Source organism: Myxococcales bacterium (genome assembly GCA_022184915.1).
Classification (GTDB): Bacteria; Myxococcota_A; Polyangia; order Fen-1088; family Fen-1088; genus JAGTJU01.
The window spans coordinates 230,687-346,029 of sequence record JAGTJU010000005.1; the positions used below are offsets into that span (position 1 = coordinate 230,687).

The following is a 115,343-nucleotide window of genomic DNA, read 5'->3' on the forward strand; positions in this document are numbered from 1 at the left end:
GGGGCGGCAAAAGCCGCGGAATCGCGCACGAAGTGCAGACCTGCAAGGGTCAGAACCACGGCGAAGGCACCAAGAGACGTGTGTCGATTCGGCGTCATTTTCCCCCGGAAGCATACACGTCTGCGTTCACGGGCACGAAATCGGCAGCATGTAGGTGGGCGAATTTTCGAGCCTTTTTAGGCACTTGGCCCAGCGCTCGCACCTAGTTACTCAGTTTTGCACGAGGAGAAACGTGTCGGAAACGCAAGCCAGGTACCTTGAGTCCCAGGTTTGAACACAAAGCCACCAAAGACTTTCTGACCGATGACAAGGAGAAATCACATGCGACGGTTTTTACTACCTGCTGCGCTGCTCGCCGTCATGGTGGGCACGGCCCGCGCAGACGAAGCAGCGCCCGCCTCTGCGGCACTCGATGACGTGAACACCCTGTGGACCTGTTTGGCCGCGTTCCTGGTGTTCTTCATGCAAGCGGGCTTCGCCCTCGTGGAAACCGGCATGACCCGCGCGAAAAACGCGGTGAACATCATCATGAAGAACCTGATGGACTTCTCCATCGGATCGATCGTCTTCTGGGTCGTGGGCTTCGGGCTCATGTTCGGGCTGACGAACGGCTTCTTCGGCACGAACGGCTTCTTCTTCGACCCCACGAACGTGGGCGCGGACGGGAAGACGCTGGCAGAAGCCAAGGGCATCACCGAGTCGTTCGGCTGGGCCTTTTTCATTTTCCAGACGGTGTTTGCGGCCACGGCGGCCACCATCGTGTCGGGCGCGATGGCCGAGCGCACGAAGTTCAAGTCTTACCTTGCGTACACGGTCGCCATCACCGCTATCGTGTATCCCGTCTTCGGCAGCTGGACGTGGGGCGGGCTGTTCTTGGGTAAGGGCTGGCTGGAGAAGCCAGACGGTGGGCTGTTGAGCAGCCTGGGTCTGCCTGCGTTCATCGACTTCGCCGGTTCTACGGTTGTCCACTCCATCGGTGGCTGGGCGGCTTTGGCGGGCGCGATTGTGCTCGGCCCGCGCATCGGGAAGTTCAAGGACGGCAAGTCGATGCCCATGCCCGGACACAACTTGCCCCTCACGGCCTTGGGCGTTTTCATCTTGTGGCTCGGTTGGTTCGGGTTCAACCCCGGTAGCACGACAGCAGTGGGAGGCGGGTCGTTCGCGGTGATCGCGATGACCACCAACATCGCCGCAGCCGGCGGCTCCATCACCGCGATGGTGACAGCTTGGCTCCTCTTCAAGAAGCCGGACGCGTCCTTCACGCTCAACGGCGCACTGGCTGGCCTCGTGGCCATCACGGCTGGTTGCGCAAACCTGTCCGTACCCTACGCTCTGCTCACCGGCCTCATTGCTGGTGTCCTGGTCGTCTTCGCAGCTCTCTTCTTCGAGAAGCTCAAGGTTGACGACCCCGTCGGTGCGGTCTCCGTTCACGGTGTCAACGGCGCTTGGGGCACGCTCGCTACCGGCCTGTTCGCGAAGGAAGGCGGCTTGTTCACGGGCGGCGGCTTCGCTCAGACCTCCACCCAGCTCATCGGCATGCTGGCGGCCTTCGTGTGGTCGTTCGGCGCAAGCTTCCTGCTCTTCAAGGCGGTCAAGGCTGTCATGGGTCTGCGGGTCAGCCCTGAGGAGGAGATCGAGGGTCTCGACGTCACCGAGCACGGCATGGAAGCCTACCCCGAGTTCCCCAGCGCGTCGGGCCACGCCACGATGGTCGTGACCGACGCGAGGGAGGCCTCCGTGGGCTCCTTGGCAAGCAAGCCCGCGCTGGCCGAGTAACGCAGGCAGCGTAGAAACAAGGCGGGGGATCGCTTCGGCGGTCCCCCGTTTTGCGTTTGGGGGGCGTCACAAAACGTGAAACGGGCCCGGTCCTTTCGCATCCAATGCTCCGCCATGACCATGAAACTCTTCTTCGCCCCGGGAGCCTGCTCCCTGTCCCCCCACATCGTGGCCCGCGAGGCCGGCCTGGCTTTCGAGCCGGTCAAGGTAGACCTTCGCAAGAAGGAGACCGCCGACGGACGCGACTTCCGCACGATCAACCCCAAGGGGTACGTGCCCGCCCTGGAGCTGGCCCCCGGCCAGGTGCTGACGGAGGGGCCTGCCATCGTGCAGTACCTGGCCGACCAGGCCCCCGAGGCGGGTTTGGCGCCCGCGGCCGGCAGCTTCGCACGCTACCAACTGATGTCCATGCTGACCTTCGTGGGCACCGAGATCCACAAGCAATTCTCCCCGCTCTTCAACCCTGCGACGCCGGAAGCCACCCGAACCATGGCGCTCGAGCGTTTGTCGGGACGCTACGCGCTCGTGAACCAGGAGCTCGAAGCGGGGCCCTACCTGACGGGGCAAACCTTTAGCGTGGCCGACGCTTATCTCTTTGCGGTGAGCCGCTGGATGCCCATGTTCAAGCTGGACCGAAGCCAATGGCCGGCGCTTGCCGCCTGGTTCGACCGCGTGGCCAGCCGTCCCGCCGTGAAGCAAGCGCTCGAGACCGAGGGGATCACGGCCTGAACCAAACCGCCTGGCACACGACCTAGGGCCCGCGGCGCACAAGCCGAATCACGTGGCGCCCGGGCACGTTCCGTATTATGCCGGTCGGGCGTATGACCACCTCGATGGCTTCCACGTCGCGGGCTCCGACCGGCGCTCCCGCCGCTGCCAAACCGCAGCGGAATCTCTGGGTGCTGGCCCTGTTCATTCTGGGCCCCTTGCTCTTCGGGGCGGTGCTCGTGGGGTTGCGGACCCGCTCGGGCGACATGGCGCTGCGCATTCGCATTACCCGGGCCCTCAACGAGGGGGGCGGCGCACCTGTGGATATGAGCCATCTGCCCGCGTTCACGTGGACGTCGATGCAGGTGTTGCCCCCCCGCGCCCCGGCCGCTGCGCAGCGTTTGGCAGGCCTGCCGTTTTATGCGCGCTGGGTGGTAGGGCTCGAGCGACGGGACGACGTCAGCGTATTGGCGTTCAAGCTCGGCGATGACTTCCGTGCCCACGTGGTGGTGCCGCGCGACAAAGGTGACTTCGTGCCGGCCGCCCGGGCGCAACCCTACACGCACGATGACGCCTTCTTCGAGGTGAAGCGGACGGCCGAGGGCTTTGCGCTTTCGCCTGCGCCCCGCCCCGCCTTGCAAGCCGCCCCGGTGCCCACGCCGTGACCGGGCCGCGCCAGGGGGCCCGGGCGCTCGCCGAGTGGCTGGTCCTGGGCGCGCTCGTGGGGGGCCTCTGTGGGGCAGCTTCGGCCCTCTTTCTATTTCTGCTCGACGAGGCCACGGCGTTGCGCGAGGCCCACCCGGCGATCGTGTACACGCTGCCCGTGGCGGGGCTGGCCATCGGGTGGCTCTACGCGCGCTACGGCAAGTCGATCAGAGCTGGCAACAACCTGGTGATCGACACGATCCACGACGAAGGCCCGCGGCTTCCCGTCCGGATGGCGCCCATGGTGTTGGTGGGTACGGTGCTGACGCATCTATTCGGCGGCAGCGCGGGACGTGAAGGCACGGCCGTGCAAATGGGAGCCAGCCTGGCCGATACCCTTGCGCACAAGCTCTCGCTGCGGCCCAACCTGCGGCGCCATGTGCTGGCGGCCGGCGTGGCCGGCGGCTTCGGCTCGGTGTTCGGCACGCCAATCGCGGGGGTGGTGTTCGGGCTCGAGGTCGTGGTTCTGGGTCAGCTTGCCTACGGAGCCCTTCTGCCGGCGCTCGTGGCGTCGGTCGTGGGGGACATGACCACGCGCGCCCTGGGGATCGTGCACACGCCCTACCCCCTCTTGTCCTACGTGCCGCTGTCGCCGCTGCTGCTCGCAAAATGGGCGGTGTTCGCGGCCGCCGTGGCGCTCACCACGCTGACCTTCATCGAGCTCACGCAGGCGCTCAAGCGCTGGACGGAGCGCCAGTGCCCCTCTTTGCCTGTGCGCATGGCCCTGGGCGGTCTGGCGCTGGTGCTTCTGTGGCAGCTCGTGGGTACGAACGACTATCTGGGGCTCGGCATACCGATGATCGTGAAGGCCTTCAGCGAAACGGGCGTGCCCGACATGGCCTTCTTCTTGAAGCTGATATTCACGGCCCTCACGCTCAGTGTGGGTTTTTTGGGGGGCGAGGTGACGCCGCTTTTCTTCGTGGGCGCTTGTTTGGGCAGCACCTTGGCAGAGCCTTTGGGGTTGCCCCGGCCCCTGGCAGCAGGCGTGGGCCTGGCGGCGGTGTTCGCCGCGGCCTCGAACACCCCCTTGGCGCTGGCGGTGATGGCGGTCGAACTGATGGGCGGCGCAGCCTTTCCCCACGTGGCGATCGTCTGCGTGATGGCCTACCTGCTGACGGGGCACCGCTCGATTTACCCTTCGCAAAGGCTCGTTCATGCGAAGTGGGGCGCACGCCTGCCCACCGTGCGCCGCCTGCGCGACGTGGCGGCAGAGACGAACCCGACCAAGAGCGCGCACGAGGACGTAGAGCCCTCCTGAACTTCAGGAGCCCTGGCACACCGCCTCAGGGTGCGGGAAGGGACGCCTCGGCCGTGGGGGCGCCTTTTCCGGGGCTCTGAATGCGATCGTTGCGCCAGACGTGCAGCTTGGCGTAGCCGTCCCACGCGATGCTGACGAGGTCGAGATCGCCGTCGCCATCCAGATCCACCGCGCGTGCGCCCAGGTGACTCTCTTTGCCCTCGTCCACCACGTGCGGAGCGAACCCGCGCGCGCGCCCGAGGTTGCGCCACACGGTCACACGCTGGGCGCCGCGGTGTTCACCGGTGATCACGTCGAGGTGGCCGTCGGCGTCCATGTCCGCCACGTCGAGCGCGTTGGTGCTGCCCTGAAGCGCGATCGGGGTGCGCGTCCAGGGCCCTTTCGCGGGCTCTTTCGGGTTTCTGAACCAGGATGTGGAGGCCCCCTGCGCCGCGCCGTTTTCCACGGAGACCACCAGATCCGGGCGCGCATCACCGTCGAGATCCGCCAGCACCAAGCGATCGGCCCAACCTTCGACCTCGCCCAGCGGCGCTTTTTGCCAGGGCCCCGCCGTGACCTTGCCCGGGCCCGGGTTGCGCCACCACGCAAGCTCGTTGCCCTTCGGCCCACCGGCCGCCGCCACATCCACCCAACCGTCACCATCGACATCGGCCGCGGCGATCCCGTCTTCGGTGGTTTCATCGCCGGTGATGCGAAACGAGGGCCAGGGCTCCGCGAGGGAGGCGGGCACCTGCAGGGCGAACACCCCTTTGCCGGTGGTGAACACGAGCTCGGGGGAAGGGCCGCGCAAAAGAGGTGCGCGCAGGTAGCCCTGGCTGTTCGTGTGTTCGGTGGGCGTAAAGCCCGCAGCGGCCACGTGCTTGCCGAAACCGCCGGCCTTGGGTTCGAGCCAGTACACCTTGCCCAGCGCCTCACCCACGAGCGGCGGCAACGCCCCGGGGGGCTGGGCGCGTTCGTCCAGGCTCCACATCACGTCGAGCGGCCGCGGCAGCACGGTGCGCTTCCAGGGGCCCCCGAGGTCACCGCCGGGATTTTCGTAGTGCACGCTGCCCGCCACGATGTCGTGCCCCTGGGCGCGCCGCGGGAACGTCAAGCCGAACGCCCGCTCGTCGCGGCTGCCATCGATCTCGAGGTACTGCCACGCGCCGAGGCCATCAGGTCCCTCGTTCATCCACGCCTCCACGGGAGGCCCTTGCCAGTTCGCCCCGGCCACGTCCGGGCGGCCGTTGCCGTCGAAGTCGGCCACACGCACGTTGTGGGATCCGCGCGTGGACAGAACCTGCAGATCGAAGGCTTGTCCGTTTTTGCGGCTGTAGAGGATGCCCACACGCTTCTTCGGCGCCTGCGCCATCTCGGCGAAGACCACGTCGAGGGCGCCATCATCGTTCATGTCCTCGAGCTTGAACGTGTGCACGAAGGCCACGTCCTTGGCGATGACGTGTTCGGTCCACGCCGCATCCCGTGACTTCGGAAACGTGTATGAGGCTTCGTACCAGGCCAAACGCCCTTGGACCTCGGCAGGCGAAAGCAACACATCGAGCCGACCGTCTCGGTTGACGTCGCCCACGGTGACGCCCACGTCCTCCGGCCATCCCGGCGCGATCTCGTGGCGCGCCCAGACCTTGGCGCGCGCGCCCGGGTTGCGCAACCAATAGCCGTTTTGCACGAGGTCGGGACGGCCGTCGCCATCAAGGTCGGCAATCGCCGTGCCGCCGCGGCCCTTCGTCTCGATGGAAAGCTTCTGCCAGCTGTCCGGCTGGTCCTGGAAAAAGATCGTGGTGCGGCCCTGGCGAACGACCACGTCCAGCTTGCCGTCGCCATCCAGATCCGCCACCTCGAGGTCGTGTGCCCAGTCGCCGTTGGCCCCGATCTCGTGACGAAGCCACGTGCCCTTGCCGCCCGGCTTCGTCTCTTTCTGGGGGTTCTCGAACCACAGCACGTTGTTGCCTTTGTCACCGTCTGGCACGAGCACGTCGAGATCGCCATCGCGGTCCACATCGCCAAGCTGCATGTCGGTGGTGAACTCGATCGTGGCCTTCGCGATCTCGTGGCGCACCCAGCGTCCCTTGGCCGCGTCACGCGGGGCCGTGAAAAAGGCCAGGCCGCCCTTGCCGCCCACGACGAGATCCGGGCGACCGTCCCCATCGAGATCACCCACCGCCTTGCAGTCGCCATGAAACTTCGCATCCACCACCACAGAGCGAAAGCGCAGGGGCCCCGCGGGCGGTGGCAAGGGCGTTGCGGCCGCGGCCCCGGCCGTACGGGCCCCTCGCGAGATCACGTCGGCCAGCCGCGTACGGGCCCCGAAGGGGTTGCGCCACAGCACGACCGCGACCACCAACACCACCAAGGTTCCCCCCCCATACAACCTGCGACGCTTCATGAGGGGCGAGGTTAGCAGCCCAGGCCGCAACGGCTGCGTCTGCCATGGGCCGCCTTTATGCGTTAGGTCCCTGGAGACGATGACAACGGCGCGATTCCGGCACGACGCACGCCGATCCCCTATACTCGGGCACCTTTGTGCGCATGAAGCCTCCCCCTGATCAGACGCCCTCGTCCCCAGAGCCCGAAGCACGCCCCCGCGCCCTCTTGGCGGCCGTGCAGTTGACCTCCGTGGAGGACGCCGACTTCCTCGATGGCCTGGCAGAGCTCGGCCGCCTGGCCACGACGCTTGGCTTCGAGGTGGTGGGCGAGGTCACCCAAAAGCGCGACGCCTTGCACGCCGGGACCTATTTCGGATCGGGCAAGTTGGCCGAGATCGCTGCCCTCGTCGAGGCCAAGCAGGCCACGTTCGTATTGACTGATCACGAGCTGTCGCCCTCACAGGCCCGCAACCTGGAAAACGCGGTGGACGTGGACGTGATGGATCGCACGGCGGTGATCCTCGAGATCTTCCACCGCCACGCCCACTCGCGGGCCGCCCGCGCGCAGGTGGAGATCGTGCGCCTGCAGTACCTGGCGCCGCGGCTGCGCGAGCAGGGCAAGGGGCGCGACCGGCAACGGGGAGGCATCGGCGGCAAAGGCGCGGGCGAATCCAGTCTGGAGCTGGATAGACGCAAGATTCGGGATCGCATCGCCGAGCTGACGGCCGAGCTCGAGAGCCTCGAAACGGAGCAACAAACGCGGCGCGCGCGGCGGCGGGAACAAAACCGGGTCGCGCTCGTGGGCTACACGAACGCGGGGAAATCCACGCTGATGCGCGCGCTCACCGGCAGCGCCGTCTACGTGGCCGACAAGCTCTTTGCCACGCTGGACACCACCGTGCGCACGCTGCACCCGGAGACGCGCCCGCGGGTTTTGCTCTCCGACACCGTGGGCTTCATCGACAACCTGCCGCACGGGCTCGTGTCGAGCTTCAAAACCACGCTCGACGAAGCGCTCGAGGCCTCCTTGCTGCTGCACGTGATCGACGCGTCGGACCGGGGGTGGCGACGCCAGATGGACGTGACGGATCGCGTGTTGGCCGAGATTGGCGCCGACGACCTGCCACGTCTGCGGGTGTTCAACAAAATTGATCGCTTCGCCTCGGCCGAAGAGCAGGTGCAGGCCACCCAGCAGTTTGCTTCGCGGTTCCCGGACGCGGTGATCATGTCCGCGTACGATCCCGAGGACGTGCGGCACTTGCACGAAGCCATCGCCGGTCACTTCCAGCGTTTTTTGGTCGAAGACGAGCTGCGCGTGCCTTATGCCGCCCAGCACCTGCGGGGGCCGATCTACGAGGCCTGCGAGGTGCTCTCCGAGACCTACGAAGCCGACGCGGTGGTGTTTCGCTTGCGGGGGCCGGCGCAGACGATCTCGTCGCTACAAGCCGCCGCAAAGGCCCCGCCCCGCGATGCGGCCTAGCGCTGGCGCACGCCCTTAGACCCCCTTAGACCGAGGCCCACAAGCTGCGTGCAATCACCTGGCGCGCAGCCTGGGCGAGAGCGTGGGCGCTGCCGAAGGCGGCGGGCGGCAACAGCGGCCCGAGCCGCACCGTCACGGACGTTTTGCGGGTGGCCCCCACGGTGGTGAGGTAGTGGCGCAGAAACGAGGCTTCACCCACCCAGGCGATGCGGGGATCCGCATATTCGATGGAAACGGGCAATACGGGCACGTTCATCAGGCGTGCGAGCCCGAACACGCCCCGGTGAAACGGCAATAAGCGGTCGCCCGCCGTGGTCGTACCCTCGGGGTACGCGATGACCGTCACGCCCGCCTGCAGGGCACGCCGGGCGCGGCGCAACACGAGCGCACCGCTGTGGGCATCGCCCCGGTTCACGAACAAGATGCCGAGGCGCTCGGCCACGTGACCCACTCCCGGCCACGCGGCCACCTCGCGTTTGGCGATGCAGGTGCTGGGCGTGAGCGAGGGCAGCACCAGCGTGTCGACGTAGCTGACGTGGTTGGCCACCATGATGACGGGCCCCTCGGGCATCGCCCCGCCTCGTGTGACCTCGAGGCCGTGCGCGGTGCACAAGCCACGCGCGGTGTGCTGGACCTGCGCCGCCACCGCCCGCAAAGCGGCGGCGCTTTGGGGAGGGCCTTCGGCACGCGCGCGGCGCAGCGTCCAGCACTGGGCCGCGAGGCCACCAAGCCTCCAGGGCAAACGCCACGCTGCTGCCAGATTCAGCTCGGGGACTTTGCTCATCTGCCCGAGGTTCCCCCCGCCGTGTGGCCTGCGTGTGGCGCACAACCCACAATTCGGCCACGAGCTTGGCCTCTGCGTGAAACACCCGTGTGGCAGCGGCGTGCATTGCGGGCGCTCCTGGCATAGCCTGGGCACGCCCGTGATTCACCCCGCCCCTTCGCGCAGCCCTGATCCCTCCCGACCGCCGTGGCGGCGGCGGCTTGCGGCCAGTTTCGCCCAGACGGGCCCCACGCTGACCCTGGTCTGGGACTCGGCACGGGCCGGGACCGTCATGCTCGCGGCGCTCACGGTGCTCGCGTCGGCGCTGCCTCCGGCCATGGCCTACGTGGCCAAGCTCATTATCGACGCCGTATTGGCCGCCCGCGACGCAGGCCCCACGGTGGCCGGGGTCACGGACAGGGTGGTCGACCTCGTGCTCCTCGAAGTGGGCCTTGCGGTGCTGGTCACCGTGGTCGAGCGGGCTTTGGCGCTGGTACGGCAGCTCGTGGGGGCACGCATCGGGGTCGACATCAACCTGAGGATCTTGCGCAAGGCCCTGGCGCTCGAGCTGCCCCAATTCGAAAACCCCGAGTTTTACGACAAGCTCACGCGGGCGCGCCGCGAAGCCTCGTCCCGCCCACTGGCGTTGGTGGCGGAAAACTTCCAGATCATCCGCCAGGTGCTGACCCTCACGGGGTACGCCAGCTTGCTCCTGTCGTTTGCGCCCTGGATGTTCGCGGTGGTGCTCCTGGCCGCGGTGCCCGCCTTCGTCTCCGAAACGAAGTTTTCGGCCATGGCGTTCCGCCTGCGCAATTGGCGTTCGCCCGATGCACGGCGCCTCAACTATCTCGAGTATGTGCTGGCCAACGACGAACACGCCAAGGAGGTCAAGCTCTTCGGCATCGGTCCCGCGCTGCTCGCACGCTACGAAACGCTCGCCGAACGCTTTTACCAGGAAGACAGGGCCCTGGCCGTGCGGCGAACCGGATGGGCGTACGTGCTTTCACTGCTCAGCACGGGGGCGTTTTACGCTTGCTACGCGGTGGTGGTGTTGGCCACGGTGGCCCACCAGCTGACCCTCGGCGACATGACGCTTTACCTGATGGCGTTTCGGCAGGGGCAGCAATCTTTCCAGGGGATCTTGAGCTCGCTCAACGGGCTTTACGAGCACAACCTCTACATGCAGAACTTGTTCGAGTACCTGGCCATCCCCACGGCCCTCCCGCACGAAGAGGCGCCACCGCCCGGCGTGAGCGAAGAGGGCATCAGGTTCGAGGACGTGGGCTTTCGTTATCCGGATGGGCGCACCTGGGCGCTGCGGCACGTGAGCGTCTTCATCCCCAAGGGGCAGAGCCTGGCGCTGGTGGGAGAAAACGGCGCAGGGAAAACCACGTTCATCAAGCTCTTGACCGGCCTTTATCGCCCCACCGAAGGGCACGTGTTCCTCGATGGCCGCGACGTACGGCAGTGGGATCCCGTTGCGTTGAGGCAGCGCGTGGGGGTGATCTTCCAGGACTTCAACCAGTACCAATTCCTCCTGCGGGAGAACGTGGGCCTGGGCAGCATCGCCCACCTCGAAGACGCGCCTCGCATCGGCAGAGCCATCGATCGCGGCGGCGCCCGCGACTTCGTGGAAGGCCTGGCCCAGGGGCTCGATACGCAGCTTGGCCGCTGGTTCAAAGACGGTGCGGAGCTATCGGGGGGTCAATGGCAAAAGGTGGCGCTGGCCCGCGCGTTCATGCGCGAAGAGGCCGACATCCTGATCTTGGATGAACCCACGGCAGCGCTCGACGCCGAGGCGGAGCACGCCGTGTTTCAGCGCTTCCGCGAGCTGGCGCACGGGCGCACCACCATCGTCATCTCCCACCGCTTTCCCACGGTGCGCATGGCCGATCACATCGTGGTTCTGGCGGGGGGCACCGTGGCTGAAGAAGGCACCCACGAGGCCCTGTTGGCGCGCAACGGTCGTTACGCGCACCTCTTCAGTTTGCAAGCTGCGGGGTACCAGTAGCCGCCCCTGTTGGGGAAGCTTGCGCTTAGGAACCCAACTGAGGGACAGCCAGGGTCGCCGAGGATCGCAGGTGTTCTTCGACGAGTACGCGTAGCGCCGGCGCGCGAATGGTCCAAAGCGTCCCGCTCCCGGCTTGGCTAGCCACAAAGACGTCGCCTCCCCGCGGCCTCACGAGATCCCGAATGGCCGACATGCCTACCCCACGGCCTGAGGTCTCAGTCACGGTGTCTCTCGTCGAGAAGGAGGGGCTGAGAAGTGCCTCGATGAGGTCCTTTTGGCTCTCACTGGCCATGCCGCGGCTTTTGGCACGCGTTCTGACGGCTTCCCAGTCGATACCGCGTCCGTTGTCGCGGCACGTGATGATGAGATCTCCCTGGTCCAACTTGGACTCGAACCAGATGGTGGGCGGATCCGTCTTGCCCACGGCTTCGCGCTCGGCGACAGACTCGAGCCCGTGGTCCACGGCATTCCGCACCACGTGCACGAACTCGCTCCACAGGGGGCCCCATTCGTCGGCGTCGGCTCTGACCCCGTGGTCCTCGATCCTCACGTCGAGCTCTCCCTTGCCAAGCTTCTCTGCGAGTTTTTGCGCCTGCACCGAGAAGCGGGCAAACACCTTGCGCAGGGGCTCGCAACTCCACGAAGCCACCATCGACCTTACGTCCGAGTTCACAGGGGCGTGCTCCAGCGTATCTTGAAGGGCACGGTACTCCCCCGTCGGGACCTCCACGATCTCGCCCCGCTTGACGGTGAGTCCGCTCATCTTGTCTTCAAGGTGCTCCCAGCGGTCCGCGATCACGTTGATCCGTTCGGGCGGAGGCAGCGCGCGCTCGGCTTCGATCTCGTCTTCGAGGGCGTGGCAAAGCTTCGCAACCACCTCGAACCCGAGGATCCCCGAATTCCCTTTCAAGGTGTGAAGTGCCGCCTTGACTTGCGACAAGGGAATGTCTTCCGCTCGTCTCAAGGCTTCCACAAGACGTGAGGCTTCGGCAAAGGCGTTGAGGAACCCCTCGCGGTCAGCCGTGACACCTTCGAAGAGTCGCATGATCTCACGCTGCTCGGCTTCTTTGCGCGCGCTTGCCTCGCTGGCGGTGATGTCATCGATGACGACCAAGAGGCCCGCACGGCGCCCGTCGTCTTCCATGATGAGAGAGTACGCAAACTTGTAGATGCGACCCCAGGATGTCAGCCGTCGCGGCATCTGATCGACGATCAGGTCGGCGGGCATGATGTCTTCCAAGAGGTCGTCGTGGGACAACTTGAACCACCCTGCGAAGTCCTGGCTCGCCGCGCCTATGTACTCCCAGAACGTTTGGCCTTCCGCGGGCTTTCCGAACCAGGACTCTAGAACCGCTGAACGCTCGGATGAGACGATGCCGTCTTTTGACAGGGTCACAAGGCCCTGGGTGACGTTGTCGAGAACGAGGCGCATATCTCGATTACGCGTCGATAGCTCTGCCGTCCTGGCCTCGACTTTTTGCTCGAGAGTGTGGTTGAGCTCTGCGAGATGCCGGTGGGATTCGGAAAGATCACTCACCATGCCGTTGAAGGCCTCGCCGAGAACCTCGATCTCGTCCCGGCTCTTCACCTCGCAGCGCACGCTGTAGTCGCCGGAAGCGATCTTCTTGGACGCTTCGGTCAGAATGCCAAGCGGCTTGGTAATCTTGACGGCTGTGCGACGAATGAACAGAGTGCCCGCGAGCAAGCTAACGATCGCCAGTCCCGCCAAAACGGCCAGAGTTGACACCAGCTCGCGCCGGGCCTCCACCCGCGCGCGCTCAGTCGCGAGGTCGAGCTTGCGCGTACTGATGCCATATACGATGAATCCCAGAGTCTCGCCGTCGTCCACGACGCGGGCGGAGTATTCTTGCACTCGCTGTCCAAACAGGTCCTTGGCCGCCTCCTTGACGGACTGGTCAGCGGCATCTTCTGCATCGCCGGTGGCAAAGCCCAGGGCCTTCCAGGTGTCGCCAATCTCCTCGCCCTCCTTGACATTGGGAGCCACATAAGCCCAAGGGCGACCGTCCTTGTCGACGTACATGCCGTAGACAACGTCGTCGTCCTCCGCAACGGCGCGATTCACCATGGCCGTCACGTCAGAAAAAGCGTTGTCGCTCGCGAGATTGCGCAAGGCCAAGGCGTGGTTGCCAGCCAGGCCACGTCCCTTGACCTGGATGCTGTACTGGAGCAGCCGCTTCGTCTCTTCCAGGTTGCGCCGGGAAGCCTCGAAGTTCATCCAGCCCACCACCACCATCGTGCTGGTCGCTACGGCGGCGAAGATCACGAAGACCGTGCTGACCAGCTTTGCTCGAAGACTCGTAATACGCTCTCGTCGCATCGTCATGTGGTTCTGGGCGAGTCAAACGGCAGTTGTGGGGCTCACCTTGAGCTGGAGGCTGCTCGCTCCCGCCGAATGAAGGGCCCCGAACATTCGTCCTAAAGTCTCGGTGGCTCGGCTCCGATATGACCCGGCGCAGGGTCAGATGTCGAAACAGTTGCAACAACCGCCATGCGGGCTCGCGTTTCTGACGAGACGGCACATCGTGCTCGGCTCGTTGGCAGCTCTTGGGTCCCAGCTTCACGCACGGACGGCGCGAGCCCAGGCTGGCGCCGTGTACGTGTATTTACACTCCACGCTGAAGGCGAAGTCACTCGAGGAGCTGGTCTCTCAGGCCCTGCCGGGGTCCGAGATCACAGTATTCTCGCGGGTGAAGGACCTGGAAGACGCCATGCAGGCCAAGCCGCCCGGTGCGCTTCTGTCCTACCCCCCGGTGCACGCCAAGTTCCAGCTGACACCGGCCCTCAGAGGGCTCGCCAAACAAAAGGACTGGGAGCCCTACGTCAGCATGAGCGTGGGCAAGGCGCTTTCAAAAGCGGAGCTGGCTGGAAAAACGATCGGGGTGTTGGACACCCTCGGTCGTAAAGAGACCACCGACCACGTGACGGCCATTCTGGGCGGGATTTCGGACTTCAAACTCAAGCGTGTCATCAAGCTGGAAGACATGCTGCCCCTTCTGCAGTTCGGTGCGGCGGAGGCCCTCATCCTCCCCGCGTCGGCGGCCGCGGAGATCAAAAGCCGCAGCCAACAGGAACTCGTGGTTTCAGAAATCGAAGGCGCACGCGCTGAGCTCCCGGCTGTCGGCGGAAGCCTGGCTTCGGCACTCAAGGATCGCTTCATCGGCATGGACAGCAAGGTCAAAGCCGCGCTGGGGGTAGAATCATGGCGCTAGTCAAAAGTTGGGTCTCACGTTGCTTCGTGACCCTGGCAATCGCGTTTTCCGTTGCATGCGCAACCCCGGCAGGGACCAAGCCCTCCGTCCAGATCCAGGACGCGCCGCGGCGTCCCGGGCTTCCGGTCGTGCTGGTGGCGATGCCCTCGTCGGCCGTGATGCTCGAGGTGCGCAAGGGTCTGCTCTCCGAGCTGGAAGACGAATTCGACCTCGTCTCCTTACCTGTGGGCGACGACACCAGCCCCGAGACGCTCGCCGCGGGGCTTGACCGCACCACACCCAAGTGCGTCGTATTGATGAACAACAAGACCCTCGATCTCTATAAGAAGCTGCAGGCCAGCCAGCCAGGTCGCACCTACCCGCCGGCCGTGGTGGTCATGTCCTCTTTCCTCGAGGAAGAGATCAAGGGCCTCAAAAACGCCGTGGGCATCTCTTACGAGGTCCCTGGGGTGTCCGCCTTCGTGCGGCTGCGCTCGGTCTTGTCGCGGCAGGTGAGGAAGGTCGGTGTCTTGCACCGGGCGCGCTTTGCCAGCTTCGTGGGCAAACAATCGAAGCTTGCCGCCCTCGAAAAGTTCGAGCTCGTGCCTCAAGAGATGCCGGCAAGCCCTTCAGCCTCCGACATACGAGATGGGCTCGAAGCTCTCAGCAAGCGTGGTGTCGACGCTGTATGGGTGCTCAACGACAACGCCCTACTTGGTAATCAGACCCTGCTCGCAACGGGCTGGATGCCAGGGATTCAGGCAGGCACGGTACCGGTCATCGTCAACGTCGAAGCGCTCGTGGATCCCAAGATCCGCTTCGGCTCCTTCGCCGTTCTTCCCGATCACGAGGCCCTGGGGGTGCAAACCGCCAACAAGGTCTTCGAGCTGATGGAAGCGGACTGGGAACTGGACGAAGGCAGTGTGGATCTTCCCCTGTCGGTGAAGACCATTTTGAAGGTGGAAGAGGCGCGCTCGATGTTCGGCATCAACGAAGGCCGGCTTGGCGAAGTCAATCGCCTGGTTCAGTAGAGCTTCGTCGCACACGACCACCGCGTCTGTATGTGAGTCATCGGGGAAGGCGCACCCGAGGTGGGTGAGCTGCGTCCAACCGAAGACGAAAGCCGCAGGCAACGATTGCGGTATGGAAAGGGAAGTCAGAGTCATGAAATACCTGTCGAGAACAACTGAATCGAGAAGAGGATGGGCGCAGCACCCGCCCACGGGCCCCTGGCGGGCCAAGCTGTCCCGGCTCTGCGTGGCGAGCTTGACGGTTGCGCTGTCTTCCGCCGTGGTCACGAAGCCGGCCCCCGCGCAAGCCCAAGAGAGCGACGCCTCGCTTTCGCTCGTCGACCTCTTGGAGATGCGCCTCGTCGAGTCCTCGACCCTCAAGGCGCAGGCGGCCGAGGATGCCCCTTCGTCCGTGGCCGTCATCACCCACCGGGAGATCATGGAGCGGGGCTACCGCACCATCAAAGACGTGCTCGTGGACGTCGCCGGCGTCATCGACGTCTCTGACGTCAACGAAGAGGTCGTCAGCATTCGCGGCACGTTCGCCACCACCTCGAACAAGACGCTGACGCTGGTCAACGGTCACCGCATGAATGACATGGAGCTGGCCCGCTACAACATGGACCAGTTCATCGGCCTCGATGTGGTCGAGCGCATCGAAGTCATTCGTGGCCCTGGATCGGCGATTCACGGCACGGGCGCCATGAACGGCGTCATCAACATCGTGACCCGCAAGGGCGCCGACATCGGCGGAAGGACCGCGAAGCTCAGGCTCGGGCCAAACTCGCGCGAGTACGTGTTTACGATCGGAGAGAAGCTCGGCAACGCCGACATGCTCTTCAACTTCACCATGTACGACGCCAGCGGCCAGAGCATCGACTTCCCGGCCAACTACGACAGGGCCCCCAACCCCATGGAGTTTCCGCGGGCAAACCCCGCCGCCGTGCCGACGCCTGGCTCTGTCTTTCTGCGTCGCCATCCCCACAACTGGGCCGGCCTCTTCGTGCTCCGTACCGACAACGAGGTGCTCACGATGCGGGGCTCTCACTTCGTGCGGGCCACACCGCGGGGCCGCGACGGCTTCTACAATCCCGAGACCGAGCCCTTTCCGCCCCGGTACACGATGGACGACTTCTTCGTGGACTACGCGCGCACCTTCAACATCTCTCCGGCGCAGCGCTTGGTGGTCCAGCCGATGGTGCACTACTACCGCTACCAGGAGATGTCGTTTCTCCGGTTCGGAGCTGAAGACATTCCCCCACTCGGAGACCGCTCCGGCGTTCTCGACGAGCACACGGTGGGTGGCATTCGCGCCTATCACACCTGGGACATCCTCCCCAACTTGAACCTCACGTCCGGCATGGACGGCCGCGTGGCCCGCTGGCTGCGCCAGGACGGCATCGCCATCGACCAGGCAAGCCAGACGTACACGCTCAGGCGTTTCGGCGCCCACGCTCGCGACCTGACCTACACTTACGGCTTCTTTACCCAGGGCATCTATTCGTTACTTGGTGACAAACTGGTGTTTACGGGTGGCCTTCGTTTCGATCTGTTCGAGCAAGGGCTCTGGGCGATCGATGGGGAACCCCCTGCACCCAAGCTCACGCCTCGGTTGGGCGTGGTGTACAAACCCATCGAAGGCCTATCCTTCAAGGCACTCTACGCACAGTCCTACCTCGCCCCGAACGTGTTCCATCTGAGCTCGGCCGATCCGAACTTCGTGGGCAACCCCGATCTTCACTCGGAGAAGATGGACGCCTTCGAGCTCATTGGCGCCTATCGCAGAGGCAAGTACACCGTGAGCGCTGATCTTTACTACAACAAGGCCAGTGACTTCATTAACCAGGTCAACGGCGTTTATCAGAACACCGGTCAGGCCGACTACTACGGTGGTGATCTTGCGACCGAGGCACGCATCAACCGCTTCGCGACGTTGCGCGCGAGCTACAGCCAGATCCGCTCGACCGACAGCACCAGTGAGGGGAATCTCATCATGGGAAACAACGGTCGCATCCGATCCATCCCCCGGCATAACTTCCGCTTCGGCGCCAGCTCGTCACCCATCGAAGGGCTGACCCTGACGCTGTTCGGACGCGGTGCGGGCACGACGTACATCAACCAATCGATCGATGGGGCCACCGAGCTCGATCCGTACGTCACCTTCGACGCCACGATTCGCTACCTGTGGCGGAGCTTCACGTTCCAGCTTTACGGCACGAACATCTTTGGAAGCAAGTACCGCGTGGCCGATGCCGGCCCCGGGCAGCCGCTGCCCCGGCTTCAGCAGTACTTCGAGGCGTCTGTCGCCTACAACTTCTAGAGCGCCGCACGTTTGCGCCCAAGGAGGCGGCCCCCGCTGGGGCCGCCTTTTCCTTTTGAGGCCTGAGCGTCGGCCGCAAGGGCCTGGACACGGCCGTGTGCAGGAGTCAGCCTCGTCTCGAGAAGGCCAATTCATGAACCGGATATCGAAAACGAGCGTGCTGTTTTGGGCAGTGGTTGCACTCGGGTGCAGGCGAATTTCTGCCCCGGACGCCCCCTCTCCCTCCTCGACGACAGGCGCGGCGGCCGCGAACGTCAGTCTGCACGGCGCGTCCCTCACTGGAGCACCGGCCGTATCGCTTGCAGCCTTGCTGGCGGATCCGCTGCCCCACGCAGGAAAGACGGTTGGTCTCGAGGGAGCTGTGCGGCAGGCCTGTACGAACAAGGGCTGTTGGATGGAGCTTGCCGCCGCGCCGAAGGGGCCGGGCGTGCGGGTGCGCTTCAAGGATTACGGCTTCTTCGTGCCCACCAATTCCGCCGGGGCGATGGCAAAGGTGGAAGGTGAGGTGAAAGTGGCGGAGCTCAGCGAAGGGGAGGCGGCACACTGGGCGTCTGAGGGCGCACAGATTCCCCGCGGGCCGGATGGCAAGGCGCGCGAAGTCCAGCTCATCGCCACGGGGGTCGAACTGCGGCGGCCGTGAGGGGCCCGCTTACCCCCAGCGCACGCGGGTACTGAGGCGACGAAGCGGCCCCAAGGGGTCGCTGCGGCTCAAAGCACTGTAAGGGCGCAGCCGAACAGAGTGGTCAACTCTGCATCTTTGTCCTCCCGCAAAACGCGGCATGCCTGAGGACACAGCGTGAGTTGGCCGGCCTCGAGGAAAAAGCTCTTGTCGTCGCAGGCGTCGGGGCTCATGGTCCGACGGATCTTGCCCTTCTGTGTCCCCGCAGATGAGTAGGTCATTTCGATTGTCGTGGTGTCGAGCTCTTTTCCTGCCGGAGGCGTGGGCAGCGTGAACGTACAGGGCAGCTCGGCGCCATCCACAGCGCTTTGGGCGATGCGCTCGAAGATGGTCTTGAAGTCGGTGCTGCAGACAGGGTATCGCAACCCGCCGGTTATGAGGCTCAAGGCCTGATGGGCCAACCCCGAAGAAGGGGTCGTCAGCACCTGGCCCTGGGGCGAAGTGTATGAACAGCTCCCCTCGACGAGAGGGGCTTGCGTTTCGTCCGGCGGGTAAGGCAAACCACCCGGGGCGCTGCTCGAGGCCATCCACGGCGGAACGCCCACCATGCTCCAGTACGAGTAGTTGCGGAACCCATTCGAGAGCTTGAAGTACTCCGGAGCCAGCACGCGCAGCGCCTCGTCGAAGACTTCGGCGTAGCGTTTTGCGTCCGTTGCGCTCGTTCGCTGTGGCAAATCTTCGACATTTTCTCTTTTCGTGAAAACGTAGTTGGCAATGCGACAGTCCAACTGTTGGTCACCGAAGTAGATGATGAGCTTGAACGAATCTTTCTGTAGGCTGTCGGTCAGTTTCTGGGGCGGCTCGAACAGCTGAAAGGTACCCGAACCGTCTCCGTACAGCGCGCCCCACGGCTGCTGGAGTGAGGGGTCGAGGTACTTGATGAGGTGGCACCACGATTCTTGGTCGTAGGGAGGATGTTCGATTTGCAAAAAGCGCTCTGCGAGCCGCGGTGTTTCGGGGCGGTCGAAGTCGCAGAGTCCGTCACCATCGGCGTCCTGTGCCGTACCAAGGGGTTGCGCAACACAGATGCCTGATGTGTCGCCGTGCAGGGGTTTGTGGTACCGGGAGAGCACGGTGAGGCGATAGTCGATTTTCGCAGCCTCCACGATCGGGTACAAGTCACGGTTGATGCTGCGGGCGATTCCCAGGTTGTTGAAGGCCAGATTCGTATCGGGCAACACCAGTACGATGTCCACGGGTCGCTTGACCGCGGTGGCCTTGGCGGTGCTCTGAACGCAGGCGGTCTGGTTCGTGAGCTCCGGCGCCGCCCCCAGGTCGTCGGGAAGCACCACCGGGGGGGGAGGCTGTGCGTCGGGTCTCTCCGCCCCCAGACCCCCGCCGACCGGCCCGCAGCCCGCTCCAAGAATCAAGGCCCCAAGCGACGAGGCGGCAGACATGTACCTGATTCCGACGAGGAGGGTCCGCTTCATGAAGGGGGAGACGCGCCAGCGCCCCCTACGGCTCGAGAATTTTGTGTCAGGGTCGACATTCTGCGGCGCGCCGTACGCGCACGAGCCGTTCCCGCAGGCCCGCCGGGCGCCCCTGGCCGTAGGTCGATTCATGTGGCCGAGGGCTACCCAAGTTCGGCAAACTGTTTGTTTCTGATGGTTATCGCTTCCTATCTGCCCCGGCTCCGCTCCCGTGCGAGGGCTTGCCCGGCCGCAGCATCCCTCGGAGGGTGGCTCGTGCTGGCGCTGGCGCCTTCGTTCGCTTGTACGCGGTACGTGGACGCCGTCACACCCGCGGTGGACGCTTCGCCCTCCGATGATGAGGAGGTTCTCGAAAAGCCTGACGCCACCTCTGCGCCTGCAGATGCCCCCCCCGCCGATGGCCCGGAGGTCAATGAGCCCCGTTTACCCCGCCTCGTGACCTCCTTCGGCAAGGGCGGAATGTACGAAACGCCTGCTGCCCGGGACAAGCAGACCTTCGTGGACTTCATCTCACTTCCCGACGGGGGCAGCGCGCTGATGCTCGAAAGCGCCTGCGCCGTTTGGATCACCAACGCCCAAGGAGCCCAGGAGGGACGATATCGAGAGCCCACCTGCAGGGGGCGGGCCTTGCTTTGGCATCCCGCACGCAGAATTCTTGTATCGGCGGGCCTCACGGAGCGCATGGGCCTCGTGCGCGCGCTGGATCGCACGGGCGCCACCACAACTTTGATCGCTGATTCGCCCTTTTTCGAGATTCCGCTCGACGACATCACTGCGATGGGCCTGAGCAATGCCGGCCCCGTGGTAGCGGGGTACAAGGGATCAACCAAAAACCCTGGCAACCTGGACGCCACGCTGTTCGTCTTGCAAGAGGCCCGTGGCGACACGGCGGGGGCAACGACGGATCTCACTCTTTCAGACTACGTCCTGTGGATCGACCAGCCGGGGACGGGAGACATCGAGGCCATCGGGGTTGGATTGGGCGAGAGCTCCGTTGTTCCGCCCTTGTTTTTCACCCTGGCGATGTCGAATGACGGAAAGATCGCCACCGTCGACCAAAGGGAGGGCAGCGAGCTCCTGGGGAGCCTGCCGGTGCGCCTGAAAGTAGCTCCCGATCGCACCCGTTACGCTTTGGCCTCGGTCCCCCCCACGACCAAGACCGCCTCGCCGTCCTGGGCCATTTTTGCCTTCTTCGAACGCGGAAAGATCAATTCAACCTTTGGTAACGGCGGGCTTGCCCCTTTGCCCCATGCGGACGTGCGCTGGACCGACTTCATCGTTCGTGACAGGGACATCGTGCTCGTGGGGACCAACGATGCATCGCCCGTGACGACCTGGATGACGGCGTTGGACCTCGCCACGGGGCTGCCCGTGGGTCCTTTCGAGACGGAGGGCGCATTGCCCGTGCAAGAAGGCGTGGCCGCGCTGCGCATTGCGCCTGCGGGCGACGGCGCCGTCCTCATTGCGGGTCTCACAGGGGTCGCCGCCAACGCCGCTTTCGTCGCCAAGGTGCAGCTCGACGAGCCGAAGCCCTGAAAGCGCGGCCGTCATCGCGCCGCCCCTTCACGGGTTGCAAAGCTCGCAGTGGGCGGGGTCGGCGAAGGAGATCTTCGTATCGCGAAGCTCGTCCATGAACCCGCATCGGTCACAACGCCACAGGGCCCCCTGCGTCTCCCACGTGGGTGTGCCGCAGGCGGCGCAGGGGCGACCCGTGATCGTCTCGACTTCACCGAATCCGGGTTCGTGACACCCAGGGCACAAGGTGGCGAGGCGCAACGCCAGGTCCTCGGCCGCGCGCGCGATGGCGCGCATGCGCGTGGGGTTGACGTGCGCACGCATGTCCGTTTCCAACTGTATGGAGGGCCCCCGCGCCAAGGCCTGCGTCACGAGCGCGGCCAGGTGCTCATCGTCGACGATTCCCTTGTGGAGAACAGGTCCGTGAACCACGAGCGCGTGCGAGGGAAACCCCACCTCGGCAGCGAAGTCCCGGGCCTCGGACACAGACGCCACCCATCGCGTGCCGTAATTCGTGTCGAGTGACACGTCTTTGCCCAGCACCTTCCAGCGCTCCCGCCGGCTGTGCAGGCCCACCCACTCGAGCCCCACGGCACAGAGCCCAAGCTGGGGGTGGGGTCCAAAGCTGCCCTCGCTGGCCACGACCAGATCGGCTTCAAGGCCGGCAGCCTCCCATTTGCGCGCGAGGGCGGACAGGGCGTCGCCCTCCCGCTTGACCTCGCGAGTGAAGGTCCCGAAGCGGTCCGTGTCGATGCCAGCGGCCCCGACCACGTCGATCCCCACACGCGCGAGAGCGGGACGGATCGCCGCCGCTTTGCCGTGCATGCTGACGAGGGTGGCGGTGCGCCCCGCCAAAGGTTTCCTGACGACGGTGTCCACGCAAAACGCCTCAACTGTTTCTATGGCCGTGCGTGCGCTTCCGATCAAATCGAGAATGGCAATGCCGGGCATCGCCTTTTCCTGGGCCGGCCGCCACCGCTTCCGTGATGGACATTCGGGACGCTGGCGGGATAATCGCCTCACCCATGCCCCAAAAACTCAACAAGTGGTCGCGACACCTCACGGAAACCCAGTCTCTTCCCGCGGCGAAGGCGCAGCTCTACGCGGCGGGCTTGAAGCCGGAAGACATGGGCAAGGCCCAGGTGGGCATTGCCAGCACGGGCTTCGAATCGAACCCCTGCAACATGCACCTCAACGCCTTGGCAGCCGACGTAAAAAAGGGCGTGGAGGCGGCCGGCCTCGTGGGGTGGGCGTTCAACACCATCGGCATCAGCGATGGCATCACGAACGGCACTTCCGGTATGCGGCACTCCCTGCCCTCGCGCGAGATCATCGCCGACTCGATCGAAGCCATGTGCGCCGGACACTTTTACGACGCCAACATCTCGGTGGTGGGCTGCGACAAGAACATGCCGGGGGCGCTCATCGCGATGGCCCGCTTGGATCGGCCGAGCATCATGGTCTACGGGGGCACGATACAGGCGGGGCTTTTGCGTGGGCGCAAGCTCGACATCATCTCGGCGTTCGAGGCGTACGGGCAGTATCTGGCCAAGCAGATCGACGAGACGGAGATGGACGAGGTGATTCGACATGCCTGCCCCGGTCCGGGGGCGTGCGGCGGCATGTACACGGCGAACACGATGGCTTCAGCCATCGAAACGATGGGCATGACCCTGCCCTTCAGCTCGTCCTTGCCGGCCGTGAGCCCCGAAAAGCGCCAGGAGTGCCTCCGCGTGGGCGCAGCCCTGAGGACGTGCCTGGAGCAAGACCTGACCCCACGCTCCCTCATGACCCCGCTGGCCTTCGAGAACGCGATCACGATGGTGATCGTGCTCGGGGGCTCGACCAACGCCGTGATTCACCTCATCGCCATGGCGCGTGCGGCCGGCGTGAAGCTGACGCTCGACGACTTCAAGCGCCTGAACGACAAGATCCCGGTGCTCGCTGACCTGCGCCCTTCGGGCAAACACTCCATGGAAGATCTTTGCCAGGTAGGGGGCGTGCCGGGCGTGCAGAAGTTGCTGCTGCGCGAGGGCTTGCTCGATGGCCGCGGCATGACGGTCACGGGAAAAACTTTGGCCGAGAACCTCGAAGGCGTGCCCGAGCTCAGCGAAGGGCAAAAAATCATTTTCCCCCTCTCGAGCCCCGTGAAAGCCGACGGCCACATCCGCATCCTGCGCGGCAATCTGGCGCCCGACGGGGCCGTGGCCAAAATTACCGGCAAGGAAGGGCTGCACTTTCGAGGGCCCGCCCGTGTGTTCAACTCCGAGGACGAAACCCTCGCCGGGGTGGCCGGAGGTGCCGTGAAACCCGGAGACGTCATCGTGATCCGTTACGAAGGCCCCAAAGGGGGCCCGGGCATGCCCGAGATGTTGCGCATCACCAGCGCCGTCATGGGCGCAGGCCTTGGCAAAAGCTGCGCCATGATCACCGACGGCCGCTTCAGCGGCGGTTCACATGGCTTCGTCATCGGTCACATCACCCCGGAGGCCCAGGAGGGGGGCCCGCTCGCGTTCCTTGCGGACGGCGATCCCATCGCCATCGACGCCGTGGCGAACACGATTGACGTCGAGGTGTCCCCCGAAGAGTGGGCCCGACGCCAGCAGGGGTGGACGGCGCCCCCTCTGCGTGTTTCGCGAGGGGCCCTGCTCAAGTACGTCAAGCTCGTGAAGAGCGCCTCCGAAGGCTGCGTCACCGACGAATAGCGCGCTTCACGCCTGGTCCCTGGCCGGGCCCTGCTGCTCGAGCCAGGCGAGCCAGGGCACGATGCCTTCCGCGTGGCGGCTCGACGTCTCGATGATCGCAGCCCGATCGTTGACCGCGCGCACGTTGGCGAGGGCCTTGTCTTTGTCGAACCCCACGGCGGAGGCAAGGTCCATCTTCGTCAGAACCACGAGATCGGCTGCCCGAAACATGTGAGGGTACTTGAGGGGCTTGTCCTCTCCCTCCGTGACGGAGAAGAGCACCACGCGCCCCGTCTCCCCGAGATCGAAAAGCGCCGGGCACACGAGATTGCCCACGTTCTCGATGAACACGACGCTGCCCGGTTCCGGATCCAGCTGACGCAAGCCCTCGAAGACCATGTCGGCCTCGAGGTGGCAGCCCGTACCCGTGTTGATTTGCACCGCCGGTGTGCCTGTCGCGCGGATCCGCTCGGCGTCGAGGGGCGTCTCCTGATCCCCCTCGAGCACCACCACGGGCCGCTTCATCGCCCGCAGCGTCTGCTCGAGCAGGCTCGTTTTGCCAGCACCAGGTGCGCTCATCAGATTGAAGGCCACCGCCCGCCGCCCCTCGAGCCAAGCGCGGTTCCTCTCCGCGAGGCGATCGTTCTTTGCGAAGATCTGCGCAGCGAGCATCTCCACGTTGCTGCCAGGCTTGTGTACAGCCGGTGGGGGGGCGTCGTGGTGAGGGGGGGCGTGATCGTGGCTGTGCTCATGCGCGTGGCTGTGCTCATGCGCGTGGCTGTGCTCATGCGCGTGGCTGTGCTCATGCGCGTGGCTGTGCTCATGCGCGTGGCTGTGCTCATGCGCGTGCGCGTGGCTGTGACTTGCGCCCAATGGGTGGGCGTCGTGGCGATGGCGCACCGTCGTGCCATCGGGCAAGACGTGGGTGTGTTCCCCGTCCGCCGCACCAATGGTGGTCTCGTTGCCTTCAGAGCAGCCGCAGTGTCCGCACATGCCAAATCCTCCTCATTCGAGCTCCATCTCCGTGACGACGAGCTCGTCGCCACCGACCACCGTCACACGTCCGGCCCGCGGACAATCACAGCGGGCACGCAGCGCCGACAAGGACACGGTCTGCCCGCATTCGCAGGTCCCGCGTGCCGGCAGCGTACGAATCTCCAACCGTGACCCCTCGAGCACCGTACCTTGTGCGCATAGTTCGTAGCAAAAGACGATCGCGCGGGGGTCAACGCCTGTCAAGGCACCAAACGCCACTTGCACCCGACAGACCCGCCGCGTGCCCGCCCGTTCGGCCACGAGCTCGACGAGGCTGCGGGTGATCGACAGTTCGTGCATGGTCAGAGCACCGTGAAGGCGGCCCCGCTCAGCAGATGCGCGGCAGCGGCTCGCCCACCAACATGTCCAGGACCCGGTCGGTCCCAAACCCCGTCTGAATGGTGACGACACCGGGATGGGCCGACGTGACCTCACCCACGACGGCGGCGTTTTCGCCCAGGGGGTGTCGTCTCATTGCGTGCAAGGCCGCCTGAGCGTGCGCCTTGGGCACCGCGGCCAGGAGCTTACCTTCGTTTGCGAGGTGCAGCGGATCGAGCCCCAGGAGTTCACAAACGCCCTGCACTTCGCTGCGGACCGGCACGCTCGGCTCGTCGATGCACAGCCCCAGGTTGGCGCTGTGGGCCCATTCGTTCACCGTGGCCGCCAGGCCCCCGCGCGTGAGATCGCGCATGGCCCGCACGGGAACGGCTTGCACGAGCGCCTGCACGAGCTCATGCAAAGGAGCCGAATCGCTCATCACCGGCGAGGCGAGCTCGAGCTCCCCCCGCGCGATCAGGATGGCGGCCCCATGGTCGCCCAGGGTTCCGTTCGTGAGGAGCACGTCGCCCGGTTCCAGGCTCCGGGCGCTCATGTGGAGCCCCGTGGGGATGACGCCGACCCCGGCCGTATTGATGAAGAGTTTGTCCGCTTTGCCCCGCGCCACCACCTTGGTGTCACCGGTCACGATGCGCACGCCGGCCTCTCGGGCGGCGCGGCCCATGCTCGTCAGGATGGTGCGAAGCAGGTCGATGGGCAGCCCCTCCTCCAGGATGAGGCCACACGAAAGATAAAGCGGCTTGGCGCCCCCCACGGCCAGATCGTTGATCGTTCCGTGAACGGCCATCGAGCCGATGTCGCCGCCGGGAAAGGTCAACGGCGTCACCACGTACGTGTCGGTGGTGAACGCCAGTTGTCCTCCCAAGGCCGCCATGTCGGACAGCGCAAAGCGCGCTTGATCGTCTTCGGCCACGGCATGATCGAAAGCCGGCAGGATGAGATCCTCGATGAGGTCTCGCATGGCCCTGCCCCCGCCGCCGTGCGCCGCCTGGACCACGTCATCCTGCACCCTGCGCTTTTTGTGGCGCTTGGCCTCGATGCGCGCCAGCGCCACCTGGGCCGCGTTGTGCTCGGCCAGCACGGGCCTCGCCGGCGCCGTCATGGGTGCACCTTGAGGCCACTCGCCCGACGCAGAGACGTCAGGCGGCCGTACGAGTAGTACGCGGCGCACGCACCCTCCGAAGACACCATGCACGAGCCGATGGGGGTCTCGGGGGTGCAGGCCGTCCCGAAGACCTTGCACTCGTAGGGCCGCAGTTGGCCCTTCAGGACCTCCCCACACTGACACGCCTTCGGATCGGCCACCGAGAGCGCGGGCACCCGGAAGGCCTGCTCTGCGTCGAAGCGGGCGAAGCGGGGTTGCAGCTCGAGGCCAGATTCCGCGATGGAGCCCAGGCCGCGCCACTCGAAGTGCGCCCGCGGCTTGAAGACCTCGTGGATGGCCGTTTGGGCGGCGCTGTTTCCCTGCGTGCTGACCAGGCGGCTATACTGATTCTCCACGACGGCGCGGCCCTCGACGTGCTGAGCCACCACCATGGCGATGGATTGCAGCACGTCGAGCGGCTCGAAGCCGCTGACGACGAAGGGGCGCCGGTAGTGCTCGGCGATGAAGTGGTAGGGCTCGACCCCAATCACCATCGAGACGTGGCCGGGGCCAATGAAGCCATCAACCTGCAGATCTTCGGCGTCCAAAAGGGCCCGCAGCGCGGGAATGATCGTCACGTGATTCGAGAAGACGAAGAAGTTGGACACACCCTCCCGCTCGGCCTGCAGCAGTGTCAGCGCCGTGCTGGGCGCGGTGGTCTCGAACCCCAGGCCAAAAAAGACCACCCGCCTTGAAGGGTTGGCGCGTGCCAGCGCCAGCGCGTCCGTGGGGGAATACACGGTGCGCACGTCGGCTCCTTCGGCCTTCGCCCCGGCGAGCGACGTGCGCGAGCCCGGCACCCGCAGCGCATCGCCGTAGGTACAGAAGATCACGCCCTCGCTCGTTGCGATGCTGATGGCGTCGTCCACGCGGCCCACGGGCAGCACACACACCGGGCAGCCCGGCCCATGCACGAGCTCGATCGTTTCGGGCAGCAGGGTCTCGAGACCGAACTTGAAGATCGCGTGCGTGTGGCCGCCGCAGACCTCCATGATCTTGAGCGGCGCCCCTTGCAGCGTCTTGGGCCTCCGGCTCATCAGGCTCTCGATGGTGGCGACCAGCCGCCGCGCCGCCGGCGGATCACGGAACTCACTGACGTATTTCATGACGCACTTTCCGAGTGGGGGCGCGGCCTTACGGCGCGTCGTCCAGCTCTCCGAGTTGCTTGATGAGGTCGAGGGTACGCGCGGCCTCTTCCGCGTCGATGCGGCTCATGGCGAAGCCCACGTGGATGAGCACCCAGGCCCCCACGAGAGCCTGGGGGTCATCGCCCTCGAGCACGCAGGCCAGGTTCGCCACGCGGCGCACACCTCCCACGTCCACGACACCGCGCGCGGTCTTCGCATCATCAATCGCCACCACTTGACCAGGCACACCCAAACACATTCTAGCGGCCCCTCATCGGCGGCTGAGGATGCGGGCTGAAGCGACGACCGCCTGGCCGAAGGAAAGGGCGCCGTCGTGGGCGGGCAAGAGGGCGGGCAGAAGCACCTCGAAACCCTCCGCCCGTAACTTTGCGTCGAGCGCCTCGGCCAGGATCCGGTTTCCGAGACAGCCGCCGCCCAGAGCCACCGTGGGCCGGTACGGCCGCCCTGCCTCCGCCTCCCGCGCGCGCACGGCCGCGGTCAGCTGGGTCAAACCTTCCGCCAGTCCCAGGTGAAAGCGGGCCGCCACCAGACCTGGCGCGCGGCCGCAGGCCAGATCCTCGAGCGCTTGGGCCCAAAAACCCGGGGCCAGACGCAAGGGCCCGGTCGTGTCGTCGCCATGGGCCGCCGTCACTGTAAACACGTAGGGAGGCAGCTGCTGGGCGTGCTGGAGGTGGTCTTCGTCGATGAGCGCCTCCAGCTCCATGGCGGCTTGCCCCTCGTAACTCATCCCCCCTGGGCAAAGGCCCACGAGAGCGGCGACGGCATCAAACAGGCGACCACAGGATGACAGCGGGGCCGGGCGGAGGGGCCCGGCGAGGATCCGCGCGAGCGCGGGCGCGTGCTGATCACAAAGGCGCGCCAGCTCTGCGGAGCGCGGAAGCGCGCGCAGGAAGGTCAGCAGCGTCGGATGCGCGGGGTCCGCCCGCAAGAAGGCATCGAGGCTTCTCCAGGGGGTGCGGGCGGCGCGATCCCCGCCCACGAGGCGCACGGGCATGAGGCCTCCCCGCTGCGTGGCCTGGCGGTAATCGCAGGTGAAAACCTCGCAGCCCCAGAGCGCCTCTTCGGGACCAAGCCCCACACCGTCGAGAGCCACACCAAAGCAAGGCTTCTCCTCGAGCGGCACGCCGTGTTCGGCCAGCACCGCCGCCACGTGCGCGTGATGGTGGTAAATGCGATGAACCTCGGCGCTTTCCTCCACGGCCCAGGCTTCACCCTTCCGTGTCGAGGCGTAGTCGGGATGCGCGTCGACGGCAACGTGTGCCGGCACCTGCCCGAGCAGCTGCGACATCGCCTGGAAACAAAGCTCGTACGCCGTGAGTGTGGCGTCGCTGTCCAGATCTCCCAGATGCGGTGACACCCAGGCGCGCGCGCCCTGAACGAACGTGAGCGTGCTCTTCAGGTGCCCCCCGGCCGCCCAGAGGGCCGGCACATCACGAAACCCCGGCGGCAGCGGCATCGGCGCCGGAGCCATGCCGCGCGCACGCCTCAGCACACGCACACGCCCGGCGTAGACCGCCACCACCGAATCGTCCACGCGATGAACGATCCTGCGATCGTGACGAACCACGCCGTCCACGATCGGCGCCAAACACCGCTCCGCCTCGTCATCGTCGATACACTGCGGAGCATCGGACAGGTTTCCGCTCGTGCACACGAGGGGCCTGTCCAGCGCCTCGAGCAGCAAGTGATGGAGCGGCGTATACGGCAACATGAAGCCCAGGGTCCGCAGACCCGGCGACACCGACGGGGCAAGGGCCAGCGTGTTCGCCTCGCGAAGGCCCGTGGGGCCCCGAAAGCGTGACGTGAGAAGCACGATCGGCGCGACGTCGCTCGTAAGCGCCTGCGCCTCGTCGTCGCAGACATGGGCGTAGTCTCGTACGAGCGTGAGATCGCGCGCCATCAACGCAAACGCTTTTCCCGAGCGCCTCTTTCCCCGGCGCAGGCGGGCCACGGCGTCCTCGTTCGTGGCGTCGCAGCACAGGTGATACCCCCCGAGCCCTTTGACGGCGACGATCCCCCCGTTACGCAAAGCCTCGATGGCGGGAGCGAGTCCCGAAGGCCCGTCTGCACGTAGAGACGTTGTCCAAGGTTGATCGAAGGTTTGTCCATTGCTCGCCGCCACCTCGAGCACGGGGCCACACGACGCACAGGCCATGGTTTGTGCGTGGTAGCGGCGATCCTCGGGGTTTTCGTACTCGTGCGCGCATGCAGAGCACAGCGCAAATGCCGTCATGGTCGTGGCGCTGCGGTCGAAAGGCAAGCGCGTGGCGATGCTGAACCGCGGCCCACAGTCGGTGCACGTTGTAAACGGATACAGAAAACGCCTGGATTTTGGGTCCCGGACGTCATGGAGACAGGCCGCACAGGTGGCGGTATCAGGAGGCAGAATCGTTTCGATGGCCCCGGTAACAACGCTGTGGCCAATGTGAAAACCCGAAGGCGGGGTCTCGAACACATGTGCCGTGACCTCCAGGCTCTCGATGCGTGCGAGCGGCGGCAACGACTCATGTAGCGCGCTCAAAAACGCGTCTTTTTCGTCGCCGGAGCAAGCCAAGAGCACCAAAACCCCGTGTCCGTCGTTGTACACGGTGCCCGGTAGATTCAGGGCTCGTGCGAGCCGCGCCACGGTGGGCCGGAAGCCCACGCCTTGCACTTGCCCGCGGACACGAAGCCCAAAACCTTGGTTCGCTGTCTCGCGACGCCCCTCGCTTCCCTGACTTGGCACCCTCACACCTTTCAAAATCGCGCACCTTCTGCGCCCAAGCAAGTCGCAAGCGCGTCGAGAGATGACCGGTATGGTTCAATTCATCGAAAAAACATCAAGCTTGCGCAAAAGGGGGCCGAAGCCTTTTTGGATGCGTCCAGCTTCCGGTCTGTGACGCTCCCGATTCCGGATTTGGAATCACCAATCAGGAGAGACGATGCCCTCATTGATTTGGATGCAAACGGCCGGGTGCAGTGGTGACACCATGGCCATTCTCTGCGCCGAAAACCCCTCGCTCCACGACACCCTGACCAACTACAATGTAGACCTGCTTTGGCACCCGTCCCTGTCGACGGCAACGCCGCGCGAGCTCGAGGCCACCATCGAGCGGATCTGCGCCGGCGAGCAGGAGCTCACGGTCCTCTGCGTCGAAGGCGCCATTGCGCTCGGTCCGGATGGCACCGGCATGTTCGACTCGATGTTCGGTGAAGCCAAGATGGACATCATCAAGCGGCTCGCGGACCGTGCCCAGTTCGTCATCGCCATGGGCACCTGCGCCGCCTTCGGAGGGGTGAGCGCCGCGGGCTGCAACCCCACGGATTCGGTGGGCCTGCAATTTCGCCAGTCCGATCCCGGCGGCCTTTTGGACCCCTCGTGGCGCTCCGCGGGCGGCTTGCCGGTCATCAACGTGGCGGGATGCCCCGCCCATCCCTCTTCCATGGTGCGCACCTTGGTTGCCGCCCTGCTGGGAGCGCCGGTCGAGCTCGATCCCCTCAACCGGCCGGCAGAGTTCTTCAGCACCACGGTTCACCGCGGATGCACGCGCAACGAGTACCACGAGTACAACGTCGAGGAAAAAGCGTTCGGCGGGGATGGCTGTCTCTTCATCAACCTTGGCTGCCAAGGCCCGACCACACAGGCCATCTGCAACACCGAACTATGGAATGGCGAATCCAGCAAAACGCGCGCGGGGGCGCCCTGCATCGGGTGCACGGCCCCCAATTTCCCGAAGCCCCAAAACCTGCTGGTGACCTTGAAGGTGGGCCCCATCCCGCTGTCGCTGCCGCTGGGGGTCAAGCGCGCCAAGTACATGGCCTACAAGGGACTGGCCCGGGACGCGGCGCCCGAGCGGCTCCAGCCCACCGCCCCGCAAGCAAAGACCGCCGCGACCGCGACCGCAGAGGAGGTGGACAATGGGTGAGATCATCGAGCTCGGGCTCAACCGTGTCGAGGGGGACCTCGAGGTCAAGATCGAGGTCCAGGATGGCCGCATCGAGGACGCGTGGTGCATCGGCACCATGTACCGCGGCTTCGAGCAGATCCTGCAAGGCCGCGATGCCACGGACGGCGCCGTCCTGACCCCGCGGATCTGCGGCATCTGTGGCACGGCCCATCAATACGTGGCGGTGACCGCGATCGAGCACGCCTTGCAGTGCGAGGTGGCGCCCAACGCGATCCGGGCGCGCAACCTCTGCCTCATGGCCGAGGAGACCCAAAGCGACAGCCGCCACACGTTCCTGATGTTCACGGTGGATTTCTGCAACCCGCGCTACGCCGATCACCCTCTGCGGGCCGAGGTGGAAGAGTCCTTCGCGATGCTTTCGGGCAAGGCCTACCGGGGCGTGCTCGAACACACGAAGAACATCTTGAAGGTGGTGGCGATCATCGGAGGCCAGTGGCCTCACGCCAACTTCATGGTGCCCGGTGGGGTCACGAGCCGGCTCACGGTAGGCAACCTCGTGCGGTTGCGCACGCTCATCGACTCGTACCAGAAGTGGTACGAGCAAGACATCCTGGGATGTTCTCTCGAGCGATGGTCCGAAAACCGCACTTTCGACGACGTGCTCGCGTGGGTCGAGGCCTCTGAGTCTCACCGCAAGAGCCCCATGGGGCTGTTCATCCGCTTCGCCCGCTCGATCGGCCTCGAGACCTTGGGCTTGGGAGAGGGCAACCTTTTGTCCTACGGCAGCGGCTACGACCCGGAGCGCTGGCGTCCTCCCTACGGCGCCCCCCAGACGATGCGTGCCCCGGGCTTCTTCGACGCAGAGACGAAGCAGCTCGAAGCTTTCGACCATCAGCACATCGAAGAGCACATCAAGCACTCGTGGTTCGTGGGCTACGCGGGAGGCCGCCACCCGATCGATGGGATGACCGTGCCCGAGTACGACCCCGATGGCAGCCGCTATACGTGGGCGAAGGCCCCCAGGTACAAAGGCAAGGTGTGTGAGTCGGGCCCTCTGGCCGAGCTGTTTACCGCCGGCGATCCGCTCGCCACCTCGTTGTTCACGATGCAGGGCTCGAATGCGTTTTCGCGACAGTTCGTGCGCCTTCACCGCCCCACCCTCACCCTGATGGCGATGCGCAAGACCCTCGACGAGCTCTTTGCTCACGCGGCCGAGCCTTACATCGTTCCCGTCGATGATGTGGTCGAAGGCACGGGCGTGGGCCTTGGCAGCGCCGCCCGCGGAGCCCTTGCGCACTGGGTCCGGTTCAAAAAGGGAAAGATCGAATCCTACCAGATCATCACGCCCACAGGCTGGAACGCCTCTCCGCGCGGCTCGGACGACAAGCGGGGGCACTGGGAGCAGAGCCTCGTGGGCACGGTGGTCAAGGACCTGGAAAACCCCATCGAGCTTGGCCACATCGTGCGCTCGCACGACGCCTGCCTGGTGTGCACGGTTCACGTGCTCGACACCGACAAGAGGATGAGATTTGGACTCTGACGAATACGACGGTCTCTTGGACTCCGGCGCCCCGTGGGAGCAGAGCCCCATAAGGATTCTATGCTTCGGGAGCCGGTTCCAGGGCGACGACGGATTCGGAGGCGCGGTGTACGACGAACTGCGTTCGCAGCCCCTGCCACAAGGCGTGACGGTGTTCGACGCGGGAATTTGTAGTGTGGGATCCGCGCTGCTCCTCGAGGGCTGCCGCCACGCGGTCGTCGTGGACAGCGTGCGGGGGATGGGCACACCGGGGCAGCTCTTTCGTCTCGTGCCGGAGGCCCTGCCCGCCCACGCCTCAGCCTATAGCTCCCACGCGCTCGGGCTGAACCATCTGTTCGAGACATTACCCATCTCCCTTGGAAAAGACGCGGTGCCGACCATCGAGATCATCGGGGCCGAGGTCGGCCGTATCCAGCCCTTTTCCCAAACACTGAGCCCTGAGGTCGCGGGCGCCGTCAAGCCCGCCGCAGCCCTCGTGCGGAGGGCATGCTCGTTGGCTTCATCGAAGATCGTAACCGGACACGGCGGAGACACAACACATGGCGCAACCACAACTGCAGTCACAAGACTTTGACCCGCGCGACGAGCTCCTCGACAAGATCCAGCTGTTGGAGGACGAGCTCGCCGCGATCAAAACGGCCTTCCGCGAGCGGGAGAACGTCATCACGCAGGGCTTCGCGAAGATGGACGTGATGCTCGTCGAGGTCGAGGCGCAGCGCAATGAACAGAAGGCCGTGGCCGAGGCCCTCGACCAAGCCAAAGGCTTCACGGAACGCGTGCTCGACACGATGTCCGAAGCGCTCCTGGTGCTCGACCCTCAGGGTTACATCAAGCGGGTCAACCGCAGGACCCTCGAGCTCACCGGCTACAGCGAAGCCGAGTTGATGGGCGTCTCGGCGGACCGGCTCTTCGTCGACGAGGAGATCGAAGCCCTCCGCGAGAGCAAAGGCAAAAAGGTCAGACCCGAGTTCTCGCGGGCTTACCAGGTGTTCGCCCAGATTCGCGGCTGCGAGCTTCGCGGGGGCCTGGTTCGCAAGGATGGCTCCCGCATCCCTCACCTCTTCAGCTGGGGCGACATCCGCTCGCCCCAGGGCAAACGCGAAGGGTTGGTGGTGATTGGCACGGATGTGCGCGACATCGAAACGGCCCTCGGATCGCTCGCGAAGGCGCACGCAGGGATGCGCCTCGTGCTCGACAACGTGGACCAGGGATTCGTGACAGCCGATCTCGAAGGCAGGATGTCATGTGAGTACTCGGCCACCATGGACAAATGGTTCGGCAAGCCCGATCTCCATCAGCCCGTATGGGCGTGGTTCGGAGGCAGCACCGAGGATCAACCAGAAGGCGTCAACAGCACGTTCTGCCAGTGGTTGTCCCTGGGTTTTGGCGAGCTGCGCGAGGGCCTGCTGCCCGATGAGCTGACACTCAGCCAGCTTCCGCAAACCCTCAAGAGAGGTAAGCGCACGTTCTCCGTTGAGTATCGTTTGATCGACGACGGTGCGCCTGCACCTCGACGCGTTCTCATCGTGGTTTCGGACATCACGGCCGAGCTCGAACGAGAGAGAGCAGAGGCCGAAGACCGTCAGTTCGTCGCCGTATGTCGGCGCATCATGAAGGACCGCGACGGCTTCGAGTCTTTCTTCCAGGAGACAGACGCTTTGGTGAGGGGGCTCGATCGGGGTGACTATGAGCAGGACATGGTGGTCAAAAACCGCATCATCCACACCCTCAAGGGCAACGCAGCGATATGGGGCTTCGAGTCGGTCGCGGCGCTCTGCCACACCCTCGAAGACGAGATTTCTCAGGGCCAGGAAGAAGAAGCCCGTGAGGCTCTCGCGAAGGTGGTGAGGACCTGGCGTGAGACCATGACGCGGCTCGAGGACGTGCTCGTGGAGCGGGACGAAGGCATCACGCTCGCCCAGACGGAATACACGATGGTGCTCGAGGCGCTTCGCTCGAAAACCAGCCACGACAAGATCGAACGCTTCGTGCGCAGCTGGTCGAGAGAGCGCAGCGAGACACGTCTCAAGCGCGCCGCCCACCAGGCCGAGTGGCTGGGCATACGCCTCGGCCGGCCCGTCAACGTCACGATCGAAGCCAACCAACTGCGCCTGCCCGATCTCGCCTGGGACGGGTTCTGGAGCGCCTTGATTCACGCGGTACGCAACGCCCTCGATCACGGCATCGAGCCCGCCGAAGAGAGGCAAGCCCGAGGAAAGCGTCCTGTGGGCCAAATGCGGCTCGTCACCGAGCACAAGGAGGGTCACGTGGTCGTGGCTTTGGAGGACGACGGGCGCGGCATCGATTGGGAGAAAGTGCGGACCAAAGCGGCATCGGTAGGCGCTCCGTCCACGACCAACGAAGATCTGGAAGACGCGCTGTTCCTCGATGGCCTCTCCACCCGCGACGAGGTCACCAGCCTCTCGGGCCGAGGCGTGGGCATGTCGGCTTTGCGGCAGGCCTGTCGTGACCTCGGCGGCAACGTCAAGGTCTCGAGCGTGCCCGGCCAAGGCACGCGCCTCGAGTTCTGGATGCCCTACCCGGGTATCGCTGCGGCCGCGAACGACAGCTGACGGTACGCGAGCGCCCGCCCAAGGGCGGGCTTCACCTCTGCAAGGCAAACGTCTCGACGAGCGCATCCAGCAAGGGCGTACCGGCGTGCAAGCGCTCGGCCAGGCCGGGAAGCAGACAAGCCCCCTCTTCGGGGTGATCGGGCACCAAATACGCGAGGAGGTGCCAGGCGGCACAGTGCGCCCATCTCTCGTCGTTCGCCAGCCACGTGAAGAGCTCCTGGGGTCCGTCGAACGAGCGCTCCACGCTATCGTCGTCGAGCGACCATACTTGCCCCGAGAGGTCCAGGGGCAAGCCATTCTCGTGGCTGCGGGGGCGGCCAAGGCCATCGAAGCCCTCGAGCGCGAAGCCCAGGGGATCCACGAAGCGGTGGCAGTCCGCGCAGGAGGGGTCTGCGGCGTGGACCGTCTCGTAGCGGGCGCGCGTGGTCAACCCATCTGCCGCGTTCGCAGCCGGCGGCATCACGCCGGGAAGGGCCGGCGGCAGCTCGTCGCACATCCACCTCGTGCGAATCATCGCGCCTCTCCGCGTGGGAGAGGTCCCGTTCGGGAGCCCAAGGCTTGCGAGGAGCGCACCTTGGGCCCAAAGGCCCGCACCCTGGGGGCGCACCGAGAGCGAAAAGGCCGCCTCTTCCGCGGGTGCGTTCGTCGCCCCGTCGAGCCCATAGTGCGCGCGCAGCCGTGCGTTCAGGAAGGTGCGAGTCTCCGTGAGCAGCGCCGAAATCGGGCGACGAGCCTCGAGCAGATGGAAGGCGACGAACCGGCGTGTCTCTTCGACGAGATCACGGCGTAGCTCCTCCGCAAAGGGCTCGGTCTTCGCCACCGAAAGAACGTCCTCCACGCGCAGCCACTCTGAAAACGCCGCCAACAGGTGCTGACGCCCCACGGGGCCGGACAAGGCGCTCTCGATCAGGTCGCGCGCCCGCGCACCCGCCCCCGCCTGCAGAACCTCCGTGAGTGCGGCTTCGGAGGGCCCCCGGCCTTCGAGGCCGAAACTCATCCGCTCGAGCCACGCCAGGTCCGCTTGGCTCTGTTGACCGCGGTAGACGAACTCCGGCGACATCACGAGCGCCAGCAGCGTCGAGGATAACGCCTCCTGCGCTCCGGCTTCACCGACGCTGTCGCGCCAGAACACTGCAAATGAATCCCGTTCCTCGGCTTCGAGCGGCCGGCGAAACAAGAGCTGCCCCACGCGCTCCACCACGTCCGCCACGCAGGTCTCTGCAGGCACGGCACCACAGAAGGGCGGATCGGCCGTGAACCACTCCCCCACCTCGAACAAGTGCTCCGCAAAGTCGCCCTGAACCTTGCGCCCTGGCCCGTTGTTCGAAAAGCCTCCCTGGCCAGCGGGATCCAGCAGGAACTTGTCGATGAACCGCTGCCTGTCTTCGGCACGGAGCGCCTTGTGTGGAAACGCCAGAGCCAAGCTGTCCACGATCTCCGGCACGGAGAGCCGCTGCCACACAGGCGGATTCAGGCCGCAGACCTCTGCCGCATCCGGGGGCCGCGCGGCCGCATCCGGCGCGCTCGCATCCGCAGCCGCATCGGCCGGCACGAGCCCCGCGTCTCGCAGGGGGGCTTCCCCCGCGCCGCACGCAGCGAGCCCGAACGCCAGGACCGACACCCGCGCCCAGGCCCCGCGGTCCCCCTGTCGGGCCCGCGCGCTCACGTCGCCAATACCTCGAGCAAAGGTCCGTCTGCCCCTTCGGGATCTCGCTCCGTTCCCACCTGCGGCAGCATCACCCCCATGAGGCGCGCCAATGTCACCAGAAGCGCGCCGTGAGAGCGCCCGCCGAAGTCGAGGTAAAGCCCACCCTTGAGGAGCCCCGCCCCCCCTCCGAAGAGCACGAACGGATTCGACTGGCAGTTGTGTTCCTGGCCGTCGGAGATCTCCGAACACCACAGCACGGTCGTGTTGTCGAGCAGCGTATGCGCCGGATCCAGCGGATCGGGGACAGAGAGGCCTTCGAGCAGCCGCACGAGCCGCGTGGCGTACCAGCGCTGACAATCGGCGTGTTGGGTGCGTCCGGTCGTGCCCACATCCGAGTGCGTGACGTCGTGATGCCCCCGCGCAACGCCGATGAACGAGAAGGGCACGTTGGCGTAAATCGACATCGACTGCAGCGTGATGATCCGAGTCGCATCACACCGCAGCGCCGCAACCGCAAGATCGAGCTGAGCGTCGAAGAGTTGCGCGAAAGAAGCGTGGTCCCAGGGGTCGATGCCCCCCTGGCGCAAGGCTTCGACGCTGGCGATGCGGGGCACGTCCGCGCAACGCGGGCTTGCCGCCACAGACCCGCGCACACCGGGCACCCGCGCCAGGGACGCCTCGTACGCGCTGAGCCCGTCCTCGATCGCAGAGGCATCGGATCGCCCGGCCGCCCAGGCTCGCCGTGCCTTCAACCGCGCGTTCACGAACGCGGCCACGCGGCGGCGGCTCCGGTCCCGGGCGGGGTGTGCGGTGGCACCGAAGAGGGCGTCGAAGGCCGCCACCGGGTCGGGCCGGTGCGCGAGCGGTTCGGGCGAAAACACCCACTGGCCGCGCTCCGTGAAGCGCCGGCGTTCGTCGGGGATCACGCCCAGCTGAAGACTCGGCCACGGCGTCGTGCCCACAAGCCGGCCCGCGATCTCCTGGTCGATCGAGAGCTTCCCCCCGTTCGTCAAGAGCGACGCCATGGCCTCGTGGTTGCCCGCCCCGTACATGTCGAGCCCCCGCAACAGCACCATCCGGTCCCTGAAAGGGGCGAGCGGCGCAAGGATAGGGGAGAGCGGCGCCCCTGGGCTGCCCACCGCTTCGCCAAGGGGCAGCGCGGGCCAGAAGTACTCGGGAGGCACACCGTGAGGCGTATAGACGATCACCAGGCGGCGTGGGCGCCCTTCGGAAGGCGCGGCGCGCACACCCGCAGACGCCTGCAGCCAGCCGGCAGAGGCGATTTGGAACATCCGTCGCCGCGTCCACCGCGTCATGACTTCGAAGGCTACGCGGAAAAAGCGCTGTGGGAGGCCCCTTTATGCGCTTTGCCCTGACGAAACTCAAGCCGTCCGCGAGGCAGACCAAGGATACTGGGGGCTCGAGGCGGCATGCACTTGGCCAGTTGTTCGCGCCCGCGTCCCCCCACCTTCTGTCCCGGACTGACCGCGCCCGCCCTTGCGGCGTGGCTGCTGTTATCCGCCTGCGCCGGTGCATCGAGCGACCCCGCCGACGACGCAGACGGGGCCGCGGCCGGCGCGGGGTCGGGCGGCGCGGCCGGCGCGGAGTCGGGCGGCGTGGCCGGCGCTAGGGGCGGTGCGGGCGGCGTGCCGCGCGCCGGGGGTGCGGGCGGCACGTCCCCAGGAGCCGGGGGCCAGGCCGGTGCCGGTGCAAATGCCCCCGTGCGAGCGCCGCAGGGGCTGATGGCACGACCTGCCAACCCCACGTGCACAGCGCCAGACTCCGAAGCCGCCGCTCCCGCCAAGCTGAGCGAGACCGGCTGCTTCCAGCCGGGCGACCCCCGCAAACCCGCTGCGGGGCTCATCCCTTACGGGGTCACGGCAGCCCTGTGGTCCGACGGCGCCGACAAACGACGGTGGATGGCGCTTCCCGATGGCGCGCAGATCGAAGTTGATCCCGCGACGGGCGATTTTTCGTTCCCCAACGGCACGGTGCTGCTCAAGGCCTTCGAGATGGACGGCATGCCGCTCGAGACGCGTTTTCTCGTGCGCCTCGCCACCGGCACCTGGGTTGCTTACACCTACGTGTTCAACGAAGCCGGCACGGACGCCACGCTGCTCGGCCGGGAGAGCGACTACCGCTTCCTCGAACGCGCCGGGGGCACGCTCGAGTGGACGTTCCCCAGCCGCGAGAACTGTTTCGCGTGCCACACCGAGGGCGCGGGTCGTTCGATCGGCCTCGAGTTGGCGCAACTCGACGGCGACTTCGTCTACCCGGGCGACAAGCTCTCGAATCAAGTGGACACGCTCATCGCCATCGGCGTTCTGCCGAGCGGCGTCGATCGCACGCAGGGCTTTCCTGCCCTCGACGACCCGCAGGCGTCGTTGGACCGTCGCGCCCGCGCCTACCTGCACGCCAACTGCGCGCACTGCCACAGGCCGGGCCAAACGAAGGACGTCTCCCTCGACCTTCGTTACGCATCACCGCTCGCGAACACCAATGCCTGCGGCGTGGCGCCTGCGAAGAACAAGTACGGCATCGACGAGATCAAGCTCATCGATCCCGGCGCCCCTGAAAACTCCATGGTCAGTTTCCGGATGCGCTCCACGGTGAAGAACATTCGCATGCCTGACCTCGGCACACGCGTCGTGGACGAACGCGCCCTCATGCTCGTCGACGACTGGATTTCATCGCTGCAAAGCTGCGCGGCCACGCCCCAGCCCTGACCCAGGAGCCCGCATGAACGCCCTCTTTCCCCGCACCCTCGTGTATGCCTCGTTGATGCTTGGGCTTGCGGCCTGCGCCGCCAGCACTGAGAAGGCTCCGGATACGGAGGCCCCCGGCCGCGGCGGCAACGGGGGAACCCGCAACGCCGGGGCCGGTGGGGCGGGCGGCGCCACAGGGACCCCCGGCGCAGGCGGCGCCACCGGCACCGCCGGCGCGGGCGGCGCCACGGGGACCGCCGGCACGGGCGGCACGGTGAACGGGGGGCGCGCCAGGCATGGCCGGCGGAGGAGGGCCGTCGCCCGCTTCGCCCGCCACGTGCGCCCCCCCCAACCTCAAGCTGACCCGCATCGCCCAGCTCGACAGCCCGATGGCGCTCACCCAGGGCGGCGCCGACGATTTTCTCCTGGTCGCCGAGCGCGCTGGACGCATACGCGTCGTGAAGAACGGGATGCCCGCAGGCACCTTCATGGACCTGCAGTCATCCGTGGACACCGAGGCCTTCGACGACGCGAACACCGAACGCGGCCTTCAGAACCTGGCGCTTCACCCTGCCTACGCCGACAACGGGCGCTTCTTCGTGTTCTACACCCGCCGCTCGAAAGACCCCTTTTCCGAGGGCGCACAGGGCGACATCGTGATCGCCGAAGGACAGCGTTCCGAAGATCCCACGAAAGCGAAGGCGGGCCTCACGCCCCTTCTGGTGATCCCCCACGGAGACGACCACCACATCGGTGGCATGCTCGCGTTCGGCCCCGATGGCTTTCTTTACGCCGCCACGGGCGATGGCGGCGGGGGCGACCAACGCGGCAAACGTTCGTGGGACCTCACGGACCTGCGCTCGAAGATCCTCCGCATCGATGTGGATGACGTGGCTCGGCGCGTGCCCGGCAACATGACCCGCGACAACGCCAAGCCCCAAGTGTGGGCGAACGGCACCCGCAACCCGTTCCGCGGCAGCTTCGACCGCGTCACCGGCGATCTTTACTTCGGCGACGTGGGCGACGCGAGCTACGAGGAGGTCAACTTCGTGCCCCCGGGCAAAACGAACCTGAACTTCGGGTGGGGCTTCGACAAGAGCAAGGTGGAAGGCCCGCACCAGGTCCAAACAGGGATGGAAGGCCGCCACCCGATGCCCTACTACACGGCGGTGGCCTGGACGGAGCGCGACGAGCTGCCGATCCTCGAGTACCCGCACGACGGGCCGGGCTGGCAAGTGGCGGCGTCATCCTGGCAGATGAAGGGTTTCGCCTGCCTGGGCGCCATCGACGACGCCGAGGGGTGCGCCCGCGCCGTCATCGGAGGTTACGTGTACCGCGGCAAGGCGATAGGACAGCTGAGTGGTCGCTACTTCTACGGGGATCACGTGCGCAACGAGATCCGCTCCTTCGTCGTGAAAGACGGGGCGCTCACCTGCCCGCACGATCACACGAGCGAGCTCGTCACCACCAGCACACGGCTTCAAGGGCTCACGGGCTTCGGCGAAGACAAAGACGGCGAACTCTACGCGCTCGATCTCGTCGGCAACGTGTACCGCATCGACCCGCGCTGAGGATACAGTCCCGTATGTTTCCCGCGCCCTCCCGGCCGAGCGCTTCGTGCGAGGCCCGCACACGCGCCTTTTCGCTTCGATCTGACCCGCTGCCGGGCCGCACCCCGGAAGACAACCCTCGCGTGATGACGGTGGCGGGGCGCTTCGACAAGCTCACGCTCGCCGCGTTTTTGTCCCGCGCCCACCCGCACGTCGCTTGCGACGACTGGCGCGCCCGCGCGGAGGCGGGCTCTCTTTGTCTCGAAGGCCAACGCGTACGGGACCTCAACGTCACCGTACGAGCGGGCAACCGATTGATCCACACGATCCCCCGCGAGACCGAACCCGATGTGGCCACGGCCGTACGCTTCCTTTACGAAGACCCGCACATCTTTGTCGTTCACAAACCCGCCCCCCTGCCAGTTCACCCCTGTGGCCGCTTTCGGCGCAATACCTTGACCGCGCTCTTTGCGCACGCCTTTTCCGAGAGCGTCAAACCCGTGCACCGCCTGGATGCAGACACCGCGGGGCTCATGGTCCTGGCCCGCACGCGCCAAGCGGCCCATCACTTGGGGCGCCAATTCGAGAGCCGCACGGTGGAGAAGGACTATCTCGCTTTGGTGGAAGGACTGCCCCCATGGGATCGCCTGGCGTGCACCTTGCCCCTTTCGAGCGCGCCCCAGGGCGCCGGCAAACGCGAGGTGGTTCCGGAGGGCCCCGATGCGGGCCACGACGCCCTGACCCTCTTCGAGCGGCTACGCCCCGACGTCGCCAACGCCCGCTGCCTGCTGAGGGCAAAACCAAGCTCCGGACGCACGAACCAGATTCGGGTGCACCTCGCCGCCCTGGGATTTCCGATCGTGGGTGACGCCGCCTACGCGGGCACGGACGCCTTCACGAGCGGCCAGTTCCCCTTATGCTTGCACGCCTTCAAGCTCGCGTTCCGGCATCCCCATACCGATGCGCCGCTTAGCTTCGAGGACGTGGCCCCCCCCTGGGCCGAAGGCGCCTGAAGCCGGCTGGGCCCCTCCGTTCAGGCGTCGTCCCCGATGTGCGCGGCCCCTCGCGCCCGGGCCAGCTCCATCTGCCGCGCGCGCTCGCGCCGTCCCGCCCGCGTCTCGGCGCTCACCTGCGCGTGGCAGTACGGGCAGCACACACCCGCCTCGAAGAGCGGCGACTGCCGGTCAGCCGGCGTGATCGGATTTTGGCAGCCAAAGCACAACGTGTGATCACCCGGCGCAAGTCCGTGATCCAGGGCGACCCGCTGATCGAAGACGAAGCAATCACCCCGCCACCGCGAGGTCTCTTTGGGCACCTCTTCGAGGTACTTGAGGATGCCGCCCTCGAGGTGAAAGACGCTCTCGAAGCCTTCTTGCAACATGAACGACGTGGCCTTTTCGCAGCGGATGCCTCCGGTGCAGAACATGGCCACCTTGCGGTGACGGGCTGGATCCAGGTTTTGGCGCACCCAGGCGGGAAAGTCGCTGAAGTTCTGGATGCCCGGATCCACCGCGCCCTCGAAGGTCCCAAGCCGCGTTTCGTAGACGTTCCGGGTGTCCACCAACAACACCTCGGGATCGGCGAGCAGGTCGTTCCATCGTGCGGGCGGCACATAGGTCCCCACCCGCTCGCGCGGCGACACCTCTGGCACACCCAGCGTGACGATTTCCTTTTTCAGCCGCACCTTCATGCGGTGAAAGGGCATGCGCTCGCAGGCAGACTCCTTGGGGAGAAGATCGGCGAACGCAGGCCCGCTGCGCAGATGGCCCAGCAAAGCGTCGATGCCCGCGCGCGTTCCCGCCACCGTGCCGTTGATGCCCTCGGGAGCTATCAGGATGATGCCGCGGAGCCCCTCGGCCATGCAAAGAGCGTCGAGGGAGCTCTGCAGGCCCTCGAGATCTTGCAAGGGAACGAACTTGTAGAACGCGGCGACGACGATCGGGGACATCGTGGGGGGGCACCATAGCCGAAGGCGGCCAGCGGGGCCAACGGCGCCCCGGGTGAAGGCCCCGAAAATTGGCCCTTACAGGCTGCGTCTGTCATCGTTGCGGGGCCGCATGTCCCGCCACCCCACGTTGCCCACGGGTCCCCTTTCCGCCTCCGAGGAAGCCGAGCTGCTCCACCGCGCCCGGAACCAGGATCGCCACGCCCTGTCCCTGCTCTTGCAAGCCCACCAAAGCGGCGTGCGGGCCACCATCCGCGCCTTGGTGGGACACCCCAAAGATCTCGAGGACATCCTTCAAGACGCCCTGCTCGACGCCTTCACCCGGCTCGAGGAACTGCCCCCCGGCGCGCGGTTTTCGGACTGGCTCCAGGGCCTCGCCATCGAAAAAGCGGGCGCCTTTTTGGCCTTGGCCCGCCGCTTTCGCCCGGCCGCCCAACTCGAGCTCGAGGCCTACTGTGCCAAAACGGAGACCACGGCCGACGTGGCCGCCATCTTCGGTGAAGACGGGTTCAGCTTCGACGTGCGCTCACACGTCGCGTTCTGCTTTACGGCCATCGGCCGTTCACTGCCCATGGAAGAGCAGTTCGCCATCGTGTTGGTGGACGTGCTCGGGCTTTCCCTCGACGAGGCCGCCGCCGTGCAGCGGCTCAACACGGACTCGCTGACACGCTACCTGCAAAACGCCCGCACGAACCTCGAGCTGCTCTTCGAACGGCTGTGTGGGCTCTCGAACGAAGCCAACCCTTGCGACTTGTGCCGCGGGCTGCGCGCCGTGGCGGCTGATGAGCGCAAAGGCACCGACCCCGACCGGCTGGCGCTCAACAGCGGCCCGCCCGACGAGCGGCTCTCGCGGCGGCTCAGGATCGTGAGCCAAGCCGATCTCGATCACGGGCCCACCCGTGCGCTACACGACTTTCTCTTCGAGTTGATGTCGCAGAACGAAACCAACCGGGAGACCCCCAAGGATCAGGATGAGCGCCTCCCGTCTGAGCGGTCGCGCTGGGAGGATCTTCAGACCTATAACAACTGACGCGCCCCCAACGGGCGCGCGGGAAGGGGCGCCCTTCCCCCTCGGTCGCTACTTCTTCCGTCGCCCGAAGAGGCCTTGCTTCTCTTTCACTTTGTCGCCCGCGGACTCCGCGTAGGCACGCAGGTGCTGCTCTTCCTCTTTGCTCAGCTTCGTAGGTACGATCACCCTGACGTGCACCGCCAGGTCCCCGCGGCCCCCGCCCCGCAAACTGGGAAGGCCCTTGCCTCGCATCACGATCACCTCACCGGGCTGTGTGCCGGCAGGGAGCTCCAGGTCGGTTTCGCCCTCGAGAGTGGGCACGACCAGCGTGGCGCCCAGGGTGGCCTGGGGAAACGAGACCTCGAGCTGCGTATGCAGGTGGGCGCCGTCCCTCTGGAAGCGCGGATCCGCCTTGACGTGGATGTGAATGTAGAGGTTGCCCGCCTGCCCGCCCCGCGCCGACTCCTCGCCCCGCCCGGAAAGGCGCAACGTCGAGCCGTCATCCACGCCTGCAGGGATGGAAACGCTCAGGGTCTCGCTGCGGGTCTCGAGGCCGCTGCCCTTGCACACCTCGCAGGGGGTTTTGATGAGGCTGCCCTGCCCCCGACACGTGGGGCAGGTCGACTGGATCATCAAAAATCCCTGCTGATGGACCACTTGGCCCGAACCCCGGCACGTGCCGCACCGCTCGGGGCTCGAGCCCTTGGCGGCCCCTGAGCCCTCACAGGTGCCACAGCGGGTGTGGCGGTCCACGGTGACCTCTTTTTCCACGCCGGCCGCCGCTTCGAGCAGGGTCAGTTCCACCTGCGTTTCGAGGTCTGCCCCGCGGGACGCCCCCCGGCGGCGCCCGCCGCCGCCACCTCCACCAAAAAGGTCGCCGAAGATGTCACCGAAGGCCGAGAACACGTCCGAAACGTCAGAGAAGCCCGAAAAACCAGAGCTGCGAGGGCCTTCGTGGCCGTACCGGTCATAGAGCGCCCGCTTTTCGGCGTCGCAGAGCACCTGGTAAGCCTCGGAGGCTTCCTTGAACCGCTCCTCGGCTTCGGCATTGCCTGGGTTGCGGTCAGGGTGCAGCTCGACCGCCAGCTTGCGGTAGGCCTTTTTGATGAGGGTTCCGTCGGCGTCGCGGCTGACGCCGAGCACCTCGTAGTAATCGCGTTTTACGCTCACGGGCGGGGACACCGTAAGCACCGCGAAGGGGACTGTCAATCGCGGCCGGCGCATGAAATGCCGGGCGGCTCCGGGTGCCCCTCGTTTGGGCTTGTGGGGCAGAGCCCCGAAAGGGATACTTGCCCGACATGACGCGCTTGGTGACACCCCGCCCTTCGTCGGGCCTCGCGACGCTGATCCTGGCAGCGTCCAGCGTTTTCGTGGCCAGTAGCTGCTCCGAGGTGCGCTCGAAGTCCTTCGAGGGCCAGATCTGCAGCACCAGCGAGGATGAAAACCCCTACTTCGAGTGCGACCGCTCTCGCTCCGACCTCGTGTGTATTTCCACATATACCGTGGGCAACGGCGTCAAGGCCTACACCTGTCGGGTTGCCTGCGCGACTTCGGCCGATTGTTCTCAAGCGGGCGACGTCTGCTGCGCCGGGACGATCATTCGGGAGAGCTTCGGAAAATCGAGGGCGTGTGTGCCTGCCTCCCGCTGCGAAAGCGATCCGGACGCCGTCCCGCCGCCGGATGCCGGCATCAAGCCAACCCCGGCGGATGCTCTGCCCCAAGATGCCGGTGCGCAGAGCGCCGACGCCGCCGTTGACGCACCTGTTCTCGACATGCCTACGGCCCCCGATGCTTCGACCGACGCGGAGACCGACGCCTGATGGCCGCAAAGCAGCATAACCCCGGATTCGAGGCCCTCGTCGAGAGCATCAAGGTGGGGATCCGGGAGTGCTCCGTCGAGGAGGTCAGGCGCCGCCAGGAGGCCCGTGAGTCGTTTTGGCTGCTGGACGTGCGCGAAGATCACGAGTTCGCGGTCGACCGGGCCGCGGGCGCCCAGCACCTCGGCCGAGGCATCCTCGAGCGCGACATCGAAACCGTCATTCCGGACAAAAACGCGGAGATCGTGCTGTATTGCGGGGGAGGCTATCGCTCGGCCCTCGCCGCGGACAACCTCCAGAAAATGGGCTATCGGCGGGTCGTCTCGATGGCGGGCGGCATGCGGGCCTGGCGGGCGGCCGGGTTGCCCGTACAGGCCGGCGAAGTCTGACGAGACCGTTCCTCCCCTGGATGCCCCCACGGGTCGTTGCCTGACCCGCATGGACTGAATGCGCTGACGTCGACTGGGAACCGCAAGATCCGGCGGCCAGCGCCCCCCGAACGCGTCATCATAGTTGTTACGTTCCTTCGGCCGATGGGGGCACCTGCCCGTTTCGGTCTCGTGACTGCAAAAAGTCGGTTGAGGCCTTTCAATGCGCCCCCTCGGCCGAATTGTGGAGACTACCCTCATGGACTTGTCAGTTTCGTCCGTTCAGCGGCACGGCAACCGCCTCCTCTTCCTCTCGGCCGGCCTCCTGGTCTCGTTGGCCCTGCCGGTCTCCGGCTGCTCCGGCTCCGTCGACTCCTCGGCTGACCAGGACGACGGGGATGGCGATGGGGACGGCGATGGCGATGGCAACGGGGGCTCCGGACAATCCGGGGGACGCGGCGGCTCGAATCCGGGGGGCAACACGGGGGGGGCGTCACCGCCCATCATCGAACCGCCTTCCGGTTGTGAATCCGTCGAACCGCTTCCGCCCACGGCCCGCCGGCTTACGCAGAACGAAATTCTCAACTCCGTACGCGACATTTTGGGGGTCGAATTCACCCAAGAGACCGCGGGCTTCGACAAGGAGACCATCACGGGCTTCTCCACGGATGTCAGGGAGCTGATCCCCAACTTCGAGTTCACGAAGTCGAGCGTCACCTTCGGCGAAAAGGTCACCGCCAAAATTCAAGACCGCGCCGCCTTCGCGCAGAAGTTCGGTAAGTGCAACAGCTTCGGCGCCGACTGCGAAAAGGCCTTCATCGAAGGACTCGGACTGCGTCTTTTCCGCCGCCCCGTCACCGAAGACCAGGTCGCCCGCTACCGAAAGATCATGGCTGAGGCTGTGAAGCAAAAGGCCTCGTTTGGCGAAGCGACCCAGGCCGTGCTGCAGGCCATGTTGGGCTCGGCGAGCTTCCTCTACCGCCTCGAGCCAGAGGTGGGTGATGGTTCGTACCGGGGCCTCGACGACTACCAAATCGCCAGCCGGCTGTCGTTTGCCCTGTGGGGCACGTCGCCCGACGACGAGCTCATGGACAAAGCCCGCGAAGGCAAGCTGACGGACACCGGTGAGCGTGAAGCCCAGGTCGAGCGCCTGCTCAACGACAACCGCGCAAAGCAGATCTTCTCGCGCTACGCCTCCGATTGGCTGGTGCTCGAGGAAGCTGGAAAGTTCATCTACGACGAGGTGATGTACCCCGATTACAAGCCCGAGCTCGGTCTCTCGATGGTGGAGGAAACCAAGGCATTCATCAACGCCTTCTGGGACGAGGGGCTTCCCCTGCAGGACTTCTACACGGCCAAATTCGCCTTCGCCGACAAGGAGATGGCGACCATCTACGGGTTTGACAATCCCAAGCAGGGCATGACCCGCTACGACCTGGCGAACGATCCGAACCGGAACGGCATCTTCACCCAGGCTGCGTTCCTGGGCCCATCCGGTGTGCACACCACGGAACCGGGCATCGTGTTCCGCGGCCAGTACATTCTGAAGCGCTTCCTGTGCACGGAGCCGCCGGAACTCACGCAGGAGCTGCGCGACGCCCTCGGCGACCAGATCACGGCGAACGCCATGCTGGGCGATTCGAAGTCCCAGCGCTTCGTTGCCGAGGCGCGCACGGGCACCTGCCGCGGCTGCCACAACCAATTCGACCCGCTGGCCTACGCCCTCGAGCCCTACGACAGCCTGGGGCGCCGGCGTGACAAGGACCGCTTCGGGAACGAACTTCGGACGGACGGAAAGTTCCTTCCCCACGTCGACCCCGAAGAGCGCTCGTTCTCAACCACGGAGGAGTTCGCGAAGACCTTCGCCGAGCTGCCCCTGACCCGGGCTTGCCTTGCGGCGAATGCGTTGCACTTCCTGTCGGGGCAGGCGATTCACATCAATGACGACGATGCCCAGAGCTGTTTGGTCAACTCAATTCGGGAATCGATGGCAAAGCCTGACGCCTCGTTCAAGGATCTGTTCCGCACGATCGCGCTGCATCCCACGAACCAGGGTTTCAAGACCCTCCAGGCACCCTAAACCCGCCCCCATCAGCCCAGCCATTCGAGGACAACGACAATGAAATACCGTCATGTACTGAGCCGGCGCACGATGCTTCGCGGGATGGGGGGAGCAGCCATCGCGCTGCCTTTCCTCGAGGAGATGCACTCCAGCACCGCCTTCGCGGCTGACGTCTCTCCGGCTTGCATCACTTACTTCTTCGGCAACGGCATCCCCGTAAAGGCCTTCAACGGAGGTCTTTCCGGTCGTGTGGCGCCCTTGAGCGAAATCGCCGCGCGCTCTGCCATTCACGCACGGGTAAGCCTGAAGGCTTCCTTCCACGGGCCGGCCACGGAATCGAGTTTGCGGGGTAAGCCCAAGTCGGGACCTTCCGTGGAGCAGTACGTGCGCCACAAAAAGTACCCTTCCGGCAACGTGCCCACCCGCTTGAAGAATCTGTCGGCTGGGATCTACTGGCGTACAGACGAGTCGTACAAGTACCAGCACAGCTTCGATCTCAACGGCGACACGATGGACAACAACCCGCCGCGCTCGTTGGCGGCGATTTTCCAACGTCTCTTCGTCGGCTTCACGCCGCCGGGCAAGCCTGGCACCGACCCTGTCACCCCTCCGCCCCCCTCGTCGGGCCCCAACCTGAAGCGCAGCGTGCTCGACGCCGTCATCGACGACTACAAGCACTTCACTTCTGAAGCCGGCAACCTAGGCGCCACCAGCCGTGAGCGCATTCGCTCCCACCTCGACCGCATCTACGAAGTGGAGAAGACCCTACCCGGCCTCGACCAGCAGATGCAAGACGCCATGAATCCCACCACCCCTACGGGTGGGACGTCGGGCGGCTCGGCCAGCTGCAAGGTGCCCGCCTCGACCAACGAGGGTCAGCTCCCCGATCCCAACAAAAACGGCGTGCCTCCCGTCAGCCCCGACCTCATCGAGGCGTACTGGAAGAAGCTCGTAGACCTCTACGCCATGGGTTTGCACTGCGACATCTTCCGCTTCGGCAACTTGATGGCAAGCGGCTCAGCCGAACGCATCATCTTTAAAGGCACGATGCAGTACAACGGCCAACAGCGCTCCGTAGACCATGGAAAAAACGGCCACGACTACTGGCACGCCTGGGATCCGAAAGGAAACAGCTTTGCCAGAGAGCTGGACGAGCACATCAATTTCCTGTGCCGTCAGATGGTGACCTTCGTCAAAGCACTGGACGACAAGAGCTATCCGCAGGCCAACGGGAAGACCTTCTGGGAAAACCAGCTCGTCATTCTCACCACGGAGCTCGACAACCACTCGAACTCGGCGCACGCGACGGAGAACACTTTCCATCTGGTCTCGCCGGCGGGAGGCAAGGTAAAGACCAACGTTCTTCTGACTGAGAACAGCCCAAAGGTGACGTACGTCGACTTTTACGAGACCCTGCTCAAGGGTATTGGCATTAACGACCCGAGCGACTTTGGCCTGGCCAAGGAGCGCAAAGGTCTGGCCACGGGCGTACTGACCTAGCCGGCAGGCGCGCCGGGATGACCTTCAGTCTGTAGCCCCGCATCGGCGTACGCTCCTCCTCTACGGGGGCGGCGCAGCCAGCGGGGTTACTCGTGAAGGGAACTGAAAAACTCTCCCGACCCTAGTACGGGAGGGCGGGCGGAGTTCCTGGGTCTTGTCGGGCCTAAGGTAGTACGATCCGCCACGTGACTTCATCAAAAGATGAATCGGCGCCCGAGCCGACAACCACGCGCCCGTCTCTCGAAACCAGCAGCCCGGACATGCTTTCTATCGTTGCCATCGTGAGGCTATCGCGCAGCGCCTCGAACTTTGTCACGCCTTTTCCTTCTTTCCACACGCCGCCGTACGAGACGGCTACCGTTCCGTCATCGCTTGTATCCACAACGGGTTCCATGCCTTCGAGCACCTCTAGCGTGTCCGCTCCGATTCTCCACCGGAAGGTTCCAGCGTCCGTGTAACCAAAGAGGTACTTGCCGTTCCCGCTCAGGATGGACCCTTGAAGACAGGCGCCGCTCTGCGGCGCGGGCGGTTTTCCTTTGTTGGTCTGGGAGCATGAGTTGCTGTCATCGGAATAGGACCAGGCGTACACGCTGCCATCCACCGAAACGCCTTCGAACCGAGTGGGGCGCGAGGTACTCACTCCTTCCAGAGCGACGCAGCTCCTGCTGGAGACACTGCAGCGCTCTACCAGCCCGCTAAGCCGGTCGACTCTGTAGACGTGCGTCCCTGCATCTCCCTCGAGCCCGACGGGCTCGAAGGTCCCAGTTTCTCCGCTGAATGCGCTGCCGATGAAACCCGACCAAAGGGCAAGGGGTTGGTCCCCGGAGTCCAGGCTGGTCCATCCCGCAACCAAGGTCCCGTCGGGCGACACGCGTGCGGCGTGAGAGTTATCGCTGGAGCCCACCCTCAGGGTTGTCACGGTCCCTGTGCTCTGGTCCCACCTTACGGCCCACTGGCGCTCGAAGCCCACGATGACTCGCCCGTCTGTGTTCGTGTCGCGGGGGAAAATCTTACGGATGATCGTGACGCCGGGGCATTCGAGCCTACAGGTACCGTCGCCGCACTCCAGAAAACCTGGCTTGCACTTGTATCCGCAGCTGGACGCCGAACACAGTGTGTCCGCGTTAGCGGGAGTCACCTTTGCGCAGTCGCTGACCACGGTGCTGTAGTCCGTCCCGTTGCACTTCACCACGGCTGTTCCGGTGGCGTTGCAGATCTGCTGGTCGAGTGGACACGTTTGCGGCGGCACGTTTCCAGTCCCCCCGTTTCCCAAGACAGGTGCGTCCCCCACTCCGGCTTCACTGCCGTTTTCGCCCCCCGCGCCGGCTCCCGCGTCCTCGCCGGCAGCGTTCGGGTCGCCGCCTCCGTCCGCTCCCACCGTCGTCTGGGTTCGTTGGTCCGTACACCCCACAGGCGCGACGGTGACCCCGACGGTAACGAGGAAGAATAACGACGAGGTGCTCGAGATAGCTGACTTCATTGGAGGGTCCCTGTAGGTTACCGGAGTTGGTGGAAACGCAGTTGCGTCTCCTTTGAAAAATGACGACCCCCGTCCTCCCGGCGGTCGACTTTCTTCTCGAGATCCACTGAGGATACGCAAAGACTTGCGCCACCGGCGCGCCGCGAAAAACCGGGGCAGCGTGCCTGCTAGGCTGCTGCCCCGCATGCGTATACCCCCTTCGCGTTTCGGAAGACGCTGGCGTCTCGCAATCGCCGTCTTGATGCTCGCTCTTGGGCTCTCCGAGGCGCCTGCCGAGGCGCAGGTGCCCCTGGGAGGCAGTCCCGAAGCACGCGCCCTGTTGGCAGCGCAGGAAGAGTACGAAGCCAAGCGCAAGAGCGTGGGGTGGGCGCTCGGCCTCGAGGTGCTGGCGCCGGGACTCGGCAACGCCTATGCGGGCGAAACCGAAGAGGCCCTTCTCACCTGGACCGGCCTCCTCATCGGCGCTTTTTTCTTGGCCGATGGGTACGGCCTGACCTGCGAGGTGTTCAATGGGGGCGGGGCAAACTGTCCCACGAAGACCTTCTACGTCGTGCAGGGCTGGATCTTCCTTGGCGGGAGCCGTCTTTTCGGACTGGCGAGTGCGCCCCTCAACGTGCACCGCAACAACCGGGCGCTGCGCGCCAAGCTGGGCTTGGACGCCCCCTTCCTGCTGGGTGTAGCGCCTTGGGGGCAAGCCGACGCCGGGGGACTCAGCCTGGCGCTGTGGCACTGAGCCCCACCCGAAAAGACCGGCGTGGACACGGGGGGCCCTTCAGGATGCGGAGGGTCCCTCCCGGACCCCTCGAGACGAAATAACGGCGGGAGACACAGAAGCGCGGTATAACCCCGCCCGGGAGCCGAGGGACGGTGGTCGAGAGGTTCGGCCTATTTTCCGGAGCACAAAACGATAAGCGACGGTCATAGTGCCCGAAGGAACGATTAAGAGATTGAACATCAAGGGATTCGGCTTCATCAAGCCCCTGGCAGGTGATGAAGTGTTTTTCCACCGCTCGAGCGTGCTCGGCGTGGATTGGTCAGAGCTCCAGGAAGGCCAGCGCGTCTCCTTCCAGCTCGCCGAAAGCCCCAAAGGGCCACGGGGCGAGCAAGTCCAGGTGCTCTAGCCGCAGGCCTTTTGGCATGCACGACCACCAAGACTGTGGCGGAGACGCCCACCGCGCATTCGAAAGCCTGGAAGCGGCCATGAACGCCATGCCCGTCGTCCGAGGCGACGACGTCATGGCCCCTCAGAGCCTGCTCGACGCCCTCGAGCGCCTGCGGCAGACGCTGAGGCTGCCGGTACCCGCCCCCTCCGTCCGATGAACCTCGACGTTTTCGATATCCGGTTCGAGCGCATGACAGGCGCCACGGCCGTCGAGACCGAGGTTCGGGCCTGGTTGTCGAAGCTCTCGAAAGACCTCGACGAAGCCAGCGTCTCACGGGGCTCGGTCGTGGTGGAGGCGCGCCCGCGCAGCCACCAGGGCGACGCCTTGAAACACCACGTACGCATCGACGTGACGACCCCAGAGGGGGCCATCACCATCGGCGGTGACAAACTCGACATTCGGCCCCACGAAGACGTGTACGTGGCCATCCGTGACGCCTTTCGACAGCTACGCCGGCGGCTCGCGTAGCGCCTAGGAGACCGGGTCGCGTGATGAAACCGGAGCGCTCGTCCTTGCGGGTCTATCTGCAACGAAGCGGCACGGTGCAGCTGCTTTCGCGCGAACAAGAGATAGAGCTTGCCGTCCGGATCGAACGCGCACGCACGCGGACCTGGGAGATCCTGGCGCACTTTCCCTCTGTGATCCTCGAGGGCGTGGCCGAAGGCATCGTGGCCGAGCGGGTCTCGTCAGCCGAGCGCGACCAGGCCTTCGCCGAATTGGTGACCTTGGCGGGTCAGCTGGCGAAGGTGACCAAGGTTCCTCCCGAGGCAGACCGCGACCGCCTCGTCGTGCTGATGAAGCAAGCGGTGCTGGGAGCGCGACAACGGCAAACGTTGATCGAAGCGCTGACTTCGGTGCTCTCGGATGCGCCCGGACGGCCCGAAGGTCCCCGCCTTCCTGCGGCCCGTCGCGAAGCGCTCCGGCACGAACTCGACGCGGCCGTGCAAGAGGAGATTCGCGCGTCCAATCAGCTGGCCGCTGCGAACTTACGGCTGGTGGTCAGTATTGCCCGCCGCTATGTACGCCGGGCGCAAGGCATGGAGCTGGCCGACTTGGTCCAGGAAGGCAATCTCGGCCTGCTCCGCGCGGTGGAGAGCTTCGACCCCCACCGTGGCTTCAAGTTTTCGACCTACGCCGTGTGGTGGATTCGGCAGGCGATCGTGCGGGGCATTCAGGACAAAGCCCGGGTGATCCGCCTGCCCACGCATGTGGCGGAGGAAGTGGCCCGCGTGGGCTTCGCCTCGACGCAGCTCACCCGAAAACTCGGGCGCGAACCCACGACGGACGAACTCGCCGAGCTGATGCAGGTGGGGGCGGAGCGCCTCGATTCGCTGGGCCCCTTGCGCAGCATGACCACCTCTCTCGAAACGCCCCTGGGAGACGGCCCAGGAACGCTGCAAGACGTCTTCGTGAACGCAGAGGTCTCGACCCCCTTCGACCTGGCGAGCACCGAGTCGACCAAAAAGCACGTGCATCGCATGTTGGCCCTCTTGCCCGCCCGCGAAGCCGAGATCCTCTCGCTGCGCTTTGGGCTCGACGATGGCGAAGAGCAGACGCTCGAGCAAGTGGGGGAGCGCTTCAACCTGACACGCGAACGCATTCGCCAGCTGCAAAATCGCGCCATGGAGCTCCTGGCGCGCTTGAGCGCTCACCGCATCTGAAAGCCGCAACCGCCGGCAGGGCGGCGAGCTAAACCCGCCGCCCGGCACGAAGGTTTATCAGCCGTAAACGGGGAACTTGCGGGTCAACACCGCCACCTGCTCCCGCACCCGCGCCAGGTTGGCTTGATCCTGCGGGTTGTCGAGCACGTCGGCGATGAGGTTCCCCGTGGCCACGGCCTCGGCTTCCTTGAAGCCTCGGGTGGTCATGGCCGGTGAGCCCAACCGAATGCCGCTCGTGATCATCGGCTTTTGCGGGTCGTTCGGGATCCCGTTTTTGTTGCAGGTCATGTGAGCCTGGCCCAGCACGGCTTCGGCTTCTTTGCCCGTGAGGTTCTTGGGGCGCAGATCAACGAGCATCACATGCGATTCGGTGCGCCCGCTGACGATGCGCAACCCCCGCGCGGTGAGTGTCTCGGCAAGGGCCGCCGCGTTCTTCACCACCTGTTGCTGATACACCTTGAACTCGGGGGACAGAGCCTCCTTGAAGGCCACGGCCTTGGCGGCGATCACGTGCATCAGCGGACCGCCCTGGATGCCCGGGAAGATCGCGCTGTTGATCGGCTTGGCCACGTGCTCCTTCATGAGGATGATGCCGCCGCGCGGTCCCCGCAGGCTCTTGTGGGTGGTCGAGGTCACGACGTCGGCGTACGGAACCGGATTGGGGTAAACGCCAGCGGCGATGAGGCCTGCGTAGTGCGCCATGTCCACCATGAAGTACGCGCCGATGTCCTTGGCCACCTTGGCGAAGCGCTCGAAGTCGATGCGAAGGCTGTAGGCCGAGGCGCCGGCGATGATGAGCTTCGGCTTGTGTGCGTGCGCGAGCCGCTCCATCCGGTCGTAGTCGATCGCCTCGTGCGCATCGAGACCGTAGCTCACGACGTTGAACCACTTACCGCTCATGTTGAGCGGCATGCCGTGCGTGAGGTGTCCCCCCTCGGCGAGGCTCATGCCCATGATCGTGTCGCCCGGCGACAAAAGCCCGAAGAACACGCCCTGGTTGGCCTGCGAGCCCGAGTTCGGTTGCACGTTGGCGTACTCGGCCCCGAAGAGCTGCTTGAGCCGATCGATGGCCAGCTGCTCGACCACGTCCACGTTCTCGCAGCCGCCGTAGTAGCGCTTGCCCGGGTAGCCTTCGGCGTACTTGTTCGTGAGCTGAGTGCCTTGCGCGGCCATCACGGCAGGAGACGCATAGTTCTCCGAGGCGATGAGCTCGATGTGGTCTTCCTGGCGTTGGTTCTCGCGCTCGATCGCGGCCGAGAGCTCAGGGTCCACGGCGGCCACGGTGGAAAGTTTTCGGTCGAACATGCTGGCAGTCCCTCTTCAGATGAAGACCCCGACACAGCGTGTGCACCACACGCCGTCGCAGGCTGCCCAGGCGAACGGCTGATCCGGCGGCCCGGCGGGTTGCCGAGACGCCCCAGCGCTCCCCGGTGGTTCCCCACCTCGGGCCTACACTTGGCCCTCATCGCCAGTCGCGCTGGACCGGCAATCTACCCGATGCGCAGGAGCCGTGGTGGGCCGGGAAGGCGGATTTTTCTCCCTGCGCATCGCGCTGTTCTTTTGACGCTCGCAACCCTGAATGGCCAGGCACGCAGGTCCGCGTGCGGGGGAGGACGCAGGGAAAACCAGACCACGGTGGTGGGGTCCACCCGACCAGCCTTTGCCCCGACACCTCGTGTTTCCTAGTCTTTTCAAGCACTTGGGAGATGGCATGCGACGTGAATAGCCTCCTGTCTGCGCGTTCACTCGTAACGAAAGGTCTACCAACCATGTGCAAACCTAAACATCACCTCTGGGCCCTCCTGGCTTCCGCTGCCTTCCTGACCGGCGCCTGCAGCGACGACGACGACACGGTTACGCCGCCGACGTCTCAAAACATCGTTCAGGTCGCCGCCGCCAACCCGGACTTTTCGTCCTTGGTGGCCGCGGTCACGAAAGCCGAGCTGGTCACCACCTTGAGCGGCCCGGGGCCCTTCACCGTCTTTGCCCCCACGAACGCGGCGTTCGCCGCCCTGCTTACGCAGCTGGGGACCACGCTCGATGGGCTCACGAAGGAGCAACTGACGCCGATTTTGACCTATCACGTGCTGAGCGGCCAAGTGGGATCGCAGCAGGTGGTGGGCCTCAAGGGTGCCGCCACGGTCAATGGCGCCGACATCCGCATCCGCACCCAGGCCGGTCAGGTGTTCCTCACCGCCGGCAACGGTAACGACATCCGGGTGACCACCACCGACATCCAGGCGTCGAACGGCATCATTCACGTCATCGACAAGGTCATGCTGCCACCGAAGGACATCCCGGGCGTGGCCACCGACACCCCAAGCCTAAGCACGCTCGTTGCGGCGCTCACCAAAGCCAATTTGGTAGGTGCTCTCAAGGCCCCGGGCCCGTTCACCGTCTTCGCCCCAACCAACGAGGCGTTCGCGGCTTTGCTGGCCTCGAACCCCGCCTGGACCACGCTCGACGACATTCCCGCCGCCACGCTTGACGAGGTGCTCAAGTACCACGTGGTGCCCATGACGAAGGCGTATTCGGAGACGGTCGTGACCCTCACGAAGGTCAGCACGCTGGCTGGCAAGGACGTGACGATCGATGCCTCCGCGGGCGTGAAGCTCAACGGCACCACCAATGTGACCCTCGTGGACGTGCTCGCGAGCAACGGCGTGGTGCACGTCATCGACAAGGTGCTCTTGCCTCCCGCGGCCCCCGCACCGCAACCTCAGCCCCAAACCATCGTCGATGTGGCGGTGAGCAAGCCTGAGCTTTCGTCCTTGGTCGCCGCCGTACAGAAGGCCGAGCTCGTCACCACGCTAAGTGGCGCGGGCCCCTTCACCGTGTTTGCCCCGACCAACGAAGCGTTCACCGCGCTTCTGGCGGCTCTGAATACCAGCCTCGACGCGCTCACCAAGGAGGCTCTCACGCCGATTCTCACCTACCACGTGGTCTCGGGTGCCGTGAAGGCGGCCCAGGTGGTTGGCCTCAAGGGCGCCACCACGGTCAACGGCGCCGACATTCGCATCCGGGTCGACGGGGACAAGGTGTTCCTGACCGCAGGAAACGGCGCGGACATCCAGGTCACCATGACCGATATCGAAGCGTCGAACGGTGTCATTCACGTGATCAACAAGGTCATGGTGCCCCCGAAGACCATCCCCGAGGTCGCAACCGCGAACCCCAACTTCAGCTCGCTCGTGGCAGCTCTCGAGAGGGCCAACTTGGTCACGGCGCTGCAGGCCCCAGGTCCGTTCACGGTGTTCGCGCCCACCAACGAGGCCTTCGCGGCCTTGCTGGCCTCCAACCCCGCCTGGACCACCCTCAACGACATTCCTCTCGAGACGTTGGTGGCGGTGCTGCAATACCACGTGGTGCCCGGCACGAAGGCCTACTCCGAAACGGTGGTCACCTTGCCCAAGGTCTCGACATTACTCACGGGCAAGGACGTCACCATCGACGCCTCGGCAGGGGTGAAGCTCAACGGCACCACCACCGTCACGGCCACCGACGTGCTCGCCTCGAACGGGGTCATCCACGTCATCGACAAGGTGCTGCTGCCCCCGAACTAACCGCCAAGCCTCGTTGTCTCCCTCCGTCGCGTCTCCGCCCACTCCTCCTTCCGGGCGGGGGCGCGACGTTCTTTTTTGGCCCAGCCCACGGTTCCGACTGTCTCTTCCTGGTTTCCGTGCGAGGTTTCGGAGTCAGCCGGTGGCCCGACCGGGCGGACCAGCGGGAACAAGACGCCATCGTGCCCTCGCGGTTAAGATCCGCCGCATGTCTGAACTGTCCGTAGACGTCGTCGTGGTCGGCTCGGGTCCCGGCGGAGAGGGCGCCGCCATGCAAGCTTGCAAGGCGGGGCGCAAAGTGGCCGTGGTCGAGCGTTTCGCCGCAGTGGGGGGCGGCTGCACCCACTGGGGTACGATCCCGTCAAAAGCGCTGCGGCACGTGGTGCGCCAGTACATCGACTACCGCAGCAGCGGCTTTTTCGCCGCGGGCCCCGGCAGCGGCGACACGCTCACCTTTCCTCAGCTGCTCGGGCACGCCCGGAACGTCACGGCCAAGCAGGTGAAGTTGCGGCACGGGTTTTACGAACGCAACGGGGTCAAGCTCATCATGGGCCAGGCGCGCCTCGAGACGCCGCACAGTGTTTACGTGCGGCAGGCGAACGGCGGGGAGACGCTCATTCGCTGCGATAACATCGTGCTGGCACCGGGCTCGCGACCCTCGCGCCCCAAGGACATCGACTTTTCCCACCCCGCCATCCGGGACTCCGACACCATCTTGGGGATGGAACGTCCGCCCCGGAGCATCGCCATCTACGGCGCGGGCGTGATCGGCTGTGAATACGCCTCCATCTTCAAGCAACTTGGCGTCAAGGTGAACTTAATCAACACCCGCGACCGCCTGCTTTCGTTTTTGGACGACGAGATCTCGGACGCGCTCAGCTACCACCTGCGCGACACCGGTGTGGTGATCCGACACAACGAGGCCTACGAGCGCGTCGAGGGCACGGACGACGGCGCCGTGCTCGAGCTGCGATCGGGAAAGAAGATCAAGGCCGACGTCTTGTTGTGGGCGCAGGGCCGTGAAGGCAACACGGCTGACCTCGGCCTCGAGGCCCTGGGCGTGGGGCCGAACGCGCGGGGGCATTTAGAGGTCGACAGCAACTACCGCCTCGAGCGCCACCCTCACATCTACGTCGTGGGCGACGCCGTGGGATTTCCCTCTCTGGCAAGCGCCGCGTACGACCAGGGCCGCTTCGCCGCCACACACCTCGTCAAGGGCACGTGCGACCAGCGCCTGGTGGAACATATCCCGGCGGGGATCTACACGATTCCGGAGATCAGCTGCGTGGGGCAAACCGAGCGGGAGCTCACGGAGAAAAAGATCCCCTACGAGATGGGCCAGGCCAAGTTCCGCGATTTGGCCCGGGCGCAAATCTCGGGCGTGACGGTGGGTATGCTGAAGCTTCTCTTTCACCGCGATACGAAGGAGATCCTCGGCATCCACTGCTTCGGTCAGGAATCTGCCGAGATCGTGCACATCGGCCAGGCGATCATGACCCAGAAGGGCACCGCCAACACGCTCGAGTACTTCATCGACACCACGTTCAACTACCCCACGATGGCCGAGGCCTATCGGGTGGCAGCGCTCAACGGGCTCAACCGCTTGTTCTGAACGGGGTGGCGCCCACGCGCATGTCTCCACGCCCAGGAGCGCTACCCGCGGCTCTCGAGATCCGCACGCAGCGCTTCGTTGTCCCAGCCGGCCGCTGCGTGCAGCACGGTGGTGTCTTCGCCACGCAGCAAGCGTTCGGATTCGGCCAGCGCCTCACGGGCCGCTGCGAAGTAGAGTTTTTCGTCCTTGCCCCAGAGCGCAACGAGCTTTTCGATGGCGCCTTCATCTTGCTGGCGGAAAGCGCGGGCAAGGCGCTTGGCTTGATGCGCGCGAAAGCCCAGCGCCTTCAACGCAGCCTCGCCCGCGTCCACGGCGCTGGCGAAGGTTTCACGCACCACGGTGGTCACCCCCGCTTGTCTCATTCCGTAAAACTGCGTCCGTCCCCGGGCCCGTGCCACGAGGGGCAGGTTGGGGAAGTTGTGCCTCACCGTGTGGATGATCTCCATGGCCTTGTCGTGGTCGTCGACAGCCACCACGAAGAGGCGCGCGCGGGCACACCCTGCCGCGTGCAAGAGATCCAGGCGCGACGCATCACCGTAGTAAACCTCCAGCCCTACCCGGCGAAGCACGTCCACCATGGCAGGATCTTCGTCGAGCACGGTCGTGCTGAAGCCACTGGCCCGCAACATGCGCCCCGTGATCTGGCCGAAGCGGCCGAAGCCCGCGATGATCACAGCCCCGTCGTGACCCTCGATCGCATCGTGAGGGCGTTTGGTCACGGGCACCGCGAGCCTGGGAATGACCACCCGCTCGAAGAGCATGAGCAAAAGGGGCGTGATCAGCATCGACAGCGCCACCACGGCCACGACCGGGCCGGCCACCTCACCCGTAAACACGCCGCTTTGCAGAGCAAACGAAACCAATACGAACGCAAACTCGCCACCCTGAGCCAGGGCGAAGGCCAGCAGGAACGCGCTCCTGCGATCCAGGCCGAACAGCACCGCCAGGGCGAGCAACACGAGCATCTTCACCACCACGAGGACCACGACCATGCCCGCGATCGTGACGGGCATGCTGGCGATCAGCGGGAAATCGATGCTCGCGCCCACGGCGATGAAGAACACGCCCAACAAGAGCCCCTTGAAGGGCTCGATGTCGGACTCGAGCTGGTGCCGGTACTCGCTTTCCGCCAGCACCACACCGGCCACGAAGGTCCCGAGCGCGGGCGACAACCCCACCGCCTGCATCAGCAAGGCGATGCCGATGACCAGGGTCAACGCCGCGGCGGTGAAGATCTCGCGCAGCCGCGTCTCCGCGAGGAAACGAAACACCGGCCGCATCAGGAAGCGCCCCGCGACGACGATGCCCACCACGGCACCCAGCACCACCAGCGCCTTTTGCCACCCCGGAGGCGAAGCGCCCCGCGCGGCAGCATCCACGACAGGGCCTGGCACCGCCGCCGCGAGCAGCGGAAACGCCGCCAGCATGGGGATCACGGCGATGTCCTGGAAGAGCAGCACCGAAAACGCACCCTGCCCCCCTTCAGACTTGAGGAGGCCCTTTTCGCCCAAGCTCTGCAGCACGATGGCTGTCGATGAAAGCGAAAGCGTCAGGCCCACGGCCAGGGCCATGCGGAACGTCAGCCCCGCCGCCATCGCCACACCCGCCAGCGCGGCGCCGGTGGCCAGCACCTGCAGCCCGCCGAGGCCCAGGATCGGTTTGCGCAACCGCCACAGGAGGCTCGGGCGCAGCTCGAGGCCCACGAGGAAGAGCATCATCACCACACCGAACTCGGCGAAGTGCATGACATCTTGCCCCTCTTGTCCCACGAGCCCCATCACGGCGGGCCCAAGCCCCACACCAGCCAACAGATAGCCCAACACCGAGCCCAGCCCCAGGCGGCGGGCGATCGGCACCGAGATCACGGCGGCGAGAAGGTAAACGAAGGCCTGGGCCAAAACATTGCCATGCATGTCAGAACGCCCTTCCTTCCGTGGCTTCCTGCGGGGCGCGGATGATCGCGCCCGCCTCGGGATCGAGCTGCAACAACGATGCGGCTATGTCGAGGTCGAGTCGATCTTGGGTCAACGCTTCGATCACGCGCTGGTAAGCGTGGCAGGGCCCGTCGTAGTCCTCGTCGCGGCGAAAACGCAAAACGCCGTGCACCACGAAAGGGGCGAGAAAACGCATCCCGCACAGGTGGGCCGTGGCTTCGTAAGGCGCCAGCAGCGCACGCACCGAAAAACGGTTGTGCCCCGAAGCCGTGTAGGAGGCGGCAGGCCCCCCCGTGGTCAGCGCGTTGAAGGTGACCTTGCCCGCCAAGGCCGTTCCGCCCGCGCCATAGGCCCAGCCATGTGTCAGCACCAGATCTTGCCATTCCTTGAGGATGGCGGGGGTCGAGTACCAGTAAAACGGCGACTGAAACACGACCGCATCGTGGGCCAGGAGCAACTCTTGCTCTCGCTTCACGTCGATGCCGAGGTCGGGGTACTGCTCGTAAAGGTCATGGCAGGTTACGCCCTTCAGCGCGGACACGGCGTCGAGAAGCCGCCGGTTCATGCGCGACCTTTCGAGCGCAGGATGCGCGACGAGCAACAGGACCTTCATCTTGCCCCCAAAATTCGGGCTCACCTATACCTCACCCCGAGGGCACCTGGCAATGAGAGCCCCGCTTCGTCGCCGCGGCCCCGGCGCGCTAAGCTTCGGCCCCACACGATGAGCGCCCGATTTCCCGACGATCCCAAGCCTTGGCAGGTTCTCGAACGAACCTATTTGTTTCAGCGCCCGCCCTGGCTCACCCTCCGCCAGGACCACGTGCGGCTGCCGAACGGGCAAGAGATCCGAGAGTACTGGGTCTCGGAGTACCCACCCTGGGTGAACGTGGTGGCGGTAACCCAGGACCAGCGGCTGGTGCTCATTCGCCAGTATCGCCACGGGCTGGGCGCCGTGCACTTCGAGCTGCCTGCGGGGGTTGTCGATCCCGAAGACCCCTCTCTCGAGGTCGCCGCCCGCAGGGAGCTGGCCGAAGAAACGGGCTACGGAGGCGGGCGGTGGACGCCGCTGTGCACGCTGTCGGCGAACCCCGCCCTGCAAACCAATCTCTCCTACAGTTTCCTCGCGGAGGGTGTGGAGCCCCTGGCCGAGGCCCGCCCCGAGAGCACCGAGGACTTGCGCGTACACCTCGTCACGTACGACGAAGCCCGCGCGCTCCTCGTCACCGACGAAATGGTCCAGGCGCTGCACGTGGCGCCTTTGGCCAAGTACCTGCTTACACGTTGAGCGCGAGCGCCCAGGTGATCTAGCGCCGGACGCCAGAAGGCCGGGGCAGCTCGAACAGCTCCGTGGTGCGCGCGTAGCTCGCGCCCCCCATGCGACCGATCGTATCGAGTTTGTGAGCATCGATCTGGCCTTCGGCCGTGACGATCGCGTCGTCGGCGTGCACCATCACGATGCGCCCGATGACGAGGTTCGCCGCCAAGGGGCCGTCGCCCACGCGCACGATCTGGTGAACCACGCACTCGAGGTGGGCCCGGCTCTCGCCCACCCGCGGCGGACGCACCTGCTCGCTGGCCACGGGCGTAAGACCACAGGCCGCAAACTCGTCGACCTCGTAGTCGAACTCGGCCGAGGTTTCGTTCACCGCCACCCGCTGGTCGAACGATGCCGCGCTCACCACGAACTCCGGCACGACGCGGAGGTTGCGCACGGTGTCCTTGGGGGTGCCGTCGCGGCGATCCACGCACGAAAACACCACAGTCGGAGGATTGGCCCCCACGCCACTGAAGAAACTGAACGGGGCCAAGTTTGGCACCCCCTCCGCCGACAGCGTGGAGATCCAGGCGATCGGCCGCGGCGTGATGAGCCCGATCATTAACTGGTAAACATCGCGGGCCGGGAGTGTCGAAGGGTCGAAGCGCATCGAACCCGCAGTGTACCACCGCCCGTCCCGGCCGCGTCAGTCAGGGAGCGCGAAGGGAGCCTTCCCGAAACGCACCCGCAAACCATTGATGAAGCGATTGACCCCCGGTCGGTTCAAAAGCCGCAGCTCGACCTTGCGTTTTCCTGGGAAGGTCACCAGGGAGAGGCCCAGCAGCAAAAACACGAGCCCAGGGCCCGGCACGAGCGGCAGGATCATCACCAAGCCCAGCGCCAGCAGGACGGCCCCCAAGAGGTTGCGCGCGACGGCGATGGTAAAGCGTAAGATGGGATGCACGACGGTTTTCGGTGCGCTTGGCATGAAGTGGTTTGACGGCAGCAACACCACCGTGGCGAAACCGAGTCCGGTCGCCAAGACAGTCAAGCCCAGCGCCAGCGCCACGGTCACACCCGTTCCCAGCCGCCCAAACTCGCTCACGACCATTTTGTACAATTCACCCACGACCGTTCCATCTTGTCTCGCGGCCTTCCAAACTTCCAGTGGCCGAGCGCTCAGTCGGATGCACGCGGCACATCCCCTCACAACCCTCGAACATGACTGAACAACTTCGCATTCAGGTGCTCACGTCCCTGGCCGACGTCACAGCCCAGGTCTGGAACGCCTGCGTTCCGGAAGACGACCCCTTCACCGAGCACGCGTTCCTGGCGGCGCTCGAGCGCTCGGGCTCCGTGGGGGGCACGACGGGCTGGCTGCCCCGCTTCGTGGTCGTGTCGAGAGGCGACGAGGTGGTCGGCGGCGCGCCGGTTTACCTCAAGGACAACAGCTACGGCGAATATATCTTCGACTGGGGGTGGGCCGGCGGCGCCGAGCAGGCCGGAATCGCGTATTACCCCAAGCTCGTGGTGGCCGTGCCCTTCACGCCCGCTACCGGCAGCCGCCTGCTCGTCAAGGCGGGCGAGCCGCGCGGGCCCGTGGTCGCGGCCTTGATCGCGGGCCTACGTGCCATCGCAGAAGCCGAAGAGGTCTCGTCGATCCACGTCCTGTTTTGCCCGCCCGATGAGGTGCAGGAGCTGACGGCCGCCGGGTTTCGCTCCCGGTATTCCTTTCAGTTCCACTGGCAGAACCGCACACCCGCGCCGTACGCACACTTTGATGACTTTCTGCAGGCGTTTCGTTCGGAGAACCGCAAGCAGGTACGCAAGGAGCGTCGTACCGCCCAAAGCCACGGGCTCACTCTGACCACCCTCGAAGGGCCCGAGATGGGCGATGCCGAGTGGCGCGCCGTGGCCAACCTCTACGACGAGAACGCCGACAAACACGGCGCCATCACTTACCTCACGCCCTCCTTCTTCGAGATCCTACGCCAGACCTATGCGCACCGGGTGGTCACGACCTTCGCGTACCAGGGCTCGACGCCGGTGGCGGGCACCCTGAACTTCCAAAAGGGTCGACACATCTACGGCCGCTACTGGGGCGCCGAGGTCGAGCGCCCCATGCTGCACTTCGAGCTTTGCTACTACCAGCTCATCGAGCGCGCGATCGCGCAGGGACTCGTTCGTTTCGAGGCCGGCGCACAGGGCGAACACAAGCTCAAGCGCGGCCTGATGCCAACCCTCACCCACAGCGCCCACTGGATTCGCCACCCGGGGCTCGATCGCGCCGTCGCGGGATTTTTATCTCACGAAGCCCACGCGGTGAAGGCCCGCGTGGAGCAGTACGCACAGCACGGCCCCTATCAACGCGCAGAGGAAGCGAAGGCGGATACGCCCCCGTAACCGCAGGGCGTGGTCGCCTGCGAGGCAACCACCGGCGCTACTCCGCCGGCTCCCCAAGGGCGATGCGCCGATGTTGGATCGTGCGCAGCTTTCTGCCCCCGCGTTCTGACCCTTCGTGGACCCGCCTCCACTCGGCTTCGGTCCGTCGAAACACGCCGAGGCCCGAGACACCAGCCAGTTCGATGTGCTCGGGCTGCCGACGATGGAACGATTCTTTCTCATCCCGATCGGACGCGTACCCTGGCAACAAAAGCCCTGACTTCGCAAGCGCCGGCAAGCGGACACGCGCCCGCTGGGCATCGATGAGATCCCAGGCAAGGCGGTCCATGGCCACCGGGTCGGTGGACATCATCAAGGCCTTCGGCTCCCACGCATAGGCGCTGGCAAAGGGCCCTCCCTGATAGATACCCACGAACGCCTCCATGATGTGCAGCACCACTTTTTGGCGGATCACAGGCAGAGCCACGACGGCGGGAATGAACGTGCGGCACTGGTTCAACGACGGGATGGCATGCGTGCGCGAAACGTTGTTGACCAGACCATGCGACAGATTCTTGAGGGCGCCCGTGACCCCTGCACTGGAATGCTCCTTGAGCACACAAAGGTTGATGATCTTGTCCACCTGCCGGGTGACGATCTGGCTCACGTAGGAGCGGCGGCTGTGCGGCGCGTCCGGAGCGTTCAACGGGTGAACGTAGGCAAACTCGGCGAAATGTTCAGGATCATACCCGCTGACCCCGGGGCTGCCGTCCGTGCGCGCAGCACCATGCTCTTTCTCCTTACCAGGATCGCCCACCGAGTACCCGGAGGGATCAATCTGCGTTTCATCGTAGCCCACCGAAGACGCCGCCCAGCGGGTGCCCAAGCGATCAGCCAGGCGGTGATAACCACAGTTCATGAAGGCATCACGATAACGGTCGAAGAGCACGATGTCCTTGGGGGCGATGCCCGCCTTCGTGAGCCCCTGCACGACGGCCATGATGGTCTCGGGGCTGCTGATCGCCGTTCGACGCCCGCCGCGCCCCCGCGACAAGCCCACCGGATTCACCTTGAGCCCCACCACCTCACCGGGACGGATGAACCTTCGCCAGGCTTCCACCTCGTCAGAGGCGCCTGTCAGCGTGAGCAAGGCACGTCGAACAGTTTGCCCGATGGGCTCGGCCTGCAACCCGCCATCCACCACGCTACCAGGGTGAAACACCTCCGCGACCTCACCAGGATGAAGCCCTGGCAGGGCGGGGCTGCGGGATCTGGCCCGGGCGGGGCGCCTGGAGCCCTCACCCTGCTTGGGGGTGCTTGCAAGGCGGGTTGACCCGCACATCCCCAAAGCCCGGGGGCCACACCCGCCGCCGCCCGTAGCGAGGTCCGCCTCGTAAACCCCAACCGCTTCCTCGACCCGCCCATGCCGTGAGCTTAGCGCACGTACGCGCCCGAGCCCGCAGCGGGGCAAACCACCTGGTAAGTCACGAGGGTCTTTGCCTTGCCGATGCCTCCCTCCCCCGACACGCCGCCAGCCATTCCGGGCGCTTACGCCCTCAGAAGCGTCTACTTCGCCTACCTCGCCGCCATTGGGGTGGCCGTTCCCTTTTTTCCGCCTTACCTACGGGGCCTTGGCTTTTCGGGTGGGCAGATCGGCTGGGTCTTGGCCGCGGCGCCCCTCATGCACCTGAGCGGCCCCCTGCTCTGGGGCTTCGTGACCGACCGATCCCGAAGGCCGGCGCTCGTGCTGCGGGTGGCGTTGCTCGGTGCAGCGCTCGGGTACCTGCCCTTGTCGGTCGCGCACTCCTTCGCGGCCGTATTTTTGATTCAGCTCGTGCATCAGGTCTTTAGCATCGCGCTGCCTGGACTTACGGACTCGTTGGCGCTCTTGCGCGTCCGCAACTCGTCAGACGACTACGGACGCATCCGCGTGTGGGGCTCGCTTGGCTTCGTGGTCTCTTGTTTGGGCATGGGGCAGTGGCTCGCAAGGCGGAGCCTGCCGGCCGATCCGCTGATCCCTCTCTTCGTGCCTGCGGCCTTGATGATGGCGTTCGCCCTCTCCTTTCGCCTCGAGGGGCAGGGAGGCAAAGACCGTCCCAACCTCCACGACGCGCGTCGGCTCCTTGCAGACAAGAGGTTCCAGTTCATTCTCGTCACCGCGAGTGTTCACTGGGCGTGTGCCGTGCCTTACCACGGCTTTTTGGGGGTGCACGTGCAAGACCGGGGCATGGGTGCCCGCGTGATCAGCCTCGCCTTCGCCGTGAGTGTGCTGTCGGAGATGCTCACCTTCTTCTACTTCCGTCGCATCAGAAAGCGATTCTCTCTTTCCACGCTGCTCGTCCTCGTCACGACGGTGTCCGCCTTCCGATGGTTGGTCACGGCGTGGGCCGACGACGCGATTTTGCTCGTGGGGATTCAAGCGCTTCACGGCGTGACCTTCGGAGTCTTCTGGGCCTCCTCCCTCGCTTGGCTTACCGCGTGTGTCCCCGAGAAGCTGCGCGCCACGGGCCAAACCGTCTTCACAGCGGTCACCTTCGGAATGGGCGCCTTTTTCGGGGCGCTCGCAGCGGGCCACGTCTACGAAGCCACGGGCTCCGCTGTGCCCGCCTTCGTCGGCGCAGCCGTCATCAACCTCTGTCAAGCCCTGGCCATCGTCCTGTGGGGACGAAAGCTGACCCCCGAAGCGTGAGCCCCAAGACGCCCGGCTTTCGCCTGTGAAGCCGCGCCGCGAAGACGCCCAGCCATGTTCAGCTGAGCGGCTCGGGGACCTTCTCGGCCTTCTCTTTGCCCTTGAGCTTTTTTCCTGTCGAAGGCTTGTGGGGTTCGTAGCTGAAGACCAGCTTGTCCCCCGCCGGGACCGCGTCGATGTTGACCGTGCCTCCGTTCACCAGCGCGCCAAAGAGCAGCTCGTTCGTGAGCGGCTTTTTCACTTCGTCCTGGATCACGCGGGCCAAGGGGCGCGCGCCGAAGGCAAGATCGTAGCCCTTCTCTGCCAGGAAGGCGCGGGCGCCATTCTTCAAGGCCACACGCACGTTGCGGGCTGCCAGCTGTTCCGCCAGCTCAGCGATGAACTTGTCCACGATCTGTCCCATGACCTCCGGCCGCAGCGGCGCAAAGTCGATCTTTGCGTCGAGGCGGTTACGGAACTCGGGAGAGAAGGTGCGCTTGAAGGCCTCGTCCGAATCACCAAACCGATCGGACGAGCCGAACCCGGGCATGCGCTTCGAGAGCTCTCGTGCGCCCACGTTGCTCGTCATGATCAGAATGACGTGCCGGAAATCGCTCTTGCGCCCGTTGTTGTCCGTGAGTCCCCCATGGTCCATCACCTGCAAGAGGATGTTGAACAGATCGGGATGAGCCTTCTCGATTTCGTCCAGCAGCAGCACCGTGTGGGGCGTCTTGTGGATAGCATCGGTGAGAAGTCCTCCCTGATCGAAACCCACGTAGCCAGGCGGCGCACCGATGAGACGCGAAACCGTGTGGCGCTCCATGTACTCCGACATGTCGAAGCGCAGGAAACTTACCCCCAAAAGCTCCGCAAGCTGCTTGGCGAGCTCCGTTTTGCCCACGCCCGTGGGGCCCGCGAACAGGAAGCTCGCGATGGGCTTGTCAGGATGTCCGAGCCCCGCCCGGCTCATCCGAATCGCCTGCACCACCTTCTGCACGGCAAAGTCCTGCCCGTAGATGCGGGTCTGCAACTCGTCTTCGAGGTTCCGCAGCTTCTCGCGGTCGTCCGAGGCGACCCGTTTCGGCGGAATGCGTGCCATCGTGGCCACCACCGTCTCGATGTCGCGCTCGCGCACCACGGGCACCGCGTCTCCCTTGCGCTTGATCTTCAGCGCCGCCCCCGCCTCATCGATGAGATCGATGGCCTTATCGGGCAGGCGCCTGTCCGTCAGGTGACGCGACGAAAGGTCAGCCGCAGCGGCGAGCGCCTTGTCCGTGTACTTGACGCGATGGAACGTCTCATAGTGAGACCGCAAACCCCGCAAAATCTTGAGGGTGTCGTCGATGCTGGGCTCACCCACCTCGATGGGCTGGAACCTACGCGCCAGCGCCCGATCCTTTTCGATGTAGCTACGAAACTCTTTGTGGGTGGTGGTCCCGATGCACCGAATCCGTCCCGAAGACAGCAACGGCTTGAGCAGGTTCGAGGCGTCCATGGCACCGCCCGAAGCGGCGCCGGCCCCCACGATCGTGTGCAGCTCGTCGATGAAGACGATGGCGTTGTCCTTCTCCTCGAGCTTCTGCATCACCGCCTTGAAGCGCTCCTCGAAGTCGCCCCGAAACCGCGTTCCCGCCACGAGGGAGCCCATGTCCAAGGCCCAGATCTCCGCCCCCTGGAGCGCCGCGGGCGCTTCCCCCAGCTCGATTTGCCGGGCCATCCCCTCGACGATGGCGGTCTTTCCCACGCCCGCGTCGCCGATGAACAAAGGGTTGTTCTTCCGGCGCCGAGCCAAAACATGGAGCGCTCGCTCCACTTCAGCGGCGCGCCCGATGAGCGGATCGATCTTCCCCTCCCGCGCCCGTTCGTTGAGGTTCATCGCGTATGCCGCCAAGGGATCGGCCGGGGTGCCTTCCTCCTCGCCGGCGGCGGGTGGGGGGCCTTCGCTGGGCTGGTTCTGGTTCGGCTTCGCCGGCAAAAGCCGCGAGATACCGTGGGAAATGAAGCTCACCACGTCGAGGCGCGAGATCCCCTCCTCTTTGAGGAAGAAGACCGCATGTGACTCGGGCTCCGAAAACATTGCCGCCAACACGTTGGCCCCATGGGCCGTTTTGCGACCCGCGCCGAGCACGTGGTTGACCGCCCGCTGCACCACGCGCGCGAAGCCGAGAGTCGGCTGCGCGGGCTCCGGTTCGGGGTTGCCCTCGTCCAGCGAGGGAACTTCCGACGACAAAAAGCCTTCCAGTTTTTGCCGCACCCGGGGAATGTTGCCACCGCAGTGCCGAATGGCGTCGGCGGTTTTGTCGTCGTCCAGCAGCGCGAGCAGCAAATGCTCGAGCCCCGAGTACTCGTGACGGCGTCGCGTGGCATCGTCGAGCGCGCGGCGTAGGGCCGCTTCCAACTCGGGGCTCAGCACCGAAGGCTCGCTGTCGTCGTTTCGTTCTTGCGGAGTGTCAGCCACGTCTATCCTCCTACGGGAACCACCTTCAACCCATCGTCAAGCTTCACGCCCGGCCTCCGCCGTCGGCACTGCCCTCGCCACCCCCGCTGCCCTCCTGGGCGCGGATCGACGCCTGCAAAGGCATCTCGTGCTCGCGCGCGAACCGAATCGTCTGCTGTGCCTTGGTCTCGGCCACCTCGTAGGTGAACACGCCCGCCACGCCCACGCCTCTCGTGTGCACGTGAAGCATGATCTGGCGGGCCTTGGCCGCGTCATGGTGAAAAAACCGCATCAAGACGTAGACCACGAACTCCTGCGTGGTGTAGTCGTCGTTGTGCAAAAGCACCTCGTAAAGGCGTGGGCGCTGCACCTTGGGCTTGTCCAAGGTTTGGAGATCGCGCTCCAAGGCCCCCTCCTTCTTCGGCATTTCGCCTTCTAGCTTGGCACGACCACAGGGGGCGTCAAGGGTTGCCTCCGCCCCCCCGAAATGCGGAGAAATCCCGCCGAAATCTTGCCTTTTGGCCGAACGCCCCCATGAGCGTCGCAGGGGACAAAGGCGCCTGCAATGACGAGAGGTTCACGAACCCAGTCCCTCGTCGGCGAGCAGTGCGGCGGTGGCGGTCGGCCGAACCTCCTGGGGGGGCGTGCGAGGCGCCAGGGCCGTCGTTCCCCGACCGTCGTCGATGCCCTGGGCGCGACGGCGCGCCAGCTCCATGAAGCGGTGCTGGCTGCGCAGGGTGGGCACACCGGCGGTGAGCTGCGCGCGTTCGTAGGTGCCGTCCTCGCGCAGTTGGCGCGCTTTGGCATCGTCGGCCAGCTGGCTGCCCAGGATCTCGTCGACGATGCGCCGCTTGAGGTCGGCGTCTTCGATCGGAAACATTACCTCGACCCGCCGCACGAAGTTGCGGGGCATCCAGTCCGCGGAAGACAGATAAACCTCCTCGTCCCCCCCGTTTCCAAAGAAGAAGATGCGGGCGTGCTCGAGGTACCGGTCCACGATACTGATGACGCGGATGTTCTCGCTCGTGCCTTTCACGCCAGGCCGCAAGCAGCAGATGCCCCGAATCAACAAGTCGATCTGCACACCGGCGGCGGACGCACGGTAAAGAGCCCTGATCACCTCGGGATCGACCAGGGCGTTCATCTTCGCCACGATGCGTCCCTTGTCCTTCAGCGCCGCCTCCCGCTCGATGAGCTCGACCACCCGTTCGCTCAAGCCCACCGGCGCCACGGCAAAGCGCTTCCACGAAGGCGGCGAAGAGTAACCCGTGATCAAGTTGAAGAGCGCACCCGCGTCATCGGCAAAGTCCTCGCGCGCGGTGAGCAAGGAGAGATCCCCGTAAAGCCTTGCAGTGGCCGGGTTGTAGTTGCCGGTGGACAGGTGAACGTAGCGCTTGATCCGCCCCAGCTCGCGGCGCACCACGAGACTCATCTTGCAGTGGGTTTTGAGCCCCACGAGCCCGTAGACGACGTGAACGCCCGATTCTTCCAGCATCCGAGCCCACTCGATGTTCGATCCTTCGTCGAAGCGGGCCTTGAGCTCGACCACCGCCGTCACCTGCTTGCCATTTTCCGCCGCCCGGATGAGCGCCCTCACGATGGGGGAATCGGCGCTGGTGCGGTAAAGCGTTTGTTTGATCGCCAGCACGTTCGGATCGTCGGCCGCTTCCGAGATGAAGTCCATGACGTGCTCGAAGCTCTCGTAGGGGTGATGCAGCAGAATGTCACGCTGGCGGATCACCTTGAAGATGTCCTCGTACTCCTGCAGCGGCGGCACGATCTGGGGGCTGAACGGATCTTCCTTGAAGCCCTTGAGCTCCTCACGCGCGTAAAGCGGCATGAGATCGCCCAGGTTGAGCGGACCGTCGATGAGATAGGTGTCTTCCGTCTCGAGGCGAAGGGACTTTTGCAAAAACGCAACCACCTCCGCAGGCGCGCTGGCGGCGATCGTCATCCGCACCGCTTGACCACGCTCCCGGCGCCGCAACTCCTTCTGGATCGTCTTCAGGAGGTCGTCGGCCTCGTCCTCGTCGATGTCGAGGTCGAAGTTGCGAATGATACGGAAAGGGCTGCAGGACATGACCTTGAAGCCCGGGAACAGATCGCCCACGTGCATTGCAATCACGTCTTCGAGCAAAATGACGGCCGCACGGTCGGGCGCGGCCGCCGGCAGCTCCACGAGCCGCGGCAGGATGGCCGGCACCTGCACCACCGCGATGATGGACTCCCGCCGGGTCATGCGCTCCTTTTCTTTGCGCAGCAAAATGACCAGGTTCAAGCTGCGGTTGCGCAGCGTGGGGAAGGGATGGCCCTGGTCCACGGCGAGCGGCGTGAGAACCGGCCACACGTCGCTCCGGAAGTAGCCGTGCACCACGTTCTTCTGCTCGGAGGACAGCTCCTTGCCCCGCAGAATCCGCAACCCTGCCTTCTCGGCGAGCGAGGGCGCGATGTCGGTCCGCCAGTTGTCGTACTGCCGCCCGACGAGCTCGTGAACGAAGCGGCTCACCGCCGACAACTGTTCCCGGGGGGACAGGCCGTCCGCGGTGGTCTCTTCAATCCCGCCGCTGAGCTGCTGCTTGAGCCCTGCCACCCGCACCATGAAAAACTCGTCCAGGTTCGAGGTGACGATCGCCTGGAACTTCAGCCGCTCGGCCAGAGGGACCTGACGGTCGCAGGCTTCGTCGAGCACACGCGTATTGAACGCCAACCACGACAGCTCTCGGTTGAGAAAGAGCTGCGCTTGGGAGGCATCGCGGGGGGTCGGGAGTCGGTGGGTCTTCGTCGGTCGCTTTACACGTCGGGCCATCGGGAGCCGGACCATCCTAACCGGCGCCCGCCCGACGTCAGGCCAGGCGCGCAACAGTTGTGTGAAATTGTACCAGCCAACCCGTGGCGCAGCACGCCAACATCACGCCGCGCGCTCGGTCAGCCGGCGCGCGAGATACACCGCACCCTTGACGGGTTCCGTGACCACCGCCACGGACGCGGGCCGAAACGGCAGCCGCGCGACGACGTCTTTGCGCAGGGCCGGCTGCCGCGCGAGCAAACTACCTCCGAACGCAAGCGCCGGTCGGTTCATTTTCAACGTCTGGCAGACGGCGGTGATGAGCTCGGCCAAGGCGTGGGCGCCGGCCTGGACCAGCCGCCGCGCCTGAAGGTCACCTTGGCGCGCGAGCCGGAACACGACGGGAGACAGCTGTGCCAACTCGGCCTTCGCCGTCTGGGGCGCGTAGACGTGAGCCAAGAGTTCGTCGGTGCTCCGCACGCCCAGGTGCTGCATCACAGCTTGCGCCAACGGCCCCCAGGCCTCGCGCCCATCGGCGGCCCGGACCGTCAAGCGCAGCGCTTCGATGGACAGGTGGTATCCCGAACCTTCGTCGCCGATGAGGTGTCCCCAACCTCCTGCCCGCGCCTGCTGTCCCTCCTCGTTGCACGCCCAGGCGATGGAGCCCGTCCCGCTCACCACGGCCACGCCCGCCTCCCTGCCGGCCGCCGCCAACAAGAGCGCGCCGTCGTTGACCACCCGTGTGCGCTGTGCATAGGCCTGTCGGTGCAGCCAGGCTGAAATGCGACGGTGGTCTGCCGCCGTATCGGCGCCTGCCATACCCAGGCACAAGGCCGACACCGCTAAGGACGGAAGGCCGGCCTCCTTGCGGGCCTCCGCGACGGCGCCGGCCACCGCGGCCCACGCCTTCGTCCAGCCGCCCACGTGATGGTTGCTCGAACCCGCCTCACCCCGGCCCACCGTGCGCCCTCGACGATCGGCCAGCAGGGCCAGCGTCTTTGATCCACCACCGTCGATGCCCAGGAAGAGCTCGCCTGCGCCCCCGCGCGCGGCGTGCACGCGGCGACCCGTTCCAGACGTACCCATGCCGCGTGCGGAGGTCATCGACGCCGCACGAGTATAGGCCAAACGCGCGCGGCGCACCCGGCGGCCGTATACTTGGGGGGATGGATCTGTCTTCATACGAAGCGGCCCCTTTCGCGCGACGACGTGAGAACCTGGCCAAAGCGCTCGGCAGCGCCAGGGCGTTGATCGCCGCAGGCCTGCCCAGCCCCCGAAACTACCTGGCCAACACCTATCCCTATCGGGCCGGCAGCCATTTCCTTTATTTGTTCGGCTTGCCCTTGCGGGGAGCATTCGGTTTCTACGATGGGAACGCTTACACGGTGTTTGCGCCCGAACCCGAACCGGCCAATGCGCTCTGGCATGGCCCCGAGCCCTCTTTGGCGGACCTTGCGACGGCGCTCGGGTGTCGTGTACGCCCGCTCGGCGAGCTCGAGGACGTGCTCGCCGGCGGCGGCACGATGACGCTTCCCGCGCCCGACTTTCGGACCTGTGCCCACCAAAGCCGTCTGGTGGGGCACCCTGTGCAGACCGGAGCGATCGACGAAGCCGATCACGCGCTGGCCGATGCCCTCGTGGCCCTGAGACTGATCCACGACGACGCAGCCATCGCGCAGATGCGCCAAGCGGTGAGCGCCACGGTGGCGGCACACGCGGCCGGTATGGCAGCCACCCGCCCGGGCCGCAGGGAAAGCGAAGTACGGGCCAGTATGGAGGCCGAGATCATCGCCCGCGGGCTCACGGTGGCCTACGGTTCAATCGTCACGGTCCACGGCGAGGTGCTGCACAACGAGCATCACGGCCACCTCGTCACGGCCTCCGACCTGCTGCTCGCCGACGTGGGTGCCGAGAGCAGCGGCGGCTTCGCGAGCGACGTCACGCGGACGTGGCCGGCTTCGGGACGGTTCTCACCCACCCAGCGAGAGGTCTACGCGATGGTGCTGGCGGTGCAACAGGGTCTCGTGGCGGCCGTAAGACCCGGGGCGCGGTATCGGGATCTGCACATGATGGCCCTCAGAACGATGGGCCAAGGCCTGGTCGACCTTGGGATCCTGCAGGGAGACCTCGACACGCTCGTGGAGGAAGGCGCCGTGTCCTTATTTTTTCCTCACGGCACCGGTCACCTCCTCGGGCTCGACGTCCACGACATGGAAGATCTGGGTGACCGCGCCGGCTACGCCCCGGGACGGCAACGCACAAAGAACTTCAAGCTGCGCACCTTGCGCCTGGATCGCGACCTGCAGACCGGGATGGCGGTCACCATAGAACCCGGCTTCTATCAAGTGCCCGCCATCCTGGAACACCCTGACCTTGGCCAGGACCCGAAGCTTCGCCAGATGGTGAACTGGGCCAAGCTCGCGCGCTTCGCAGACGTCCGCGGCATCCGCATCGAAGACGACGTGCTCGTCACCCAGGAGGGGCACGAAGTGCTGAGCGCGGCCATTCCCAAGAACGTGGCCGACGTGGAAGCGGCCGTGCACCAGGACGCAGCCGCGTAGCGGCGCCCCGAGGCTTGGCGCGCCCGGGGGCAAGCTGTTAGAAGCGCAGGCAAGGAGCACGAGATGTCCAGCACCTACCCGAAGGACGCGTTCAGCCCCAAACGAGAAGATCACTTCACCTTCGGGCTGTGGACGGTCGGCAACCGGGGCCGCGACCCCTTTGGAGATGCGGTCCGTGCGCCTCTGGCCCCCACCCGCATCGTCGAAAAGCTCTCCGAGCTTGGCGCCTACGGCGTGAACTTGCACGACAACGATCTGGTTCCCCTCGACGCAACGGCCGCAGAACGAGATCGCATCGTCTCCGAGTTCAAGCGGGCGCTCGACGCCACGGGCATGAAAGTGCCCATGGCCACGACGAACCTGTTTTACGACGCAGCTTTCAAGGAAGGTGCGTTCACGAGCAACGATGCCCGGGTGCGAGCGTTTGCCCTACAAAAGACGATGCGCTCGATCGATCTCGGCGTTGAGCTCGGCGCCAAGACCTACGTGTTTTGGGGCGGTCGCGAGGGTCTCGAGACCAACGCATGCAAGAGCCCTCAGGACGCGCTCAAACGCTTCCGCGAGTGCCTGAACTATTTGTGCGAATACGCCATCGATCGAGGGTACGATCTCAAGTTCGCGCTCGAAGCCAAGCCCAACGAACCCCGCGGCGACATCTTCCTCCCGACGTCCGGCCACATGCTGGCGTTCATCTATACGCTGGATCACCCGAACATGGTCGGGCTCAACCCGGAAACGGCACACGAGCAGATGCCCGGGCTCGACTTCTCTCACGCCGTGGGACAGGCCCTCGAGGTGGGGAAGCTGTTCCACATCGACCTCAACGGCCAAAAGCCGGGTCGCTACGACCAGGACCTGCGCTTTGGCAGCGAAGACCAGAAGGGGGCCTTCTTCCTGGTCAAGCTGCTCGAAGACGCCAAGTGGCAGGGCATGCGGCACTTCGACAGCCACGCCTACCGCACCGAAGACGAAGCGGGCGTTTGGGATTTCGCCTACTACAGCATGCGGACGTACAAAATTCTCAAGGACAAGGTCGCCCGCTTCCACGCGGATCCCGAGATCCAGGCCCTCCTTGCCCAGCTCGGCGCAAAGGACCGCTCCGGCGCCTGGAGCGGAAGCGTGCGTTACAGCCGCGACCACGCCTCGCGCCTTTTGGATGCCGCGTTCGACCTCGACGCCCTCCGCACCCAGGGGTTTGCTTACGAGCGACTGGACCAGCTCACAACCGAGCTGCTCTTGGGGGTGCGCTGATCCTGCGAGCCTTTGCACGACCCACGCAAGCCGTTCGCGATTCGACCCCGGTAGCCGAGCCGAAGAGGCCCAACGTCCGGGAACGGCCTTTGCAGAACCTCACGGAGGATACCAACCGAGAGGCACGCCATGTCGAAACTCAAGGTCGTCGTCGCAGGGGCCGGGTTTGCCGGACTCGAGACCGCTTTTCTCCTCCGGCACCGGCTTCACGAGAAGGTCGACCTCACCCTTGTCTCGAACGAATCCGATTTTTCGTTCCGGCCAAACAGCATCTACATTCCCTTCGGCTCGGACGAACAGGACCTGAAGATCCCCCTCGTCGAGCCCACGACCCGCCAGAACATCCGCCTGATGCAGGCTTCCGTGCAGGACGTGGATCCCATCACGAAGACGCTCTACACCGACGGGGGAAGGCTTACCTTCGATAAGCTGATCATCGCCACGGGGGCCGGCATGCGTCCTCAGGAAATCCCTGGGCTCGATCGCTTCGGCGCCACGATCTGGACACCGAAGGCCATGAGGCAGCTTGGGGTCGCGATCGAACGCGTCATTTCACGCGCGCAAGAGGGCAAGGCAAGCACGATGCTCTTCCTCATTCCTCCGAACAACAAGTGTGCGGGTCCACTTTACGAGATCGTCATGATGACCGAGACCCACCTGAGAAGAAAAGGTGTGCGCAAGAGCGTAAAGCTCGTGTGGACCACCTCGGAATCGAGCTACGTGCAGGCCTTCGGTCCCCGTCTGCATGAGCTGGTGACGGAGGAGTTTGCCAACCGGGGCATCGAGGGTCACGTCGCCAAAGTCGTCAGGGAGGTGTCAGAGGCGAGCGTGAGCTTCGCCGACGGAGACGTCATCCCCTATGACGAACTGGTCTCGTTCCCACCCTATGTGGCGGCCGTAAGCTATCCGGCCCTGCCCGGCGACGACCGAGGCTTCATCGCAACGGAGTTCGAGAGCCGCCGCGTACGACGACACGAGCACGTGTACGCCCCTGGCGACGCCGGAGACTTCCCGGTCAAGCAAGCTTTCCTGGCGTTCCTTCAGGCCGACGCGGTGGCCGAAGACATCGCAGCCGATGTGCTAGGTCACGAGCGACCGCGCGTCACCTTCGATCCCGTCTCCATGTGTGTCATGGAGCAGTTCGACAAAGCGACCTTCGCTCAGGTGCCGTTGCGGCTCACGGGAGATCCCAAACGCCCCGTCGAGGTGCGTCCTGACGCTGGACGCGACTATCGCGTGGGCTCGAGTCCCACGTGGCGACTGGGGAAAAAGCTGCTGGGGCTCTACCTGCCCATGCGCTTCCGGGCGGGCGAGCCCTTCCATGCCGGTGCCGCCTGGCAGATGATGGACGTTGGCTTGAAGGCCATGTCCGGCGTGCTGGCACATTGAACGCGGCCTCGCGGGGCCCGTCGTTTGCTCAGCGGTGCTCGGCGGGAAAGGTGATGATGTGGTGGGGCGCGATCATCGTCTTGAGGTAGGCGATCGTCTCGGCGACGCGCTCACGATCATCGAAGAACTCCAGCACCACGGGGGGATCGGTGGGTTCACTGGGATCGACGGACTCGGGCATCGTGGGGCCAAACCCAGCGATTCCCTTGAACACCGTCATGCCGCGCAGACGCCCCGACTCGCGCAGCAGGTTCATGACTTTGCGCAGCCGTGCCCTGGACTCGGTCACGTAGACCCGCACCACCAGGATTGCCGACGACATCGTGTGCCCTCCTGCCTCTCATCGAGCGAACGGAAGGCACACTTGAGCCGGGCCACCCGGCTTGTCCTCAGGCGTTGCGGCCGAGGATCAAGCAGGCGTTCGTGCCACCGAAGCCGAAGCTGTTCGACAACGCCACCTTCACCGGCACCTCGCGGGCCGTGTTGGGCACGTAGTCGAGGTCACAGTCAGGGTCTGGCGTCGTGTAATTGATCGTGGGCGGAACAACGCCCCGAGCGACGGCCAACGCGCAGATGGCGGTTTCCACACCCCCTGCAGCGCCCAGCATGTGGCCCGTCATCGACTTCGTGGAGCTCACCATCAGCCGGCGGGCGTGGTCTCCGAACACCTTCTTGATCGCAAGCGACTCGTTGGTGTCGTTCATCTTCGTCGAGGTGCCGTGGGCATTGATGTAGTCCACGTCCTCGGGGCGCAGGCCCGCGTCTTTGAGCGCCAGCTTCATGCACCGCTGGGCCCCCTCCGCTTCCGGCGCCGGAGCGGTGATGTGGTGGGCGTCGGAGTTCGCCGCGTAGCCCATCATGCGGGCGTAGATCTTCGCACCCCGAGCCTTTGCGTGCTCCAACTCTTCGAGCACCAGGATGCCCGCACCTTCGGACATCACGAAGCCGTCGCGGTCGTGGTCGAAGGGGCGCGAGGCCGCCGTGGGATCGTCGTTCCGTGTGGACAGAGCCCGAGCGGCGTTGAAGCCCCCCACGCCGAGCGTGGTAATCGTCGACTCGGTCCCCCCGCAGATCATCGCATCGGCGTAGCCGTGCTGAATGAGCCGCATGGCATCACCGATGGCGTGGGCACCCGTCGAACAAGCCGAAACGTGGCTGTAGTTCGGCCCCTTGGCGCCGTGACGAATCGATATCTGCCCCGGAGCCAAGTTGATGATGATGCCGGGAACGAAGAAAGGAGATACCCCGTGGCGGGGCCCCTTCTCCCGGATCGTGTCGTGGGTGCGCTCGATCGTGGTGATGCCGCCAAGACCAGCGCCCACGAAAACCCCCACCCGCTCCGCGAACTCACCTTCGATCTTCAGCCCCGAATCCTCGACCGCCATCGCAGCCGCGCCCACGGCGAACTGAATGAAGATGTCCATCGACTTCGCATCCCGCGCGGTCATCCAGCGCGTGGGATCGAAGCCCTTGACCTCGCCTGCAATCTGCGTGGCGTAGTTGGAGGTGTCGAACCTCGTGATCCGCCCAATGCCGGAGCGACCCGCGAGCAAACCCTGCCAGGTTTCCTCGGTGCCGATACCCACGGGGGTGATGAGGCCGATGCCGGTGACAACCACTGTGCGCGACATGTCGTGCTCGTGCTCCTCTAGACGCGTTTTTGATGCAGGCAAAGAACCCCTGCGGGGGTCTTCCAGATGCCGCCGCCCATGGCTCGGGAGGCGGTCGTGGGCCTGGCCGCAGGGAACCTCTTACGAGGCGTGATTCTTGATGTAGTTGATGGCGTCGCCGACGGTCTTGATCTTCTCGGTCTCTTCGTCGGGAATTTCGAGCTTGAAGGACTCTTCCAAAGCCAGGACCAGCTCCACGATCGCCAGCGAGTCAGCCTTCAAATCCTCGGTGAAGGATGCGCTCGGGACCACCTTGTCGGGCTCCACCTCGAGCTGCTCGGAGATGAGCTTGATGACTTTCTCTTCGACGTTGTCGGCCATTGTCGTTCCTTTTTCGTTTGTGATTCGTCTCGGTGTTTGACTTGCCCTAGAGCGTCAAAACCTTCAGGGTGCGGTAACTTACATCAGAAGACCGCCGTTGACCCGCAAAACCTGACCGGTGATGTAGGCGGCCGTCGGACCTGCCAAAAACGCCACAGCGCCGGCGATGTCCTCGGGTTTGCCCACCCGGCCCAGCGGAATTTGCTGAGTCAATTCGGCACGTTTGGCTTCGGGAAGCTCAGACGCGGTCATGTCCGTGTCAATCCAGCCCGGGGCCACCGCGTTCACGGTGAGGCCGCGGCTGGCGTACTCCCTGGCCCAGGTCTTGGTGAGGCCAATGAGCCCCGCCTTGGCGGCCACGTAGGGGGCTTGACCGGCGTTGCCCATTTCGGCCACCACCGACGTGATGTTGATGATGCGTCCCGATTCCTTCGCCTTCATGAGCGGGCGAAGCGCGGCGCGCGTGCAGTTGAAAGCCCCCGTGAGGTTCACCGCCAGGGCGCGTTGCCAATCGGCATCCTTCGCCCCCAGGGTGAGGGCGTTCACGGCGATGCCGGCGTTGTTCACCAGCACGTGCACTCCCCCGAGCTCGGCCGCGATGTCCTTGAAGGCCTGGTTGACGCCCTCGGCATCGGCCACGTCGAAGCGCTTGAGCGCCGCCTCGCCGCCTGCGGCCCGCACGGACGCGGCCGTCTCGATGGCCGCGGCTTCATTCGAGGTGTAGTTCACCACGACCCGGGCGCCCTCCGCGCCGAGAGCCACGCAAATGGCCCGACCGATTCCGCGAGAGCCGCCAGTGACGACGACCACTTTCCCTTCGAGACAACGTGACATGTATTTTCCTTTCGCGACGTTCGCGTTCGCGGGGCTCTAGACGGCCAGCGCGGCCACAGAGGCCGGATCCGAGACCCCCGTGACCGCAAGCGAGGGGGCAATGCGCTTGACGAGACCTGCGAGCACGTTGCCGTGGCCCACTTCGTAGGCCGTGCCCACGCCCAGAGCAACCAGAGCCTGAACCGATTCTTCCCAGCGCACGGTGCCCGTGACTTGACGGGTGAGCAGGGCTCTGACGCGAGACGCGTCACGGTTGGCCGCAGCCTCGATGTTGGTCACCACCGGCACCGCGAGCGGAGTCACCTCGACCTTGGCCAGCTCGGCAGCGAGACGCTCGGCGGCCGGTGCCATCAAGGCGCAATGGAAGGGGGCGCTCACCTGAAGGGGGATCGCGCGCTTGGCGCCCTTGGCTTTCGCCAGCTCACAGGCCCGGTCGACCGTGGCCTTGGTTCCCGCGATCACCACCTGGCCGCCCCCGTTCAGGTTGGCGGGCGAGACCACGGCTCCGAGCTCGCGCGCGGCTTCCTGGCAGGCCTCGGCCACCGCGGCCCCCTCGAGTCCCAATATCGCGGCCATCGCGCCCTCTCCTGGCGCCACGGCTTCCTGCATGAACTTGCCCCGCAGGTGGACCAGGCGGACGGCGTCGGCCATCCGCAAGCCGGAAGCCGCCACCAGAGCCGAATACTCGCCGAGCGAGTGCCCCGCGACCACGTCCGGGCGAACGCCCGTTTTGGACTCGAGCACGCGCAGGGCGGCCACGCTGGTGGTCAAGATGGCAGGCTGAGCGTTGGCCGTGAGCGTGAGCTCCGACTCGGGCCCCTCGAAGCAGAGTGTGGAGAGGGGAAACCCAAGCACCTCGTCGGCTTCCTTGAAAACCGCCTTGGCCTCGTCGTGGGCGTCGAACAAGGCCTTGCCCATGCCCGGCTTTTGGGACCCTTGCCCCGGAAACAGAAACGCTTTCATGGTTCGTATCGAGATTCGATGGCGGGCGCTACCACACGGAAGGACGTTGCGCTACTTGCGCTGCAGCGCCCCTCCCGAACGCCCGCGACACGGGCCTCGGCCTTCAACGCCGACGAAGTATTCCCATCCCGTCCAAGGTTCAAGAAAAAAGTAAGGCCCCTCGGCGAGACGCCCCTGCCTCACGAGCAAGGCGTGGCCCCGCTCATGACGCGCTTTCGCCGTGAGACACCGCGGCTGGGGCAAATAGGGAACAGGTCTTTTCGACCTCGCCCGCCAAGGCCTTGTCCAGCCCGGACTGTGCGAAGCGCTCTGCTTGCAAAATAGCGTTTTTGATGGCCTTGGCGCCCGAGCCGCCGTGGCAGATCATCGCCACACCCGAAACCCCGAGCAAGGGAGCGCCACCCGTCTCCGCGTAGTCGGTGCGTCGCTTCAGGCGCCGCAGCGCCGGCTTCATCATGAGAGCACCTAATTTGACGAGCGGTCCGCTGGCCATGACCTCCGCACGGACCATCTTGAAAACGGCCTCCACCACGCCCTCGCATCCCTTGAGCAGCACGTTGCCCGTGAAGCCATCGGTGACGACCACGTCGACGTTCCCGCGAAAGATGTCGCGTCCCTCGACGTAGCCCAGGTAGGTGAAACCTTCGTAGGCCAAGGTACGCTTGAGCAACGCGTGCGTCTCGCGCGTGAGCGCCGTACCCTTGTGCGATTCGGAGCCGTTCGAGAGCAGGCCCACCCGAGGTCGGGGTTTTCCATGCTGGAGCCGTGCGTACACCGACCCCATGACGGCAAACTGCGCCAGAACCGCGGGTTTGGGGTCGACATTGGCACCCATGTCCAGCAGGGCACACTCGCCACCGGTCGTGGGAAAGGTGGTGACGATCGCGGGGCGGTCGACGTCAGGAAGACGGCCCAACACGAAAAGCCCACAGGCCATCATGGCCCCGGAGTTCCCCGCGGAGACCACGGCGTCGACCTCGCCCGCCTTGGCCATGTCGAAGCAGAGGCGCATGGACGACTGCTTCTTACCCTTGACGGCCATCGACGGTGCATCCTGCATCGTGATGGCCTCCGGAGTATGACGGAGCGTTAGCCGCGCCCGCAGGTCCGCGGGTACACCTCTCCCGTCCGCATCCAAATGCGGCGCGATCTTGGCTTCATCGCCGACGAGAACCACCTCGAGGCCCGACGAACGAAGGGCCTCGAGCGCCCCCATGACCTCGACGCCAGGCCCACCGTCAGACCCCATCGCATCGACGGCGATGCGAAAACATCGGGTGGCTATGCTTTTTCCTCGACCTTGAGGACCTGGCGGCCCTTGTAGTATCCGCAGGCAGCACAGGCGTGGTGCGGAAGCTTCATCTCACCGCACTGCGCGCAAGGAATGCCGACGGGTACGGGGCGCTTCATGACCTCTGCCCGACGAATGCGCGAGCGGGACTTCGACTGACGTTGTTGAGGGACTGCCATTGTTCGTTCCTTGTGGTGGACCTAGGTCGTTACACGAAAAGCTTGGGCGGGTTCAGGACTTTTTCAGTTTTGCGAGGTCTGCGAACGGCGAGCGTGCCAGGTTTTGCTGCTCTTCGCACGTGCAGGGGGTCTTGTCCCGGTTTACCCCGCACATCGGGCAGATGCCCAAACACTCAGGCTCGCACTTCGGCGAGTAGGGCACCGCCAGAAAGATCTCGTCCCGTATCTCCGGGCCAAGGTCGATGACACCGTCCTGGAAGGTGATGAAATCGCCCTCGCCTTCGTCCTCGTCCTCGTCCCCGGGGGGCGTGGGCTTGGCGCGGTCTTCTTCAGGCCCCTCTACGTAGGACACCGCCACGTCCACGTCGACCCCGAGGCGTGTGGGCTCGAGACACTTGACGCAGGTGAACTCGAGGGCGCCCTTCAGCTTACCCCGCAGCAGAAAGTCGTCACCCGTGGGCTCGAGACGCCCCCTGAGCCGAAGGCCTCCCGGCGCCAAACGGGCCCCGAGATCACCACAGTTTTCCCCAAGCCACGCTTCTGTCAGAGGTACATCCACGCCGAGGCCCCCTTCGGGGATGTCGTTTGTTTTGTACCGCATGATCGCTCGTCGTCTCCGGGGTCGGCCCCAAGGAAGGCGTAACTATAGGGGCCGCCACGTCCTCGTCAAGCAAAGGCCAGAGCTGCATGACAGCGCGAAGCGCTGCGAAAACGGCGGCCGCGCGGCTCGAACGGAAGGACCGGAGCGGCGGCAGCAGACAAGGCGCAATGCGCTATCGGTTGCTGCCCCCGCTCGCCGAGCCCACGGCACTGCCACCGAAGAGCAACAGGGACTTGAGGTCCTGGTCGTTGAAGATCAGCTGCAGACCCAGGAACCCGTCGATGAAGGCTCCTCCGCCGGACGTCGCCCGGTCATGATTCAGCACGTCATCCGCGCCCGCGATCAGATAGAGGTTGCGTTCGTACAACGCAATGGCGGCACGGGCTTGCACGCGCGGATAGACGTTCGAGCGGGTATCAAACGCGTCGAACGACAAGAACAGCCGGTCTTGAAGGAAGAAGACGTCGAGGCCAACGCCTCCGGTCGACTCCTTGATGCCGAAGCGGCCGGCCACGTTGCCCCACCGTTTTCCGAATTGAAAGGTAAAGCGCAGCGCCTCGGAGATGCGAACGGTCTTGATCGACTCGACGCCCTCCTTGCTCGAGTTCACGAAGGTGGTCGTCTCGTCGCGGAATCCACGTGGGTCATCAACGAGCTCGATCAGATAGAACTTGTCGGGTCGAGGTGACAGCTGGATCGAGAGGTACTGCTTGAACGTGTCCGCCAGGTAGTTGTACTCGGTGCGCAGGCCCACGATCGTTTGAAGGTTGGTGATGCCCTTGACGAAGGTGCCGGCGTCCTCCGTGAGCTCTTCGATGTTCTCCGCGATCTCGTCGTCCGTGAGCAGGCGCCCCACGGTGCCTTTGCCTTCCGCCATCCCCGAGGTGACCTTTTCGACGTTGACGAGCGAGCGCTCGAGCGTCTCCACGCTTGTCTGGATGCGATCGAGCGAGCTGCGCAGTTTGTCGCCGGTCGCTGAGACCGTGCCCTCGCTCGTTCCCACCAGGCTCTTGATGCCCTCGGTGATCTCGCGAACGTTCGCGATGGCCACCTTGATGTCGTCGGACTCGCTGCTGGTGATGTCCTGGATGTCGGCCGCGATGGCATCGGCACGGGACAGCAGCCGCTCGAGCACCACCGAGTTGGTCTTGACCGTTTGGTTGAGCCCATCGGCGATCTCGGCGAGGCTACCCGAGGTCATCCCACGCACGTCCTTGAGGATGTCCTTGAGAATGGGGATGACCTCCTGGACGGACTCGGTGACGTCAGCAAAGGTGGCCGGCTCCATCACGATCGCAATCTGATCACCCGTGGTCAGGGTGCGATGCGGCTTGCCCGTGAGTTGGTCGACCGGCGTGCCCGGATCGATTTCCAGGTAGTACTCTCCCAGCAGCGACGCAGACTTTTTGGCGACCGAGGCGTTCTCGTAAAGCGGAATGCTTTGGTCGATGCGGATGTCGACCCGCGCCTTGCGGCCACTCAGCCCTTTCGAAACGATGCTGCCGATGGGAATGCCGGCCGTTTGCACGCGTGACTTCTCGAACAAACCCAGGGCGTCGTTGAAGAGGGCGTAGACGACATACCCCTCCTTGCTTTGATGCTCCTGAACGTATTTGAACAGGGCAAAGCTCAGCACGCTCGCCACCAAAACGGTCAGCCCCACCGTGAGCGGCGCCAGACTTCGTCTCACGAGCGCCTCTCTGGTTCGGGCCCGGCGGCGCGCGAAACCCCCGACATCTCCAAAAAGTCCTTGAGCACGGGGTGCTCGGACTGGCGGACTTCGTTGGGCGTGCCGGACACGGCGATCACCCCTTCGTATAGCAGGGAGACGCGATCGCCGATACGGAAGGTGGACGCCATGTCGTGCGAGATCACCACCGAGGTCACCCCGAACTCGTCTGCAGTCTGGCGGATCATTTCGTCCACGTTCTTCGTTGCGATGGGATCAAGCCCGGTCGTGGGCTCGTCGTAAAGTAAAATCTCGGGCCTATCGATGAGAGCCCGGGCCAGCCCCACACGTTTTCGCTGTCCGCCGGACAACTGGGCGGGAAACTTCATGTCGATTCCCGGGATGTGGGCCAGCGCCAGGCGCTCGAGCAATTCCCATACGCGCTTTTCCACCTCGGCGTCCTTGAGGTGGTAGCGCTCCATGAGGGGAAAGGCGATGTTCTCCATCACCGTCATCGAGTCGAAGAGCGCCGCGTACTGGAACACCATGCCGAACTTCCGACGAAACTTTCTCAACGCCAAATCATCGAGCCCCACCACGTCTTCGCCGTCGACGTAGATGTGCCCCGCATCGGGGTGCAGCAAGCCCATCAGGTGCTTCATCAACACGGATTTACCCTGACCAGAACCGCCGATGATGATGTTGGTCTTGCCCCGCTCGACGTCCAAATCCAGTCCTCGCAGCACGTGCTGGGGGCCGAAGGTCTTGTTCAGCCCCCGAATACGGATCTGCCAGCGCTCGTCACGCTGCTCCACGGGATTGTCTGAGGCGCCTATTCCAGGAGACATGGGTTACTCGCTCGCGACAGGCCACAGCGCGTTCAATATTTCGATGAGGAAATAGTCGAGCACCAAGATGGACACCGAACCCGCCACGACGGACCGGGTGGTGGCCAAGCCGACCTCCTTCGCCCCGCCCCTGACATTGAAGCCCTGGTAGCAGGCCGTGAGCGCGAGGGCCAAGCCGAACACGGCGGCCTTGCAGAGCCCCTTGACGTAGTGGCGGATGTCCACCCAGTAGGTGAAGAGTCCCGTGACCTGGCCGATGTCAAGCTCGTGCACCAGGATCGACACGATGTAGGCGCCGAAAAGGCCAATGAGGTTGAAGGCCATCGTCAAGACCGGCACCATGACGGTGGACGCAATCAGGCGCGGGGTGACGAGGTATTGCACCGGGTTGACGGCAAAGGTCGTGAGCGCGTCGATCTGCTCGGTGATGCGCATCGAACCGAGCTCGGTGGCCATGCCGGAGCCCGCGCGGGCGGCGATCATGAGCCCGGCGAAGACGGGGGCGAGTTCCTCCGCCAACGAAACGCCGACCATGACGCCCACCCATCGAGACTGGTCGAAAATCGACAGAGCGTTGATGGCCTGGAGGGCCGAGACGGCGCCCGAAAAAAAGCCGACCAGAAGAACGATGGGCAGCGAGCCCACCCCGATGTACTCCATCTGGTCAAAGAACAAACGGGGGCGGAACGGCCGCCGGAACAGCCAAACAGCCGCATCGACCAACAACAAAAGGTGGGCCCCCAGCGCCGTCAGAAACACGCGAAAGGGCTTGAGCACCAAAGCCACGGCCTTCGGGAGGCCCGAGACACCTTCGTCGGACCCAGACGCGGCCGTTCGGTCTGTGCCCGGGTTCTGGCCGCCTTTTGGGTGGCCTTTCGCGTCGCTCACGCCGCGCGCCGCTTTCGCGTCAGCCATCCGTCGGTGCCCCAGGACCACCCGCGTCCGCTTCCCCCCCCAAGACCTGCCCGTCGCGGTAGAGCCGCGGCACCCGCTTCGAGAGCCCACACGTAATCTCGTAGTTGAGCGTGCCCGCCCAGCGGGCGACGTCGTCGAGCGTGATGTGTTCGTTCTCGTCGCGGCCGATGAGGGTCACCGGATCCCCCAACTGCGCGCCGGGAACGTCGGTCACATCGACCATGACCATGTCCATGCACACGGCTCCTGCCACGGGCGCCCGGTGCCCGCGCACGAGCACGTGCGCGCCGTCGAGGTGCCGCGGGTAACCGTCGGCGTAGCCCACGGGCAGGACGGCGATGCGGGACGGGCGCGCAGCGATGAAGCGCTGGCCGTAGCTGACGCCTGCACCCACGGGGACTTCGTGTAGCGACATGACGCGCGTCCGCAGCGACAACACCGGGAGGAGCCCTTCGGCTGATACCGGGGTGCCCGGTACGGCGCCGTAAAGCGCCAACCCGGGACGTACGGCTCCAAAATGAGTCCCCGGCAACCGCAAGGTGGCCGCCGTGTTGGCCGCGTGGACCACATCCGGCGAAAAGCCCGCCGCGGCGACCCGGGCTCGCGCCTCGGCGAAGCGCGCGAGCTGGGCATGGGTGGTGTCGAGAGCGAGCACATCGGCCGAGGCGAAGTGGGTGCACAGGCCCGAAAGACGCAAGCGCGACCTCGTCTCGAGCACGCGCAGGGCGCGCTCCAGGTCTGTACCGGAGACGCCCAGGCGGTTCATCCCCGTATCGATTTTGAGGTGGACCTGCACCTGGTCCCGGTCCCGGTGGGAGGCCCCCCACCTGCGGGTGGGCGCCTCGGCGAAACGCTCGAGATCCGCGGGGTCGTAGACCACCGGCGTGAGGCCTGCCTCGATGATCTCCGAGTGCTCTTGACCGTAGTACGCGCCGAGCACCAACACCGGGCTCGTGATCCCGGCCTGGCGCAGCTCGAGCCCCTCTTCAGCCAGTGACACGGCCAGCGCATCGCAGTGGGGCGCCAAGACCCGCGCGACCGCCACGGCGCCGTGCCCGTAAGCGTCCGCCTTGACCACGCCGTAGATCGCCACCTGAGGCCCCACCACCTCCCGCAGCCGGCGGGCGTTGTTCCGGAGAGCCGCCACATCGATCTCGGCCACCGTGGGTCGGATCGAGGTCCGCAGATCGGCCTGGCGAACCCAGGCAGGACCTCCTCCGGGCCCCGGCTCTGCAGCCTGAGGAGCGGGGGCGAGCCCGAGCGGCGTCCGCCGTGATTGGGAGGTCAAAGTGGCGGGATTCTTCCACCTCGGCTCGGCAGCGTCAATTCGCCTGGCACACCGGGGCACGTCACCGCTTGGAGCGGTACGCGAGGCGGACGGTGCGAACACGTCTCGGCCGGCCGGGGTTTGTCGGACCGGAAGCTCGTCAACTCGCAGCCAAGGCCGTCGGAGTGGTGACGCCGGAAGCGAAAAACGCTGCCGACAGCGTGAGCTTGCGACCTCGAAGCCGCAGCAGATCCTTGCGAGCGAAATCCGCCACGATGCGAGACACGGTTTCACGGCAGGCACCGATCATGGTCCCAAGCTCCTGCTGCGTGGGGCTCCGGCGAATGAGCGTTCCGCCGGGCACGGTCTCCCCTTCTTCGTTGGCAAGCCTCAGCAGCACGTCCCTGAGGCGGGTCTCGACGTCCGACAGCGCCAGGCCGGCCGTCATGGCGTGCGACCCCGCAAGGCGGCGCTCGAGATCTCGGGCAAGGCCCAGCGCTGCGTCGGGATTGACACGAACCTGTGCGAGCAAGGCCTCGCGAGGGATGAAAAGCAAAAGGCTCGTTTCGGAGGCGACCAGGTCGTGCGGGCTTGGGCCCGTGGCGAAGAGGGTGTCGATGCACGCGGTGCCTTCACGGAACACCTCGAGCGTGACCTCGCGGCCTCGGTCGGCGCGCCGCACGGCCCTCAGGCGTCCCCGCACGACCACGACCGCATGCTCGTTCGTTGTCCCCTCCACCAAAACCGTTTGACCTCCCCCGAACGAGCGCAAAGACCCCGCCACTGACAACGCGGCCAGCGAGGAAGGCGACCACGCGCCAAAGAAGGGGCAGCAACGTAGAGCCGCCAGCACGGGCTGAACGCTCGGCTGATGGGGCGAAGCAGGGGCGTGGACACGAAGCGGGGTAGCGGCGAACGACATGAGGGCTCCTTTCCCGTGGCGGCACGGTGACCAGCAACAGCAGTGCCAAGGTTCTGGCGATGTCCGTCCAACGATTTCAGACACATCCATGGGGTGGCGCGGATGGGGGTCTGTGTCGTTTACGCCACAGTGTTCGTTTCCCACCACGCGCCACATGACCACACGTAGCCCCAGGGGGTCCGTTCCCATGCCGAAGCGTCAAGGTGTCGAGCCCCCGCGCCGAAGCTCCGCTACACTCCGAGGGCCCGTGAGTTTCGCTCGTTTGCTCGTCTTCCTCAGCGTCGTCCTGACGCTCATCGGAGGCATTCACCTCTACTTCTGGCTGCGCTTGGTCAGAAACACCGGTATGCCCATGCCCTGGCGTCTCTGGGTCACGGCAGGGCTCGCCACCCTCGCCCTCTCGATGCCGCTGGCGTTCCTGCTGGGCCGAGCGCTGCCTTCGCCCCTGCGCGCGGGCCTGGCGTGGACGGCGTTCACGTGGATGGGTCTCATGTTCCTGCTCTTCGTGCTCCTGCTCGGCACGGACTTGCTCCGCCTCGTCGTTCACGCAGGCCAGGCCTTCGGAGCCTCCGCACCCGTGGACCCCGAGCGGCGCACCGTTCTCGCGCGGGTGTTGGGTGCGCTGGCGGGAGGCACGGCGGGACTCCTCGGCGGATACGGCGTGGCCAAGGCCCTCGGCAGTCTTCACGTCCGTCGTGTGGACGTCACGCTCGGCAAGCTGCCCGAAGCCCTGGACGGTTTCTCGATCATTCAGCTCACCGACGTTCACCTGGGTCCCATGATCGGTAGGTCCTTCACCGAGAAGGTCGTGGCCATGGCCAATGCCGAAACGCCGGACGTCATCGCCATCACCGGCGACTTGGTCGACGGCAGCGTCGAGGCGCTCCGCGAGGCGGCGGCGCCGCTCGCGAACCTGAAAGCCAAATACGGCGTTTACTTCATCACCGGAAACCACGAGTACTACTCGGGTGTGGGCCCCTGGCTCGACGAGCTCACACGGCTTGGCTTGCGTGTCTTGAGGAACGAGCACGTGGTTCTGGGAGACGAAGGCGCTACCCTGACGCTGGCCGGGGTAGACGACGCCAGCGCCCATCGGTTCGGGCAAGGCCACGGCACGGACGTCGCAGCTGCCCTCCACGGCCGCCCTTCAAAGGGCCCGGTGGTGCTGCTCGCGCACCAACCCAAAACCGTGAAAGAGGCGGCACCTTTGGGGGTCGACCTCCAGATCTCCGGGCATACCCATGCCGGGCAGATCTGGCCTTTTTCGTACCTGGTCAAGCTGGATCAGCCCTTCGTGCACGGTCTACACCGCACGGGCGACACCCAGATCTACGTCAGCCCGGGTACAGGCTACTGGGGACCTCCCATGCGGGTAGGCACACAGGCCGAAATCACCCGCCTCGTGCTCCGCACAGGCGAACCCACCGTCTGAGGGCGTGGCGGCGCCAGGTGGGGTTTGGCCCTCGCGGGCCCTTGCACTCAAACCCGCTTGGGACGGCAGTCCCCCGAACTCCCGTCCGGGCTTGCCGCAGGCCAACCCAGGGGAGGCGGAGGCCAGATCCGCAGCCGGCGGCGCGGGGGGCGCGCGGCAGGCGCGGGAGGGGCAGCGGCCTGGGGGCCGGCCAGAGTTGGTTGCGGCGGTGCTTTCGGGACCCTTCGAGGCTTCATGCCTCTTTCTCGGCAGCAAAGGCCAAGGGTTGCTCAAAAAGCGCAGCGCCCGGGTCTGGGGCACGACCCGCTGGCGTCGTGGGGCCGCTCTCCCGCTTCAGTTCTTGTAGCCGCTCGAACGGGCAGCGCCCAGGCGCCAGCCGAGATCATCGGCCTCGTCGTCGAGCGCCTTGGCGGAAGCCGAAGCCGCCGAAGCACGCGAAGAGCGCACCTCCACTTGGATCGACGGCGCCCGGGGCTGGGCAGCCCGGTCCGCCAGCTGGCGGACGAGCCGAGCCAGCTGCTCTTGAGCAGCAGACCCATCGGCGAAGCTAGCGTCCGTCACGGGGATTCTGCCGGGTTCGGGGCCCAGCTTCGCCTTCATCTCATAGGAAGCGCGGGCGGTCGTTTTTGCCAGCGACCCTAGCTCCTCCACGAAGGACACCAGCTCGCGGGTGGCCGAGGCCCCACGGGTGGCTGCGCTGGCAGCCCGAAAGGTTGCATCCGAAAGTCCGCGCGCCACGTCCTCGAGAGTTCGGCAGACGGCCTTGAGCTCGTCGACCCGCTCCTTGAAGGCCTGGGCCTCGGCGCGCGCGCGGGTCAGCAGGGCGCGCGTGGCCTCCACGGCTTTCAAGGCTTGCGCTTCCGCGGCGCGCACGTCGCTTTCGGGGGGCGTTCCAAGTCCGGGCTTCCAAGAGGTGGGGTTCGACACGGCAGGTTCCTTCCGTTTATTGACGTTCGAAGTGTACCAAAGACGACACTACAATCGAGCACAATGTGGGCCTCTGTCGTCAAGTACGGTCCGACGGCACGGGGGCGGCGGCGCGCCACGCTACCACCCTCTGACCGAGCCGGCTCACGGAGCCGCTACCCAGCCCCAGCTCGGAGCCACCAGGCTTCGACGAGCAAGCGGGCTAGCCGCTTGTGGGGAGGGAATCTGCGCGCCCGAGATGACTCGAACATCTAACCCCAGGCTTCGTAGGCCTGTGCTCTATCCAATTGAGCTACGGGCGCAGATATCTGCAAGTATTCAGTTTTCTCCCACCATCCTCGGAGACCGATTCGGTGGACACCGCTCTTACGCTGCGGCCCGGCCGCCGTCAAGAGTTCGTTTTGAGGAGAGGGGGGGATTCGAACCCCCGGTAGGGTCGCCCCTACGACGATTTAGCAAACCGTTGCTTTCAGCCACTCAGCCACCTCTCCGTATGCGCTTTGTCTATGTAGCGAAGTTCCGCGGTCTTCGTTCACTCCGATTCGTGTTGTCGTGTCGTTTTCATTCGTGTCTGAGGAGGAGGAGGGATTCGAACCCCCGGACGGTTGCCCGTCAACGGTTTTCAAGACCGTCGCCTTAGACCACTCGGCCACTCCTCCGACGTACCCCCCAACCCTCACCGGCTTCGGCCGACTGGTTCCCCGACCGGGCGGGGCCCATAGTTGTACAAGCGAAGTTGCACGCCGACAAGAGGTCAACGCTCTCCTGCGTCACTTCGCGTCCCGCAGGCCGTCCCGAGGCGGCAGCCGACCTAGACCCGGCCCCCCCACGACCAAAGCGGCCACCCGCGCCGCCTCCCCCGCGGCCTGTTGGGGCGTTTGGCCTCTTGCCAGCCCCAGAGTCAGCGTTACGGCGAAGCTGTCGCCCGCGCCCGTGGGATCCTCCTCGGGGACCGGAAGAACAGGCACCGAGAGCGTGGTGACCACCCCCCCGGCCCTCGGCAAAAACAAGGTGGCGCCTCGCCGCCCCTGCGTGAGCGCTGCAAGCACCCCCCGTGCGGCCAAAGCTGCCGCCAAGGCTGGGGCATCGGGGTGATCGTCCTCGGAGAAGCTGGCGACCTTGATGCTGGGGGGCCACGTGGCGAGCCAGTCCGCGGGCCAACGGGGGCTCACCTGCGCGCCTCGCCCCACGGTCCGCATGACCCCCTGAAGCCCGATCCCGACAAACGAAGCCTCGAGCGCCCCGACGAGCTCGCGAGGCGTTTCGTCAGCGACCGGCCCGAGGAACGCCGTCGGGCAGGACCGCCAGGCAGAAGGCACGTCATCCGGCAAGAGCGGGTCGGCCCGAACGGGCATGAGCAGATCGCGGTGGCCGTCCTGGTAACGCAACACGAAGGTGGTGACGCAAGCACCGGCCACGGGATGCACGTGAACGCCTGGCTCGGTAGAGAGCTCTTCGAGGAGCGGCCACGCAGGCGGGGCGCGCGTCACCACCCCGACAGTTTCCCCAAGCCGAGCCGCCACCCGGGCGCAGAAGCTCGCCGCTCCCCCCAGCCGCTCGGGGGCTCCCAGGCCCTGCCCCTGCACCCGGTCCAGCGTGACGTGCCCCAGTACGAGCAACGTTGGGGTCATGAGCCCACGCCCGCGAACGATCCGCTCACCCGGTCGCGCCGTCGGGCATCGCGGTCCCTCCAGGCTCCATGACGGACGGGGGTGCCGCGCTGGCCACCACCACCGGAGCTTGGCGGCGCTCGTCGCCCCGCCCTCGCCTTTCGATGACGGTCCGCCAGTCTACGGCCTCGGAAGGCGCCTTCAGGAAGATCTCGGGCTCGGGCAGCGCGAGCGCCGCGCGCAACACCTCGTCCATGTTCTGAACGGAGACGATCTTGAGGGCCTTGAGAACGCGTTTGGGCACGTCGCGCAGCTCCCGCACGTTGTCGCGCGGGATGACCACCGTGGTCACACCAGAGCGGTGCGCCGCCAGGAGCTTCTCTTTCAGCCCTCCGATCGCCAACACCCGGCCCCGCAGCGTGATCTCCCCCGTCATGGCCACGTCCCGCTTCACCGGGACCCGCAGCAGCGCCGAGACCACGGCCGTGGCCATGGTGATGCCGGCCGAAGGGCCGTCCTTGGGAATGGCCCCTTCGGGCAGGTGAATGTGAATGTCGGCGCGGTTGTGAAAGTCCACGTCGAGCCCCAGGGAGGGGGCCCGCGAACGAATGTATGAAAGCGCCGCCTGTGCGGACTCTTGCATGACGTCCCCCAGCTTGCCCGTGAGCACCAGCTTGCCGCGACCAGGGACGATCGAGACCTCCGTGCTGAGAAGATCGCCTCCGTAAGATGTCACGGCCAAACCGTTGCAAAGGCCGATGGCGTCCGACACCTCCGTGCGCCCCGCCCGAAAGCGGGACGGGCCCAAGAAGCGGGCCACGCGCTTCGGGGTGATCTTCCAGGAGGTGCGGCTTTTGTCGCTCACGTACTCTCGGGCGATCTTGCGGCAGATTGTGGCCAGCTCCCGTTCGAGGTTGCGAACGCCCGACTCCTTCGTGTACCCGTGAATCACGGCCCGCGTGGTCTCCTCGGGCAAGTCGATCGACAGGCCCCCCAGGCCGTTGTCACGCTGCTGCTTCGGAAGCAAATGCCTCTCGGCAATCGCAATCTTTTCGAACTCGGTGTAGCCCGGCACGGAAATGATCTCCAGGCGATCCTGCAGGGGCGCGGGAATGCCCTGCATGTAGTTCGCCGTGGCAATGAACATCACGTTCGACAGGTCGTACTCGAGCTCGAGAAAGTGATCGGCAAACGCCGCGTTCTGTTCGGGGTCGAGCACCTCGAGCAGCGCGGCCGAAGGATCGCCCCGAAAATCGGAGGACAGCTTGTCGACCTCGTCGAGCAACAAAACGGGGTTGTCGGTGCCCGACTTTTTTAGCGATTGGATGATCTTCCCGGGCAACGCCCCAATGTACGTCCGTCGGTGGCCCCGGATCTCTGCCTCGTCGCGAACCCCCCCCAGGGCCAGGCGAACGAAGTTGCGCCCCGTCGCCCGCGCGATTGACCGGGCCAAGGAGGTCTTCCCCACGCCGGGCGGCCCCACGAGGCATAAAATGGGCCCCTTGAGCTTCGTCACCAGCGACTGCACGGCCAGATACTCGAGAATGCGCTCCTTCACCTTGAAGAGCCCGAAGTGCTCCTCGTCGAGCACGTGCTGCGCCTCTCTCACGTCGATGTGCGTCTCGGTACAGTCACCCCAGGGCAGCGCCAGAATCCAATCGATGTAGTTACGGACCACCGCCGCTTCGGCGCTCATCGGCGCCATCATCTTGAGCTTCTTGATCTCTTTTTCGACCTTGCCTTTGGCCTCATCGGACAGGGCCTTGTGCCGCGCGCGCTCCTCGAGCTCGCTGATCTCGGACTTGAACTCGTCACGGCCATCGCCCTCGCGGCTCAAAGCCTGCACCTGGTCGTTGAAGTGCTGTTCTTTTTCGACCCGCTCGGCCCGTCGTTTGACCTTGGTGCGTATGCGACGCTCGACTTCGAGCACCTCGACCTCGGCCTTGAGCAGCTCGAAGAGCTTCGTCAGCCGCTCGAACGGGGAGACGGCTTCGAGAAGCTGCTGCTTGTCGCTCAGCTTCAGCGGCAAGTGCCCGATGACCGTGTCTGCCAGGGCCGCAGGCCCTTCGATGGTCTGCACGGACGCCAAGATCTCGGGCGTTACGCGCTTGTTGAGCTTGACGAAGGTCTCGAACGCGGACTGGACCTCACGCACCAGAGCCTGAAGCTCCAAAGGATCTTCCTCCGGCTCGGGCAAAGGTTCGACATCGACCACGAAGCACCCCTCGGTGCGCAAAAACCGCCGCACCACGGCCCGCCTGCGCCCCTCGACGAGAACCTTCACCGTGCCATCGGAAAGCCGGACCACCTGAATGATGCCCGCGAGGGTGCCCACCTCGTGTATGTCGCCAGGGCTCGGCTCCTCGGTGCCCGCTTGCCGCTGCGCCGAGAGGAAAATTTCCTGATAGCCCCCGGCCGACATCGCTTCTTCCAGCGCCGATAGCGACTTTTCACGGCCCACGAACAAAGGCACCACCTGGTACGGAAACACCACGATGTCCCTCAGGGGCAGAAGCGGTGCGGGGCGGATCCGGAGGTCGTCAGCCATGGTAGGCGCGATCGTAGCCCCGGGCGGGGGGTGGCCGAAATTTTCGTACGTGAACCTACCGAGACACGGTCGCCGCGGGAGCCACCCTCTGGACCGCCCCCCACCGCGAGGGCGCCCCACACACCTCTGGGGGGGCGTCCGCAGGGACCCCGGTAGCCTGAGGCACGATAGGGGCCGCAGGGGTCAGGGGTGCCACATGCCGCGCTCGGGCCGCGTTGCGCTTCCACAGCTGCCCCCACGCACCAACCGAAAGCACGTAGGCCAAAGACCAAAACAAGGACACGGCCAGCGCAACCCAAAGCCCGCGCCTGAGCCAGCGACCGGAAGTTCGTTGGCGCGTAAGCGGCCCCGCCTGAGCATCGGTTCGCATACGCCCCCTGACCGGGCTTCTAGCCCGTGCGCTCGCCTCCGGCGGCGGCTTGCCCCTTTTGGTACGTCACGAGCGGCTGGTGCCCGTGCTGGATCGTCTCTTCGCTGATCACGATCTCCTTGATGGGTGGCGAAGCCGAGGGAACCTCGAACATGAGATCCATCATGGCCTGCTCCAGGATGGCGCGCAGACCGCGTGCGCCCGCCTTGTGGCGCATGGCTTCTCCTGCGATCGCCGCCAGCGCGCCCTTGGCAAAACGAAGCTTCACGCCGTCGAGTTCGAGCAGCCTTTGGTACTGCTTCACCAGGGCGTTTTTGGGCTTCGTCAGAATGTCGACGAGCGTCTCCTCGTCGAGGTCGTGCAGGGGAGCCAGAACCGGCAAGCGGCCCACGAACTCGGGAATCATGCCGTACTTCAGCAGATCCTCGGGCTGCACCTCTCGAAGGAGGTCCCAAACCTTCCTCTGCTTCTGAGAGGTGATCGCGGCGCCAAAGCCGATCTGCTTTTTTCCGATCCGCTGCTCGATGATGTCTTCGAGACCCACGAAAGCCCCACCACAGACGAACAGGATGTTCGTGGTGTCCACCTGCAGAAATTCTTGCTGGGGGTGCTTACGTCCGCCCTTCGGAGGAACGTTGCACACCGTTCCCTCGAGGATCTTGAGCAGCGCTTGCTGCACACCCTCACCAGAGACGTCGCGCGTGATCGAGGGGTTTTCTCCCTTGCGCGCGATCTTGTCGATCTCGTCGATGTAGACGATGCCGCGCTCGGCCTTTTCGATGTCGTGATCGGCATTCTGCAGGAGGGAGACGATGATGTTCTCGACGTCCTCGCCCACGTAGCCCGCCTCGGTGAGGTTCGTGGCGTCGGCGATGGCGAAGGGAACGTTCAGAATGCGGGCGAGCGTCTGGGCCAGCAACGTCTTGCCCGAACCGGTCGGCCCCAGCAACAGCACGTTGGACTTGCCAAGCTCGACTTCGTCGTCGGTCGCGACCTTGGCCTCGATCCGCTTGTAGTGGTTGTGGATGGCCACCGACAGGATCTTTTTGGCCCGATCCTGACCGATTACGTATTCATCGAGGATCGCCTTGATCTCGGCGGGCTTCGGCACCGAGGTGAAACCGAACCCCTCGGATTCCTTCTCGATTTCCTCGGCAATGATGTCATTGCACAAGCCGATGCACTCGTCACAGATGTACACCGTGGGGCCGGCAATCAGCTTCTTGACTTCCTTCTGGCTTTTGCCGCAGAAGGAGCAAGACAAGCTTCCGTGTTCTTCTCGTTTCCTATCAGGCACCAAGACAAAACGGTAGCACGACCCCGGCGCAAGGGGTAGGGCGGCTTCTGGAACCCGCCCCGCCCACAGGCTGCCTTCGGGCGCCCGGCCGTCTCAGCGCGCCTTTTCCTCGGCCTTCTTCTCGATGACGGCGTCGATGAGGCCGTACTCTTTGGCCTCGATGCCGCTCATGAAGTAGTCGCGCTCCGTGTCGTTCTTGATGCGGTCGAGAGGCTGCCCCGTGTGCGACGCCAACAGGTTGTTGAGGGTGTCGCGGGTGCGCAGGATCTCGCGGGCGTGAATGTCGATGTCGGTCGCCTGGCCCGAAAACCCCCCCAGGGGCTGGTGGATCAGGATGCGCGAATGCGGAAGCGCGTAGCGCTTGCCCTTGGCGCCTGCGGAGAGCAGGAACGCGCCCATCGACGCCGCCTGGCCCATGCAGAACGTGGCCACGTCGGGACGCACATATCGCATGGTGTCGTATATCGCCAAGCCCGCCGTGACGAGACCACCCGGCGAGTTGATGTAGAGCATGATGTCCTTGTCGGGATCTTCGCTCTCGAGGAACAACAGCTGCGCGATGATGATGTTGGCTATGTCGTCATTGACCTGGGTGCCCAGGAAGACGATCCGGTCTTTGAGAAGCCGGGAGAAAATATCCCAGCCTCGCTCGCCCCGATGCGTCTGCTCGATTACGGTCGGGATGATGTAGTTGCTAATGGTGGGGGGAAGCGCGTCGAATTCTTTGCGGGACATCATGGTGTTCGTCTCGGCCTTTTCGTCTCGACCCCGAGTGTACCATCAGCGCGGCGCGCCCGCCCCCTCGGCCTCGGAACCAGCGCCCGAGGCAGCAAGCCGCTCCGCCTCTTCGGCCGATACATCCTCGATTTTCGACTGGGCGAGCACGAGGTCGAAGGTCTTTTCGTCCTGAATTTGGCGCCGCAGATTCTGGATGCGGCCCGAGCGCTCGAGGTCCGCGCGCAGCTTCTTGGCGTTCTCCTGGCGAGACGCCGCGAGCTCCGCGATCTTCTTCTGGAGGTCGGCGTCCGAAACCTCGATGCCTTCGCGTTCGGCGATGGCGCCGAGAAGCACCGAAGCGCGGGCCTGTTCCGCGGCCTCGGGCATGGCGTCGGCCAACATCTTCGACTCGTCGACCCCACTGGCACCGGGCTCGATTCCCAGCATGGAGAGCTGGACCTTGAACTGCTCGACCATCGACCGTGCGTATCGCTCGACGAGGGAGGGTGCGATCGGGAAATCGTTGGCCTTGACCAGTCCCTTGACGACCTGACCGATGAGCTCGTTGCGGATCCGCTGCTTGTCGGCCTCTTCGAGGCGGGCGCGGATCTTTTCCTTGAGACCCTCGAGGGTGTCGGCCTCGCCCGTCTCCCTGGCCAGGGCGTCATCGATGACCGGAACCTTGCGCGCGCGGACCTCCTTCACGGAGATCCTGAGGGCCACGTCCTGGCCCGCGAGCTCCCGCATGGGGACGTCGTCGGCGATCTTGTAGCGCAGTTCGTGCTCTTCCGCGTTCACCGGAAGGCCTCGCAGCTGCGCGGCGAGCCCCGGTAGAGGCTCCCGCGTGGTGTCGGCCAGATCCACGGCTGCGGTGCGACGTTTGATTTTGTGGGGGCCAACCTTTCCCGAGACCTCCACGAGGACCAGGTCGTCGTCGCTGCACGTCGTTCGGTCGCCTTCCACGGGGAGGAACTGCGTGAGTTGCCGCTGATGCTGCTCGAGCGCCTGCTCGATTTGGCTGTCGTCCACCTTGGGAGGGCGTCGCTTGAGGGCGAGGCCGCCGTAGTCCCGCGGCGTCACGTCCGACTTCACCTCGACCAGGGCCGAAAACTTGAAGGGCACACCCGCCTTGAGCTCCAGCTTGTCGACCCGAGGGGGTGCTACGGGAGCGAGCTGCTTGTCCTGGATCGCTTGCCCGAGCGAAAGTTCGATGATTTCCCGCGCGACCTCGTCTTCGATGCGCGGCCCGTAGAGCTGTTCGAGCACTGCGCGCGGCGCCTTGCCGGGCCGGAACCCCCTGAGGTTCACCTGGCGACGCAGTTGAGTGTAGGCCCGCTCGAGTCGCGGAGCCACGTCGCCCCATGGCACCTCGAAATCGACGCGCTTCTCGACGGGGGAAATGTCTTCGATGGAAAGCTGCATGGGAAGGGGTGAGTTTATTCAGGACGTCCGCGCCGCCGTCAACTGGGGCCGCACAGGGGGCTTTGCGACGCGTCATCAGCCTTTCGGCTTGCGCCGCTCGCCCCGGTCGTACACCATACCGCCCTTACATGTCTGCAGGAGGCTTCACACTTGGCGATCGCCTCGGGCTGAAAGTGGCGGAATGCCGCGTTCGCGGTTGCACCCGCACGTGGACGGACCTGTCCGCGAACCCAGCCCTGGCCGAGGCGACCACAGGCGCTGACGAAACCCGCGGCATGTGCGAACCGTGCCGCCGGCGATGGGCGAAGTTGAACGATCGCGAAATGGCGTGCGCCCGGCCGGGCTGTGAGGGCACTTGGCATTGGTCACGCCAGGCGCAGCTCGAAAACCAAGCCGCAGGCCGGCCGGAGCCGAGCCATTTCTGCGGCAGCTGCGAGCAGAAGCTCAAGGAGCTCGAGCCCGTCGAGACCGTCTGCGCGGTGCCCGAGTGTGGGCGGGCCGCGCGGCTCACGCCCAAGCAGCAGCTGCTCGGCGAAACCGGCGCGGTGGAGAGCAAGCCTGGGGGCATCACCCTGGCAGGAGCTCTCTGTAAGCGGTGTGCAGAGAAAGCCCCCCAACTGGACGACGTCCAGGTGGCTTGCGGCATCCAGAAGTGCAAACGCACCTGGACCTGGAAGGCTGACGAACAGATTTCTGCGTTCGCCTCGGGCAAACCGAGCAATGCGCCTCGCCGGATGTGCGAACCCTGCCGGGAGGCCTTTGGCAAGCTGGCCGACCGCGACGTGCGTTGCCGCGCTTCCGGATGCAAGCGCGCCTGGGTGTGGACGCGCGCGCAACAGCTCGACGCCTGTGTTGCCGACAAGCCGGCCCCCAAACCGCCCGCCCACCTCTGTGAAGAGTGCTTCAAGATCTGGAGCGGCCTCAAAGACACAGAGCGGCCTTGCCGCCGCTCGGGGTGCAAGAACACCTGGATCGAGAAGCGTGGGGCTCAGCTGGCCCGCGCTTTGCGGGGCAAAACGGGCGAGCCCTACCCTCAATTCTGCGCGTCCTGCACGAGCCAAGTCGCGGCGCTCCAGGACCGCCAGGTGGGGTGCAAGACCGAGGGCTGCAAGAACACCTGGACGTGGTCGGCGCAACAGCAGTTCCTGGCCGGGGCACGCCCCGACCTTCCCGAAGCGGCGTCTGAAAAGGCCGAGGCCCCCTCTGCGGCCTTCGCTTTACCCGGCCCCGAGCCGGTACGGACCGAGCCCACCGACGAGGGCGAGGCGGAAGAGGCTGTCGCCGTGGAGACTGTCGCCGAGGACACCGGCGCCACGCCCGTCATGAGGGCCGAGGACGTTTCCGAGGCGGGAGCCGAAGCAGGCTCTGAAGACGGCGCCGAGGAGGGGCCGGCTGAGGCGCCTACTTCCGGTGAGGCCGCTCCGGCGGGGAAGAGCAAGAGGCGGAGGCGGAGGCGGCGACGTCACCAGATCCACGCCCCGAGCCGCCACTGTGGGTTTTGTTCCGATTTTCTCTCGAAGCACAAAACCGTGGAGCTCCCCTGTGCCAGCTGCGGCACGCCGATTTTCTGGCCGCCCGAAAGCCAACTGCAAACGGCCCTGGGCAACTGGGAAATTCCGAAGATCTGCGGGGCCTGCAAGCGTGACGTGACCGAGGCTGAAAGGCAAAAGGCGCGCAGTGAGCTCATCGAGCACGCCCAGCGCGCGGGAACGGCCGAAAGCGAGACAGGCGTGGGTGCGGAATCGACTCCGGCGGAGCCGAGCTCCGCTACCGAGTCGGACGTCGCCGCGCCCGCTGACCCGGTCGTCGCCTCAGAACCCAGCCCCTGAGTGGGCTTCAGCCGCCGAACAGGCGGGCCACGAGCGGCACATCGGCCGGCGGCAGCGGAAGAGCGCTCACGCCGGCGATCGGCACCCAGCGCACATCTGCGACTTGCACAGCGACAGGCTGGCCCGAGATGATCTCGCAGGCGTAAAGGAGCATGTAAAGGTCGAAGTCGTCGTACGCGTGGAACGCCACGTCCACCACGCGCCCCACCGCCACCTCGCAGCCGAGCTCTTCCTGGATTTCGCGGGCCAGCGCCACTTCAGGGCTCTCGCCCGCCTCGATCTTGCCGCCCGGGAACTCCCAGCACAGCGGCTGAGCCTGATCGGCTCGTCGCTGCGAGAGCAAGACGGTGTCCCCTTGGCGGATCAGCGCCGCTACGACCAGAACGCGGGATCGCATATGCGTTCAATGCCCAATTTCGACCGAATCTGCAAATTCGGTCGGGCGTCGACCGGCTGGGCCCTGGTGAGGACCCGTCGCCTTCTGCCCGATACGTTCGATGCGCTCGAGCAGTTCTTCGAGCTGGAAGGGCTTGCTGATGCAAGTGGTGGGGGAATCTTCGAGGAACCGACGCGCCTCGGGCGCGAAGACGCCCCCCGTGATGAACAAAAAGCGGTCGGCCAGCTCGGGGTAAAGATCGCGCACCACCGCGAACAGCTCGGCGCCCGACATGCCGGGCATCTGCAGGTCGCACAAGATCACATCGAAGTTGCGGTCGGTGGCCAAAAGCTCGAGCGCCTCCTGGGCCCCTGGGCGGGGCACGAGATCGTGGTGATCGATCAGCATGCGGCGGTAGGCCTTGAGGAGCAGGGTCTCGTCATCGATCGCCAAGACCCGACGCCTCCGGCCCGAAGCGCTCTCGAGCCGGGGCAGGTTCGGGTGCGGGGATGTTGAGAGGTAAGGCAAGCGGACGCGAAACAGGGCCCCTCGCCCCACCTGGCTTTCCGCAGTGATCGCACCGCCCAGCGACTGCACGATGTCGCGGCAGATGGGCAAGCCCAGGCCGGTCCCCACGCCCCGGGGTTTCGTGGTGAAGAACGACTCAAAGATGCGCCCCATCACCTCGTCGGGAATACCGGGGCCGTTGTCCTGCACCTCCACGACGAGACCATCCGCGGTGTCGTAGCTACGGACCCACAACCGGTTTCTCTCGGGTCCCCCTTCGCACATCGCATGCGCCGCGTTCAGCACGAGGTTCAAAAACACCTGGCCGAGCCTTGCGGCACCGCCCGGGACCGAACGTTTGGCCCGAAGATCCCGCACGACGGTGGCACGATAGCGAAGCTCGTTGCGCAACATCGAAAGCGCCGACTCCATCGCGGCGTTCGCATCCGTGGCCACCTGCGTGTCGTCGTCGATTCTCGAGAAGGAGTGGAGGTCCCGTACGATGCGCGCGATGCGGGCCATACCTTCCTTCGACTCCTGGAGAATGCTCATCGCCTCGAACAACAGCTCCTGTGCACCCGAGCGACGCGCCACCTGGGACTGTGTCGCGACCTTCGCATCCACCGTCTGAAGTACGGCCATGACGGCGTCGAGGTTGTGAAGCACAAACGAAGCCGGGTTGTTGATCTCGTGGGCAACCCCGGCCGCCAACAATCCGATCGAAGCGAGCTTCTCTGATTGCAGGCGTCGCAGCTCCTGATCGCGCGCGTCCGTGACGTCACGGACCTGTAACAGGACGCGATCGCCCGTGGGGTGCGCGGCCACCATGAACTGGCGTTGGGTACGGGTCATCCCGAGTTCGACACGAGACCCCGCGACCCTTGCCTGCCGGGCGAGCGCTACCAAACCCATGTCGGCCAGGCTACGCCCAGGCTCTGATTCCGCACCCCCGCGCAACCTTTGCCCTGCGGTGTTCTCGATGACCACGGTCCCCTCATCATCGAGCAGAAGTACGCCGTCTTCGATGAGGTTGACGGTTTCGCGAAGCGTGTCGCGTTCCCGGCGCAGCTCATCGACCAACGCAGCGACCTTGCGTGTGTTCTCCACCACCTTGATCTCGAGCTCGGAGTTGTGGCGTCGGAACTCGGCGGCCACCCGCTTGGATCGCGCATTGAACTCGACGCGGGCCACGATCTCGGGGCCCGACGCGCTCTCCTGCACGAAGTCATCGATGTCGCACGAAGCTGCGGCGCGGGAAGCGCCAGGCAGGGGAAGCGACGGTACGATCATCACCAGGGGCACGGGGGTCAATCCGGGGCTCTTGGTGAGCTTCGCGCAAACGGCCGACGCCCCACCGCCGTCGAGTTCAGCGTGGAGCAACAAGACGTCGATGGGGACCGGCCCCGTGAGCTCCCTGATGACACTCTCGACGTCATCGCACGTACGCACGTCGTGAGAGGCACACGCAAGCACATGCGTGAACCGGCGCTGGAGAACGTTATCGGAAACCGCGATGAGGGTTCGCGCCATGTCCTACCGCCCGGGAGCTAGCGAACCAGCACCCAACAGGCGGCCACCTTCGCCGACCCGCCGACCAACACCCAAGTCTTCGTATGTCTAAACATCATGAAGTCAAAGCTCGTGGCTTACGCCGTGGGCATCTTCGCCCCTTGTGCGGGGGTGAGGCAAGATTGCTCACTCGTTTAGGTGTTCTCGTCGGATGAAATCGGCGCACGCACGCACACGCCCCCACGAGGGCACAAGGGCGACGCGGACCTCGCGAACCGGGCTGTCGTATCGAAGTGCCCCGGGCCCTCTTAGGCCATTCGAATCGGAAACAAATTCGAAATGTACGGAGTTTTCTGCGTGCGAGAGCCTCGAGGGCAGACGAGACGGGGCCTACCCACATGAGCGGCCACTCAAAGAGGTCACGCCAGGGTTCAAGAGTGAAATTTGGCCTGTCGATACGATGATCATGGATGAACTGGCCAGCGAGCAAACGCCCACGGCGCGAGTTCTCTACGTCGACGACGAGCCGAACCTGTGCCGCGCGTTCTGCCGCATCTTTGGCAATGAACCAGGCCTGAGCGTGCACACCAGCACGTCGCCCCAACAGGCACTCACCTTGGTCGCTGCCGAGCCCTTCGACGTGATCGTCTCCGATCTGCGGATGCCCGAGATGGATGGAATCGAGTTCCTCACGAGCGCGCGTCGGCATAGGCCGGAGGCCCGACGCTTGTTGATTAGCGGCTACGCCGACTTCGAGACCGCCCTGGTGGCCATCAACAAGCTCGGCGTGGATCGGCTTTTGACCAAACCCTGGAACACCTACGACGTGGTCAGCGCCGTTCAGTCGGCAGCCGAGCACGTCAGTCTGCTGCGGGAGAATGCCCGGGTCCAAGAGGAGCTTCGGCGCAAGGCCCGCGAGCTCGCGCGGGTGAACCGCCACCTCGATCGCATGGTGGAAGAGCGGACCAGCAACCTTCTCGACAGTTTGGTCTCCGCGCTCGATCTCCGAGATTCGGAGACTCAGTGGCATTCGCGCCGGGTGGGGCTGTACGCGCGGCGGCTGGCCACGGAGCTTGGCATCGCTGACCGCGAGCTCGACGACATCGAGCGGGGCAGCATGCTTCACGACATCGGGAAGATCGGCGTTCGCGATGCCGTGCTGCTGAAACCTGGGCCCCTCGACGCGCAAGAGTGGGTAGAAATGAAGCGGCACCCGGCGCTCGGCTTCGAGATGCTCAAGGACATCTCGTTTCTGGAGCGGGCGCGCCTGATACCGCTTCAGCACCAGGAGCGCTGGGACGGCTCGGGCTACCCCGGAGGGCTCAAGGGCGAACAGATACAGATCGGCGCACGGATCTTCGCCGTGGTGGACACCTACGACGCGATCACGAGCAACCGCCCCTACCGCAAGGCACGGCCCTACGCGGTGGCCCGCGCGGAGATCGAGCGCTGCGCAGGCACCCAGTTCGACCCGAAGGTCGTCACCGCTTGGCTCCGCATCGCGGAGGCCGAGTGGCACCAGATCCGCCGCAGCTTCGAAGCGCGGGGCGCAGACGACTGAGTCCGCTTGCTTGGCCGCTCAGAGCTGGTCGATTTTGGCGGCCAAGATGAAATCGTTTTCCGAGAGGCCCCCGATGGCGTGGGTCCAGATAGTCACATCCACGAGGGAATACTGGACCGAGAAGTCGGGGTGATGGCCCTCGCGCTCGGCAAGGTCGGCCATGCGGTTGACGAACGCCAGGGCCGCGACGAAATTCTCGAACTCGAAGCGACGCTGCAGCCTGCGGTGATCCACCACGCGCCACGCAGCCACCTTGGGCGCCAAAACGGCAATCTCTTCGGCCGTCAGTTTGGGAACACCCCCCTCACACGGAACACACTTTTTTTGATTGAGCTCCATCCCGTCCTCCGTGCGGCCGAGGTTAGCAGTTCGGACCCCCGTTTCACCCGCGCAGGCCTGGCCTCGCCCGCTTGCGCCTTGTGCGGCGCTCTGGCAGGGTCTTCGAGGTATGGCAACGGCGGTCACCCAGGGCATTCGCGTTACGGTCAAGAGCCAGTTCATCGCGGACCGGTCGGCGCCGCGGGACAAGCGCTTTGCGTTCTCCTATACGGTGACGATACGCAACGAGGGGAGCGAGACCGCCCAGTTACTGAGTCGTCACTGGACCATCGTCGACAACGAAGGCGGGGTTCAGGAGGTCAAGGGCGAGGGGGTCGTGGGCGTTCAACCCGTGCTCCGTCCGGGTGAGAGCTTCGAGTACACGAGCTGGTGCGTGATCCCTACCCCCTCGGGCTCGATGCGCGGCACGTATCAGATGGTGCGCAGCCAGGGCGAAAAGTTCGATGCCGAGATCGCGCCCTTCCGCCTGGGGCTGCCCCTGACCCTGAACTAGGGGACCAGAGGGGACGACCAGAGGGGGACGACCAGAGGAGCAGGCCGGCGTCGACGCCGGGCCGCGCAGCCGTTAACCTGCTCACCGTGCGCATCCTGACCGGCACGAGCGGTTTTTCGTACCCCGCGTGGAAGGGCAGTTTTTATCCCGAAAAGCTGCCGGCAAAGAAGATGCTCGCCTCCTACGCGTCCCAGCTCCTGGCGGTGGAGATCAACAACACCTTTTACCGCATGCCCAAATCGGCCGAGCTCGCGGCCTGGGCGGAGCAGACGCCGGAAACGTTTCGCTTCGCCCTGAAAGCGCCCCGGCGCATCACCCACATCCGGCGGCTCGTGGACGCCCAGGACGACGTGGCCTATTTCGCCCAGGCGTCGTCCGCCCTGGGAAAGCGCCTTGGCCCCGTGCTGTTTCAGCTTCCGCCCTTCCTCAAGTGCGACGTGAGGCGGCTACAGGAGTTTCTCGACACGCTGGGGGGCCAGGCGCCGGAGCTCGCCGCTGCGTTCGAGTTTCGCCACGAGAGCTGGTTCGTGGACGAGGTGTTCGACGCGCTCGCGGCACGGAACGCGGCGCTGTGCGTAGCCGACGGGGACGGCCTGACGACGCCCCTCGTGGCCACCACGTCGTGGGGGTACCTTCGCCTTCGTAAAGAGGGGTACGCGGCCGAAGACCTCGCGCGGTGGAGCGCGCAAACCCGGACCCAGCCCTGGTCGGAGACGTACGTGTTTTTCAAGCACGAAGACGCCGGAGTGGGTCCTGGCCTGGCCCGTGCGTTTCTCGCCGCCACCTGACGCCTCTGCCGGCGGCTGAGCGTCAGCCTCTCCCATGTGGGTCTGTGTAAGAATTTCTCTTACGTACCGGGAGGCTCTATACTCTCCCCATGGCGGCGCGCTCGATCGCGAAAGGGAGCATCTCATTCGGCTTGGTGGCCATTCCGGTCCGGCTTTACCCGGCCACCCAGCCGCACGCAGGGATGTCGTTCAACCTGCTCGACAAAGAGACGGGGAGCCGCCTCAAACAGCAGTACGTGCGCGCGACCGACGGGCAGATCGTCGAGCGGTCACAGATGGTGAAGGGCTACGAATTCGCCAAGGGCCAATACGTCACGTTCACGACCGAGGAACTCAAGTCTCTCGAGGAGCGGGGAAGTCAAGCGATCGAGATAGACGAGTTCGTTCCCCGGTCCGCTGTCGATCCCATCCACTACGACAAGCCCTACTACCTTGGCCCCGAACGGGGGGGCGAGAAGGCGTATGCCTTGCTCAGCAAGGTGATGACCGAGACGGATCGCGTGGCCATTGCCCGCTACGCCGCGCGCGGCAAACAGTACCTCGTGATGCTCCGCCCGGCGCAGCAGGGGCTGGTCATGCAGCAGCTGCTCTATGCTGACGAAGTGCGTCCCATGAGCGATGTGCCCCTGCCGCAGGTCGAGCTGAAGATGGGCGAGCTTCAGCTGGCGCGGCAGCTGGTCGAGCAGATCTCGAAGCAGACCTTCGAGGTATCTGCCTACAAGGACGAGGTCCGCGAGCGCATCAACGCCGACATCCAGCGCAAGGTGGAGGGCCACGAAATCGAAACGCTGGAAGATGAGGCTGCGCCCGCGCAGGTCATCGATCTCATGGAGGCACTCAAGGCCTCACTGGCGGTTCACGGTGGGGCAACGGATGACGGCAGCCGTCGTCCCGCCAAGGCCTCGGAAGCGCCAGCGGAAAAGCCGGCCAAGCGGGCCCGCGGCCCCGCGAAGGGCTGAGCGCTCGGGCGCCTGCGGGGCCCGAGCCCGCGTGACCTGAAACGACCCACAGCTTGTCCACAGGGTGAGGTCGTCGAAACCGTTCGGGTTTCAGTCCCAGGACGGCACACCGAGTTTTTTGTGCTCCCTTTGTGGGGCCGGGTATTATCATCGGGCCGCTCATGTATTCAGTCCGGAAGGTGTCTAACGTGCTCGGCGTGCCGCCCGACCGCCTTCGGTCGTACGTGAAGGCCGGCTTCGTCACGCCCGAGCGTTCCGAGGACGGAGAGCTCACCTTGTCGTTTCAAGACATGGTGCTCGTCAGGAAGGTGGAGGGGTTACTTGGGGCGCAAATTCCCGCACGCAGGGTTCATCAGGCCATCCGCCGACTGCAGGCCGCCTTCGGCAAAGAGCGCAAGGTGACGGGGCTCAACCTCGAGGTGGAGGGGGACCGGCTCGTGGTCGACGAGGGCGACTCTCGTTGGGACCCCGATTCGGGACAGATGTTCTTCGATTTCGGGACGCACCGCGCGCGGCGAGACGCACTCGACACGAACATCGCTCCCCTGGCCTTGGCACGCGAGGACAGCAAGCCGCAAGCCTCCCTTGGGAATCGCAACGTCGAGCCTGCTCAGCGTCCCGCTGGCTCGAGCGCGCAGGAGCACTTCGAGCGGGGCTGCCGTCTCGAGGATACGGACGATACGGCGGCGCGCGAGGCCTATCAGGCGGCCATCGAGCTCGAACCCGGTCACGCGGACGCGCAGATCAATCTCGGACGCCTTCTTCACGAATCCGGACACCCCGAGGCCGCTCAGCGGCACTACCGGGTAGCGCTGTCCGTGCGCCCTGACGACCCCACGGCCTGCTTCAACCTGGGTGTGGCTCTCGAAGACACAGGGCATCGGGCGGAGGCCATCGAGGCTTACGAAGCGTCGATCGGGATTGATCCCTCGAACGCAGACGCCCACTACAACCTGGCCCGGCTGCTGGAGCAGCTCGGGCGCCCCGAGTCGGCCGTTCGCCACCTGCTCATTTACCGGCAGCTGACCAAACGGCGTTGAGGCGCTTGGGCGCGGATCATGAGCGGGTCCGAATCGCCGCCCTCAGGCCGAGCCTTCGATCTCCAAGGTGGCTCTGAAGCCTGCCGCGGGGGTGACGTCGCAGACGCGTGGGCAGCGCAGATTCGGCCTCGGGTCAGTCTGTGCATGATCGTACGCGACGAGGCTACGAACCTCCCGCGTGTCTTGCGCTCCGCCGCGCCGTGGGTTGGCGAGATCGTGGTGGTCGATACCGGCTCCCAGGATGAGTCGCCTGCCATCGCAGCGGCCTACGGCGCGCGCGTCGTGCATGACCCCTGGCGGGACTCCTTCGCGCACGCGCGAAACACGTCGCTCGCGCAGGCCAGCCTGCCCTTCGCGCTGCTGCTGGATGCAGACGAAGAGCTGGTGGTGACGGACGCCCCGGCCTTCGCACGGGCCCTGACACAGGGGGTGCTGGCCTACGCGGTAGACTGCCATGATCAAAGAGACGATGGGGGTGTTTCGATCGCCCCGCTCTTGCGCCTGTTTCGCCGGGATCGGGAGGACATGCGATTTCACGGTGCCGTTCACGAACAGCTCACCGCCGTCGCACGGGGCAACGTGAGCGTTGCACACGCCCCCTTCATGCATTTCCTTCACGCTGGACATACACAGGCCGTCGTGAGGGGACGCGACAAAGACGCCCGCAACCTGAGCTTGGCGCGCAAGCAGGTCCAAAGCAGCCCCACCGACCCGTTTGCCTGGTACTGCTTGGGACAGGCGCTCGTCACCGCGCCCTCTTCCTCCCGGCTCACAGAGGCGCGCCAGGCGTTCTCGCAGGCCCTCTTCCGGCTGACCGCCGCGCACGAAGGCGAGGCGTTCGTCGTGTCTCTCTTCGCAAGCCAGGCCAGCACGCTGCAACAACTCGGGCTCGAGCCCGAGAGGCAACGCACGCTGGACGCGGCCGTCGCCTGTTATCCGAACAGCCCGGATCTGCGCCTGGCTCGCGGCAACTACGCTTTGTCGCAGAGCGACTTCACCGCCGCGGAGACCGACTTTCGTGCATGCCTCACGCCAGCCGCCGAGGCGTTCTTCGTGCGGCTCGATCCCGCGGCCACCGGCGCGCGGGCCTTGACCCAGCTCGGGCTGTGCCTGGTCAAGCAGCAGCGCTTCGACGAGGCGGTCGTCACCCTGTCGCAAGCCAGCGCCCTGGCACGGCCGGGCGACGATTTGGCCCGCACGGTATTGGCCAAACTGCTAGAGATGGCTTCCCGCCGGTCAAAGCCACCGGCGGCTGAGGACGACCGTGACTGACTTTCCCCTCTCCTCGATGACGCTGGTGGTGCCCACCGCCGGCGCGATGCACGCGGTGGGAGCTCGCCTGGGTGCCGCCCTCGACACGGGCGACGTGCTTGCCCTGACGGGCCCGCTCGGCAGTGGCAAGACGACGTTGTGTCAGGGCCTGGCGGCGGGGCTCGGGGTGCCGGCCAGCCGGCAGGTGGCGAGCCCCACGTTCGCCCTGGTGAACCTGCATCCGGGGCGCGTACCGTTCGCCCATGCAGATCTCTACCGCCTCAAGAGCGAGGCGGAACTCGAAGAGCTGGGGTTGGAGGAGGCGATGGAAGAAGGCGTTACCGCCATCGAGTGGGCCGAACGCTTCCCCTCCTTGCTGCCACCCGACCACCTGAGTCTTCAGCTGTTCATCGAGCCGGACGGCGCCCGTACTTTGGTGCTGGGGGCGCAGGGCCCACGGAGCGCGGGCCTACTCGCGCTGTTTCGGGGAGAAGAGGAAGCACCCCTGGTCTGAAGCGAAGGAGCGCGTGGTCACCGCGGCACGACAGGACACGCGTGCACCGGCTCGAGGGCTGGGGCTGCGCCGTTCCCTGTGTTCCGGACTGGTAGGACTCACGCTGGGCGTGGGACCGCATGCGCAGGGGTGGGCCCAGACGGGTGCAACACCCGCGGCGGGGGCCAAGGGCCAAGGGGACGACACGAGCGCCTGGCCGCAGGTGCTGGAGGGCAGCGTGCTGGCCACGTCGATCTGCAGTACATGGGTGCTGTACGACGAGGCCCGCGGGCCCCGCGCCCGCTGGGGTACGGAGGCGCGGGTGGCGCTCATCGGCGGTTCGGCCGTGTTGGGAGCGGGCCTGGGTGCATGGCTGTGGAGCGTGCGGCCGGTGGCGCCGGCACGGGCCGCGTTTCCGCCTTCGCTGGCCCTGTGGACGGGCGCCGCCACGGGCCTGCTCGTGGCCGGGCTGACCTCGAACGAGGCGCGCCGGGACGAGTTCGGTCTCTTCGGGGCGGCGCTGGCGCTGGAAGCGGGTGCCGTGGCCGGAACGGCGTTGGCGCGCTGGACGCAACCTTCAGGTCGCGAGGTCATGGCTCTGCACGTCGGCGCGGCGGCGGGCGGCGCGCTGGTGGGAGGCGCAGCCTGGGGGCTCGAGGGCTTCCGCGCACCCGGTGACGCGCAGCTGGTGTGGGTGGGGACTGCCGCCGGGATCGTGGCGGGTGGCTTGCTCGCGTGGCTGTGGCAGAGACGCTGATCCGACGCGAGCGTTGAGGGTCACGGGCGGCACAAATGCGAACGCCCCCGGGCACGGAAGGCACGGGGGCGTTCGAGAACGACGGTGACGAGACTTAGTTGCTCAGCAACTTGAACTCGATGCGCCTGTTCTGCTCGCGACCCTTCTTGGTCGCGTTCGGAGCGATGGGCTGGTCAGGACCGTAGCCGTTGGCTTCGATGCGGGAAGGCTCGATGCCTGCCGAGACGAGGTACTCCTTCACTGAGTCGGCCCGATCGTGCGACAGCTTCACGTTGAAGTCGTGATCGCCCTCCGAAGAGGTGTGGCCGGAGATCTCGATGCGCAGATCCGGGTACTCCTTCATCACCTTGACCGCGCCGGCAAGGACCTTGAACGAGGTCTTTCGGATGGACGCCGAGTTCACCTTGAACTGAATGCCCTGGATGACGCCCGTGAACTTCTGAACCTCCTTCGGCAATTCATCCGGACAGCCGTCGTTGTCCTGGAAGCCGTTCTTGGTCTCGAGCTCGGCGGGGCACTTGTCGGCGGCGTCGAGCACGCCGTCGTTGTCGTTGTCGGGATCGGGGCAGCCGTCTTCGTCCTGGAACCCGTCAGCGTCTTCCGCTTCCGTGGGACACTTGTCGGCCGAGCCGACGAGCCCGTCGCTGTCTTCGTCGACCTCGGGGCAGCCGTCTTCGTCATCGACGCCGTTGCGGGTCTCCGCTTCGGCTGGACACTTGTCCAGTCCGTCGGCAATGCCGTCGCCGTCGTTGTCGGGATCGGGGCAGCCGTCTTCGTCCTGGAAGCCGTCCATGTCCTCGGCCTCGCTCGGGCACTGATCCTCGGGGTCGAGGATGCCGTCGCCGTCCGTGTCGGCGGGGGGAGGAGGAGGCGGCGGCGGAGGTGGCGGTGCCCCCCCCAGCTTGACACCGAGGCCCAAGAGGAACTCGAAGCTCGGCGTGACCCCTCCGTCGTGGTAGTCCGGCAGCCACGAGGCCCGCGCATCGAAGCGCGCCAGGAACCTCTGGGTGAAGTCGAATTTGACGCCCGCACCTGCGTGGAAACCGAGATCCACGTCGGTATTCTCGATGCCGCCCAGTGTGGGGCTGCCGTCTGTGGAGGCGATCTGGCCGAGGTTGAGACCGGCCAGCACGAAGGGCCTGAACTTCCCGAGCTGCGCCACGTGAGCGAGCGCATGCAAACGGTAGATCATCACGAAGGTGTCGAGATCATCGATCCGATCCACCGTGGGAATTCCGGAGGCTTCCGCTTCCAGTCCCATCCAGGGCAGGAAGTTGAGTGCCAAACGAAGACCGAACTGGACCCCGTGGTCGGGCGCGCGGCCGGGGACGTCGGGCACGCCGAGTTCCAGGTCCTTTCCGAAGATGTGGTAACCACCGAAGATGCCCCCTTCGAACTGAAGGCCCGTGGACGGGGCTTCGGCGGGCGCTGGAGGTACCTCTTCGACAGAGGGAGCATCAACCTCGGGCACCTCCTCGGTTGACGGTGCCTCGACGCTGGACTCGGCAGGGGGCGCCTCTGTGGCGGGCCCTTCGGGATCTGGGGCGGCTGCTTGTGCGAGTGCCAATGAACCCGGGTTCATCAACAACACGCCAAAGGTTGCGCTCAAGAAGATTGTATTTTTCGTACGTCCTTGCATTCCACCTCTCCGACGGCTTTAGGGGCCCAGAGTATATCCACGCTGCCGCCGCGCGAAAGTTTTCTTGGCCGGAGTTGGCGAAACACCAGCAAACCAAGTCGTGTCACGTGATTTTTGTGTGATGAAAACGAAACGAAAAGGCTCGTCCCGGCATGAGGCCCTGCCTCGCAACACCTCCCTCACTAGACTAACGTGCAGTGAGCCGCGCCATGAGACTGCTGCGATCGTCCTATGCTGACCGTCCCCCGCGGTCGCCGACCGGCTGGGGGCCTGTGCGGGCGGGCGGGGGCAAAACGACGTGGATTGGGCTGGTGGCATGCGCCTGCACGTTGCTGGCGATGGCGTGCGCGAACCCCGTTGCCAAGCCTGCCCACCCCGAAGGCGGAGCGGCGTCTGGGCAGACGGCGGCCCCCCTCGTCCTTTCCGTGGTGGGCACGAATGATTTGCACGGGCACCTCGAGACGTTGCCCGTACTTTCGGGCTACGTGGCCAACTTGCGGACCCGCCGCGCGGAAGCGGGCGGGGCCGTTTTGCTGCTCGATGCGGGGGACATGTTTCAGGGCACTTTGGCGTCGAACCTCGCCGAAGGCCAACCCGTGATCGAGGCGTACAACCACCTCGGCTACGCGGCCGTCGCGATTGGCAACCACGAGTTCGATTTTGGCCCCGAGGGCCCCGCGGCGCTTTCCACCTCACCCACTGAGAATGCACGAGGCGCTTTGTTCGCGCGGGCCCGCCAGGCGCGCTTTCCTTTTCTCAGCGCCAACGTCGTGGAGGAAGGTTCGGGGCAGGCCCTCGACGCCGACAACGTTTTTCCTTCTCGGCTGCTTCGGATCGGGGCGGTGAACGTGGGCGTCGTCGGGGTGACGACCGAGGCCACACCCCGGTCCACCTTGGCGCGCAACTTCGCGGGCCTGCGCGTGACGGCGCTGGCCGACGCGATCATCGCCGAGGCTCAGGCCCTACGGGAGGCTGCCGCCGAGGTCGTGATCGTGCTCGCCCATGCGGGCGCAGCCTGCCAGCACCTCGACGACCCCAAAGCGATCGACAGCTGCCGCCCGGAAGCCGAGATCTTCGACGTGGCCCGCGCCCTTCCGCCCGGACTCGTCGACGGGATCGTAGCCGGGCATACCCACGCGGGCGTGGCCCACGAGATCAACGGCATCCCCATCATCGAAGCCTTTGCCTACGGCCGCGCCTTCGGAAGATTCGATCTGGTCTTGAACGCGCGCACGCGGCGGCCCGAGAGACACCAGATCTTTCCCCCCGCAGGATCTTTGCCGGCCTCGGCAGGACATACGCGCGGACCCTTGTGTTCCCTATGCCTACGAAGGCCGCGCGGTGCAGCTCGACGACGGCCTCGTTCGCATCGTGGCCCGCGCCGAGGAGGAGGTTCGACCCATGGCTCGGCAGCCCCTCGGGACCATCGCGCAAGCACCCATCGCGCGCGCCTACGACCGAGAATCTGCTTTAGGTAACCTGTTTGCGGACCTCATGCGTGCCGCCCGTCCGCACGCGGACGTGGCGCTCATCAACGGGGGAGGGCTGAGACAGGACTTACCCGCGGGCCCGCTCACCTACGAACACCTCTTCGAGGCCATGCCCTTCGACAACACCTTTGCCCAAGCGCATCTGACGGTGGGCGAGCTGGCGCTGACCCTGGCACGCAACCTCGAGCGCCAG

At 65.5% G+C, this 115,343-nt stretch carries 99 protein-coding genes and 3 tRNA genes (2 of these 102 running past the window's edge); 49 read left to right on the forward strand and 53 right to left on the reverse strand.

The features are described 5' to 3' along the window. On the reverse strand, positions 1 to 98 hold the 5' end (the start) of the coding sequence (locus KA712_19475) for a hypothetical protein (protein MCG5055150.1). The gene continues 1,981 nt to the left of window position 1, outside the view; only the first 98 of its 2,079 coding nucleotides appear in the window; its start codon is at positions 96 to 98; the stop codon falls past the left edge of the window. Positions 99 to 360: 262 nt separating this feature from the next. Between KA712_19475 and KA712_19480 the strand changes: the two genes are divergently transcribed. The 4 genes from KA712_19480 (at position 361) to KA712_19495 (ending at position 4,447) form a co-directional block, all read left to right on the forward strand. Continuing rightward, positions 361 to 1,776 (forward strand): ammonium transporter, encoded by a 1,416-nt coding sequence (locus KA712_19480; GenBank protein ID MCG5055151.1) that lies wholly within the window; start codon positions 361 to 363, stop codon positions 1,774 to 1,776. Positions 1,777 to 1,896: 120 nt separating this feature from the next. Next, the gene (gstA, locus tag KA712_19485; GenBank protein MCG5055152.1) at positions 1,897 to 2,505 is read left to right on the forward strand and encodes a glutathione transferase GstA; all 609 of its coding nucleotides are present in this window, start codon (positions 1,897 to 1,899) and stop codon (positions 2,503 to 2,505) included. A 104-nt stretch (positions 2,506 to 2,609) separates the two neighbouring features. Continuing rightward, positions 2,610 to 3,149 (forward strand): hypothetical protein, encoded by a 540-nt coding sequence (locus KA712_19490; GenBank protein ID MCG5055153.1) that lies wholly within the window; start codon positions 2,610 to 2,612, stop codon positions 3,147 to 3,149. Beyond that, positions 3,146 to 4,447 carry a chloride channel protein gene (locus KA712_19495; GenBank protein MCG5055154.1) on the forward strand — a complete coding sequence of 434 codons (1,302 nt, stop codon included), beginning with the start codon at positions 3,146 to 3,148 and terminating at the stop codon, positions 4,445 to 4,447. The genes KA712_19490 and KA712_19495 overlap by 4 nt, the downstream gene beginning before the upstream one ends. Positions 4,448 to 4,472: 25 nt before the next feature. Here KA712_19495 and KA712_19500 read toward each other — a convergent pair whose 3' ends face one another. Beyond that, positions 4,473 to 6,830 carry a VCBS repeat-containing protein gene (locus KA712_19500; protein MCG5055155.1) on the reverse strand — a complete coding sequence of 786 codons (2,358 nt, stop codon included), beginning with the start codon at positions 6,828 to 6,830 and terminating at the stop codon, positions 4,473 to 4,475. A 143-nt stretch (positions 6,831 to 6,973) separates the two neighbouring features. Between KA712_19500 and hflX the strand changes: the two genes are divergently transcribed. Continuing rightward, on the forward strand, positions 6,974 to 8,290 hold the full coding sequence (gene hflX / locus KA712_19505; protein ID MCG5055156.1) for a GTPase HflX: 1,317 nt from the start codon (positions 6,974 to 6,976) through the stop codon (positions 8,288 to 8,290). 25 nt (positions 8,291 to 8,315) lie between these two features. Here hflX and KA712_19510 read toward each other — a convergent pair whose 3' ends face one another. After that, positions 8,316 to 9,074: a 1-acyl-sn-glycerol-3-phosphate acyltransferase gene (locus KA712_19510; GenBank protein MCG5055157.1), complete on the reverse strand. Its 759-nt coding sequence runs from the start codon at positions 9,072 to 9,074 to the stop codon at positions 8,316 to 8,318. A 271-nt stretch (positions 9,075 to 9,345) separates the two neighbouring features. Here KA712_19510 and KA712_19515 point away from each other — a divergent pair, with 271 nt between their 5' ends. Beyond that, on the forward strand, positions 9,346 to 11,064 hold the full coding sequence (locus tag KA712_19515) for an ABC transporter ATP-binding protein/permease (protein MCG5055158.1): 1,719 nt from the start codon (positions 9,346 to 9,348) through the stop codon (positions 11,062 to 11,064). A 25-nt stretch (positions 11,065 to 11,089) separates the two neighbouring features. Here KA712_19515 and KA712_19520 read toward each other — a convergent pair whose 3' ends face one another. Next, positions 11,090 to 13,402, reverse strand: a complete 2,313-nt coding sequence (locus KA712_19520; protein MCG5055159.1) for a HAMP domain-containing protein — start codon at positions 13,400 to 13,402, stop codon at positions 11,090 to 11,092. A 274-nt stretch (positions 13,403 to 13,676) separates the two neighbouring features. Here KA712_19520 and KA712_19525 point away from each other — a divergent pair, with 274 nt between their 5' ends. The 4 genes from KA712_19525 to KA712_19540 all read left to right on the forward strand — a co-directional run bounded on the left by KA712_19525 (position 13,677) and on the right by KA712_19540 (position 18,243). Continuing rightward, positions 13,677 to 14,294: a hypothetical protein gene (locus KA712_19525; protein ID MCG5055160.1), complete on the forward strand. Its 618-nt coding sequence runs from the start codon at positions 13,677 to 13,679 to the stop codon at positions 14,292 to 14,294. Next, a complete protein-coding gene (locus tag KA712_19530; protein ID MCG5055161.1) occupies positions 14,285 to 15,304 on the forward strand; it encodes a hypothetical protein in 1,020 nt (339 codons plus the stop codon). The genes KA712_19525 and KA712_19530 overlap by 10 nt, the downstream gene beginning before the upstream one ends. Positions 15,305 to 15,437: 133 nt before the next feature. Continuing rightward, entirely contained in the window at positions 15,438 to 17,603 is a 2,166-nt protein-coding gene (locus KA712_19535; GenBank protein MCG5055162.1) for a TonB-dependent receptor, read from the forward strand. A gap of 133 nt (positions 17,604 to 17,736) precedes the next feature. Then, the gene (locus tag KA712_19540) at positions 17,737 to 18,243 is read left to right on the forward strand and encodes a DUF4920 domain-containing protein (protein ID MCG5055163.1); all 507 of its coding nucleotides are present in this window, start codon (positions 17,737 to 17,739) and stop codon (positions 18,241 to 18,243) included. A gap of 68 nt (positions 18,244 to 18,311) precedes the next feature. Here KA712_19540 and KA712_19545 read toward each other — a convergent pair whose 3' ends face one another. Then, positions 18,312 to 19,712 carry a hypothetical protein gene (locus KA712_19545; protein MCG5055164.1) on the reverse strand — a complete coding sequence of 467 codons (1,401 nt, stop codon included), beginning with the start codon at positions 19,710 to 19,712 and terminating at the stop codon, positions 18,312 to 18,314. A 174-nt stretch (positions 19,713 to 19,886) separates the two neighbouring features. Here KA712_19545 and KA712_19550 point away from each other — a divergent pair, with 174 nt between their 5' ends. Then, positions 19,887 to 21,248, forward strand: coding sequence for a hypothetical protein (locus tag KA712_19550; GenBank protein MCG5055165.1), 1,362 nt, complete (start codon positions 19,887 to 19,889; stop codon positions 21,246 to 21,248). A 27-nt stretch (positions 21,249 to 21,275) separates the two neighbouring features. On the opposite strand, the gene KA712_19555 is transcribed toward KA712_19550, so the two are convergent. Beyond that, positions 21,276 to 22,178: a hypothetical protein gene (locus KA712_19555; GenBank protein MCG5055166.1), complete on the reverse strand. Its 903-nt coding sequence runs from the start codon at positions 22,176 to 22,178 to the stop codon at positions 21,276 to 21,278. Positions 22,179 to 22,252: 74 nt separating this feature from the next. Between KA712_19555 and ilvD the strand changes: the two genes are divergently transcribed. Next, on the forward strand, positions 22,253 to 23,932 hold the full coding sequence (gene ilvD, locus KA712_19560) for a dihydroxy-acid dehydratase (GenBank protein MCG5055167.1): 1,680 nt from the start codon (positions 22,253 to 22,255) through the stop codon (positions 23,930 to 23,932). A gap of 6 nt (positions 23,933 to 23,938) precedes the next feature. Here the strand turns inward: ilvD and hypB are convergent, their stop codons facing one another. From hypB to hypF, 6 genes are read right to left on the reverse strand one after another with little or no spacing between them, the layout of a single operon-like run. Further along, a complete protein-coding gene (gene hypB / locus KA712_19565) occupies positions 23,939 to 24,904 on the reverse strand; it encodes a hydrogenase nickel incorporation protein HypB (protein ID MCG5055168.1) in 966 nt (321 codons plus the stop codon). A gap of 12 nt (positions 24,905 to 24,916) precedes the next feature. Further along, positions 24,917 to 25,246 (reverse strand): hydrogenase maturation nickel metallochaperone HypA, encoded by a 330-nt coding sequence (locus KA712_19570; protein MCG5055169.1) that lies wholly within the window; start codon positions 25,244 to 25,246, stop codon positions 24,917 to 24,919. Between the two features lie 28 nt (positions 25,247 to 25,274). Beyond that, entirely contained in the window at positions 25,275 to 26,384 is a 1,110-nt protein-coding gene (gene hypE, locus KA712_19575; protein ID MCG5055170.1) for a hydrogenase expression/formation protein HypE, read from the reverse strand. After that, positions 26,381 to 27,532 (reverse strand): hydrogenase formation protein HypD, encoded by a 1,152-nt coding sequence (gene hypD / locus KA712_19580; GenBank protein MCG5055171.1) that lies wholly within the window; start codon positions 27,530 to 27,532, stop codon positions 26,381 to 26,383. Before hypD ends, hypE begins: the two co-directional genes overlap by 4 nt. Positions 27,533 to 27,560: 28 nt before the next feature. Further along, on the reverse strand, positions 27,561 to 27,812 hold the full coding sequence (locus KA712_19585) for a HypC/HybG/HupF family hydrogenase formation chaperone (protein ID MCG5055172.1): 252 nt from the start codon (positions 27,810 to 27,812) through the stop codon (positions 27,561 to 27,563). 12 nt (positions 27,813 to 27,824) lie between these two features. Continuing rightward, positions 27,825 to 30,218, reverse strand: coding sequence for a carbamoyltransferase HypF (hypF, locus tag KA712_19590; protein MCG5055173.1), 2,394 nt, complete (start codon positions 30,216 to 30,218; stop codon positions 27,825 to 27,827). Between the two features lie 325 nt (positions 30,219 to 30,543). Between hypF and KA712_19595 the strand changes: the two genes are divergently transcribed. Genes KA712_19595 through KA712_19610 form a run of 4 tightly spaced genes read left to right on the forward strand, consistent with a single transcriptional unit; the run spans position 30,544 to position 35,574 of the window. Continuing rightward, positions 30,544 to 31,479: a hypothetical protein gene (locus KA712_19595; protein MCG5055174.1), complete on the forward strand. Its 936-nt coding sequence runs from the start codon at positions 30,544 to 30,546 to the stop codon at positions 31,477 to 31,479. Beyond that, on the forward strand, positions 31,472 to 33,001 hold the full coding sequence (locus KA712_19600) for a nickel-dependent hydrogenase large subunit (GenBank protein ID MCG5055175.1): 1,530 nt from the start codon (positions 31,472 to 31,474) through the stop codon (positions 32,999 to 33,001). Before KA712_19595 ends, KA712_19600 begins: the two co-directional genes overlap by 8 nt. Then, complete coding sequence (locus KA712_19605; protein MCG5055176.1) at positions 32,991 to 33,575, forward strand: hydrogenase maturation protease; 585 nt, start codon at positions 32,991 to 32,993, stop codon at positions 33,573 to 33,575. Before KA712_19600 ends, KA712_19605 begins: the two co-directional genes overlap by 11 nt. Continuing rightward, positions 33,541 to 35,574 carry a PAS domain S-box protein gene (locus tag KA712_19610; protein MCG5055177.1) on the forward strand — a complete coding sequence of 678 codons (2,034 nt, stop codon included), beginning with the start codon at positions 33,541 to 33,543 and terminating at the stop codon, positions 35,572 to 35,574. Before KA712_19605 ends, KA712_19610 begins: the two co-directional genes overlap by 35 nt. Before the next feature lie 31 nt (positions 35,575 to 35,605). Here the strand turns inward: KA712_19610 and KA712_19615 are convergent, their stop codons facing one another. Together KA712_19615 and KA712_19620 are read right to left on the reverse strand one after the other, a co-directional pair. Continuing rightward, positions 35,606 to 37,240 (reverse strand): DUF1588 domain-containing protein, encoded by a 1,635-nt coding sequence (locus KA712_19615; GenBank protein ID MCG5055178.1) that lies wholly within the window; start codon positions 37,238 to 37,240, stop codon positions 35,606 to 35,608. Then, positions 37,237 to 38,538 carry a DUF1552 domain-containing protein gene (locus KA712_19620; protein ID MCG5055179.1) on the reverse strand — a complete coding sequence of 434 codons (1,302 nt, stop codon included), beginning with the start codon at positions 38,536 to 38,538 and terminating at the stop codon, positions 37,237 to 37,239. The genes KA712_19615 and KA712_19620 overlap by 4 nt, the downstream gene beginning before the upstream one ends. Positions 38,539 to 38,658: 120 nt before the next feature. On the opposite strand from KA712_19620, the gene KA712_19625 reads away from it, so the two are divergent. The 3 genes from KA712_19625 (at position 38,659) to KA712_19635 (ending at position 42,490) form a co-directional block, all read left to right on the forward strand. Continuing rightward, positions 38,659 to 39,948, forward strand: coding sequence for a hypothetical protein (locus KA712_19625; protein MCG5055180.1), 1,290 nt, complete (start codon positions 38,659 to 38,661; stop codon positions 39,946 to 39,948). Between the two features lie 275 nt (positions 39,949 to 40,223). Further along, complete coding sequence (locus KA712_19630; GenBank protein ID MCG5055181.1) at positions 40,224 to 41,498, forward strand: PQQ-dependent sugar dehydrogenase; 1,275 nt, start codon at positions 40,224 to 40,226, stop codon at positions 41,496 to 41,498. A gap of 14 nt (positions 41,499 to 41,512) precedes the next feature. Beyond that, positions 41,513 to 42,490, forward strand: a complete 978-nt coding sequence (locus tag KA712_19635) for an RluA family pseudouridine synthase (GenBank protein MCG5055182.1) — start codon at positions 41,513 to 41,515, stop codon at positions 42,488 to 42,490. Between the two features lie 20 nt (positions 42,491 to 42,510). Here KA712_19635 and KA712_19640 read toward each other — a convergent pair whose 3' ends face one another. Continuing rightward, on the reverse strand, positions 42,511 to 43,425 hold the full coding sequence (locus KA712_19640; GenBank protein MCG5055183.1) for a rhodanese-related sulfurtransferase: 915 nt from the start codon (positions 43,423 to 43,425) through the stop codon (positions 42,511 to 42,513). Between the two features lie 109 nt (positions 43,426 to 43,534). On the opposite strand from KA712_19640, the gene KA712_19645 reads away from it, so the two are divergent. Beyond that, positions 43,535 to 44,452, forward strand: coding sequence for a hypothetical protein (locus tag KA712_19645; protein MCG5055184.1), 918 nt, complete (start codon positions 43,535 to 43,537; stop codon positions 44,450 to 44,452). 48 nt (positions 44,453 to 44,500) lie between these two features. Here KA712_19645 and dnaJ read toward each other — a convergent pair whose 3' ends face one another. After that, positions 44,501 to 45,655, reverse strand: a complete 1,155-nt coding sequence (gene dnaJ / locus KA712_19650; GenBank protein ID MCG5055185.1) for a molecular chaperone DnaJ — start codon at positions 45,653 to 45,655, stop codon at positions 44,501 to 44,503. A gap of 74 nt (positions 45,656 to 45,729) precedes the next feature. Between dnaJ and KA712_19655 the strand changes: the two genes are divergently transcribed. The 4 genes from KA712_19655 to KA712_19670 all read left to right on the forward strand — a co-directional run bounded on the left by KA712_19655 (position 45,730) and on the right by KA712_19670 (position 50,178). Further along, positions 45,730 to 46,251, forward strand: coding sequence for a hypothetical protein (locus KA712_19655; protein ID MCG5055186.1), 522 nt, complete (start codon positions 45,730 to 45,732; stop codon positions 46,249 to 46,251). After that, positions 46,251 to 46,637 carry a hypothetical protein gene (locus tag KA712_19660; protein MCG5055187.1) on the forward strand — a complete coding sequence of 129 codons (387 nt, stop codon included), beginning with the start codon at positions 46,251 to 46,253 and terminating at the stop codon, positions 46,635 to 46,637. Before KA712_19655 ends, KA712_19660 begins: the two co-directional genes overlap by 1 nt. Before the next feature lie 238 nt (positions 46,638 to 46,875). Then, complete coding sequence (locus KA712_19665) at positions 46,876 to 48,696, forward strand: DUF1592 domain-containing protein (GenBank protein MCG5055188.1); 1,821 nt, start codon at positions 46,876 to 46,878, stop codon at positions 48,694 to 48,696. A gap of 39 nt (positions 48,697 to 48,735) precedes the next feature. After that, on the forward strand, positions 48,736 to 50,178 hold the full coding sequence (locus tag KA712_19670; protein MCG5055189.1) for a DUF1552 domain-containing protein: 1,443 nt from the start codon (positions 48,736 to 48,738) through the stop codon (positions 50,176 to 50,178). Positions 50,179 to 50,341: 163 nt separating this feature from the next. Here KA712_19670 and KA712_19675 read toward each other — a convergent pair whose 3' ends face one another. Beyond that, complete coding sequence (locus KA712_19675; protein MCG5055190.1) at positions 50,342 to 51,658, reverse strand: hypothetical protein; 1,317 nt, start codon at positions 51,656 to 51,658, stop codon at positions 50,342 to 50,344. A gap of 184 nt (positions 51,659 to 51,842) precedes the next feature. Between KA712_19675 and KA712_19680 the strand changes: the two genes are divergently transcribed. The 5 genes from KA712_19680 (at position 51,843) to KA712_19700 (ending at position 54,482) form a co-directional block, all read left to right on the forward strand. Next, positions 51,843 to 52,391 carry a hypothetical protein gene (locus KA712_19680; protein MCG5055191.1) on the forward strand — a complete coding sequence of 183 codons (549 nt, stop codon included), beginning with the start codon at positions 51,843 to 51,845 and terminating at the stop codon, positions 52,389 to 52,391. Between the two features lie 214 nt (positions 52,392 to 52,605). Further along, complete coding sequence (locus tag KA712_19685; protein ID MCG5055192.1) at positions 52,606 to 52,779, forward strand: cold shock domain-containing protein; 174 nt, start codon at positions 52,606 to 52,608, stop codon at positions 52,777 to 52,779. A gap of 16 nt (positions 52,780 to 52,795) precedes the next feature. Next, a complete protein-coding gene (locus KA712_19690) occupies positions 52,796 to 52,978 on the forward strand; it encodes a hypothetical protein (GenBank protein ID MCG5055193.1) in 183 nt (60 codons plus the stop codon). Continuing rightward, positions 52,975 to 53,289 carry a hypothetical protein gene (locus KA712_19695; protein ID MCG5055194.1) on the forward strand — a complete coding sequence of 105 codons (315 nt, stop codon included), beginning with the start codon at positions 52,975 to 52,977 and terminating at the stop codon, positions 53,287 to 53,289. Before KA712_19690 ends, KA712_19695 begins: the two co-directional genes overlap by 4 nt. Before the next feature lie 20 nt (positions 53,290 to 53,309). After that, a complete protein-coding gene (locus KA712_19700; GenBank protein MCG5055195.1) occupies positions 53,310 to 54,482 on the forward strand; it encodes a sigma-70 family RNA polymerase sigma factor in 1,173 nt (390 codons plus the stop codon). Between the two features lie 57 nt (positions 54,483 to 54,539). Here KA712_19700 and KA712_19705 read toward each other — a convergent pair whose 3' ends face one another. Further along, positions 54,540 to 55,787: a serine hydroxymethyltransferase gene (locus tag KA712_19705; protein ID MCG5055196.1), complete on the reverse strand. Its 1,248-nt coding sequence runs from the start codon at positions 55,785 to 55,787 to the stop codon at positions 54,540 to 54,542. A gap of 464 nt (positions 55,788 to 56,251) precedes the next feature. Between KA712_19705 and KA712_19710 the strand changes: the two genes are divergently transcribed. Both KA712_19710 and sthA read left to right on the forward strand, forming a co-directional pair. After that, positions 56,252 to 58,045, forward strand: a complete 1,794-nt coding sequence (locus KA712_19710) for a fasciclin domain-containing protein (GenBank protein MCG5055197.1) — start codon at positions 56,252 to 56,254, stop codon at positions 58,043 to 58,045. 205 nt (positions 58,046 to 58,250) lie between these two features. Beyond that, a complete protein-coding gene (gene sthA / locus KA712_19715) occupies positions 58,251 to 59,654 on the forward strand; it encodes a Si-specific NAD(P)(+) transhydrogenase (protein MCG5055198.1) in 1,404 nt (467 codons plus the stop codon). 41 nt (positions 59,655 to 59,695) lie between these two features. Here sthA and KA712_19720 read toward each other — a convergent pair whose 3' ends face one another. Together KA712_19720 and KA712_19725 are read right to left on the reverse strand one after the other, a co-directional pair. Further along, positions 59,696 to 61,567: a monovalent cation:proton antiporter-2 (CPA2) family protein gene (locus KA712_19720; protein ID MCG5055199.1), complete on the reverse strand. Its 1,872-nt coding sequence runs from the start codon at positions 61,565 to 61,567 to the stop codon at positions 59,696 to 59,698. Position 61,568: 1 nt separating this feature from the next. Beyond that, positions 61,569 to 62,225, reverse strand: a complete 657-nt coding sequence (locus KA712_19725; protein ID MCG5055200.1) for an NAD(P)H-dependent oxidoreductase — start codon at positions 62,223 to 62,225, stop codon at positions 61,569 to 61,571. 84 nt (positions 62,226 to 62,309) lie between these two features. On the opposite strand from KA712_19725, the gene KA712_19730 reads away from it, so the two are divergent. Continuing rightward, positions 62,310 to 62,873 (forward strand): NUDIX hydrolase, encoded by a 564-nt coding sequence (locus tag KA712_19730; GenBank protein ID MCG5055201.1) that lies wholly within the window; start codon positions 62,310 to 62,312, stop codon positions 62,871 to 62,873. Between the two features lie 19 nt (positions 62,874 to 62,892). Here the strand turns inward: KA712_19730 and KA712_19735 are convergent, their stop codons facing one another. Both KA712_19735 and KA712_19740 read right to left on the reverse strand, forming a co-directional pair. Continuing rightward, complete coding sequence (locus tag KA712_19735) at positions 62,893 to 63,513, reverse strand: flavin reductase family protein (GenBank protein ID MCG5055202.1); 621 nt, start codon at positions 63,511 to 63,513, stop codon at positions 62,893 to 62,895. Positions 63,514 to 63,549: 36 nt separating this feature from the next. After that, a complete protein-coding gene (locus KA712_19740) occupies positions 63,550 to 63,972 on the reverse strand; it encodes a hypothetical protein (protein ID MCG5055203.1) in 423 nt (140 codons plus the stop codon). A gap of 92 nt (positions 63,973 to 64,064) precedes the next feature. Here KA712_19740 and KA712_19745 point away from each other — a divergent pair, with 92 nt between their 5' ends. Beyond that, positions 64,065 to 65,246 carry a GNAT family N-acetyltransferase gene (locus KA712_19745; GenBank protein MCG5055204.1) on the forward strand — a complete coding sequence of 394 codons (1,182 nt, stop codon included), beginning with the start codon at positions 64,065 to 64,067 and terminating at the stop codon, positions 65,244 to 65,246. 37 nt (positions 65,247 to 65,283) lie between these two features. Here the strand turns inward: KA712_19745 and KA712_19750 are convergent, their stop codons facing one another. Next, complete coding sequence (locus tag KA712_19750; GenBank protein MCG5055205.1) at positions 65,284 to 66,447, reverse strand: DUF362 domain-containing protein; 1,164 nt, start codon at positions 66,445 to 66,447, stop codon at positions 65,284 to 65,286. A 285-nt stretch (positions 66,448 to 66,732) separates the two neighbouring features. Here KA712_19750 and KA712_19755 point away from each other — a divergent pair, with 285 nt between their 5' ends. Next, positions 66,733 to 67,914, forward strand: coding sequence for an MFS transporter (locus tag KA712_19755; protein MCG5055206.1), 1,182 nt, complete (start codon positions 66,733 to 66,735; stop codon positions 67,912 to 67,914). 58 nt (positions 67,915 to 67,972) lie between these two features. Here the strand turns inward: KA712_19755 and clpA are convergent, their stop codons facing one another. The 4 genes from clpA to KA712_19775 form a co-directional block, all read right to left on the reverse strand. Continuing rightward, entirely contained in the window at positions 67,973 to 70,306 is a 2,334-nt protein-coding gene (gene clpA / locus KA712_19760) for an ATP-dependent Clp protease ATP-binding subunit ClpA (GenBank protein MCG5055207.1), read from the reverse strand. Between the two features lie 88 nt (positions 70,307 to 70,394). After that, complete coding sequence (locus KA712_19765; protein ID MCG5055208.1) at positions 70,395 to 70,757, reverse strand: ATP-dependent Clp protease adaptor ClpS; 363 nt, start codon at positions 70,755 to 70,757, stop codon at positions 70,395 to 70,397. A gap of 150 nt (positions 70,758 to 70,907) precedes the next feature. Further along, entirely contained in the window at positions 70,908 to 73,136 is a 2,229-nt protein-coding gene (ppk1, locus tag KA712_19770) for a polyphosphate kinase 1 (protein ID MCG5055209.1), read from the reverse strand. A gap of 102 nt (positions 73,137 to 73,238) precedes the next feature. Next, a complete protein-coding gene (locus KA712_19775) occupies positions 73,239 to 74,219 on the reverse strand; it encodes a hypothetical protein (protein ID MCG5055210.1) in 981 nt (326 codons plus the stop codon). A 62-nt stretch (positions 74,220 to 74,281) separates the two neighbouring features. Between KA712_19775 and KA712_19780 the strand changes: the two genes are divergently transcribed. The 3 genes from KA712_19780 (at position 74,282) to KA712_19790 (ending at position 78,316) form a co-directional block, all read left to right on the forward strand. Next, the gene (locus KA712_19780) at positions 74,282 to 75,676 is read left to right on the forward strand and encodes an aminopeptidase P family protein (protein ID MCG5055211.1); all 1,395 of its coding nucleotides are present in this window, start codon (positions 74,282 to 74,284) and stop codon (positions 75,674 to 75,676) included. Positions 75,677 to 75,739: 63 nt separating this feature from the next. Then, the gene (gene xylA, locus KA712_19785; protein MCG5055212.1) at positions 75,740 to 76,927 is read left to right on the forward strand and encodes a xylose isomerase; all 1,188 of its coding nucleotides are present in this window, start codon (positions 75,740 to 75,742) and stop codon (positions 76,925 to 76,927) included. Between the two features lie 129 nt (positions 76,928 to 77,056). Then, on the forward strand, positions 77,057 to 78,316 hold the full coding sequence (locus KA712_19790; protein ID MCG5055213.1) for an FAD-dependent oxidoreductase: 1,260 nt from the start codon (positions 77,057 to 77,059) through the stop codon (positions 78,314 to 78,316). Positions 78,317 to 78,344: 28 nt separating this feature from the next. Here the strand turns inward: KA712_19790 and KA712_19795 are convergent, their stop codons facing one another. The 13 genes from KA712_19795 to KA712_19855 all read right to left on the reverse strand — a co-directional run bounded on the left by KA712_19795 (position 78,345) and on the right by KA712_19855 (position 89,796). Further along, entirely contained in the window at positions 78,345 to 78,638 is a 294-nt protein-coding gene (locus KA712_19795) for a DUF190 domain-containing protein (GenBank protein ID MCG5055214.1), read from the reverse strand. A 67-nt stretch (positions 78,639 to 78,705) separates the two neighbouring features. Further along, positions 78,706 to 79,947: a beta-ketoacyl-ACP synthase II gene (gene fabF / locus KA712_19800; protein ID MCG5055215.1), complete on the reverse strand. Its 1,242-nt coding sequence runs from the start codon at positions 79,945 to 79,947 to the stop codon at positions 78,706 to 78,708. A 120-nt stretch (positions 79,948 to 80,067) separates the two neighbouring features. After that, positions 80,068 to 80,307 (reverse strand): acyl carrier protein, encoded by a 240-nt coding sequence (acpP, locus tag KA712_19805; GenBank protein ID MCG5055216.1) that lies wholly within the window; start codon positions 80,305 to 80,307, stop codon positions 80,068 to 80,070. 78 nt (positions 80,308 to 80,385) lie between these two features. After that, positions 80,386 to 81,141 carry a 3-oxoacyl-ACP reductase FabG gene (locus KA712_19810; protein MCG5055217.1) on the reverse strand — a complete coding sequence of 252 codons (756 nt, stop codon included), beginning with the start codon at positions 81,139 to 81,141 and terminating at the stop codon, positions 80,386 to 80,388. Positions 81,142 to 81,177: 36 nt separating this feature from the next. Next, positions 81,178 to 82,104 carry an ACP S-malonyltransferase gene (gene fabD, locus KA712_19815; GenBank protein ID MCG5055218.1) on the reverse strand — a complete coding sequence of 309 codons (927 nt, stop codon included), beginning with the start codon at positions 82,102 to 82,104 and terminating at the stop codon, positions 81,178 to 81,180. Positions 82,105 to 82,306: 202 nt separating this feature from the next. Then, the gene (plsX, locus tag KA712_19820; protein MCG5055219.1) at positions 82,307 to 83,353 is read right to left on the reverse strand and encodes a phosphate acyltransferase PlsX; all 1,047 of its coding nucleotides are present in this window, start codon (positions 83,351 to 83,353) and stop codon (positions 82,307 to 82,309) included. A gap of 32 nt (positions 83,354 to 83,385) precedes the next feature. Next, entirely contained in the window at positions 83,386 to 83,574 is a 189-nt protein-coding gene (rpmF, locus tag KA712_19825) for a 50S ribosomal protein L32 (protein MCG5055220.1), read from the reverse strand. 52 nt (positions 83,575 to 83,626) lie between these two features. Continuing rightward, positions 83,627 to 84,175: a DUF177 domain-containing protein gene (locus KA712_19830; GenBank protein ID MCG5055221.1), complete on the reverse strand. Its 549-nt coding sequence runs from the start codon at positions 84,173 to 84,175 to the stop codon at positions 83,627 to 83,629. Between the two features lie 172 nt (positions 84,176 to 84,347). Further along, complete coding sequence (locus KA712_19835) at positions 84,348 to 85,865, reverse strand: MlaD family protein (GenBank protein ID MCG5055222.1); 1,518 nt, start codon at positions 85,863 to 85,865, stop codon at positions 84,348 to 84,350. Further along, complete coding sequence (locus KA712_19840; GenBank protein MCG5055223.1) at positions 85,862 to 86,692, reverse strand: ATP-binding cassette domain-containing protein; 831 nt, start codon at positions 86,690 to 86,692, stop codon at positions 85,862 to 85,864. The genes KA712_19835 and KA712_19840 overlap by 4 nt, the downstream gene beginning before the upstream one ends. 3 nt (positions 86,693 to 86,695) lie before the next feature. After that, positions 86,696 to 87,580 (reverse strand): ABC transporter permease, encoded by an 885-nt coding sequence (locus KA712_19845; protein MCG5055224.1) that lies wholly within the window; start codon positions 87,578 to 87,580, stop codon positions 86,696 to 86,698. 19 nt (positions 87,581 to 87,599) lie between these two features. Beyond that, positions 87,600 to 88,895 (reverse strand): alanine racemase, encoded by a 1,296-nt coding sequence (gene alr, locus KA712_19850; GenBank protein MCG5055225.1) that lies wholly within the window; start codon positions 88,893 to 88,895, stop codon positions 87,600 to 87,602. Between the two features lie 139 nt (positions 88,896 to 89,034). Then, positions 89,035 to 89,796 carry a Crp/Fnr family transcriptional regulator gene (locus tag KA712_19855; GenBank protein MCG5055226.1) on the reverse strand — a complete coding sequence of 254 codons (762 nt, stop codon included), beginning with the start codon at positions 89,794 to 89,796 and terminating at the stop codon, positions 89,035 to 89,037. Positions 89,797 to 89,983: 187 nt separating this feature from the next. Between KA712_19855 and KA712_19860 the strand changes: the two genes are divergently transcribed. Continuing rightward, entirely contained in the window at positions 89,984 to 91,228 is a 1,245-nt protein-coding gene (locus KA712_19860; GenBank protein MCG5055227.1) for a metallophosphoesterase, read from the forward strand. Between the two features lie 333 nt (positions 91,229 to 91,561). Here KA712_19860 and KA712_19865 read toward each other — a convergent pair whose 3' ends face one another. The 9 genes from KA712_19865 to tig form a co-directional block, all read right to left on the reverse strand. Then, on the reverse strand, positions 91,562 to 92,155 hold the full coding sequence (locus KA712_19865) for a hypothetical protein (protein MCG5055228.1): 594 nt from the start codon (positions 92,153 to 92,155) through the stop codon (positions 91,562 to 91,564). Between the two features lie 228 nt (positions 92,156 to 92,383). Further along, positions 92,384 to 92,457: transfer RNA gene (locus KA712_19870), tRNA-Arg, on the reverse strand. 102 nt (positions 92,458 to 92,559) lie between these two features. Further along, positions 92,560 to 92,646, reverse strand: a tRNA-Ser gene (locus KA712_19875). 83 nt (positions 92,647 to 92,729) lie between these two features. Continuing rightward, positions 92,730 to 92,814: transfer RNA gene (locus KA712_19880), tRNA-Ser, on the reverse strand. Positions 92,815 to 92,925: 111 nt separating this feature from the next. After that, a complete protein-coding gene (locus tag KA712_19885) occupies positions 92,926 to 93,786 on the reverse strand; it encodes a carbohydrate kinase (GenBank protein ID MCG5055229.1) in 861 nt (286 codons plus the stop codon). A gap of 25 nt (positions 93,787 to 93,811) precedes the next feature. Beyond that, positions 93,812 to 96,313: an endopeptidase La gene (gene lon / locus KA712_19890; protein MCG5055230.1), complete on the reverse strand. Its 2,502-nt coding sequence runs from the start codon at positions 96,311 to 96,313 to the stop codon at positions 93,812 to 93,814. A gap of 389 nt (positions 96,314 to 96,702) precedes the next feature. Beyond that, positions 96,703 to 97,980: an ATP-dependent Clp protease ATP-binding subunit ClpX gene (gene clpX / locus KA712_19895; GenBank protein ID MCG5055231.1), complete on the reverse strand. Its 1,278-nt coding sequence runs from the start codon at positions 97,978 to 97,980 to the stop codon at positions 96,703 to 96,705. A 93-nt stretch (positions 97,981 to 98,073) separates the two neighbouring features. Continuing rightward, on the reverse strand, positions 98,074 to 98,715 hold the full coding sequence (clpP, locus tag KA712_19900; protein MCG5055232.1) for an ATP-dependent Clp endopeptidase proteolytic subunit ClpP: 642 nt from the start codon (positions 98,713 to 98,715) through the stop codon (positions 98,074 to 98,076). A gap of 45 nt (positions 98,716 to 98,760) precedes the next feature. Further along, a complete protein-coding gene (tig, locus tag KA712_19905) occupies positions 98,761 to 100,119 on the reverse strand; it encodes a trigger factor (GenBank protein MCG5055233.1) in 1,359 nt (452 codons plus the stop codon). A 308-nt stretch (positions 100,120 to 100,427) separates the two neighbouring features. On the opposite strand from tig, the gene KA712_19910 reads away from it, so the two are divergent. Then, a complete protein-coding gene (locus tag KA712_19910; GenBank protein MCG5055234.1) occupies positions 100,428 to 101,948 on the forward strand; it encodes a hypothetical protein in 1,521 nt (506 codons plus the stop codon). A 7-nt stretch (positions 101,949 to 101,955) separates the two neighbouring features. Here the strand turns inward: KA712_19910 and KA712_19915 are convergent, their stop codons facing one another. Next, positions 101,956 to 102,345: a (deoxy)nucleoside triphosphate pyrophosphohydrolase gene (locus tag KA712_19915; protein ID MCG5055235.1), complete on the reverse strand. Its 390-nt coding sequence runs from the start codon at positions 102,343 to 102,345 to the stop codon at positions 101,956 to 101,958. 6 nt (positions 102,346 to 102,351) lie between these two features. After that, complete coding sequence (locus KA712_19920; GenBank protein MCG5055236.1) at positions 102,352 to 104,361, reverse strand: response regulator; 2,010 nt, start codon at positions 104,359 to 104,361, stop codon at positions 102,352 to 102,354. Between the two features lie 445 nt (positions 104,362 to 104,806). Between KA712_19920 and KA712_19925 the strand changes: the two genes are divergently transcribed. Next, positions 104,807 to 105,901: a response regulator gene (locus tag KA712_19925; protein ID MCG5055237.1), complete on the forward strand. Its 1,095-nt coding sequence runs from the start codon at positions 104,807 to 104,809 to the stop codon at positions 105,899 to 105,901. Between the two features lie 18 nt (positions 105,902 to 105,919). Here KA712_19925 and KA712_19930 read toward each other — a convergent pair whose 3' ends face one another. Continuing rightward, positions 105,920 to 106,240 carry a 4a-hydroxytetrahydrobiopterin dehydratase gene (locus KA712_19930; protein ID MCG5055238.1) on the reverse strand — a complete coding sequence of 107 codons (321 nt, stop codon included), beginning with the start codon at positions 106,238 to 106,240 and terminating at the stop codon, positions 105,920 to 105,922. A 109-nt stretch (positions 106,241 to 106,349) separates the two neighbouring features. Here KA712_19930 and apaG point away from each other — a divergent pair, with 109 nt between their 5' ends. The 7 genes from apaG (at position 106,350) to KA712_19965 (ending at position 112,021) form a co-directional block, all read left to right on the forward strand. Next, the gene (apaG, locus tag KA712_19935) at positions 106,350 to 106,733 is read left to right on the forward strand and encodes a Co2+/Mg2+ efflux protein ApaG (GenBank protein MCG5055239.1); all 384 of its coding nucleotides are present in this window, start codon (positions 106,350 to 106,352) and stop codon (positions 106,731 to 106,733) included. An 86-nt stretch (positions 106,734 to 106,819) separates the two neighbouring features. Then, a complete protein-coding gene (locus KA712_19940; GenBank protein MCG5055240.1) occupies positions 106,820 to 107,521 on the forward strand; it encodes a DUF72 domain-containing protein in 702 nt (233 codons plus the stop codon). Between the two features lie 89 nt (positions 107,522 to 107,610). Then, positions 107,611 to 108,480, forward strand: a complete 870-nt coding sequence (locus KA712_19945) for a Ku protein (GenBank protein MCG5055241.1) — start codon at positions 107,611 to 107,613, stop codon at positions 108,478 to 108,480. A 161-nt stretch (positions 108,481 to 108,641) separates the two neighbouring features. Further along, the gene (locus KA712_19950; GenBank protein MCG5055242.1) at positions 108,642 to 109,520 is read left to right on the forward strand and encodes a tetratricopeptide repeat protein; all 879 of its coding nucleotides are present in this window, start codon (positions 108,642 to 108,644) and stop codon (positions 109,518 to 109,520) included. Between the two features lie 18 nt (positions 109,521 to 109,538). Further along, complete coding sequence (locus KA712_19955; protein ID MCG5055243.1) at positions 109,539 to 110,792, forward strand: glycosyltransferase; 1,254 nt, start codon at positions 109,539 to 109,541, stop codon at positions 110,790 to 110,792. Then, complete coding sequence (tsaE, locus tag KA712_19960; protein ID MCG5055244.1) at positions 110,785 to 111,285, forward strand: tRNA (adenosine(37)-N6)-threonylcarbamoyltransferase complex ATPase subunit type 1 TsaE; 501 nt, start codon at positions 110,785 to 110,787, stop codon at positions 111,283 to 111,285. The genes KA712_19955 and tsaE overlap by 8 nt, the downstream gene beginning before the upstream one ends. A gap of 13 nt (positions 111,286 to 111,298) precedes the next feature. Beyond that, on the forward strand, positions 111,299 to 112,021 hold the full coding sequence (locus KA712_19965; GenBank protein MCG5055245.1) for a hypothetical protein: 723 nt from the start codon (positions 111,299 to 111,301) through the stop codon (positions 112,019 to 112,021). Between the two features lie 94 nt (positions 112,022 to 112,115). Here KA712_19965 and KA712_19970 read toward each other — a convergent pair whose 3' ends face one another. Then, the gene (locus KA712_19970) at positions 112,116 to 113,630 is read right to left on the reverse strand and encodes an OmpA family protein (GenBank protein ID MCG5055246.1); all 1,515 of its coding nucleotides are present in this window, start codon (positions 113,628 to 113,630) and stop codon (positions 112,116 to 112,118) included. Between the two features lie 239 nt (positions 113,631 to 113,869). On the opposite strand from KA712_19970, the gene KA712_19975 reads away from it, so the two are divergent. Together KA712_19975 and KA712_19980 are read left to right on the forward strand one after the other, a co-directional pair. Then, a complete protein-coding gene (locus KA712_19975) occupies positions 113,870 to 115,138 on the forward strand; it encodes a metallophosphoesterase (protein ID MCG5055247.1) in 1,269 nt (422 codons plus the stop codon). Beyond that, positions 115,062 to 115,343, forward strand: partial view of a 5'-nucleotidase C-terminal domain-containing protein gene (locus tag KA712_19980; GenBank protein ID MCG5055248.1) — the start only. Its footprint extends 318 nt past the window's final position; only the first 282 of its 600 coding nucleotides appear in the window; the start codon lies at positions 115,062 to 115,064; its stop codon lies off the right edge, out of view. The genes KA712_19975 and KA712_19980 overlap by 77 nt, the downstream gene beginning before the upstream one ends.

Coding starts and splice junctions, on each gene's coding strand:
- KA712_19480 (MCG5055151.1), top strand. CDS start 361: ATGGTGGGCACGGCCCGCGCAGACGAAGCAGCGCCCGCCTCTGCGGCA.
- gstA (MCG5055152.1), top strand. CDS start 1,897: ATGAAACTCTTCTTCGCCCCGGGAGCCTGCTCCCTGTCCCCCCACATC.
- KA712_19490 (MCG5055153.1), top strand. CDS start 2,610: ATGGCTTCCACGTCGCGGGCTCCGACCGGCGCTCCCGCCGCTGCCAAA.
- KA712_19500 (MCG5055155.1), bottom strand. CDS start 6,830: ATGAAGCGTCGCAGGTTGTATGGGGGGGGAACCTTGGTGGTGTTGGTG.
- hflX (MCG5055156.1), top strand. CDS start 6,974: ATGAAGCCTCCCCCTGATCAGACGCCCTCGTCCCCAGAGCCCGAAGCA.
- KA712_19510 (MCG5055157.1), bottom strand. CDS start 9,074: ATGAGCAAAGTCCCCGAGCTGAATCTGGCAGCAGCGTGGCGTTTGCCC.
- KA712_19515 (MCG5055158.1), top strand. CDS start 9,346: ATGCTCGCGGCGCTCACGGTGCTCGCGTCGGCGCTGCCTCCGGCCATG.
- KA712_19520 (MCG5055159.1), bottom strand. CDS start 13,402: ATGCGACGAGAGCGTATTACGAGTCTTCGAGCAAAGCTGGTCAGCACG.
- KA712_19530 (MCG5055161.1), top strand. CDS start 14,285: ATGGCGCTAGTCAAAAGTTGGGTCTCACGTTGCTTCGTGACCCTGGCA.
- KA712_19535 (MCG5055162.1), top strand. CDS start 15,438: ATGAAATACCTGTCGAGAACAACTGAATCGAGAAGAGGATGGGCGCAG.
- KA712_19540 (MCG5055163.1), top strand. CDS start 17,737: ATGAACCGGATATCGAAAACGAGCGTGCTGTTTTGGGCAGTGGTTGCA.
- KA712_19545 (MCG5055164.1), bottom strand. CDS start 19,712: ATGAAGCGGACCCTCCTCGTCGGAATCAGGTACATGTCTGCCGCCTCG.
- KA712_19550 (MCG5055165.1), top strand. CDS start 19,887: ATGGTTATCGCTTCCTATCTGCCCCGGCTCCGCTCCCGTGCGAGGGCT.
- KA712_19555 (MCG5055166.1), bottom strand. CDS start 22,178: ATGCCCGGCATTGCCATTCTCGATTTGATCGGAAGCGCACGCACGGCC.
- ilvD (MCG5055167.1), top strand. CDS start 22,253: ATGCCCCAAAAACTCAACAAGTGGTCGCGACACCTCACGGAAACCCAG.
- hypB (MCG5055168.1), bottom strand. CDS start 24,904: ATGTGCGGACACTGCGGCTGCTCTGAAGGCAACGAGACCACCATTGGT.
- KA712_19570 (MCG5055169.1), bottom strand. CDS start 25,246: ATGCACGAACTGTCGATCACCCGCAGCCTCGTCGAGCTCGTGGCCGAA.
- hypE (MCG5055170.1), bottom strand. CDS start 26,384: ATGACGGCGCCGGCGAGGCCCGTGCTGGCCGAGCACAACGCGGCCCAG.
- hypD (MCG5055171.1), bottom strand. CDS start 27,532: ATGAAATACGTCAGTGAGTTCCGTGATCCGCCGGCGGCGCGGCGGCTG.
- KA712_19585 (MCG5055172.1), bottom strand. CDS start 27,812: ATGTGTTTGGGTGTGCCTGGTCAAGTGGTGGCGATTGATGATGCGAAG.
- KA712_19595 (MCG5055174.1), top strand. CDS start 30,544: ATGGCCATTCTCTGCGCCGAAAACCCCTCGCTCCACGACACCCTGACC.
- KA712_19600 (MCG5055175.1), top strand. CDS start 31,472: ATGGGTGAGATCATCGAGCTCGGGCTCAACCGTGTCGAGGGGGACCTC.
- KA712_19610 (MCG5055177.1), top strand. CDS start 33,541: ATGGCGCAACCACAACTGCAGTCACAAGACTTTGACCCGCGCGACGAG.
- KA712_19620 (MCG5055179.1), bottom strand. CDS start 38,538: ATGACGCGGTGGACGCGGCGACGGATGTTCCAAATCGCCTCTGCCGGC.
- KA712_19630 (MCG5055181.1), top strand. CDS start 40,224: ATGGCCGGCGGAGGAGGGCCGTCGCCCGCTTCGCCCGCCACGTGCGCC.
- KA712_19635 (MCG5055182.1), top strand. CDS start 41,513: ATGTTTCCCGCGCCCTCCCGGCCGAGCGCTTCGTGCGAGGCCCGCACA.
- KA712_19640 (MCG5055183.1), bottom strand. CDS start 43,425: ATGTCCCCGATCGTCGTCGCCGCGTTCTACAAGTTCGTTCCCTTGCAA.
- KA712_19645 (MCG5055184.1), top strand. CDS start 43,535: ATGTCCCGCCACCCCACGTTGCCCACGGGTCCCCTTTCCGCCTCCGAG.
- dnaJ (MCG5055185.1), bottom strand. CDS start 45,655: ATGCGCCGGCCGCGATTGACAGTCCCCTTCGCGGTGCTTACGGTGTCC.
- KA712_19655 (MCG5055186.1), top strand. CDS start 45,730: ATGACGCGCTTGGTGACACCCCGCCCTTCGTCGGGCCTCGCGACGCTG.
- KA712_19660 (MCG5055187.1), top strand. CDS start 46,251: ATGGCCGCAAAGCAGCATAACCCCGGATTCGAGGCCCTCGTCGAGAGC.
- KA712_19665 (MCG5055188.1), top strand. CDS start 46,876: ATGGACTTGTCAGTTTCGTCCGTTCAGCGGCACGGCAACCGCCTCCTC.
- KA712_19670 (MCG5055189.1), top strand. CDS start 48,736: ATGAAATACCGTCATGTACTGAGCCGGCGCACGATGCTTCGCGGGATG.
- KA712_19675 (MCG5055190.1), bottom strand. CDS start 51,658: ATGAAGTCAGCTATCTCGAGCACCTCGTCGTTATTCTTCCTCGTTACC.
- KA712_19680 (MCG5055191.1), top strand. CDS start 51,843: ATGCGTATACCCCCTTCGCGTTTCGGAAGACGCTGGCGTCTCGCAATC.
- KA712_19690 (MCG5055193.1), top strand. CDS start 52,796: ATGCACGACCACCAAGACTGTGGCGGAGACGCCCACCGCGCATTCGAA.
- KA712_19695 (MCG5055194.1), top strand. CDS start 52,975: ATGAACCTCGACGTTTTCGATATCCGGTTCGAGCGCATGACAGGCGCC.
- KA712_19705 (MCG5055196.1), bottom strand. CDS start 55,787: ATGTTCGACCGAAAACTTTCCACCGTGGCCGCCGTGGACCCTGAGCTC.
- KA712_19710 (MCG5055197.1), top strand. CDS start 56,252: ATGTGCAAACCTAAACATCACCTCTGGGCCCTCCTGGCTTCCGCTGCC.
- sthA (MCG5055198.1), top strand. CDS start 58,251: ATGTCTGAACTGTCCGTAGACGTCGTCGTGGTCGGCTCGGGTCCCGGC.
- KA712_19720 (MCG5055199.1), bottom strand. CDS start 61,567: ATGCATGGCAATGTTTTGGCCCAGGCCTTCGTTTACCTTCTCGCCGCC.
- KA712_19730 (MCG5055201.1), top strand. CDS start 62,310: ATGAGCGCCCGATTTCCCGACGATCCCAAGCCTTGGCAGGTTCTCGAA.
- KA712_19735 (MCG5055202.1), bottom strand. CDS start 63,513: ATGCGCTTCGACCCTTCGACACTCCCGGCCCGCGATGTTTACCAGTTA.
- KA712_19745 (MCG5055204.1), top strand. CDS start 64,065: ATGACTGAACAACTTCGCATTCAGGTGCTCACGTCCCTGGCCGACGTC.
- KA712_19755 (MCG5055206.1), top strand. CDS start 66,733: ATGCCTCCCTCCCCCGACACGCCGCCAGCCATTCCGGGCGCTTACGCC.
- KA712_19765 (MCG5055208.1), bottom strand. CDS start 70,757: ATGCCGAAGAAGGAGGGGGCCTTGGAGCGCGATCTCCAAACCTTGGAC.
- ppk1 (MCG5055209.1), bottom strand. CDS start 73,136: ATGGCCCGACGTGTAAAGCGACCGACGAAGACCCACCGACTCCCGACC.
- KA712_19775 (MCG5055210.1), bottom strand. CDS start 74,219: ATGACCTCCGCACGCGGCATGGGTACGTCTGGAACGGGTCGCCGCGTG.
- KA712_19780 (MCG5055211.1), top strand. CDS start 74,282: ATGGATCTGTCTTCATACGAAGCGGCCCCTTTCGCGCGACGACGTGAG.
- xylA (MCG5055212.1), top strand. CDS start 75,740: ATGTCCAGCACCTACCCGAAGGACGCGTTCAGCCCCAAACGAGAAGAT.
- KA712_19790 (MCG5055213.1), top strand. CDS start 77,057: ATGTCGAAACTCAAGGTCGTCGTCGCAGGGGCCGGGTTTGCCGGACTC.
- KA712_19795 (MCG5055214.1), bottom strand. CDS start 78,638: ATGTCGTCGGCAATCCTGGTGGTGCGGGTCTACGTGACCGAGTCCAGG.
- fabF (MCG5055215.1), bottom strand. CDS start 79,947: ATGTCGCGCACAGTGGTTGTCACCGGCATCGGCCTCATCACCCCCGTG.
- acpP (MCG5055216.1), bottom strand. CDS start 80,307: ATGGCCGACAACGTCGAAGAGAAAGTCATCAAGCTCATCTCCGAGCAG.
- KA712_19810 (MCG5055217.1), bottom strand. CDS start 81,141: ATGTCACGTTGTCTCGAAGGGAAAGTGGTCGTCGTCACTGGCGGCTCT.
- fabD (MCG5055218.1), bottom strand. CDS start 82,104: ATGAAAGCGTTTCTGTTTCCGGGGCAAGGGTCCCAAAAGCCGGGCATG.
- plsX (MCG5055219.1), bottom strand. CDS start 83,353: ATGGGGTCTGACGGTGGGCCTGGCGTCGAGGTCATGGGGGCGCTCGAG.
- rpmF (MCG5055220.1), bottom strand. CDS start 83,574: ATGGCAGTCCCTCAACAACGTCAGTCGAAGTCCCGCTCGCGCATTCGT.
- KA712_19830 (MCG5055221.1), bottom strand. CDS start 84,175: ATGCGGTACAAAACAAACGACATCCCCGAAGGGGGCCTCGGCGTGGAT.
- KA712_19840 (MCG5055223.1), bottom strand. CDS start 86,692: ATGTCTCCTGGAATAGGCGCCTCAGACAATCCCGTGGAGCAGCGTGAC.
- KA712_19855 (MCG5055226.1), bottom strand. CDS start 89,796: ATGTCGTTCGCCGCTACCCCGCTTCGTGTCCACGCCCCTGCTTCGCCC.
- KA712_19860 (MCG5055227.1), top strand. CDS start 89,984: ATGCCGAAGCGTCAAGGTGTCGAGCCCCCGCGCCGAAGCTCCGCTACA.
- KA712_19885 (MCG5055229.1), bottom strand. CDS start 93,786: ATGACCCCAACGTTGCTCGTACTGGGGCACGTCACGCTGGACCGGGTG.
- lon (MCG5055230.1), bottom strand. CDS start 96,313: ATGGCTGACGACCTCCGGATCCGCCCCGCACCGCTTCTGCCCCTGAGG.
- clpP (MCG5055232.1), bottom strand. CDS start 98,715: ATGTCCCGCAAAGAATTCGACGCGCTTCCCCCCACCATTAGCAACTAC.
- tig (MCG5055233.1), bottom strand. CDS start 100,119: ATGCAGCTTTCCATCGAAGACATTTCCCCCGTCGAGAAGCGCGTCGAT.
- KA712_19915 (MCG5055235.1), bottom strand. CDS start 102,345: ATGCGATCCCGCGTTCTGGTCGTAGCGGCGCTGATCCGCCAAGGGGAC.
- KA712_19920 (MCG5055236.1), bottom strand. CDS start 104,361: ATGGCGCGAACCCTCATCGCGGTTTCCGATAACGTTCTCCAGCGCCGG.
- KA712_19925 (MCG5055237.1), top strand. CDS start 104,807: ATGGATGAACTGGCCAGCGAGCAAACGCCCACGGCGCGAGTTCTCTAC.
- KA712_19930 (MCG5055238.1), bottom strand. CDS start 106,240: ATGGAGCTCAATCAAAAAAAGTGTGTTCCGTGTGAGGGGGGTGTTCCC.
- apaG (MCG5055239.1), top strand. CDS start 106,350: ATGGCAACGGCGGTCACCCAGGGCATTCGCGTTACGGTCAAGAGCCAG.
- KA712_19945 (MCG5055241.1), top strand. CDS start 107,611: ATGGCGGCGCGCTCGATCGCGAAAGGGAGCATCTCATTCGGCTTGGTG.
- KA712_19950 (MCG5055242.1), top strand. CDS start 108,642: ATGTATTCAGTCCGGAAGGTGTCTAACGTGCTCGGCGTGCCGCCCGAC.
- KA712_19955 (MCG5055243.1), top strand. CDS start 109,539: ATGAGCGGGTCCGAATCGCCGCCCTCAGGCCGAGCCTTCGATCTCCAA.
- KA712_19975 (MCG5055247.1), top strand. CDS start 113,870: ATGAGACTGCTGCGATCGTCCTATGCTGACCGTCCCCCGCGGTCGCCG.